Source organism: Pedobacter sp. AW31-3R (genome assembly GCF_052180285.1).
Classification (GTDB): Bacteria; Bacteroidota; Bacteroidia; order Sphingobacteriales; family Sphingobacteriaceae; genus Pedobacter.
Window position 1 is genome coordinate 2,998,920 of the sequence record NZ_CP197475.1, and the last position, 115,343, is coordinate 3,114,262.

Genomic DNA, 115,343 nt, shown 5'->3' on the forward strand with positions numbered 1-115,343 from the left:
AAATGCACCCGGACAGGTTGTTTTCTCAGGTGCCACGGATGCCATTGAAGCGTTAAAAATCCAGCTTACAGCAGCAGGCATTTCCTGTGCGCTACTCCATACTTCACATGCTTTCCATTCTGCAATGCAGGAGCCGATCCTGGAAGAATTCAGCAAGCACCTTGGCAAAATAAAGTTTGGCAAGCTCAACATCCCTTTTATTTCTAACCTGACCGGTGAGGAGATCAACGCAGCAGAAGCGGGTTCCATTGCTTACTGGGGCAGGCATTTAAGGGAAACTGTCAACTTTTCTGAAGGCGTTCAGCAGTTGTTAAACGACGAAGAAAATGTCTTTCTGGAAGTAGGAACAGGCCAAACCTTAAGTGCATTGCTCAAACAACATGCTACATCCGGCATTAAATTCACCACACTCAATACCTTGTCTCCGGCAAAAAGAAAGTGCCATGATCTGAAAAGTTTTAACGGACTGCTGGGCAAATTATGGGAACTGGGTGTACCGGTTACCTTGGAAAAACTGCACCAGGACGAAAAGCGGCAGAGAATCCCTTTGCCTGTGTATTCGTTTGAACAACCAAAGTTCCTTGCCGAAGTGGAAGCTATTGGAAACCTGAATGGTACTTATGCCCAGGAAAGCAAAACAGACACCCGGAACTGGATTTATTATCCTGCATGGAAACAAACAGGTGCCTTTGCAAATGCAAAAAAGGAACAGCAGCGCAGGCATATTTTGTTATTCTCCGGCGGAGATGCGTTTGCCGCATCGTTGAAAGCGCAGCTGGATCAGGCCGGGCACCGCGTTACAGCGGTGATTGCCGGAAATGCCTACCTGGAAAATAACGTGGATGAAATTACCATAGATCCGGCTATACCCGAACATTATGTGCGTTTATGCGACTCAATGGCGAGTAACACAGTGTTCACGGATGTGATTTACACCTGGGGACTGGATGTAAAACAGGAACAAGTGCTGGACAGGGAGCAGTCCAACGGTTTAAACCTGGTTTATTTTGGCCTTGTACGCCTGTTAAATGCTTTCCCTGTCGGCATGTTTAAAAACACGGTCATGACTATAGTAAGCAATGCCTTGTATAAAATAACAGGAAATGAAAAGCTGAACCATGTACAGTCGCTTACTTTAGGATTGGTCAACACCATTCAGCAGGAATACGGTATTTTCTGCAGGAACATAGACATCAACCTTGCGGAAGCACCGGTGGAGACGGTAACCGCAGGCCTGGTGGATGAATTTCTGAAAGGAAATGTAGAGAACCGTACCGTGGGCCTGCGTTATGGGCAGCAATGGCTGAGGGATTTTCAACGCAATGAACAGCCATTGGACGAAGGTTTAAACATCATCCGGCATCATGGGGTTTACCTGATTACTGGCGGACTGGGTAATGTTGGTTTTATACTTGCCAAATACCTGCTGACCCATTATGATGTTAAATTAGTCCTGATTGGCCGTACGGAGCTGAGTGCTTCGGTTACGGTTGGCACCGCAAACAGTGTCGATAAACCGGAGCGTTTAAGCTACCTGCAGCGCTTAAGTCCAAATGTAGCTTATCACGCAGTGGACATTTCAAATGAAAATGAATTTTTGAAGCTGATTGATCACATTGAATCAACCACTGGAAGCATAAACGGCGTCCTGCATACTGCCGGAGAGTTGGAAAACAAGTACTTTCAATTTATCGAAAATATCCAGACCGGTAGCACCATGGAAATCTTTGCTGCAAAGGTAAGGGGGATGGAAAACCTTTACCAAGCCTTTAAAGACCGGGCGCTTGATTTTGCCTGGATCACTTCCAGTATCGCTACAGTGCTCGGTGGTTTGGGCTACAGTGCTTATGCTTCGGCCAACCTATATATGGAGCATTTCCTGGCTTCAAAACAAGTACAGCTTGCCAACTGGAAAATCCTTAGTCTTTCCGCACTCGCCTTCAGCGAACAGGACATCAAAAAGGAAGGAGAAGGGATGCGTACCGCGCTCAAACCGGAAGAGCTCATTCAGCTGTTTCAGTGGATCCTTACCCAGGAAGGTCAGCCTGTTATTTTTCAGTCCGTCCGGAATTTAAATGCACAGGTCAGAAAAGTCTACCTGGAGAAAAGAACTGCCGGATCGGCCGAGCAGAACCAACCGCTTAAAGGCGAACGGCCTGAACTCTCCACCCAAATGATCATCGCCGATACCAATACAGAAAAGAAGCTGCTGCTCATTTTTGAAACCCTTTTTGCCTATGAGCACCTGGGCATCGAAGATGATTTCTTTGAACTCGGCGGAGATTCTCTGAAGGCCATGAGCCTCTTGAAGCGACTAAAACAGGAATTTGATGTTGAACTCTCCATGAAGGATGTTTTTGCGATGAAGACCATTAAAAATATTGCAGAACTGATTGATCAAATGACCATTCCTGTAGAAAAACCAAAAAATGTAATCATTATCTAAACCGAATGCCGTTAACCGAACCTAAAATCATCCTTGTTTTATGAAAGATTTACTTAAAGAACTGAGCCGTAACGGAATTACTTTATCGCTGAATGATGATTATGATTTAAAAGTCCAGTTTGATGACCTTGAACCAAGCAGCGCGCTGATCCAGCAGCTGAGGGAAAAGAAACAGGAAATTGTCAGTTACCTGAAGGCCCAGGCCAATACCAATATAACGCCGGCAGCTCCGGAGATGCATTATATCTTGTCTTCCTCACAACGTAGGTTATGGCTGTTGAGCCAATTTGACGAAGGCAATGTGGCCTATAATATGCCGGGTGTCTATGTTTTTGAAGGAGAGCTGGATGAAGTTGCACTCAAGCGGAGCTTTTTAACCCTGATTGAACGCCATGAAATCCTGCGCACTAGTTTTAAAGAGGCCGAATCCGGAGAAGTCCGTCAATACATACATCCGGCTGAGCCCAACGGGTTTGAATTTGTTCAGGAAGACCTAAGGGCCATCCCTGACCGGGAGACGCTGGCACACGCCATGGTTCAGGGTGTATTTCTACGCCCTTTTGACCTGGAAGCGGGCTTTTTATTGCGTGCCGGTTTATACCGCCTGGAAGATCACAAGTGGGTATTCAGCTATACCATGCACCACATCATCAGTGATGGCTGGTCTATGGGTATTCTGATCACCGAACTTTTGGGGCTTTACAATGCCTACATCAAAGGCGGAGGCAATCCTTATGAGCCGCTCCGGATCCAATATAAAGATTATGCCGTATGGCAGCAGGCAGAGCTGAGCGGCGATGCGCTGGAAGCACATAAAAATTACTGGCTTAACCAGTTTTCGGGCAAACTTCCCGTACTGGAACTGCCTTCAAATAAAATACGTCCTGCTGTCAAAACCTATAACGGAGGTGTGGTGACCAATCACCTTAGCGCAACGCTGACGGAGGGTTTAAAACGCCTGTGCCAGGAACAGGAATGCACCTTGTTTATGGGGCTGTTGGCGGTGGTAAATACCTTACTGTACCATTACAGTGGACAGGAAGACATTGTGATCGGCAGTCCGATTGCCGGTAGGGAACACCTTGATCTGGAAGGGCAGATTGGCTTTTATGTCAATACCCTCGCATTGCGTTTCCGTTTTGACGGAAATGGCAGTTTCAGGGACTTGTTGCAGATGGTCAGTGAAGTTACTTTTGACGCCTATGAGCACCAGGTATATCCTTTTGATGAACTGGTAGATGAACTGGAAGTTCCACGCGACATGAGCCGGAGTGTTCTGTTCGATGTCATGGTTACCCTCCACAACATTTCAACGCCGAATAAAGGCCATAAACAAAGCCTGGGTGAGTTACAGATCAGCGGCTATCAGGCAGCGCAGAACCCAACCAGTAAATTTGACCTGAGCTTTGATTTTGTAGAAGCTGCCGATGGCATGAACATCGCTGTAGAATACAATAGTGATATCTTCAGCGCATTCTGGGTGGACCGCCTGAGCGGACACCTGCAGCAACTGATTGCTGCTGTAATTGCCGCAGCCGATCAACCATTGGCGAGTCTGGACTATCTGAGTGATGCAGAACGCGTACAGCTGCTGGAAACATTTAATTCAACCACGGTGGCTTATCCGTACCACGAAACCTTTGTCAGTTTGTTTGAAGCGCAGGTTGCACAGTATGGCACACGGATTGCGGTGGTTTTTGAAGACAAAGCATTGACTTACAATGTATTTAATGCGGATGGTAATCGCTTGTGTGTTTACCTGCAGCAGTCACACGGTATAAAACCAGGAGACCTGGTTGGGATTTGCCTGGAACGTTCGGAAAAATTCATCATTTCGGTACTCGCCATTTTGAAAGCCGGAGCTGCTTATGTGCCTGTTGACCCACAATACCCGCAGGAGCGTATCGACTATATCAAGCAAGACAGCAATAGCAAAGTCATGATTGACGAGGCTTTTCTAGCAGCTTATGCAGCATTTGATGGACCTACTGAGGTTAGCAACCCGATACTTCAGGCCGGTCCGGACGATCTGGCCTATGTGATCTATACTTCCGGTTCTACAGGACAACCCAAAGGCGTGATGATTGAGCACCGGGGAATGCTGAACCATATGTATGCCATGGTTTCAGAAATGGGACTTGATCAGGATAGCCGGATCGCCCAGAATGCTTCCATTACCTTTGACATTTCTGTCTGGCAATTGCTCAATGCATTGATTTTGGGCGGAACAACTGTAGTTTATCGGCACGAAACCGTTTTGGATGTTCCCTTGTTCATTAGCCGGGTTGTGGCAGATGGCATCCGTATTTTGCAGGTTGTACCAAGTTACCTCAAGGCGATGATGGACATCATGGATGAGGCTGGAACTTACGACCTTAGTGCCCTAGAATATTTATTGGTTACCGGCGAAACGATAGGCCAGCCCTTACTGCAGCGGTGGTTTGAGCGCTTCCCTGATAAAAAGGTGGTGAACGCCTACGGACCTGCAGAAGCTTCAGACGACGTCACACTTTACATTATGGATAAAGCTCCCGAAGGAACAAATGTGCCTGTGGGCAAACCGATCCAGAATATGAAAATTTATATTCTGAACAAATTGGGAAAGCTTTGCCCTGTAGGTGTAATGGGTGAGATCCATGTTTCAGGTGTAGGTGTGGGCCGGGCTTACATCAACAAGCCGGAGAAGAGTGCAGCGAGTTTCGGACAAGATCCTTTTCAGCCCGGCAACATCAGGATGTACCGTACAGGTGACCATGGCCGCTGGCTTGAAGATGGTAATATCGAATTTGCCGGCCGTAAAGACGATCAGGTAAAAGTAAGGGGATACCGCATAGAACTTGGAGAAATTGAAAGTGTGTTGCAAACCCATCCTGACTTACAGTCTGTGGTGGTCATTGCCCCGGCAAACAAAACTGGAGAACGTAAACTTGTAGCCTATGTTACCGGTACACCGGGATTAGACCTGGCTTCTATAAAAACCTATTTATTAGGCGTGATCCCAGCATATATGGTACCTTCCCACTTTATGCAGCTGGACCAGCTTCCGCTAACCCCAAATGGCAAGGTGGATAAAAAAGCCTTACCAGATGTGGCTGCGGTGGAGATGATCAGCAATACTGCTTATCAGGTGCCTGAGAATGAGACACAGGCCCAATTGGTCGCCATATGGTCTGAGGTGTTGGGGTTGAATCAAATCGGGATCAACGACGATTTCTTTGATCTTGGAGGACATAGCCTTAAAGCAACCCGCTTGACCAGCCAGATCCACAAGGTATTTAATGTGAAAATTGGCCTGAAAGAACTGTTTGCCACGCCGGTTTTGGCTGCACAGGCCTTGCTCATTGCACAAAGCAAAACCAATATTTTTGAAGCGTTATCGATCGCACCGCTGCGGGACAGCTATGTTTTGTCGTCTTCACAACGCAGGTTATGGATACTGAGCCAGTTTGAAGAAGGTAGCCAGGCCTATAATATGCCTGGGGTTTATTTCTTTGAAGGGGAGCTGGATGAAGGTGCACTGGAATGGAGTTTCTTCAACCTGATTGCACGTCATGAAATCCTGCGTACCACCTTCAGGGAAGACGAAGAATTAACCGTCCGCCAGTACATTCATCAGCCATCAGAAAGCAGGTTTATCTTGAAAAAGTCAGACCTTCGTGCAGCTGCACTTAGTGATGAGGAAATCCATCAGCTGGTTCGCGAAGAACTGCTGCAGGCATTTGACCTGGCAGCTGGCCCGCTCTTAAGGGCAAGTTTATATCAGCTTGAAGACCAAAAATGGATATTCAGCTATACCATGCACCACATTATTAGTGATGGCTGGTCTATGGGGGTACTGATCACGGAGTTGTTAAACCTCTACAATTCCCGCATACGGAATGCTGAAATGACTTACAACCCCCTAAAAATCCAGTATAAAGATTATGCCGTATGGCAGCAAGCCCAGCTGAGCGGCGAATCACTGGCTTTACATAAAGATTACTGGCTGCAGCAGTTCTCCGGATCGCTGCCTGTACTGGAACTGCCACAGGATAAGCTGCGCCCCGTACAGAAAACATACGACGGGGCTGTGCTGAACAGACGCTTACCGGCAACGCTGAATGAAGCATTTAAAAAACTCGGGCAGGATCAGGGCTGTACCTTATTCATGAGCCTTCTTGCTGTAGTCAATACCTTGTTATACCGTTACAGCGGACAGGAAGACATCATCGTTGGAACGCCGATTGCGGGCCGTGAACACCTCGACCTGGAAGAGCAGATTGGTTTCTATGTCAATACCCTTGCCATACGTTCCCGCTTTGACGGAACAGGCAGCTTCCTCGACCTGTTGAGGAAAGTACGTGAGGTTACCCTTGGGGCCTATGAACATCAGGTTTATCCTTTTGATGAACTCGTGGATGAACTGAATTTGCACCGTGACATGAGCCGCAACTCGCTGTTCGACGTGCTGATCGTATTGGAAAATGCAGAAATGGTGCGTAAAGAAGGGCAAAAGACACTGGACAAGCTGCAGATCAGGGAATATTTCGATCACCAGGTCATCAAAAGTAAGTTTGACCTTTCTTTTGATTTTGTGGAAAGTGCTGAAGCGCTTGATCTCACCATTGAATACAATACCTCCATATATGGACGTGATTTGATTGAAGGGATGATCAACCACCTGGAACAATTGATCAAAGCAGTTGTTGCACAGCCATTTTTACCATTGTGCGAATTGGAATATTTGAGCCCTGCGGAGTCTGTACAGCTGCTGGAAACCTTCAATGCGACAAAAGTGCCATACGAGACCGCGCAAACGGTACTTCACCAGTTCCGGAATCAGGTGGGCAAAACCCCGGATAAAAATGCCCTGGTTTATGGAGATGAACAATTCAGTTACCTGGCACTGGATGTGTTTTCCAATCAGTTTGCCCATTACCTGAATACCGTTCATGGCGTTCAGAAAGAGGACCTGGTTGGGGTTACACTTGTCCGGAGTCACTGGATGGTTGCTGCGGTACTTGGTATCTTGAAAGCAGGCGGTGCCTATGTGGCCATTGATCCGGAATATCCGGAAGAAAGAAAGGCTTACCTCATTAAAGACAGCAACTGCAAAGTCGTGCTGGATGATGCGCTCATAGCCGGGTTTATTTCAGAAAGCGCACAATATCCCGATACTGCCTTGCCGTTGCTGCAGGAATCTTCAGACCTGGCCTATGTGATTTACACGTCTGGCTCTACCGGGAATCCTAAAGGCGTTATGATTGAGCATGGCAGCCTGTTTCCGAGGATAAAATATTATCAGGATACCTATGGGCTTACTGAAGCAGACAACATGATGTTTTACCGCTCTTACAGCTTTGATGCTTCGATAGAAGAATACCTGCTGCCCATCTTAACCGGCGCAACCTGCTATGTAGCCCCGGAAGATTTCAGGTTAAACCTGCTGAGTAACATCATTTCTTTCATTGAAAAGCACCAGATCAGCAAACTGGACATGACGCCTGCTTTATTGACGGAATTTGTTTATGAACTGGTAGACAATAAGGAGGCTGCGTCCAGGATAAACTCCGTAAGACACGTGGTTTCTGGCGGAGATAAGCTGCCGCTGAAAGTGGTGCAATTGTATTTTTCCGTTTGCCAGGCCGCACTTTATAATACTTACGGACCTACAGAAAACACGATAGATTCTACGAACCTTAAGATGACTGCGATGCCATCCGCAGCGCGGATTTCTATTGGAAAACCAATTCAGAATAGTGAGGCTTATATCCTGGACAAACAACAGCAGTTGGTTCCTGTCTATGTCTATGGAGAGCTTTGCGTTGCCGGGCCGGGTTTGGCCAGAGGTTACCTGAATAAGCCAGAGCTGACTGCGGAGAAATTTATCGACAATCCATACCGGCCGGGAGAACTGATGTACTTAACCGGTGATTATTGCCGCTGGCTGCCAGACGGTCAGATTGAATTCTTAGGGCGTAAAGACGATCAGGTTAAAATCATGGGACACCGTATTGAACTTGTTGAGATTGAATCCTCCCTGGAAAAACACCCGATGATTAATTCGGCGGTTGTCGTCGCCAGAACTCATCCTGAATCAGAGCCTGAAATCATCGCCTATTTTATTGCACAGCAAGCCCAGTTGGATCAGCTGGAACTGAGAAATTACCTGATGGGGATCCTGCCACTGCATTTCCTGCCTAAATATTTTGTCCAGCTTGAGGAAATGCCGCAGAATGCCAATGGAAAGGTTGATAAAAAGCTGCTTCCGGAGCCTGAACATCAGCTGGATGCTGCGGAGTTGTATGTTGAACCGCAAACAGAAACCCAGCAAAAGTTAATGGAGATCTGGGAACAGGTGTTGGATACAAAAAGAATCGGCATCCAATCCAGTTTCTTTAGCCTCGGCGGAAATTCCATTCAGGTCATCAGGCTGCAGCGCCTCATCAACCAGGAATTTAATACCGATTTGACCATTGCCACCTTTTTCGAAATGGTGACCATCGAAATGTTGTCAAATGAGATTGAAAAAAAGATGGGACTGACCTCGGCTCATTCCAAAAAGGATATAGACGTTTTAAATTTTTAAAAATGAAAAATGAAATTGCAATAATTGGTATTGCGCTGCAGATGGGCGGAGCAAATGACATGGAAGCGCTGTGGGAGATGGTAAAAAATAATGAAACAGGTTTCAATGCGCTTTCAGAACAACGGCGTAAAGATTTGTTTGACCGGTTTGGCGTAGCGGAAATTGAAAGTGCAGCCTATATGGACCGCATTGATCTTTTTGATCATCACTTTTTCAATATTCCGCCTGCTGAAGCTGAGCGCATGGACCCGGAACAACGGATCATGCTGGAGAGCGCCGTAAAAGCGATCCACAATGCCGGTTATGTTCCGGCAGACCTCACCGGAGAAAGGATTGGTATTTTTTACAATACAGAACGCTCATTGTATGATTATTTTTTTGACGACACCAGTAATCTTTCCCTGGTTTCCCATATGCCGGCCATGATGGGTGCAAGGCTGGCCAATTTTATGGATTGGAGAGGACCGGTGATGGGTATTGACACCACCTGTTCGTCTTCACTGGTTGCTTTATACCAGGCCTGCCAAAGCATTATGAACGATGAATGTACCATGGCACTGGCCGGTGGGGTAAACCTGGAAATACCATTTCATAAGATCATCAAAGCAACACCTGTTCAATCCAAAAGTCAGCAGTGCCGTCCTTTTGACAACAGTGCGGATGGGATATTGGGCGGGGAGGGTGCCATATGCGTTTTGCTTAAACGGTTGGATGAGGCCTTGGCAGATGGTGATCCGATACATGCCGTTGTAAAAGGTGCAGCGATTAACCATAGCGGCGGATATATTCAAAACATCTCGGCACCAAGTCCCACTTCTCAAAGGGAGGTGATCCAGATGGCCTGGAAAAATGCCGGGATAGACCCTAAACGGATTCGCTTTGTAGAAGCACATGGGACAGGAACGGTATTGGGAGATCCGATTGAATTTGCAGGATTGGCATCAGCCTTTGAAGGCTATGGTGCCCCAGGCGAGAAAATCTGTTCGATCAGCTCTGTGAAAGGACAGTTCGGACATTTGAATGCGCTTGCTGGACTGGCTGGTTTGGCCCGTCTGGTACTGGCCCTGAAACATAAAAAACTGCTTCCTCAGCCTGGATTTAAGGAAATCAATATCAACATTGACGAAGCCAATGCGTCGGTTTACATCCAGCGTGAATTGGAAGAATGGCAGGGTGGAAATGGCCCGCGGGTGGGGGGATTGAGCTCTTATGGGATGTCGGGAACCAATGTGCATGTCGTCCTTAAAGAAGTGACGCGTGCGGAGGATGCCTTGTTGACGAAGGAAGATCAGCAAACATACCTACTGAAAATCGGGGGACGTACTGCTGCACTAGCCAATGACGTAAAAGCCTATTTGCTCAATTTCCTGAAAAGCAATACTACTGTTAACCTTAACCGGTTTTGTTATTCTGTGAATAAGATTGCGGGCAACGTCGAATATGGTCAGGCCATCACTTTCCGCACCCAGGAAGAACTGATTGCAATCCTGGAAAATTACCAGCCTGCTCAACGCCAGGTCATCCCCGGATCTGAAGTTTACCTGTTTATTCCGGAAGTTCCCGATTTGGATAAATTGCTGCCTTTCCTAAAGGTATCAGGTTCTTTATCTGCTGCTTATGAAAAGGGACTTGCGGAGTTTGATGGGATTTACGGAAAGACGACAAACCAGCAGCAAGCCTTTCTGCTGCAATATTATCTATTGCAGCTGTTGATGCATGCCGGTTTCCATCCAGATAAAATCCTGGGCAGCTTTGGCGGTAAATTTATTGCTGCGGCACTGTCTGGTAAAAGTTCGTTAACCGACGCCCTGGCCGGATTTACAACTGCCCCGGCAGAAAGTTTTAACAAAAGCGGGTTTCTAGGCTTCCTGGATACATTAAATCCTAATGTTCATTATGATTTCTTCAGTTTTGCTGCGGAAGGGGAAATGATCGATAGCCTGAGGGAATGGCACCACAAAAAAGAAAGGAATATCAGCCTGTGCATTCCGTTACCAGAAGAAAATATGCTGAACCAGTTTATGAGCTCCTGGTTTAATTTGGGGCATCCTATGGAATACACCAAAGTCTTATCAAAGGAAATTTTCCTGAACACTTTGCAGATTCCTGTTTTTGACCACAAGCGGTTCTGGCCAGACGTAAAACCGCGGTTTGTAACCAATACCGTGAATCCTGCTGAATCTGCTCCAGTTCAAAAGAAAATGGTATCTATCCAGGAAATTACGGAAGAACTCTTGGCCATCTGGCGGTTAAAGCTAGGTGTGGACGCGGTGGGTGTAACCGATGATTTCTTTGATCTGGGTGGATCTTCGTTGATGGGACTGGATATGATTGCCCTGATTGAAAGAAAATATTCCATTAACCTCGAATACGCGGACATTTTTGATTACAGCACGGTTAACCTCCAGGCAGCGCTTGTGATGGAGCGGCTTACTGAAAGGCAAATAAATCCTGAAACAACGGTTGCTGCGGTCGAAAAGCAAGATCCGGAAACGCGTGAACAGGATTACATGAAAAAGGTCCATGCAGTCAATGCGCTAACAGACATTCCATTGTTTACGCCAAAACATGTACTGATTACCGGCAGTACCGGCTTTCTGGGCGTACATCTGCTCAAACATTTTCTGATCGATACCGAGGCTAAAATAACATGCCTGGTCAGGGCAGACAGCAATGCGCAGGCCAGGGAAAGGCTGTATGAAGTATTTGAAGCTTACTTTTCGGATGTTAAACCACTTCAATTTGAAGGACGCCTGCAGGTGATCAGCGGCGAGCTGAGTGAGGCAGGACTGGGATTAAACGCGGCTGGTGCAGCAATACTGACCGGTGTAGATACCATTTGCCATTCGGCAGCATTGGTGAGCCATTTTGGAAAAGTTGAAGTTTCCAGGGCCATTAACTATACGGGTACCGTAAACCTGCTGGATTGGGCCAAAGCAAATGGGGTTCAGTATTTTAACCATGTGTCGACCACTGCCATCGCTGAAGGCTATATCGCCAATATTGCCCAGACTGAATTTTATGAGCATGACCTGAACCTGGGTCAGAATTTTGGCCGTAACATTTATTCTTTAACAAAGTTCGAAGCGGAGCAATACCTAAATGAACAGCATGGAAATGTAAAGCTGAAAATATTCCGTGTGGGCAATATCGGTGGGGCCACCTCGACCGGATTATTCCAGCAAAATATTGATACCAATAGCTTTTACCAGCGTTTAAGAAGCCTGGCTGATTTAGGGATCTACTGTGATGCCATTGCTGACCATGAATTTGAGACCAGCCCGGTGGATAAAGTTGCAGGGGCAGTGTTTCGCCTGTCGTTGATCAAAAATGAAGATCCTGCTGTATTCCATCTCGAAAGTAAACCTGTACGGTTAAAAGACTTGCTGGTACACTTTCACAACAATGACATTAGTCTCGTCAGGAAAGAAACCGACTATTTCTTAAAATACGTGAATACGGTGATGCAATCTGCTGATTTATCCCGCGAGCATTCTATCCTTGGAATCATCAGGTATGGTGGGGCTGAAACGCAGGAAACCACTTACCAGTTAAGAGCTGAATTGACCAGGGCCTACCTGGATAAATTAAAGTTCGATTTTGACTACGATTCAAATCAATATTACGATACCATCATTAAATATTGTATCCGGGTGAATTTTATTGAAAACAGCTAAATCTGGTATCGGAGCAATGCCTTGGAGATTTTACTAATAATCTTTGCAATGAATTGTCTATGTTCAGCTGTCTTTGAATTCATTTTCGAGAGACTGCAGGACGATTTATTTTATGCATGCTTTATTCCTGCTTTTTATTTTAATTTTTTGGATTAATTCAATTTTGGACCGAACACTCGAACAAAGTTTTATAGTGAATTTTTAGGGAAGAATAGAACAGACGGATACGATAGTAAAAATTACGGCAGGGTTTCTTGGTAAGAAAAAGCAAGAGGTTTAGGTTCCCCAAATGCCCTATTCCTATTTTTTAGGTTTTACTTCAAAAGGTTTTTGATATTCTTCAAAGAAATTCGTCCCTATTTACATATGATCCAGCAAACTAATTTTCGTATGTCTTCTAACTTGATTAACCGTATTCTGGCAGCTGCTGGAGAATAAAGATTGCGTGTTATAAATTTTATGTTCAAACCGTTACAAATATGTAACATAATACATTGCGGGAGAAGATGTGAATGGACAAATAGTGCCCGTCGACACATCCGTTGCATCATATAAGCTAATTGAGATTTCGGAATTGCAGCGGTGTTTTCCCTGTTTTATTTTTAAAAAGCCGGTTAAAGTATTGCGGATATTCAAAGCCTAACTGATAGGCAATCTCACTTATTGAAAATGTTGTGGTGAGCAAAAGCCCCTTAGCCTTTTCTATCATATAGGCATGAATAGGCTGTTGGGTATTCATACCAGTAAGATTCCGAAGCAATTCGGCCAAATAATGAGTAGACATATTCATTTCTGATGCAATTTCATTTACAGAGATGAGTTGCTTTTTCTCCATATCTTTTTACCAAGCGGAAACTTGTGCCTATTCACAGATTATGCCATTCACAACTATCCTCAATTGTGACAACCTGGTCATAAACGAAGAACAGCAATAAACTTTTCTGGTAATCTCCATACGCTATCCTGGCGTTGATGGTATGTTTTTACAAAATGTAAGATATTAATGCAATGCTATTGCAATTACAGATTTGATAATGCAACTTTGCTGCAAATAATAAACGCAATAAAGATGCATGTTAAAATGTCCAATACTTATCTTCCCATTTGTCCCCAAGTTTCCATCTGAAACCCAGTTTCAGGACAAATCCTGTTTTGAAATGCAACTCAAAGAAATCTACCATTCAACAATGCAAGCTCCAGCTATCAGAATCAATTAATCATGACAAAACTTCTATCCATTATCAGCAATACTGCTTTTATGTTATTGCTGTTTTTTTCTACCTGCCAAGTGGCCAATGCCCAGCGCAAAACTGCCTCCTTTACCATTCGTGGTACGGTCAGTGAGAGGCAAAATCACAGCAATAAAATACCTGTACCCAGTGCATCAATTCACATAGACGACTATGGGGCAAGTACAAATGCTGATCTCAATGGCAAATTTTCATTTCAGGATGTACCAGCAGGGAAAATAAAACTCTCTGTGAAAATGCTGGGCAAAATAACCCTCGACACGCTTATCAATGTACATGCTGACCTGAACCTGGATATCTATCTTTCGGATGCGGATTTCCGCTTACAGGAAGTAGCTGTAACCGCCAGGAACGTACAGGGTGGAAATGGGACTTCATCCAAAATTTCCAGGATGGCAATTGACCACCTGCAGGCCAATAGCCTTGCAGATGTGATGTCCTTATTGCCTGGGGCAACGACTATCAATCCCAATCTCAACAGCAGTAAACAGATCTCCATCAGAAACCTGGCTGATGACAATACCAAATCCCAAAACTCCAACTCCTTTGGAACGGCCATTGTCATGAATGGGGCACCACTTTCAAACAATGCAAATTTACAGGCCATGTCGCCAACCGTTGCAGGAGGTACCGCCCCGATAGGTGGGGGAGCATCACCCGGGGCTGGTTTCGATGTCCGTAACGTTTCCATGGACAATGTCGAATCTGTTGAGGTCATCCGTGGTGTTCCAGGCGTGGAATATGGGGACATTACTTCGGGCGTTGTTCTGGTTAACACCAAGGCAGGTGAACAGCCCCTAAGGATCAGTGCCCATACCAATCCCAATATATCCCAGATCTCCCTGACCAAAGGAACAGATTTAGGACCTGATAAGGGGGCACTGAACCTTGGTTTAGATTATGCCTATAATGTAAATGACCCGGTACAGTCCTATTTGTTTTATCAGCGACTGACAGGAACTGCCTTATATACCAATACTTTTTTTAAGCGGTTGAATTCCACCAGTTCCATCGACCTGATGTACGGCAAGGATACGCGCAAATTAAATCCGGATGACCAGATCACGCAATCCCGTTCCAGCGCCAGGGACCTGGGGTTTATATTCAATACCCGTGGGGCTGTGAACTTTGAGAATCTTTGGTTGCGCAACCTGAATTATGTTGCGAGAGTAGGGTATACGACTAAAAATGGATATGCAGAATCATTGAATACGGCTGCAAACGCGCCTTATTCCGCTACACTCACAGACGGGGCTATTTTATCGAATAAACCCAATACAGACATTTTCGACAGCAAAGGCAACAAACTGACCAATATCAGTGAGGCGGATAAATTAGGGAGTGCATTTTATCTGCCAAGTACTTATCTGGGACGTTACGATATCAATGGTAAAGAGTTGAATACCTATCTGAAGGCAAACACTACTTTTTTCAATAAGATCGGGACTACCAACCACAAATGGATTTTGGGAGCCGACTTTAAAGCTGACAAGAACTATGGGGAGGGCAAAACATTTTCCAGCGCTGCTCCGCCATACCGTAATTTATCTGCTGTGAATGCTTCCTTCAGGCCGCGTGCCTATAAAGATATACCGGGGGTGAATCAGCTGGGGCTTTTTGCTGAAGAAAACTTCAGCGCAGACCTGGGCAGCCGCAGGCTGAATATCATTGCAGGACTGCGTTATGACCATTTCTCCGGAAACAGTAATACGTTTTCTCCCCGTGTCAATGCGATGTTTGACCTATTACCGAATACACTGAGTGTACATGCCGCTTATGGCCAATTGGCTAAAGCTCCCGCAATTCTTTACCTGCACCCGGAGAATGCCTATTTCGAGTATATCAACATTAACGAAACTGCCAGTTCAAGCATACCTGTGGAACAGCAGGTGTTGATGACCACTACCCGGGTGTTCAATACTGAAAATGAGAAATTGCAGATTACAAAAAACGAGAAAGCCGAATTGGGTTTCCAGTTAAACATCAAACAATCGACCTTAACTGTGACGGCCTTCCGTGAGCGATTGAGAAACGGGTATTCATTTGATTATGCCACAAGGCCAGTCACCTTCAATGAGTATACACGCGCAGGCGATGGAACTGAAGCGGTTTACGATCTGAAGGAAAGCAATTCCGTATTGGCAAAGTATACCATGCCAGGCAACAATTTCGTGTCCAATACCAAAGGGATAGAAATAGAACTGGACCTTGGAAGGTTTAGTGCCATTAACAGTTCCTTTTCCCTGAACGGGGCATGGATCCGCAATGAGAGCTACAATAAAAATTACTTTTATTTTGATGATTATAGCGGTGCAGGCGGATCTGCCAGAACGCACATTGCGCTCTATGAACCAGGTATGCTCAAGGATAATGAGGAGCGCCTGGTTACAGCCTTGCGCAGTACGCACAATATCCCAAGCATTGGTTTTGTGGTTACCCTTACGACACAGGTTAGCTGGAGGGAGATCAGCCAGACCAAACATGGTAATGATTCCATCCCCCTGAAATACATTTCAAAAGATGATGGACTGACGTATAATTTTGACCCGGCAAGGAAAAATGAGGCCGCATTTAAGGACCTTATCCGCCCTGTAAATGAGCGTGTGTATATCAAAGAGTCTTTCCCTGCTATGCTATCCTTCAACCTGAACCTTACCAAAGAGATCGCCGATTACATGCGGGTATCTTTCTTTGCGAATAACATGCTGAGGAGTTATCAGATCACGGAGTCTAAACAACAACCAGGAACTTATTACCGCAGGAATGAAAAGCTGTTCTTCGGCCTGGGATTAACATTAACTATTAAATAAGCGCATAATGAAATCATTTAACATACTCTTCTTTCTTCTTTTCCTGATTGCTGCAGGGTGCAAAAAAATAAATAGCGCCGGTGATGCAGACCGGGTAGGGCAATATGCCATTGAGGTGACTGCACCTTCATTGGTGACAGGGATCAGCCACACAGCGGGTTTAAAAATTGTCCTGGAAAACTTTGCTGAGGGATTTAGGCTGGAGAAAACTTTAACCGCAAATGCCACTGAAATCAAGGGGCTTATTCCCGGGATCTATAGCATTAACATATCCGGCAGGATGACAGCAGAAAATGGCGATTCCTATTACCTGAATGGCAGTAAGATCAACTATGCCATTGTCAGGAATGGGGAATCCCTGGAAATTCCGGTCAGCGGATTAAAAGTCAGCCCCCTGGTTTTTAGTGAAATATTCTACGCGGGTACCACGCCGTTTTATTTCAGGAACCAGTTCTATGAAATATACAACAATTCAGATGAGGTCATCTATCTTGACGGAATCCACTTTGCCAATTTAACCCCTACAAAGGCGACCACTACATTGCCTTTATGGCCTGCAGAAGACCAGGGGAAATATGCATATGCTGAACGTGTGTGGAAGATCCCCGGAACAGGCAAAGACTATCCGCTGGCACCGGGGGAGTCGTTTGTGATCTCACAGTTTGCAGCCAATCACCAGTTGCCGCAATACAACCCTGCTTCCCCAATTGATGGTTCTTCATCGGAATTTGAATTCAATATGAACAATGCCAATTTTCCTGACCAGCCAGCGGAAGACATTCTGCATGTTTTCTTTAATGGCAGCGCATCCAAAGGCACAAGTCCACAATACCTGACCTCTGTTTTTGGTGGGGCCTATGTTATTTTTAAAGTGCCTGAAGGGGAGACTTATGATCCGGTGAACAATCCCCGGCTGCAAACAAAAAATCTGGCATCCACTGCGGCAACACTCTACGCAAAGGTGCCAATCGGCTATGTTTTGGACGGTGTGGAAGCTGGTGACAATGAAAATACAATCGCTGCAAAACGGATGCCTTCTGTTTTAGATGCGGGGATGACCTATGTCGGGGCAACTTATAATTCCCTGGGGGTAGCACGTAAGGTAGGGGCGACCAATGCAGATGGAACTCCGATTCTAACGGACACAAACAATAGTACCGAAGATTTCGAGAGAGGGCTGATCCCTAAATTCAGGAGGCATGGATCGAAAATGCCTTCATGGAATCCGACCAGATAAGCGACACAATTTTTGATTAATGACTAAAAGAAATTCCATGATGAATTACCTATTCCATCCCTATAAATTATATATATCACTATTTTTAATCCTTTGTTCACACCTTGCTGATGCCCAGATGGACCCGTTGAATACTACTCCGGCAGCCATGGAACTGCTTCAGCAAAATAGCCTCTGGAACAGTTCCGGAAATGCAGCAGGCTTGCAGTTTGACAAGCCTTTCCGGTATGCTGAATTGAGCACAGGATATGAATTCTATAAAGGGAATTTCCATCGTCCGCAAGAAGGCGAATCCGGTAACCGTCAAATGGTGAATACGGCTGGCAACCTGTTTTTAAAGGGTTATTATTTAACAGGTAGCTTTAATTATAGCCGGGAAAATATAAAAGGCGCAAACTTCAATTCCTCTATTATTGACCCCTTTAGGGGAATGCCTTATATCATTGCCGACCTTAACCCAAGTGACTGGAAGAACCAGCATTATGATTTACAGTTTAAGATAGCCACACCCAATTTTAATGACCGGTGGTCATTTGGACTGGAAGGAAATTACAGTGTGGCCAGCGGGGCTAAACAGCGGGATATAAGGGCAGAGAATACCTATTACGCCCTGAGTGTGGCACCTGCAGTGCTGTACTCACCTGCAAAAAAACACCATTTGGGATTGAGCCTGAACTACAGTAACCTTAAAGAAGAGTCTGCAATGAGGAATGTGAATACCTACATCGACCAGTCTTACTATGAATTGCTGGGTTTGGGAACTGCCGTGGGGTATATTGGCAGCGGACGGTCAAACAACTATACGGGTGATGGAGTTGGTGCCGGGTTTCAATACCAGTATCAGGGAGACATCGCCATCTTTTTTAATGCGGATTACAAGGCGGAGGCAGAGGATGTTCAGGTTTCATTTGCTGTTCCCAGGGATGGTGGTTCTGTGTTGCGCCATATCTGGAACTCCAGGCTTGCCTTTCAAAAGCAGGGGGACAAGCTTTCCCAGCTCCTGACGTTGAAATATGATCACCGCAATATGGATGGAATCCAATACATCACTCAGCGGGATAATTCCTCTGCCCAGCAAGGTTGGGTAAGTTTATTGAAAAATGTTCGCTCTACCTATGCGGTGCAGCATGCAGCTGCAGATTATCGCCTGGTTATAAATGCCCGGAATAAAAATGAATTCTCCTGGAAAATCGACGCAGGAATGGTTTATGAAAAGTTTGATGATGAATATCTCCTGCCCAATAGCCAGAAACAAATAGAAAATCTATTGCTCAGCCTGAGTGCAAAAAAGAATCTCTTGTTGTCTGACCTGAAGAATAAACGTTTGTTAATTGGCCTGGAACTAGGTTTTAAGAATAATATTTCCGGAAATTATCACTATAATGGAGCCCATGCTGATGATGCTATTGTTACTGGCCTGGAGCAAAATGATTTCAATTATCTGAGTTCAGACTATATATCCGGAGGTATTCCAATCGTTTATTCTCAACAGCTGAAAGAGCAGGGGAAAACCAGCCTTTTTGCAAAAGCAAATGTACGATATATCCATACCAACAATTTCAATTACAGGGAACGCCTTTCAACAGGGATTAGCCTTGGCTGCAATTTTTAATCGTCTATACCTACTCTTAATATATGCTAATGAACCCATCATGAGCCTACCGCTTACAAACAGCAATGAATAGGCACATGATAGCTTCATCACCTTTAAAAAACAATTATATGCTAATGAACCCATCATGAGCCTACCGCTTACAAACAGCAATGAATAGGCACATGATAGCTTCATCACCTTTAAAAAACAATTATATACTAATGAAACATTCAAAAAACCTGCTTTTTATCCTCCTTATTTTGATGGCTGGCTGTTCGCTGAACAATGAACTGCCCCTAAACAAAAAATCTCACGGAAATTACCATTCGCTCTCCGCTGAAGATAAGAAGGTTGCAGATACACTGCTTTTACGCATACTTGACAACGAAGGCTTATTCACGGTAATCAGCGGCCTAAAACCAATCAGCAGTGTAGCCAATCCCAGTTTTAAGATTGGAAGAAAGGATACCCTGGATGCGGGGAAACGCAATATTACCGATACGGCATCCCGGGATTATAAAAAACTGGTGCAATATCGCCGCATAGTGGATGTGCTGCAGTTTGGAGACCTTAAATTGGTCATGACCCCTTTCAAAATGGCGGAGAAAGGCCAGCGGATCATGCAGATCAATGTGTACCGTCAGCAGCTGGTTGATTCCTTGCTGTCGGCTAACACGCAGTTCTACGGCCAATTTGGTTTTGTGCCCGGCACAGATGGACAATTGCTGATCAATACCACAGAATATGAAAATAAATACGACCGCTTCAGGTCTTATGGTTATCTATTTGGTTACCCTGAACATGCCGTTACTTTTTTTGCGGAGGCAAGTATCAGCAATGACCGGGACGGAAAATTTGTGAAAAGGGATTTTTACCATATTCCGGTCTACAGTGCTGCCCAGGGACATTTTGTGTATGCTTTGCCAAAAGATACCCAACCGGGAAAAACAGATGCGCTGATTCATGACCGCGCCGCTTTTGCACTCGACTACTATAAAAAGATACGGCCCACCTATACCAGAAAAGATGGAACGGTAAGGGCTTACGATTTACTGCAAAAATTAATTACCGGTAGTGATAAAAAGTAAAATTGGTTTTTACACGGCAACAGCTTTGGTTGTTGCCAGTATGATTGGTACTGGAGTCTTTACCAGCCTTGGCTTCCAATCCGGCTCCCTTCCATCTGTAACCGTTTTATTGTTGCTTTGGCTGGTGGGGGGACTGTTGGCCATTTGCGGCGGATTGAGTTATGTAGAACTTTCAAGGTTATACCCTGGTTCAGGAGGGGAGTACCATTATATCAAACAGGCATTTCATCCCCTGATGGCTAAGGTGGCAGGGCTTGTATCAATTTTTGCAGGATTTACCGCTCCGATTGCCCTTGCAGCGATGGCTTTTGGATTTTATCTCCATCAGCTCCTTCCTTTTGTTGATGCAAGATTAGCCGCAGCAGTATTGGTGACTATAGTAGCTGTATTTCATTGTTTTACATTGAAACTGGCCAGTGGTTTCCAACTGGTCAGTACCAGCCTAAAACTGTTGCTGCTATTCATCTTTATTCTTTTTGGACTATGGAATGAAAAAAGCCATTTAGATTTTAAGTTTGATTCCAGGGAAGTGAAGATGTTGTTTAGCTCGGATTTTCTCTCTTCACTGGTTTATGTCTCTTTCGCCTACTCAGGCTGGAATGCCAGTACCTATATTTTCAGTGAGATTAAAGATCCCCAAAAGAATATCAGGAGATCGGTGATCATAGGAACCCTCCTGGTTACGCTGCTTTACCTGTTACTAAACCTTGTCTTTCTCAAAGTTTTACCCATTGTAAACATCACCGGAATTGTAGAAATCGGAGCACTGGCTGCCAAAAGTATTTTCGGTGAAGCTGGAGGCACAATTATTTCTGGGATGATCAGTTTATTGCTGGTTTCTACCGTGAGTGCACTGGTATGGGTAGGGCCAAGGATCATCATGAAGATTGGAAAAGATGAGTCTGTTAAATGGCTCTCAAAGACGTCGCCAACAGGTGTACCCTTACGTGCAAATGTTGTTCAGTATTTAATGGTAATCATATTTATCGTTACCGGTTCTTTTAAGGATATCCTGGGTTACGCAAGTATATGTCTGAATGTCTGCTCCTGTATCGCTATAGCTGCACTGTTCTTAAATTATGGGAAGATTAATAAGTTGAGCCTCATACCGGCAACAATTTTCATCATCGTTTCCCTTTTTAGCTCGTATTATCTCCTTTAGGTGAAGACATTCACCTAAAGGAGATTTTTAGACTCTGCTGGTTATGATTTATTCCTCAGCTAAGGAATTTTTTTAAAGAAAAGACCTTATTGGTGAGCTTCAATTCCGAGATAAGTGTAGCCACAAAGATCAAACAGCCACCAATGAGCAGTCGGTAGCTAAAACCTTCGCCCAGGATAAAGAATGCAGCGATGGCGCCGAATACAGGTTCAAAAAGATAAATGATTGCTATTCTTTCTGCACTGATATATTGCTGGGAAATGTTGGAGATGGTGTACATATAGGCTGTAGAAAATAACGCGCAAAAGAGGATCCCCATCCAAAAGGTATTGCTTTCAGGCTTCCAGTCTGCCCCGCTATCTGATAAGGCCATGATAAAAGTGAGCAAAGTACAGGTGGCAAACATGGGCACAATGGTATAAATGAGATGGGTAGTTGCAGACTTTTTTTCCACCTGAATGAGATAGAAAGCAAAGCCGAATGCCCCGGTGAGCGTATACACGTCGCCCAGGCCAACTTTGAAATCGTCTTTAATGGAGATGACAAAAAGGCCAATCAGCGAAACAGCTGCTGCGACCCATATTTTTGCAGGAACGGCAGTCCGGTAAAAAAGCAGCTTTAATACCGGAATAATCACCACGCACATCCCCGCAATGAAAGCACATTGCGAAGCCGAAGTATGTTTGATTCCCAGGGTTTGCATGTAGATACCGAAAACCAGGGGGATGGCTAAACCAGCACCCGCCCTGATCGACTGCCGGTCCATCTGCTTGAAATAACGTAAAAAAATAATTGACAGCACACAGGTAGCCGCCAGAAAACGGTAGAACAGAAAGATAGAGGAGGAATAATGGCCTATAGCCAATTTGGTTACCGAAAATGAAATTCCCCAAAAAGCGGTACCCAGGACCAGCAGTAACAAAAAGATGTTTTTTTTCTCCATTATATATATTTAAAATCCTTGATGAGTATTTGTATGCTGCAGTCTTGAGGTATGATCAATTTAAAACTGTTAGCTTCCGGTAAGCTGTCTGGTTGACGTCTAAGGCGCTGGAATGAATACTTTTTTCATCATGATATCGATTTGCTTGTCGTCACCGAGCATGAAGATGTGCTGATCAAATTCTACAAAGCCGTTCTTTTGATAAAAACGAATGGCTTTGTGATTGTTTTCCCATACGCCAAGCCACACATAATGGGATTGCAATTCTTCGGCTAGCTGCATGGCCTTGTCCACCAGCAGTTGGCCAACCTTTTTGCCATGATAAGTTGCCAGCACATAAATACGTTCAATTTCCAATCCCTTTTCGTCCTGCAATTCTGTCTGTGCCTGGCCTACATTGATTTTAAGGTAGCCAATTACCTGTCCTTCCGCCCATGCGAGGTAAAAATGGGAAGCGGCATTGTTCACTTCCTTTACAAGCTTCTCCAATGAAAATCCCTTCTCCAGGTAGTCGGCCATGTTTTTTTCGCTGTTGTTATGCGAAAAGGTTTCCGCAAAGGTTTGCCTCCCAATTTGTTGTAATGCCTCGATGTCTTTAAGGGTAAGTTTCACTACCGCTATATTTTCCATTTGTATTGTTGTTTTGTTGATTGTTATTTTGTGTTGATTTAATAGTAAACGGTACCCATTATTGCGCCTCTTTAGGATCTGGTTCGGGGGCAAAGATAGAGGAACATTTAATGCAATAAAATGCTATTTTGTCATTGATTAATGTATATATTGCATCAATGGATATCCAACAGATCAAATATTTCCTGGCCTTGGCAGAAGAACTGCACTTCTGGAAAACCGCGGGAAAAATGAACATTACGCAATCTGCATTGAGTCGTCATATTCAGGCTTTAGAGCGGGAATTAGGGGTGCAGCTCTTTGAACGTGACAAGCGAAATGTAAAGCTGACTGCGGCAGGGGAGTTTCTCAAAGATAAATGGGAAGTTGAAATCAATAAGCTGAATTTTATACATCAGTCGGCGCGCCAGATCCAGTTGGGCGAAAGCGGCACGATCAGGATATCCTATCCTGACTCGATATCCGCATCTATTTTACCCGGTATTTTACAAAACATTTCCAGTGCATTTCCTATGCTCAGGATTGAACTGATACAGCTGGGTTATGAAAGTCAGCAGGAATATTTATTGAACTACAAGGTAGATCTTATCTTAACCAGGGATATCACTACAGATAAGGCGCTCAGTTCACGTAAGATCCATACCGAACAGCTATGTATTGTGGTAGCCGAACAACATGCTTTCAGGAGTGTGGATGACCTGTCGGCAGCTAGACTTTCGGAGCAGAAGTTTATTGTTACTCCTGATGGCAACAGTAGCAGCTACAACCAACTCATTCATCAGGTCTTTACGACCTATGGGATTGTTCCCCATATCTTCCTGTATTGCGAATTCGGCTCGACTATTCTTGCCTTAGTCAGAAAAGGCCTGGGTATCTCTATATTGCCCAATTCTTATCAGCAGCATGAAGTACCTGGAGTCAGGTTTATCCAGCTTCCTTTCCAGACTGACCTGTTCCTGAACTGGCGTACCGATGATATTAATCCGGTATTGACCAATGTTTTAAAGCTGATTCTGAACTAATTGGTTGGTAGTGTAGTGGAATCTTCAGACTGGCAGGTACTGTCTCAGTAAACGACCATCTGGCAACAGCGGAATCGGGAAAAGACATTGCTGATATAGAAACGGTTAACATTCCAGCCCTTAATTGTTAACATTTCAACCACATGCCTTAAAACAAACCCGCCTATTTTTGGGCTAAGACATTCAGCCATATCTACAATGAAGCAAAAGCTCTGTATTCTGATCCTTTTCCTCAGCATTAGCTTTTCTGCTCCGGGGCAGCGGGTTAACATTGCCCGAGATTCTTCAGCCCATCTGATTTTTGCCGGCGATTATCCGGATCCGAGCATTTTAGTCGATGGCAGTGACTATTATATTGTTCATTCCTCCTTCGATTACTATCCTGGTTTGCTGATCTGGCATTCGAAAGATCTGGTGAACTGGAAACCTCTTGTCAATGCCCTGCATACCTATGTTGGTTCTGTCTGGGCACCGGATCTGCTGAGATATAAGGATAAATATTATATTTATTTCCCTGCTAACCAAACAAACTATGTCATCACAGCTGATCAAATCGGTGGCCCCTGGAGCGAGCCGGTCGATCTGAAAATCGGAAATATTGATCCCGGGCATGTGGCAGATTCAGAAGGAAGAAGGTATCTGTATTTCAGTAATGGGGGATATGTTCGTCTGGCTGATGACGGGCTATCGGTAATGGGAGAATTGCAGCATTCTTATGATGGCTGGGCTATTCCCAAAAGCTGGAGTATTGAATGCTTTTGTATGGAAGGCCCTAAAATAGTAAAGCATGGGGAGTATTATTATTTAACGGTCGCTGAAGGTGGAACTGCGGGGCCGGCTACAGGGCATATGGTCATTTCAGCACGATCCAGATCACCCTTAGGTCCATGGGAAAATTCTCCTTATAACCCTGTCATCAGGGCAAAATCGGCTTCCGAAAGATGGTGGTCGAAAGGCCATGCTACGCCATTTAAGGATATTGCCGGTAACTGGTGGATCGTGTTTCACGCTTATGAAAATGGTTTTTATAACATGGGGAGACAGACCTTGCTTCAGGCGATGGAGTGGACGCCAGACGGATGGTTCAGAACAAAGTCGCCATTAAAAGCGGATGAAAAGTTGATTAGGCAATCAGTGGCTGCACCAACTACTGCATTTACCTGGAGTGATCCTTTTAATGAGCGTAAATTGAAACCCCAATGGAAGTTTTTTGGAGCATATGATACGGCAAGATTCGTGATGACCGGAAGCGGGATCAAAATCAGGGGGAAGGGAAGTTCTGTAGGAAATAGTGCTCCGCTGTTAACCATCCCTTCTGACCATTCTTACTCGGTTCAGGTGGAGCTGGAGATAGAGGGTGAAGGAACGGGTGGATTGGTCCTGTTTTATAACCAGACTGCGTATTCGGGTATTTTAGCTGATAAGGAAAATATTCTTACCAATCTCAGAGGATGGCAGTTCATAACGGAGGAAAAGGCGATTAAAAGGCACACCTTCCTCAGGCTGGAAAATCTAAATCATACGGTTAATATGTTTTACAGCAGGGATGGGAAAAATTGGATGAAAACCGAAAATTCTGCAGAAGTATCGGCCTTACATCATAATGTGCTCGGTGGCTTTTTAAGTTTAAGAATAGGTTTATGTGCTATGGGTGAGGGAAGCGTAAAATTCAGGAACTTTACATACCAGGCAATCAATTAGCCAGCCCTTGCCTCCCTTATAGCATTTAACTAAATACCTTTTCGTAGGCCCGCCTGGCACTTCCGCGGAAATAAACTTCCCCGCAATATTGAAAACCATTTTTTTCGAAAACCTTCATCATGGCCCGGTTATCAAAGTTTGTGTCAGCTTTGATGATATGCTACTAATCAGTTCACTTTTATCGTTTCTAGTTGAGCACCATCCTTTGTATTCTTATGGCATTAAGTATAGCCAGTAAGGCAACACCAACATCGGCAATAACGGCTTCCCATAGGTTAGCCACACCACCTGCTCCAAGTGCCAGCACAATAATTTTTACCACCATAGCCAGTATGATATTCTGCCATACGATGCGTTTGGTGATCCTTCCGGCATGAATGGCAGCAATGATCTTAGAGGGCTGATCATTTTGTATGACAATATCAGCCGTTTCAATGGTTGCGTCACTTCCCAATCCGCCCATGGCAATACCTGCATCTGCAAGGGCGACAACAGGCGCGTCATTTATGCCATCACCGGCAAAAGCGATTTTCCTGCCTTTATCTTTAAGTTGTTGTACCAGTTCAACTTTCCCATCAGGCAATAGGTCACCGTAAGCCCGGTCAATGCCCAGTAAGTTTGCTGCCTTGGTGACCACGGCATTTTTATCTCCTGATAACAGGACCGTCTGAATATAGAGTTCATGCATCTTTTCAATAGCTAGTTTGGCATCTTCTTTCAGTTCGTCGGCTATGGTGAGGTATCCTGTGTATTTACCATCTACAGCAAGCACCACAACAGTATCTGCCAGCTGGTCAATTTCAGTGGGATAGGGGATGTTAAATTTGACCAGCAGCTTTGCATTTCCGACCAGCACCTGTTTACCCGCTATGATCGCCTTTAGACCGTGTCCCGCTATTTCCTGAACATCATTAGCCTTAAGATCATTTAACCGGTCAGTGGCATAAGCTACTATTGCTTTTGCAATTGGATGGCTGGAGTTTTGCTCAACGGCAACTACAATCCTGATCAGATCATCCTTACTGATTCCATTGGTTACTATCTCCTGGACCTTAAATACACCTTTTGTTAAGGTCCCGGTTTTATCCATTACAATCGTATCGATAGTCGTAATAACATCCAGAAAATTGGATCCTTTAAAGAGGATGCCATTACGTGAGGCCAGTCCGATACCACCAAAATAACCCAGCGGTATGGACACCACTAAAGCACAGGGGCAGCTGATCACCAGGAAAACCAATGACCGGTAAAACCACTGCTGGAAGTCGTAGGTCTCTGAAAAGAAGTAAGGAACAAAACATACCAGTACAGCAAGGGCAAAGACAATAGGGGTATAAATTTTCGCAAAACGGCTGATAAAAAGTTGCGTTCTGGATTTACGGGCAGTGGCATCCTGAACCATTTCCAGAATCTTACTCAGCTTGCTGTCTTTGAACAGAGCTGTTACCTGTATCTCTGATACTTTGTCCAGATTGATCATTCCAGCTAAAACAGTTTCGCCTTTTCGTTTGGTATCCGGCTTACTTTCCCCGGTAAGTGCTGCGGTGTTGTAGGAAGCAACATCTGATACGAGTATCCCGTCGAGAGCTACTTTTTCTCCGGATTTGATGCGTATCACTTCAGCTATTTTAACCGCTGCGGGATCAACTGTTACAGCTTCGCCATTCCTGACTACAGTAACTGTATCCGGCCTTACATCAAGCAAGGCCTTGATACTTCTTTTTGCACGGTCAACTGCGGCATCCTGGAACCATTCCCCAATAGAATAAAATACCATGACAGCCACACCTTCACTGTAAGAACCTATGCTGAAAGCACCTATAGTCGCAATACTCATCAGGAAAAACTCATTAAAGAAGTCCAGGTGTCTTGCCTTACGAAAAGCCAATCCAAGTACATTGTACCCGGAAAGCAGGTAAGTTGCCATATATACAATAAGTCCGTAAGGAGATGGAGCTTGGTAATGGAAACCAAACTCCAGTACCAACATCAGCAGAAGAATGAGCAAGGCTGACAGCAGCGGCCAATGGCCGGCCCAGTCTTGATGCTTATCATGACCAGGTGTTTTTTTGTTTTCCGGGGTAGCAGGAACCTGGTTCCTGCTACCTGTATCACAGCATGTTTCGCTCATCGTCTTTTATTTCAATATTAAAGCTTTATTTTTATTCCTCCATTGACAACAAATCCGTCGACCGGTGCATAAATATCACGGAAAACAGGGCTGGTTATACTTCCGGTATAGATGCTATCAAACTTAGTCTGGCGGGTATTGGTGAAATTCTCGAAATTTACAAAAATCGAAAAGCGCTCCCAAATCTTTTCTGCCATTAAGCCTGCAGTCCAGTAGCTTTTTCCGATAGCAATCAACTTCAACCCAGGAAATTTTATTGGGTTAAATTCGTTTCTTTGAAAACACAATTAAAATTAAGGAATATGGATATCATTAGGTCATTGTCAATCTTCATCCTTGCGGGGATTTGTGAAATTGGAGGAGGTTATCTGATTTGGTTATGGCTTAAAGAGGGGAAACCTTTGTGGTATGGAATAATCGGAGCTTTGGTCCTGATCGCATATGGAATTGTGGCGACATGGCAAACCGCAAATTTCGGACGCGTCTATGCCACTTATGGAGGGGTATTTATTGTATTGGCCTTATTATGGGCCTGGAAAGTTGATGGTTTTAAACCCGACAAATGGGATATTATTGGAGCTGCAATAGCGTTATTTGGCGCTTGCGTGATCATTTATATGCCACGTAGTGTTTAAGTTCATGTTTTGAATTAACGAATCACGGTTGGATTATATTCCATTTGAAACACCTGGATCGGAAGTTATGTTGATGAGCGGTTTGCCTGGTGCAGGAAAGGATGGCTATATTAAAGCGCATTACCATGATTGGCCGGTCATTTCATTGGATGGTATTCGTCAGGAAAGAGGGATTCTGCCAACAGATAAGGTGGGTAACGGGCGTGTGATACAGGAAGCAAAAGAAAGGGCAAGGGTTTTCCTGAGAAAGCAACAATCTTTTGTGTGGAATGCAACCAATATAACCTTTCAGCTGCGTATGCAACTGATTGATTTGTTCTTAACCTATAAAGCAAAAGTAAACATCGTGTATATTGAGGTGCCTTATCTTAGTTTGCACAATCAGAATAAAAACAGAGAGGATATAGTGCCTGCAGGAGTGTTAGATAAGTTGATTCGTAAACTAGAAGTACCTGCATTGTGGGAGGCACACAAAGTAATTTATCGAATTAGGTAGTTCAAGCCAGACAGGTTATAGTTCGAGAGAAGCATCGGGGATACCACCCCTCTTTATTGTAGCAAGTGTAAAGGGGGGGGGTATTTTAAGATATTTTTTTGTTAATATTTAGATAATGTGCAGGTTTAATTGCCGATAATTGTATCACTGGTACAGTATAATGAGAGTTTTATCTTTTATAGTTGTACCATATACCTGAAAATTGAATTTATCGTTGTTATTTTTCCATTCCGTTATTTATCCATGAAGCATTTTATATTTTCTTCTGCCTTCTTTTTAATCTTTTTATTTTCAGAATATAGTTTTTGTCAAATTAATTTGGGTCAGTCTGTTGATTCACTTATTCGGGTTACAAATCCCAGGTTTTTTAATGGAGTGATCCTGGTTTCAAAAAACGGTGAATCTATTTATGAAAAAACTCATGGATACAGTTCTTTAGTAAAAAAGATCAGCCTAAAGATGGAAGATCAGTTCCTTATTGGCTCTATAAGTAAGCAGTTTACTGCAACTTTAGTGCTAAGGGAAATACAGGCAGGGCATATACAAGCTCATCAAACTATCGGTCATTATTTACCAGATTTTAAACAGCGCTGGGCTGATTCGGTAACTGTTCAGCAACTGCTGAATCATACGTCGGGTATTATTCATTGGGATAACAATTTGGCTTATGAACCTGGAAGTAAGTTTTCATATTCGAATATTAACTATGCAATATTGGGTGCAATTATAGAAAAAACGTCAGGCCAAACCTATTCAGTGCTAACAGCAGACTTGTTTGAGCATTGCAAAATGAAATCTTCTACAGTCCCACCAGGTTCTGGCAGAAAAAGTAACCATAAAAAACTGGTAAAAGGTCATTCTGAATCCGGTAATAAAAAGTATGTGGAGGAAAATATATTAAATCTTTTGGATTCGCCAATGATGGGTGTACCTGCATCTGGTATGATTTCTACAGCTGGTGATCTTGCCAAATGGATGTCCTGTTTACATAACGGGGAGCTTTTAGCGGATAGCACCTACCAGATGATGATTAATCATGCTGTTATACGATCCCATAGGTGGGGAGAAGTTAAATATGCAGATGGTATTCAAGTAGATCACCTGGATGGTATTACAGAACTTAGTATGAGCGGATATGTACCTGGCTTTATTTCAACCATGATCTATTATCCGAAAACCAAAGTTAGTATCGTTATACTCGAGAACATATCTCCTTTATCCTCCGATATGAACAGGGTGTTTTACTTTCATGACCAGATAAGAAAAATGGTGAGAACCTCTTTTTAGTTCTGGTCAAAAAGCGGTATTGAGCATATTGGCAAAGCATTTATTTTTGGATGACTCGATTTTCAGAATCAGACCCTTACAGGGTATCTGATTGAACAATATGGTTAAAAACGATTATTCTTGTAGAAGTTTTTTTTAGTTTTAATGCACTGCAAATAGGACTTCGTAAACATCCAGTGAGGATTTTTGTTCAGAGATAAATAAGTGTACCATAGTTAATGGCTAAGTATGAATGATCTTATTTTACTTGCTCTTTTGTTGTCATTTGATGGAATACTCTACTGAATTACCTATTTTCGTTTAAAAAGCACTTTGCACACCTCACAAGCCAACGGCTGCCGTCAACCTGATATTACCTGTTGATCGTAGTAAGCATAGAATAATTTGAAATGATATGAAAAACAGGCATTTATTTTTAACAGCAGGTATTTTTATGATGATGTTCCTATCGGGATATTCCAGCGCCTCTGCACAACAGGACAACCGCAAAGTAAGGATTGCGAAGATTGAAGTCTTTCCGGAATATTTAGCGGAATATCGGTCTGCACTTGCGGAGCATGCAAAGATTGCTGTAGCGGTAGAGCCAGGCGTACTGGCCTTACAAGCGGTTTATGACAAATCAAATCCAACGCAGGTTACTGTTCTGGAAGTTTACGCCAGCGAAGAAGCCTATCAGGTACATTTAAAAACGCCACACTTTTTAAAATATAAAAATGGAACACTCAAAATGGTGAAATCACTGGAGCTGGTCGAGGTTGCTCCAATAGCTATTGCCATTAAGCCAATACTGACGAACAAACATTAAAAAAAGGTTAAAGTGTAGAAGAGTTGAAGTCAGTTGACAATTTTATAGGTGGAGAAAGTATACCTTTGAGGTTTAATCAAATTAATCCTTTCAGCTCAAAAGAATAGATCAATAACATCAACATGAATTTTCTTAACATCAGTCGCCCTCTTTTGGCGGGTATCCTGCATTCTTTTGAGCCGGACCATATTACAGCAGTCTCCGTTTTAGCCTCGGAACAGGCAATAAGAAAGAAAAAAATATCCTGGGGAGTCCTGTTCAGGGCTTCTCAATGGGCCCTGGGCCACTCTGTTACCTTACTTATTTTTGGGGGCATTGCACTTGCTTTTAAAGAATCCTTAAACCAGCACGTCACTCATATGTCTGAATGGGCGGAAATAGCCGTCGGACCAATTATGATTCTTTTGGGTATTAAGGCGATAAGAAGCAATTACAAGATGGATGAGCTGGTACGGCAAAATGAAGCAGCAGTGCATCACCATTCATCCACTCCTGCGGTTCATCTGCATGGAAAAAATGGGGAGGTCATTGAAATGAAGCCATTAACCCGTTCCTTCTGGGTAGGGATGGTACATGGACTGGCGGGAACAGGTGGAGCATTAACCACTGCACTGGTGATTAGCGCGTCAACCATCCAGGGGTCGATCATGGTGTTGGTTTTAGAATCTGTCGGGATCATTTTAACCATGGGGATTTACAGTTATGTCCTGATCTCCACAATGAGCAGATACCTCAAAAAAAAACGGATGGTCTTTAAATGGATAAATGGCATTGCCGGTTTAGGTTCTGCCACCATTGGATGTACATTGCTTTATCATGTACTCTCAGGAGCTTAGGTTTGAAAATAAGTAAACCTTTTCGGAATTATCTTTTATAATTAGATGTTTTCCTCGTTATATAGTGATATTTGATAGATCTTAGATCACTACACCACAGCAGAGGAACACCCATGGAGAAAGTAACCATCAAACAGATCCGCTATGATTTAACCTGGCAGGTTAGACATGAAGTCATGTACCCCGATTTTCCATTTGATCATATCAAACTGGAAAATGATCGGGAAGGGCTGCATTTTGGATTATACCTTGACCATCAGCTCACCTCTGTTGTCTCCCTTTTCCGGGAAGGAAACGATTACCAGTTCAGAAAATTTGCTACAAGGGCAATTGCCCAGGGCAGTGGTTACGGATCTTCATTATTGGCCCATTTGATCAATCATGTAAAAGAAAAAGGGGCGCTGAGGTTATGGTGTAATGCCAGGGTTTCTGCGGCTGGTTTTTATGAACGCTTTGGATTAGAAAAAACAGGTCCGGTTTTTATCAATGATGAGATTGATTTTGTAAGGATGGAGATCGATTGCCTCTAATGCTACCGTTTACCAGCAGCAATGAGCTCAGCGAAGCATTCTCCTAAACTGAAGGCGAAAATCAATAAGTACGCAGAAGAAATGTTTGAGGTATTTTCATAGCCGATAAAAAGAAAAGTGTTTATTGGAAAAAAAATGAAAATAGTTTAAAATGTTTCGCTCTGCTGGTCGTCTTCTTATTAAACAGCTTAATACTTTGAAAGCAGCATTCATGCCAGAAGACCAGAATAGTTACATTATACAAACCATAAAAGCATATGGGAAAAGCTTAATGGGATTTATTCGTAAGCGGGTGAAAAGCGATGCCGATGCCGAAGATATATTGCAGGATGTATGGTACCAGTTCAGCAATGTCATCAATGCACAGCCTATCGAACAAACCAGCGCCTGGTTGTACCGTGTTGCCAAAAATAAAATTCTTGACAAGCATAAAAAGCACGGGGAGAGTTTGCTTGACGATCTGTATCAAGTGGAAGAAAACGAAGAGACGGTAGATCTGATCAGTATATTGATGATTGAGGTCAACACACCTGAAACGGCCTACCTGAAAAATCTTTTCTGGGAACAATTGTTTCTTGCACTGGATGAATTGCCTGAAGAACAGAAACAGGTTTTCATCTGGCAGGAATTGGAAGACCTGTCGTTTGAAGAGATTTCTGAACGTACCGGTGTGAAATTCAACACCCTGGTTTCCAGAAAACGTTATGCAGTATTACACCTTCGTAAACGTCTGAAGCAGCTGTATAAAGAGATTATCGAATATTAAATTTATTAAAAACCGATTAAATGAGGTCCAGATTCAATAATAATAAGAAAAAATTCATCCTGATGCCTTTTGGTATTGCAGCTTTACTGGCTATCATCAGTTATGTAGTGATGCTGTTATGGAATAACTTACTGCCACAGATCCTGCATGTGGCACCCATTACATTCTGGCAGGCTATGGGAATCTTTATTTTGTGCAAACTGTTGTTTGGTTTTGGCAGGGGTGGTGGTGGCGCACCCTGGGGCCGTCACAGAATGGAAGAGCGGTTCAAAGGGATGACGCCGGAAGAAAAAGAGGAATTTAAGGAAAAAATGAAGCACAGACTTTGTGGCTGGAAAAGAAATCATTCAGAAAATAGCTAAGCATATAAAATTATCACGAGATGCATATCATTATATTCAAGACCAGTGTCGCTACCCTGCAGCAGGTAAGAAAGATTCAGTTGTTATTTAATCGTTTACCTTTAATTATCCAGAGTAATTTTGACCTGGAAGACAGTGACCGTATTCTGCGGATTGTAAGTAAGGAACTGCAACCCCAGGCGATTTGTAATTTATTGCAAACGGAAGGCTTCAACTGTGAAACGCTGGAATCTTTCGCTTACCCCCAATAATCAATTCATCGTGATAATGAAGAGATCGTAAAAAACCAATACTGCCAGAACTGATCAATATTGGTTTTTTACTCCCTTGCTGCTACAAATTTTAATTCATATTTACTACAGTTGCATTTATACGGAAAGGGGTACAGGTTTTTTGAGCACTAAAATCGTGTCACCAGTTCCTGTTGCATATTAATATCGTAGAATTGTTAAACTGAAAACTAAAGCCAGGACTTAGTCATTACTACTTGAGAAATCATTTCTTTTGGGTGAAACAACTGATCATCAGTGGGTATTGTAAATTATAGTTAAATATTGCTGAGTTTGTAATTGTAGGTTGTTGTCTAACTTATGTTTTTATAGTTAATGGTGTAACTAATTTCTGTTATTTGCATCTTAAGTGTAATTAATCGATTAATAAAACTATTTATTTATTTTAAAATGAAAAAACTAATATTTTCATTAGTTATGGTAGCGGGTGTAGGAATGAGTGCTTTTGCACAAAATGGTCCGGTTAAATTTGGTGTAAAAGCCGGAGCCACTTTTCCAAATTTTTCAATTTCTGGTCAGGACAGTGAAGATGATGCTAAAATGACGACTTCATTTTACATTGGTGGTACGGTTACTGTTCCTGTAAGTGATCGTTTTTCCTTACAGTCGGGTCTTTCATTTATCGGAAAAGGTACTGAATCTGATAATTTATCAGAATTTTCGGAAGATGGAATGTCTGTAACAGGAAAAGCAAAAATTAATCCTTTGTACCTGGAACTTCCTGTGAATGCCATCGTAAATTTTGAAGCTGGCAATGGAAAATTCTTTATTGGTGCCGGTCCTTATGTTGCAATGGGTATTGCAGGAAAAGTTAAGGTAACAGGATCTGCAACAGCAAATGGCAGTACAACAACAGCTACTGTAAAAGAGGATATAAAATTTGGTACCGGTGATGATGATCTTCTGAAAAGAGGTGATTTCGGCCTTAATTTCCTGGCGGGTTACGAACTTAACAACGGGTTTAATATCCAGGCAGGCTATGGTTTGGGATTGAGTAATTTGCTGAATGTGGATTCAAATATTGCGAGTATGAAAAATAGAGTGCTTTCAATTGGAGTAGGTTATTCTTTCTAATTTATTCATTGAAAGGGACAAGTTCAGCATGTTTCATTGTTGTATTTCGCAGCAAGATGATTCCCTTAAGTAAAAGAAAACGGCAATTTTCAATGCGAAAATTGCCGTTTTCTTTTGCTGTTTTTTTCGGAAGGAGCATTTGTAATGACTTGTCACCTGCTATTGTACTGACTTGTTAGCTTGTTATCAAAGGTACAGAGACAGCTGTGATTGGAACCGGTCTCTTCAGCCAAAAATGGGATCCCAGCCTTATATTTAAAACAGTACCGTACTTTCTCTGTTAGTTTATATAGGAACACTATATATGGATACAAAAATTACTCTCCCGAAATGGACAATGCTTATTCCTGCTGTAGGAATAATTGGTTATTTTCTTACTTACATGGATGACAGCATTTATTTAAAGATCGTGCTGGCATTTATTCTTATCGGAAGTGTACTGGCTTCTGTTCATCATGCAGAGGTGATTGCCCATAAAGTTGGTGAGCCTTTTGGGACCATTATTCTCGCTATTGCGATTACCACCATTGAGGTCGCACTGATTGTTTCCCTGATGCTCAGTGGAGGAGAGGGGGTAAGCGAACTGGCCAGGGATACTGTTTTTGCTGCCGTGATGATTATCATTACCGCCATCGTAGGTATTTGTCTGTTAAAAGGAGGCATCAAGTTCAAAGAGCAGCAATATAAACTTCATGGGGTCAATGCTGCACTGATTACCCTTATGGCGATCATGGTCATGACGTTAATCCTGCCAAATTTTACAGTCAGCGGCCCTGCTGGGGAATACACGGTAAATCAGTTGATTTTCGTTTCCGTGGTTTCCATTGTGCTGTACAGCGGATTTATTTTCGTTCAGACCGTGAGGCACAGAGATTATTTTCTGCCAAAAAATTCCAGCTCTGAAGATGAACATGCACCGGAACCAAATAAAAAAACAGCTACCGTCAGCTTACTGTTCCTGCTGGTCAGCCTGGGACTGGTGGTGTTGCTGGCCAAGTTTCTTTCCTATGATCTGGAACATATCGTATTGGATCTTGGCGCGCCAAAATCACTGGTGGGCGTAATCATCGCAGCAATTGTTTTGCTTCCTGAAGGTTTGGCTGCCTACCGGGCAGTGAGCTCAAACAGGCTTCAGACCAGTCTGAACCTGGCACTGGGTTCCGCTCTGGCGAGTATCGGCTTAACTATACCTGCTGTAGCTATAGTATCGATCATTAGTGGTATGCCACTGGTATTGGGAATCGATGCCAAGTCGATGATCCTGCTGATGCTTTCGATGTTAACCTTAATTTTCTCTCTTGCAACCGGCAGGACCAATGTGCAGCAGGGAGTGGTGTTACTGGTTATTTTTGCTTCCTACCTGTTTTACACTGTTGTGCCTTAAGGCAGCTATTGGGTGTCAAACCCAATTATACGATACATACCGTCACCCTATTAAAAAAAAATGCCCTCCCTGAATACAATCCGGAGGGCATTTAGAAGATGAATTTATCTGGTCAGGGGCATTCCTGATGGGTATCGTTATTGATTATTTGCTGATAGTGTCAGCATTTTTACTGTTATTAAGGGCAATTGCTTTTTCTGCAGGTTCATTCTCAGTGATAAGGGCGGCAAACTTTTCGGTGTTTACTGTAGCAATGCCCTCTGTTGTGCAAATGTGTTTCGCTGTATTTCCCAGCAGTTCTAAGTTTGCCTGCTGACTAACTAATGTATATAAACTTTCTGTTGTTGCTTTAATGCGTGCACGGGCGTCATCTTTTACGATCACCTGAAGATATTGAGTCAGGAATTTTCCAGAAGTTCTCACTCTTGCCTTATCTGAGGCATGAATGCGGTATATATCTTTCACATGAACGTATACGGTTACCGCATTTGTTTCCGAGGAATTTATGGTTAAGGTATTGCCTATCTGATGAAGTGAAACTTTTGCCAGGTCAAGATCATCAACGGTAATATAATCTCTCTTATCCTGTATCATCACCACCTGTGTGTTGCCTTTCACAATTACTTTTTTTATATCCGGATTAATGGATCCTGGATTCATCTCAACTGTGGCGGCTGAGGCTGTAAGGGTAAATACTGAGGCTAATAAAACGATAGCGACTGAAGTTGATTTTAATACGTTGTTGAATAAAGTTTTCATATCTTTTGAGTTTGTTGGGTTAAAATGTAATTTCTTAATTGTTTGTAGTTAAGACGTTGACACCCGGCAAACGTTTCAGCAGTTTTCTTTGTATTATACCACGTTGCTGTAATATCCGACCAACGCCCGGAATTTTTCGACCAATGGGGACCGAAGAATTAAAAAAGCTCTTGTCCTGGTATGGATAAGGAACCGTCTTCAGCTGTAAGTTATTGGTCAGGCGAAATGTAAAGGATCAAAAAGTGATAGATTAGTTGCTACAACTAATATTTTAGCTGATATTTGGGTATAAAAATAGTTATGGATATAAAAGACCTGACCAAAGTGGAGAGCCAGTTGATGCAAGTGCTTTGGGAATTAAAAAAAGCATTTGTTAAGGAAATTATCAATGAGTTACCTGAGCCCAAACCCGCGTATAGTACGGTTTCTACCATTATCAGAATTTTAGAAAGCAAGGGGGTCATAAGTTATGAGGCATTTGGTAAAACCCACCGTTATTATCCATTAATTACCAAAGAAGAATATATGCGCTATGAAGCCGATAAATTTCTTGGCAATTATTTTTCGAATTCGGTGCAGGATATGTTTTCATTTTTTGTCCGCGAAAAGAAAATCGATTTAAAAGATGCTGAACAACTGTTAAAAATGATTGATAAAATAAAGGACTAAACCAATGGAAATCCAGTTTTACTTTTTCTGGTCGAGTCTTTCGCTCGCCATATTTTATTTTTTTTATCTGATCTTCCTCAAGAGCGAAACCTTTTTTCTGTGGAACAGAATCTACCTGTTGTCGGCACTATGTATCTCATTAGTGCTTCCGCTGCTGGATTTCTCCGCACTCATTGCCCTGCCGGAAATGGAATTAATGGTTTTGACATTCCCGGCCTTTGGTAATGGAAAGCTGGAAATTGTAGCCGTAAATGAATTTAATTGGCTGGGTGCCATTTACTGGACTGGGGTAGTGCTTAGTGCAGCATTGTTTTTCATTAAACTTCTTGGCGTAAAAAAACGAATGAAATTACCAGTAAAGGGGAGTGCCTTTTCGTTTTGGAGGACAAAAGTGATCGACCGGGAACTGCCAGGTTTCGTGGCAATTGATGCGCATGAAAATGTCCATATCAAACAGTTTCATACACTGGATCTGTTGCTGATTGAATTGATGGGTATATTTTTTTGGTTCAATCCCCTGATCTATTGTTACCGGAACAGTTTAATGTTTATTCACGAATACCTGGCTGACGAATATGCCGCGGACTTTGCTGAAAGTAAAAAAGAATATGCACTGTTGCTGTTTCTGCATAATTTTAAAGCTGGATCAGCTTTGATCAATACCTTTTACAATTCATCTTCATTGGAAGCACGGATCAACATGCTGCAACGTGAAAAATCTAATGTCTATCGCAAATGGAAATATGCATTGTGCATGCCATTGATTGCTTTGATAACGGTTATATCTGCATTCAGTGCTTCAGACTTGGGTACTGAGGGCAGGAGCAAAATTAATAAAGCAGCCAATTTCCCGGGTGGGTTTGAAGCTTTTGGCAAATATGTGATTAAAACTGCGAGAAAAATTTCCAATAAGGATGGAAAGGTTCAGGTGAGTTTTATTGTTGAAACCAATGGAGAAGTTACCCATGAAAAAGTTCAAAATAGTTTGGATGCAGTAAGTGATGAAGAAGCATTAAGAGTAATTAAATCAAGTCCGAAATGGGAGCCGGCTTTACAGAATGGGAAAAAAGTACGCTCAGCTTATCAGGTAGGGATAAATTTTGTATCTGGTAATCAGTGAAATACGATTAATGATTAATTGTTTAGTTGTGAAATCTAATTATTTAGTTGTTTGACTAATTAATTAGTTATATGTTTGGATAGTTCAATTCATCCAAACATTATGCGTATTTCACTTCTTCAGTCTGCCCGATTTTTTTATTGTTTAGTATCTGTTTTGCTGCTTGGTAGCGTGGTTGTACATGCCCAGCAAAAAACGGGCAAAGTTAACGGTGACGTTGTGGATGAAAATGCCACCTCAGTTCCATTTGTACAGGTGACCTTAAGAAATAGCACAGATTCCAGCAGCGTTAAAGTTGTTCTTGCTGATGAGAAAGGGCGCTTTGCATTCGAAGTCGTTCCAGGCAAATATTTAATAGAGCTGAAGATGATGGGCTATGGCATAGTTTACTCGAAAGTTTTTGATATCGTTAACGAGCGGATTCATTCAATCGGTACGATTCAGCTAAAACCAGCGGCAAAGCAACTCGGCACCGTAAACATCTCTGCTTCGCTTCCATTTGTGGAAAGGAGGGCCGATAAACTCATTGTTAATTTAAATGGGCTGGGATCTGGAGCGCCGATATTGGAAGTCATGAACCAATTGCCTGGTGTCAGCGTTACGCCAGATGAACAGATTAGCCTGAATGGAAAATCTGTACAGATCTATATCGATGGTAAAGCGACAACCCTTTCTGCTGAAGCATTGGCAGGAATGCTAAAAGGAATATCATCTTCCGCCATTCAAAAAGTTGAACTCATTTCACAACCATCGGCCAAATATGATGCTGCCGGGAATGGTGCCATCATCAACATTATCCGTAAACGCAATTACAACGCGGGTCTCAACGGCAATATCTATTTTGGTGGAGGGAAAGGAACTTTCGGAAAAGCGAATGGTGGCATCAACCTGAATTATAAAGGAAAATCCTATAACGTACTATTGAACATGGATTATAACTATAATAAATATTACCTGGATAATTTCATTGCCTCCACCTTTATCGGTGCAGATGGAAGGCCAACAGGCCAGGTGATCTCTGATATTCAAAGTACAAGAACGAACGCCAATTATACACCTAACCTGGGGGTAGATTTTTACCTTTCCAAACGCACGACTTTGTCTGCTTCGGTTAAACCAGGTTTTCAATCCTTTGATCGCAATGGATCTGCCCAAATCAGAAATACCCATCAAAATGGCAATACCGAAGGGGATTCACAGTTTATCAATGCGGTAGATATTTATGCCAGTAATTTCTCCTCCGGATTACGTTTGCAACATCAAATGGATACCCTTGGCAGGGAATTAACGGTCGATCTGGATTATTACCGTTATGGCAACTACAACGATCAAAACAATCGAACCCTCACTTTCAACCCTGTTTCAGATCTGTCAAGTGTGATAGGGCAGGACCGTGTTGTAGGAGTTTATGCCTTAAAAATGGATTATACCCATCCATTAAGCAATGGCCGTCAGTTAGAAATGGGTATGAAAACAAGTTATATCAACTCTGATAATACTAACTTCTATCAGGACATGGCCAGTCAACAAACTGATCTGTTCGACTATAAGGAAAGTATTTCTGCGCTTTATCTGACTTATGGACGTACTGGTAAAAAGTTTTCCTATCAGCTGGGCATAAGGGGAGAATATACGTATGGAAAGGCTGAGCAGCAATTTGAAATGAACGGTTTTACGAGGAGCTACTTTCAGCCCTTCCCTTCGCTTCATGTGGATTATAAAATTGATAAAAACCATAACATTAGTTTAGGGCTCAACAAAAGGATAGAACGCCCGGGGTATGAAAGTTTAAATCCACTGGTGCGGATCATCAGCAGTAATAATTTACAACAGGGTAATCCGGCACTTAAACCTGTAATTGCCTATAATGCCGACCTGTGGTATGGTTATAAAAATGCATTCTTCTTTGGCCTGACCTATAGCTATAGTTTAGATGATTTTACCAGCCATGCTGTTCCGTTAGAGAACGGCATCATTACAACATTACCTGGAAATGCGGAGTATGCCGGATATTTTACCCTGCAAGCCATGTACGGCAAACAGGTGCTGCCATGGTGGTATACCAGTACGAATGCTATTCTGTCGAGACGGAATTTTAAGGGTGAATTCAATGGTGCTTTACTCCAAAGCGACGGGATTTTCAGTCTCCTGGCAACTTCTTACAATAGTTTCTCTCTCAGCAAGAACTTTTCTGTGATGTTCCTTTTCAATTACCGCGGTAAAAGCATGGACCGGACAATCACCAACCAGGCTTTCGCCTATTTGACTGCAGGTGTCCGTCAGCAGTTTTTAAAGAAACGTGCATCTGCGCAGCTTAACTTTGTGGATGTTTTTAAATCATACCGGAATTACTACGAGCAGAACAGCGGAGTGGTACAGCAATCGTGGCGTAACCAGTTTGAAACAAGGATGGTGAAGCTGAACTTCAGTTATAGTTTTGGGGGAACAATAAAAAATACTAAAAAGAGTGATAGTGCTGAAGAAGAAAAGAAGCGAAGTGTATTAAATGAGAACTAACTTCTATTATTTTAACTCCATTTTCCTGTGCACTGTCTCGAAATTATTTATTCAGGGATTCAATGGTTGAAATCTGTAATTCAGTTGTTTATGTTTTATAAGTAAACTGAAAACTGGAAGATATATCCTTAATCAGTTAATCACCACAGGAGTGTATTGCAATTTTTTTTATTTTATATCTGGCAAATTCTGGAGACCCGGGTACTTCTGTCTGTTTAATGACTCGCAATGTCGCTTTCTGGACTTCTGTCCCCCTGTGCCTGTAAGCTCTGGAATTGCATTTTACAGGGTTTGAAAGCGGTAAATAGTCATTAGAATTTCTGTGTAAGAGATTTTTCATTAACAAAATAAAGTATTGCTATATTTTACGGGAACGATTGCACACTTTTTTAATTACTTATTATGAGTTGGTTAACTTAGGTGGTATCTTTATTTTAACAAATATAAATCTTTTTATTAACTTAAATTATTCAGAGATGAAAAATCAAAGAAGAATGGGAGCGTTAATTTTATCCCTGGGGCTAATCTTTGCCCTTACAAGCTGTAAAAAACAGCTGAATGCTACTGACGATCAGTTAAGTAGTTTGTCCAATCCATCAGTGGTTAATCCGGAGGTGGTGGTGCTGGCATCAACAACTGTAACGACAGAGGCTGCATTAAAGACTGCAGTGGCAAATGCACAGCCTGGTGATCAGATTACGATCAGTGGCACAATTAATTTAACGAGTACGCTGCAGTGTCTTAAAAGTGGTACCTCGAGTGCCAAAATTAATCTTACAGGTGGAGTGCTTAATTGTTCCGGAATATCTTCCGGTTGGGGGGTAAAAGTAAATGGCAGTTACTGGAACATTACCAATATGACCATTAAGAATGCGCCAGATTGTGGCCTGGTATTTCAAACCGGTGGCTATAATTATGTTTACAATGTGACAACTACTGCCAATAAGGATTCAGGTCTGCAAATTTATAATGGATCGCATCACAATAATATCAGCTATTGCACTTCGACCGAGAACTATGATGTGGCGAATGGAGGAGAGAATGCAGACGGCTTTGCCTGTAAGTTGTCTGCCGGAGCAGGAAACCAGTTTGATCATTGTGTAGCAACACATAATTCAGATGACGGATGGGATCTTTATGGCCAGCCGTATACCGTTTATATTACAAACTGTACCGCAAACAATAACGGATATGGAACAAATGGTGATGGTAATGGCTTTAAGCTGGGAAGTGCCGGACAGAATGTTGCACATACTGTTACCAACTGTATTTCTAACAATAACAAAGCAAGTGGTTATGATGGAAACGGTAACACAGGACACATCACCACTACCGGAAGCACAGGATCAGGAAATGGCAACGGATTATTTTACAGGATTTACTAGGGGATTGATAATTCCCGCCAGAAGTTTGCCTTAAATTTTTTGTATGCGCTAAGCAGAATCCCCATGACGTGCTTGTGTTTCGTCTGGGGATTCATTTTATAATGAATCTGGGTTCATATGATCTGTTATTGAACTACTCTGCATTCGTCTTTCTCAGATTGGATGTCAAACATTTTTTAATATATACAGTAAAGATAATTTATCTAAGTCTATGTTGTGAAATTGTTTAACTTGCTAATTGTAATTTGCTCTTATAATAACTTAATGATATATGATTAACGACAAACAGCTTAAGCAAATAAGCAAGTTTTTGAGTTTGATATTGAGACATCAACCGGAAACAATTGGTATCCAGCTTGACCAAAACGGCTGGACAGATGTTCAGACATTACTTGATAAAGCCAGTATTTCCGGGATGCAAATTGACAGAGAGCTATTAAATCATATTGTTGAGAATAATTCGAAGAAACGATTTGCATTTAATGCTGAAGGTGATAAAATCAGGGCAAGTCAGGGACATTCGGTAGAGATAGACCTGGGTTACACAAATCAAAAGCCACCAGAAATACTCTATCATGGAACTGGCGAAAAATCAGTTCAATCAATTTTGGAAACAGGCCTCGAAAGACGCAGTAGACAACACACGCATTTAAGCAGCGATATTGAAACTGCAATAAAGGTAGGCCAAAGACATGGAAAACCCGTTGTTTTTACAGTACTTGCGGGTAAAATGCATGATGATAATTTCGTTTTTTTTATATCTGATAATGGTGTTTGGTTAACAGACAGTGTACCGGCAGTATACTTGAAAAAAAATGACCTGTAAGATTACGTGAACCTATATTTGGATTGAGTTGGAAAAATGAAATTTTTAATCAGGATACTCTTACTAACCATTATTGAATTTGTATTCTTTGGGTTTGGCTGAGCACGATGCATCCAGGTCCAGATGCATCCATTGGCATACTTTTGCTAATCCCATTTGTGATGGTAATCAATCTCCTTATCGCAGGAATTTTATTTTTCTTAGAAAAAAAATACTCAAAGTTTTTCTTGATTAATGCTGTCATTTCTGCAATTGTAATCAATCATTTGTTTCTGTTTTTATCAAGAGCAAAGTCAGACAAAAAACTAAGCGACAAGATAGACACCAATCCCAGCACCCCGTATACAATTTGACTACAACAAATACCAATTCAGATACATTTCACCGGACGACTATTAAGAATTTTGCAATGACGTCAAAGTCAGTGCAAAAATGGAAAATGTAATATTAAATAATGGAGTAAAGATGCCGCTGCTTGGTTATGGCACGTATTTGCTTCGTGACGGTTCTGAGTGTGAACAGGCCGTCCTAAATGCTTTAACTATCGGCTATAGACTTATAGACACTGCTGCGGTATACTGCAATGAAGAATCAGTGGGCAGAGCGATTAAAAAAAGTAATGTCAAACGTGAAGAAATCTTTGTAACCACAAAATTTTTGCCAGCGGATATAGGGTACGAAAAAGCAAAGCAGGCCTTTGAAGTATCGCTAAAAAAATTGGGGCTTGATTATATTGATTTATACTTGATTCATCTTCCGCAGGGAGACGTAAATTCTTCCTGGACAGCAATGGAAGAATTATACAGAGAAGGTAAAGTAAGGGCAATAGGTGTAAGTAATTTTACGCTGAATCAGATTCAGAATTTACAAAAGCAGCAAAGCCTGATACCAGCAGTCAATCAGGTAGAAACACATCCATTTTCTCAAAAAACAGAAATGCAGAAAGCTTTGAAATCTCAGGGCATACAGTTGGAGTCTTGGGCACCTTTTGCTCAGGGTAAAAATAAGCTTTTTAATAATGAACTTTTAAAAGTGCTTTCAAGCAAATATAATAAGACTATCGCCCAAGTAGTTCTGCGATGGTTAATTCAAAAAGAAGTCGTTGCTATTCCGAAATCGGCCAATGTGAAAAGGATGAATGAAAATTTCAATGTATTTGACTTTGAGTTGTCTGCCGATGATATGGCAACGATCAAATCGTTGGATAAAGGCAGCGGACTAATTTATAGTGTTTAAAAAGCGCTTGAGAATCTGACTACAACAATTACCAATTCAACTACTTTTTACAGAACGACAATCAGGAGTTTTGTATTTGAAATTTATTCGGTTTTAGAAACAATTCAAAAAAGAATTATGCAAAAAAGAAAATTAGGAAATAGCGGGTTAGAAGTTTCCGCATTGGGCTTTGGCTGTATGGGCATAAACCATTCCTACGGCAAAGGAATTGAGAAAAAAGACGCAATAATACTTCTCCGCAACGCAGTTGAAAGGGGGATCACATTTTTTGATACCGCAGAAGCCTACGGACCTTACACCAATGAAGAAATTGTTGGCGAAGCATTACAGCCGCATAGAAAAGAAGTTGTTATCGCAACAAAATTTGGTTGTAAAAATGCTATACCAACAGCAGGTTTAGACAGCAGACCAGAAACGATCAGAACAGTAGTCGAAGCATCTTTAAAAAGATTAAAAACTGATTACATTGATTTGCTATATCAGCACAGAGTTGACCCCAATGTTCCAATAGAAGATGTTGCAGGAACAATAAAAGACTTGATACAAGAAGGTAAAGTAAAACATTTCGGTTTATCGGAAGCAAGTGCAAAAACTATTCGTAAGGCACATTCAATTCAGCCTGTAACAGCATTACAAAGCGAATACTCTTTGTTTTGGCGTGAACCCGAAAATGAAATCATACCCACATTAGAAGAATTAGGAATTGGTTTCGTTCCGTTCAGTCCTTTGGGCAAAGGCTTCCTTACAGGTACTATAAGCGCAAATACAAAATTAGAGGATATCGACCGCAGAAATATCATTCCTCGTTTCAGCGAAGAAAATATGAAAGCCAATCAGGTTTTAGTGGACGCACTTTCTGAGCTGGCTAAACAAAAAAATGTTACGACTGGACAATTGGCATTGGCTTGGCTTTTAGCTCAAAAGCCTTGGATAACACCAATACCAGGGACTACAAAATTGCATCGTTTAGACGAAAATATTGGCAGCAAGAATATCGTATTAACAGCCGATGAACTTGCAAAAATTAACACCACAGTAAATGGAATTACATTGGTGGGAGATCGCTATCCCGAAATTTTAGAAAAACAAATAGATAAATAATAAAGTAAAAACAATTGTGAGCAACAATAATGTTTTTACACATGACAGGTAATGTCTTTATAAACAGTATTTTACACGGCAGACGAAAGAATATGCAAAATCTTAAAGAAAAAGTTGTAGCCGTTACAGGTGCAAGTAGCGGAATGGGTAAAGCCATTGCAATAGAATTAGCAAAAAAAGGTGCAAAGGTTGTTTTGGGTGCAAGACGAACAGAACAATTACAACAAGTTGTTGAAGAAATTAGAAGCACAGGTGGCGAGGCCACCTATACTAAAATTGAGGTAAAGAATAAAGCCGATTTGGTTCGGTTGGTAAATACAGCAGTTGAGCAATATGGAAAATTAGATGTCATTGTAAACAATGCAGGTGTCAGTCAATTAAGCCGCATTGACGAATTGGATATTGACGGTTGGGAAGAAATGATCGACATTAACCTCAAAGGAGTTTTGTATGGGATGGCGGCCGCAATTCCGGTTTTCAAACAGCAACAATCGGGACATATCGTCAATATCATTTCAACGGCAGGAATAAAGATTGTGCCTATGCAAGGCGTTTATGCAGGAACTAAAAATGCCATTCGCACTATTGCAGAAGCGTTTCGTCAAGAGTCGAACGGAAACATACGCATTACAGGCATTTCGCCAGGATTTGTGAAAACAGATTTTGCGAACAACATAAAAAATGAAGAAATGAAAACGTCTATTCAAAAAGGGATGGAACAAATTGCCATCAGTCCCGTAGCCATTGCAAACGCTGTAATTTATGCAATAAGCCAACCAGATGACGTTGAAATTGGCGACATTGTTATTCGTCCGTCAAAACAAAGTTGATTACATTTATAACATAAACATGCAGCGACAATCTAACATACATCACATTAAAAGTATATCACAACATGTGCGTGTATTGGGCCTTCCTGCGCCATCGCATCCATTGATCACATTGGTTGATTACAATAATGTTTCGATTGAGATGTTTCCAAAAGGACAAAAAATAAGTCTTGATTTTTACAAAATTTCCTTTAAGCCTACATTTGCAGGACAAATAAAATACGGACAAGGATATTATGATTTTGAAGAAGGCGGATTGGCATTTCTGAAGCCAAAACAAATCGTTTTTCCACCAGAAGATATAGAAAGTTATGAAGGTACTGCTTTGTATTTCCATCCGGACTTTATAAGAAATTATTCATTGGGAAACTCTATAAATCAATATGGCTTTTTCTCTTACGAGGTTTCAGAAGCCTTATTTTTATCGGCGAAGGAAAAAGAAATTATAGCCAATTTATTTGCGTCAATAGCCAATGAATTAGACAACAATATTGACAGTTTCAGCCAGGATGTTTTGGTGTCGCAAATAGAATTGTTATTGAATTACAGCAATCGTTTTTATAATAGGCAATTTATTACGAGGAAAGCAGTCAATCACGACATTATCACTTCTTTGGACAAGCTTTTAAACAACTATTTTGAAGAAGAAAACAGTCTGAAAAATGGTTTGCCATCCGTGAAATATATCAGCACAGAATTAAATCTGTCACAACGCTATTTAAGTGATATGCTGAGTTCATTGACAGGACTAAATACACAACAATACATTCAGAATGCAATCATAGAAAAAGCCAAAGAAAAACTATCAACGACAAATCTATCCGTTTCGGAAATTGCTTATGAATTGGGCTTTGAACATTCACAATCGTTCAGCAAACTTTTCAAGACAAAGACAAACGTTTCGCCTTTGGAGTTCAGACAGTCGTTTAATTAAAATTAAAGAAGACAGAAAAGCAGAAACTAAATTTGCCACTAACGAGGGTTTTGTATTCCAAATTTACTCACCGAATCACTCACCTTTTTACTGTAATTCGGTGAGTAAATTTAGGTATTCCCAAGAAACAAAAAAGCTTGCAATCGTTTGATTTGCAAGCTTTTTTTAGTGTTTGTACAATTGTTTGTGATCCCGCTGGGATTCGAACCCAGGACCACTACATTAAAAGTGTAATGCTCTACCAGCTGAGCTACGGAATCATTTCCTTTGTTTAAGGAGGTGCGAAGGTAGAAAAATAAATCAGATATTCACAATATTTTTAAGAAAATTCAGAAATAATGATTTAAATACGCATCTCATCCACGAAATCAGAAAGCTTAAAATAATGTCAATGATTATAACAGCTTCATCTTTAGTGAATAATAAATTATAGATCTCTGGTCTAACAAAACCTGGAAATCGTAAAAAAAATCAGTGAAAATTATAGCAATACCCACAAAAAAGCCCCAAATCGAATTTGAGGCCCTAAAACTATATCCTGAAAATGGAATCTTATACTGATTCATGCGTAGCAGCGATTGTTTTCTCCAACGCCACAACTATTGCATTTTTATAAACTTCAAAATTTGCCTGACGCGATTCATCAGAATCACTTTCCTTAACAGATTTCCTACCTTCTTTTACTTCCTGCAGTTCATTCTCATAGAGATGAATGAAAGTTTCCGGTTCTTTATTTTTCAATATCCTGACTGTATGAGAGTATTTCTCATGGCTGTCAACCAATATAGCTAAGTTCTTTTCATTGAAAATATCTATACCATTAACTTTTGATTGCAGCTTTTCAAGCTTTCCTCTTTCTTTTGCGTAACCCATAATGAGAACAAATATACCTGTTCTGGTGTAGATTTATCAGATAATATTCTTTTAAAGGTTTTCCAGAGAATGATTTAGGACAATCCATAAAGGTTTGGGCTTAAATTATGGGAGTTCTTCCATAAAAAATCAACAGGTGGCAATTGTAATCTTAATCACCTAATTCCTGGAAATAGGCCGTCACACCTGTATTTTTTATGCACTCCATTGGATATGTCTTATCTTTATGATAGGATAGGGGATCAGCAGGGGGATAGCTATCCTTGCAAACCTTATCCGCAAAGATTAGAAAACTAAATAAATTGTAAAGGGAAAGATATGAATATTGAAAAAGCCATTCTCGCCGGCGGTTGTTTCTGGGGAGTAGAAGAACTGTTCCGCAATTATACTGGAGTAACTTCAACAGTTGTTGGATACACTGGAGGTGATGTTCCAAATGCCACCTACCGCAACCATGGAACTCATGCTGAAGCTATTGAAATCACATTTGATCCTGCTTTATTATCCTACCGCCAACTGCTCGAATACTTTTTCCAGATCCATGATCCGACAACAAGGAACAGGCAGGGAAATGATATCGGGACTTCTTATCGCTCTGCTATTTTTTATATGGACGACACACAGCGTGATATTGCATTGGAACTGATTGGCGAACTGGAGGCTTCAGGTAAATGGCCAGGGAAGTTTGTTACCGAAGTTGTGCCTGTTGCCGATTTCTGGAATGCAGAGGAGGAACACCAGGATTATTTGCAGAAACATCCATACGGTTATACCTGTCACTTTGAAAGAGCTGACTGGAAATTAAGTTAAACATTTCCCAAACGAACATATCTCCATCTTTAAAGCCCGGTATATGTTCGTTTGGTGACCAGGAATCTTAACCATTTGAAACTTATCATGAATATCCTAACTTCGTGCTTTCTTTGATCCCCCTCATATTCAATGCACGATACATTAAGGCAACATATAGAAAAAATACTTCCACTCAGCGATGAGGAGTTTGCATTTGTGTATAGCCATTTTACCCTTAAAAGATTTAAGAAACATCAATTCCTTATACAGGAAGGAGAAGAGGTAAAGTATGCTTTTTTCGTGATTTCAGGATTGTTGAAGCTGGTACATACAGAAGAGCACACGGGTAAGCAGCATATTGTCTCTTTTGCGATGGAAGACTGGTGGGAGAGTGATTTTTATGCTTTTTACACACAAACAAAAGCAACGCTGTCGCTGGAATGCCTTGAGGATACGGAAGTTTTTTGCGTGTCTGCCGATGATTATAAAAAACTGCTCGATGGCCTCCAAAAGATGGAGAGATTCTTCCTGGAGAAGGCAAATTTTGGTTTTCTTGCCGCCCAGCGTCGTATCTTGTCTTTACTCACTTCAAATGCGAAAGAGCGTTATGAGCAACTGATTCAACAGTATCCAACACTTACGCAGCGTGTACCGAAATCTCTTTTGGCTACCTATCTGGGTGTATCCAGGGAAACCCTGAGCAGGTTATATACTTAAACAGGATTTGTACGACTGTAAAGCCATGTCTTTATCAGATTTCCAGCTTTTCCATTGATGAATGTTCTGTGTAGAGTAGCCGCGTTTTTTATCCTCCCCATTTCAGCTATTCGACAAGCAATACAGTATTTTAGGGCCATTTGCTGAAGATTCCAGCCCGCCAGCTGATTTCCTGGCGCGACTTCCTGCCCAATTCCTCAACAATTCCTGCCCAATTCTGACAATGGAGCTGAGTGCTGATCAATCCAGTTCTGGCAGGATTTAACAAAACAGCAAAGACTTTGTCGATACAAAAGTCCTGTTTGCCGATACTTCATCAAACAAGTCAAGCCACATCTACACATTTGTTTGAACACAGCTAAAAAAAATAAACACATGGAAAGAAAGAGTTTTTTGAGAAGTTTAATGGTAGGCGCTGTTTCGTCTGGCGTATTATGGGAAGCCTGTAAAAAGGATGATGCAACAACAACAGTAAGTACAGAGACGGTATCCAACTCAGGTTCGGGAACCAGCAGCTCAACATGCGCAGTAGCTCCAACGGAAACAGAAGGGCCTTTTCCTACCAAAACCCCATCAGGGTATGTCAGAAGCGATATTACCGATGGCAGGACAGGTTATAAAATGACAGCAAAACTGACCATTGCCAATGTAAATAATAACTGTGCTGCATTGGCGGGGGTGATTGTGGATGTATGGCATTGTGATGCAGAAGGGAATTATTCAGAATACGGGGGCTCCGGTATGCAATCTACGAACTACCAATCTGTACACTTTTTAAGGGGCCGGCAGGTCACAGATGCTGATGGACTGGTAACCTTTACCAGTATTTTTCCTGGTTGGTATAGTGGCCGTGCTACGCACATTCATGTACATGTTTACAACGCCAGCGGAACTTCCCTGAAAGTAACCCAGATCGCCTTTCCTGAAGGTACAGGTTCGGCCGTTGCCATCGTAAATGGCTATAGCAAGGGAATGACAGGGTACACGACCAATGCCAAGGATAATGTTTTCAGTGACGATACAAACAATATTGAAGTGGCAACAGTAACAGGCAGCATTGCTGCAGGCTTCGACTTGTCAATGAAAATCAATGTACCTGCATAATGAATAATCGGGTTGTCATTTTCTGCTATAGAAAGATTATTGATGTCAGGTCTACACTGGTCTGGGAGAAAATGGTATTCGATGATTCTTATCTGGAATTTAGAATGCAGTTCCAAAACCTGACTCAAAAGAATCCCTGTTTCACCTATGCAGAGCTTGTTCAGCAGGGAGCGGATACTGAACGTTTGAATTTTTTGGTGAGTCCCTCCGTATCAGGCTATATCCAGCAGTTGCAGGGCAAAATTCCGGATGTGCTAGATACACTGGGTAAACAGTTTTTTAATTTTAGCAATTACCGTTTTGAGCTGATTAATTCGGATATCCGCGATGCCCGGTCCCATCAGGTGGCGATCAATTTTTATTCTTCGGAGATGACCTGGCATGATACCATAGGGAATGCCCTGCTGTTGTCGGGTGATGGTGCCGGACATCCGGAAACAGATGGTGCCATCCTGACCTATTTGTACCAGCTGCAACCATTCGTAAGTATACATTCATTAAAGTTAAATCCATGAAAGCTACAGAGGGAAGAATTTTTATCGACCAGAGCGGAACAATCAATTCAGATGCCTTACAATTAAAAGACGAGGAACTGAAAGGTTCTGGCAGACTGGAAATGCAGATCGATGAAGCCTCACAGGTGGTTATTGTGCCGATTACCGGAGATCTGTTCTATGAATTGCCGGGGGTTCCTGGTGCGGAGGTCAATGTGGGGCAGGTGCAGGTCTTGTCAGTGCCTGCAAAGGGACAGCTGTTGCTGACCAATCCTTATTTTTCCGATGCCATTAATTTTTTGGTGATCAGGATGACTGATCCGTCAATTGTACAGCCCGTCATTTATGAACCTGCGGACTTCGATTTTGTTCAGCACCATAACCTGCTGACAGATTTGTTAGTCTCTCAGATTTTTAAGGATCTGCCTTTTCGTTTGCATTTAGGCCGTTTTTCCGGAAGGGCGGAAGCTGTATATGAGACGGAGGATCGGCAGTGCAGGTGTTTTGCATTTGCCATTGCAGGGGCATTTGAAATAGAGGGGAGACTGTTGCATCCCAGGGATGGTTTAACTTTATGGAATACAAATACTATAGAGATTGAAGCATTGAGTAACCATGCGATCCTCCTGATGATCACCTCCAAATCCTTGCCCAGTCCTTAACCGAATTTAACATTGGTAAATTTTTAAGCGGATTGTCCTTTCTATTTTTGCAAAAAAAAATATTATGAATTGGATCTTTCTGATACTCGCCGGCCTTTTGGAGATCGGCTTTACAACGAGTATGAAGTTATCAAATGGGTTTTCGAACCTGAAATGGGTGGCATGTTTCATCATCTGTATTATTCTAAGTTTCCTGCTGATCAATAAAGCAACAGAAACTATTCCACTGGGGACTGCCTATGCCATATGGACTGGAATAGGAGCGGCAGGAACGGTGATTGTAGGCGCCTTTTTCTTCAATGAGCCATTATCCTTTATACGGATCTTTTTTATCAGTACACTGATCGCGTCGGTCATAGGATTGAAAATCTTTGCCTGATAGGTGGATAAGTGCTTCTAATGATAAAGTACTTTGATGATAAAGGGCTTTTGATCGTTAATTTTTACGGAATTAATGATCAGAAGCCCTTAACTTCTTTTTGTCCTTTGCCCTGATCCTGCTGAGCGTGACCTGTGTCATGCCGAGATAAGAGGCGATGTATTTTAGCTTCAATCTTTGTAGAAGATCCGGGAAGGTGGTAATAAAATCCTCATAACGTTCAACCGAATTTCTAAACTGCCGGGTGATGAGCTGGGTTTCTGTCATTAAAAATGAGATGTCAGCCAGTTTCCTGCCCCAATTGGCCAGGTTGATATCAGAATGGTAAAGGTTTTCCAGCTCTTTTTTCGTCAGCTTAAACAAGATACAATCTTCCAGGAGTTCAATATTTTCGTAACCCGGCGTATCCATGACATAGCTTTTTATAGATAGCAGTACTGTCCCTTCATTGAAAAAACCAAAGGTGATTTCATTTTGTTCGCCATTGACGTAGGCTCTGGAAATACCTTTGGCAAGGAAATAGATGTTGTTATTGATGGTGTCAGATTTGAACAAGAGATGTCCTTCCGGTAGTTTGACCTCCGACACAACTTTAGCCAGTTTTAAAAATGATTCTTCAGGAAGAGGACTAATTTTGTTTACTATTTCGCGGAAATCCATAGAGGTATTCATCATAACGGGTCAATTTAGCTAAAAAAATAGCGCGATCAAGTATGGATTTGGTAGGGTGTGACAAACCTCACTTCATAATCGTGAGGTTTGTCAAGGGCAGTTCCCGGCTGTTATTCCCAGTTTTGTGGTGTTAATTTTAACCAGTGTGTCTGTACTGGCACTAAATCAAAACCCAAAAAAGATGGAAATAAGAAGTATAAATCCCTGGAAATGGCAGGAAGAACGCAGTTATTCACAAGCGGTTGAAGTAAAAAATGTGGAAGGCACTTTATATTGTTCAGGTCAGGCTGCTATCGATGCTGATGGAAAATCCAGTACAGCAGATATGGAGTCGCAGTTGATTCAGGCACTGCAGAACCTGGAGCAGGTGATCAGTGAAGCGGGATACGAATGTAAAAACATTGTGCGCTTGAATGTGTATACCACTTCAACAGCAGAGTTGTGGCCTCGTTTCTCTATTTTTCAGGACTGGATTGCAAAATATGAAGTTAAACAAGCGGTAACCTTATTAGAAGTGAAAAGTCTTTTTGAGACATTAAAGGTGGAGCTGGAAGCTACTGTGGTGAAATAACGAACCTGCTTTATAAAGATAACCCCTGTATCAGTTAGATGATCACAGGGGTATATTTTTTTATTTTCTGCATGTCAATATGAAATCCTGATCTTCCAGGAGTAATAAATCAGGTGATGAACGCATATGGGCTACAGACCTTTTCTTATCGTGGTCAGGTAAGGTTCATGATTTGATCTGGTGATGATCACATCCCGGCACTGATTAAAGAGTGTAAAGGCTTTTATGGCCTCTGTGACCTTCTTCAGCTCAGTTGTTTTAAGTTTTACTTCTTCAAAATGTAGGTTATGAATAATCAATGTTTTGTTTTTCCGGTCTGCTTTGGTATCCATTCGGGCAACGAACTGGTCGCCCACCAATACCGGCAAAGAAAAATAACCATATTTTCGCTTAGCCTGGGGGACGAAACATTCAATCTGGTAGTCAAACCCAAAATAATCTTTTAACCGTCTGCGGAACACATTGACTGAATCAAATGGGGATAGGATATATGCCATGCCGGAAATTTCAATATCCTGACCGACATATTCTGGCAGCATATAGGTTGTTGTTTTTATCCCATCGACGTTTACCATACATACCCTGCCCTCGGCTACCATATCCGCCAGTTCTGTTTTAACCAGATTAGGCTTGACAAAACGGGCACGCCAGGAAATTTCATTCAGGCTGGCAATCCCCATTGCTTTCAGATTCCGTAGAATCACCTGCTGTGCAAATTCTTTTGGTGAAGGCATAGAGGTGTCAATATCGTATGGAATGATATTTATTGGCAAGTCATACTGTTTCTTAAAACCAGGAGTGCGGCTGATCATCAGTTCCCCTTCAAGGTATAACCTTTCCAGGGCAACCTTTGATGGTCGCCAGTCCCACCAACCTGTACTGGCCTCAGTACGGTCATTTTCAAAATCGGTAACCATAAGCGGGCCTTCGCGGCCAATTCTGTCCAATACCTGTCCCATCAGATTAAGCACAGCCTTACTCATTGGTTTTCTATTTCTCACAAAGCTTTCCTTCACCGGCAGGGAAAAACGAAAATCAGGCATAGGGATAAACCCAGCGTCTGATGTGAGGTATTCAAACAGTTGCCCGTCCTGTTGCAGCTCTGCCAGCCATTCTACCTGATAATCGGGAACCCGGGAGAAAATGGCGTGGTGGTGTGCCCTTTCCACCACATAATTGGTATCAATCTGCACATAACCGAGATGGTTTATGAATTTATAGACTGCCTCAGGGCCGCTTCCAAATGGTGCAGGCTGAGTTAAACCTGCGGCATGGAGAATAATTTTCCGGACTTGGGGGAGGCTGAGCTGAATAGGTGGCATAACAGTAAAATGTTTTTTCAGGATATTACAGACGGTTTATTGACCGAATGTATTTCATTATTTTGAAAATACCTCATGTTTTGCCAAGTTCCGAATAGTTATTCCTATTCAATACCGTTCGTTGCAGTCAAAATAATTGGTTTACCGGATGTAACCAATAGGGTATGTTCGTGCTGGGCTACAAAGCCACCCTTATTTCCTGTGAAAGCCCAGCCATCTGCTGCGGTCTCAATAAATGAAGATTTGGTAGAGATGAATGTTTCAATGGCTACAACAGAATCTTTCCTAAACCTTCGGGATTTATCATGGCGGTCGTAGAAATTCATTATGGCATCAGGCTCTTCGTGTAGACTTCTTCCGACCCCATGTCCCCCTAAATCCCGGATCACTACATATCCTGCTTTTTTGGCCCTGGTTTCTATCAGTTTTCCAATATCCGCAATCCGCACCCCACCGCTAATCTGGGAAATGGCGTCGAGTAATATTTCTTTTGAGGTATCCACTAAATGCTGCAGCCCCTGTGTATCCTCTCCAACAATAAACGAACACCCATTATCGGACCAAAAACCGTCCAGTTCTGCTGATACATCAATGTTAATGATATCTCCATTTTTTCAGCACGACTTTATCAGAAGGGATGCCATGAGCAAACTCTTTGTTGACACTGATACAGCTATAACCCGGGAAACTATAAGTTTCGAAAGGTGCAGACTTTGCGCCCAGTGCTTCTAACAGTTGTCTTCCATATTCATCTATTTCCTTTGTAGACATGCCAATTTGCGTATAGGCACTCATCTTCTTTAAGGTAAGGGCAACAGCCTCACTTACGCGTTGCATACCCTGTAATTCTTCTTCCGTTTTTACCACCATAGATCGATTTCCTTGAGTTGAGGACAAAGTTAGAGGGATTTAAACTGTGCTCATAGTAAATATTAGACATAGGATTATTCTCCGGTAAGGGACATTTCCTGTAAATTTGTACCATGCCGATAAATTATCTGAAAAAGATTCAGTTAGGGGAATTTAATGAGTACGATTTTAGGATCAGTCCTTCCAAAGCGGTCGAATCTGTTATCGAAGGATTTTATGTTTTCTCTAAAGATCCAAAGGAGGAGACACATCTACTTTTTAGTGATGGCTTTCCCGTGTTGGTCTTTTTGCAAAATGGTGAAGACACGGTATCGGTAAAAGGGGAGGGACATGCCACTGAAATTAAAGCCGTATGGGCAAGTGCCGGTACCATTAAAAACGTTTATGTAAAATACAGCCACTGCACAGCGCAGATTTTTATCGTTCGCTTCCATCCTGGGGCTTTTTACCGCTTGTTTGATTTAGGTGCAACCTATTTCAGGTATCATCCTGTTGCTGCGTTTGAACCTATTGCCAGGGCGAATCATTTCAGTATAAAATCATTTTTCAAGTGCCACACTATTGAAGAAAAGATAGCCTTTGTCACGAACTATGTTCAGCAATCGTCTGCGCAGATGGATACGCCTCAAATTTTACATCAAACATTGGATTATATCCATAAGATCAAGGGGAATAGCACGGTGCGTAAAGTAACCAGCGATGCCGGTGTAAATTATAAGTGGCTGGAGAGGAGTTTTTTGCAGCATATCGGACTTTTGCCCAAAGAGTACATTCAGCTTCAACGCTTTATTCACGCTTATTTTGAGCTGGTTGAAGGTGAAAATGTAGATTTGATGCGGATTGCACTATCCAATGGATATTATGATTCAAACCATTTTCTAAAGGACTTTAAAGTTTATACCGGCAAAACACCGCTGCAATACCTAAAATTTCAGTCTGCCTGCTGTTAAACTCATTTCCTGCTGCCAAATACCACTCCGTAGCCAATACCTATAATAATATTTCTACCCGCATCATTCGTACGGTAGGATGTTCGCTCTTTTTCTACTCCATTGATCTCCTTTATCAATAACGCAGTAGAAGACTGCAACGGATGTTGATAACCGGCATTTAAGGTGAAATAGTTCTGTTGTCCAACATAATAAGTCCCTGATAGGCCAATATTTCCACTTAGGAAAGCAGCCTTCTGCCTGTAGGTCAGCTTTACACTTTCCCCCGAATCATTGGTTTGTGTCTGGCTGGAAAAGCGGTTGGACCCATAGCTGGCATATCCCAAACCGAGGCTGGGCATCAGACTCCATCGCTTCTGTTCTATTCGGTAGACCATCCCGGCATCAAATGCTGGTTTGATTTTGGATATTGGCCCGAGTATGGAATTAAAAATATCCTCAAAGAATTTTCCAAAGACATTCTCCTCATAAATTTCTGCTTTCCTTTCTTTATAGAAGTCTATTCTTAAATTTCCGTACCATCCAAATTTTTCCGAAAAAAGATGGGTTGCCTTAGCGGCAAAAAAAGGTACGACACGATTTCGGCTTCCCAACAGTCCTGCGTTTTTCTCCGCTGCAGAAGGAGGGATGTCTATATTTTGACCCAAGGACAAATCAAATTTAACGTAGTTGTTTAAATAGTTCTCCTTCTTTTCGCTTTGTGCGAAACTTTCTAAGGAGACTGCCGATAACAAAAATAATAACAGAGAAAAAACAGAGCGCTTAACTTTTACCATAATTAATTATAAATCTATAATAAGGTTTTGGAATTGCAACAGTAAAGTTAAATTTAATTTAAGCGGGAGTATTTTGGTTATTTTAATATCTCACAATGGTTTATGAGATATGATGCAGTGTGAAATGCAGGTCTTTTAAGCGGATGTATAGTGTAAATTCTGAGTATACGAAACTGGAAGTTGAAATGATTTATTTCTTTGCTGAACCGCAAATTCTCAATAGTTAAAAATCACCTTTAAATGCTATTCTGAGCAGATTAACGTTGGGGTAATGTATGGATTTGTGATGATGTGGTAGGCAATGGCGTTTTATTTATACAGCTTTCTACACGTTTATAGATCGGCTGTTACAAATTCACCCTTTTCCGATACGATCTGATTTCCCCACCTGGTGATGGTATCTAAGACAGGTAGGAATGTTTTTCCAAAATCTGTAAGACTGTAAATAACTTTAATCGGGGGCTTTTTACCATATACTTTTCTTGATACCAGGCCATCTTTTTCCAACTGTAAACTCAATGTCATTTCCGTGATATGCGGTACTTCTTTTCGAAGTTCATTGTAACGTTTTTCAGTGTCTTTTAAATGATAAAGGATCACTGCTTTCCACTTACCACCTATCAAATCCATCGCAAGGCTTACCGTACAGGGATAAACCTTCCCTTTTAGTTTTACGTGATCAGCGATACATTCTGTTTTCATCTATAATTTTTTTTGACCTATCGTTTTGGATAGTTATTGCAAATCTACCTTCCTAAAAATAGTTTTGCAACTATAATTTTTATAGTTCAAAATAGAATACATATGGAATTAGACTTAACTGGAAATGACGCTGTGAAACAAAATGAGAAACCCTTGATCACCATTGTTGGTGTTCTTGGGAAACAAGGATTAAGTGCAGCCCTTACGCTATTGAAAAGTGGGCGTTATCGCGTGCGCGGGATAACCCGGCGAATTGATTCACCGGAGGCGCAGAGTTTGACCGAACAGGGAGCTGAACTGATTAGCATACCACTTCATCCTGGATATAAAAAGGATTTCGTGAAAGCATTCCGGGGATCGTATGGTGTCTTCATGATGACACCAGGTATCGTTCCTCCGCAAACCCATGAGATGGAATTGGGTATAGAGCTGGCTGATGCAGCAATTGAAGCAGGGGTGCTGCATGTTATCTTTAGCAGCCTTGAAAATGTAGATAAAATTACTAAGGGGAAGAAATTTGCTCCTCATTTCACAGACAAAGCCAAAATTGAAGAATATATACGTACACTTCCCATCACAAGCTCATTTATCTACATGGCTTTTTTCTATACCAATCTCATGGAATTTTATCCTCCTGGGATAGAGGATGACACACTGGTATTCCCTATTTATTTACCAAAGGACTTCCCTGCGCCATTTGTAGATCCCCTTACGGCTACGGGACCCGCTGTACTGGAAATTTTTTCACATCCCGAGCTTTATGCCGGTAAGTCCTTACCAGTGATTGGAGATATCATCTCTCCCCAGGAAATGATTGATACTTTTGTCCGGGTTACAGGAAAGAAAGCTGTGTATAGTTCTGCGTTTACACGGGCGCAAATGCTTCATCATTTCCCAGAATTTAGCGCTAATGAACTTTTGGTCAGTGAGATTCTAGGAATGGCAGAATACGCAGTTGAATTTGGTTATTTTAAAAAAGATCGGGACTTGCAATGGAGCCGACAGGTGAATGGTGACAGCATGAACTGGGAGCAGTTTCTACGCAGTACTGGCTGGCAAGGTGAGAAGGTTGGATTTTAATGAGCTATGATGGCCCGTTGATTTCCCTAATAATTACTCCCGTTGCATCCGAAGGCGATAGGCCAAGCGATGCAACGGGATCCTAATCAGCCACGAATGTCTCATTCAGAAAATCTGTAAGTGATGCTGGGCTTGTCCCCGCATTACGGGATAGGTGAATGCACGCCATTGGCGTAGTCTTTTACTAATGAAGTGAGACAATGATTAAAAAAAGATGCCAAGGTCCCTCAAATGACAAGGAACGCTCGACAAAAAGACTCATCGAAGCCGTTGGAACTGTGATTAAAAACAAAGGATGATTAAAAGTAACCAAGGTGAAAATACTAGGGAAATACTGGATTGTCTGTTGCAAAACCAAATTGATTATTTTTTCAGCAATGAGGAAATGCAAAAAACAATCCTTTGGCAGATCAGCGAAAGTACCAGGATCATGACAGAAATCTGTGAGGAGAGGGAGTTGCTCAGCAAATTCTTTTTTGCACTTTCTGATAAGGAACTTGATGGAAAGTCGATTGATTTTAGAGCAGTATCAGCCTTACTAGTGGCCGGAATCTATTATTTGGTACTACATGCGAAATCAACTGACACACTTTTTTGTGAAATAGATCTTAATACGCAAGAGGGGATGGGCAGAATAAAGAATGCGATTAGTTTAATATTGAAAAACACCTATAATAATTAGATATCCGGAATTTAAGCTACAGTTTTGACTAAGTCTTTAGCATCGTACCAATTACCTTTCCGGCTTTTGCATTCCAACACTTTGGCTCGCAAGTTTTTCATACATAAGTTTTTGATAATCAATGTTTTGACACGAACTAGGGGAGTCTGGTATTTTAAAGAATGACGCCCCTAATGAGGCGCATTGTATGGATCAAGATCAAAAGTTGAGGGCAGAGGCAAGATGTTCATGTTTAATGTGTTGAGTTTTCCCGATGTGATCACGAGATGAAGACCTGTTGTGTTTTATACTTAATGATCCTGTCTCAAATAAACTGAATCAAAGTCCGCCCAGAAAGAGGAAGATATACAAATTTTGATGGTGAAGATATGATATCTATGTTTTAACTATTGGTTAATGGTAAATCAACATAGGACAGCTGTATAAAAAAATACAAATCAGACTGAAATTTTCTCGATTCCTGACCATGGAAATATGGAGGGTAAACAGATTTGAATTTTTCAGAAATCACCTTAATCCGGTGACATATGTCGCCTATTGTGTCTGAACTCTGTATATGGATTGATAGTTTTACGTTTTTAGGCTATTTAAAGCTTTGCTGTACGCTTAAATGCAAGTGTTTATGTTACCTCATTCGGTGGATTATTAATTCGCTCAGAGGTTCTTATATGAAGTATTTTCATTTCGTTCAAAACTAGCAATAGTTTATGATTGGGTATATTTAGAACTTGGTAACGGTTTTAGAATTGTTCGATACGTCCTCGGGCAACCTGCGTGTCAGCTGCGAGTTGACTGCGACTTTTGAGGGGGTAAAAAACACTAGTTATTTTTACACGGACTTTTCACGGAAATAACATACACCTGAGTCGCTCTCTGACCGAGGACGTGCCGAACAGATACCGAATACAATTACTTAAAATCTGTGTTCATTTTATTTAAATTATGATCATAGTGTGATATTGAATAATTAATAATGGGTATTTTGTTGCGCTTATTGGAAATTTTGATAAGTACGCAAAATGTACGCTGGTTCCCGATTTAAAAATCAATCTGCTTTTTTGGAGACTTCGTATTTGCTTCCCGGTACTGGAGTATTATTGATATTTTTGAGCAAGATGAATGTGGAAGAGTAAAAAATGGTGATCAATTCTCAAGCTGCTTTGATGCTATTTCTATAGAAAATTAATGCTAAAACTCAAAGCGATTAGAAGTCAATTCCGGTGGATGAGAAAGATCAAATTATTCTTATAGAGGTAAATACGGATTTATACCTACTTTAACATGTTCCCCGCAACTTTTGGTCTTGATTCCATTTTATATGGGGTTTAATTTATAATTTGGCATATCCAGTAAAATAGAAAATACTGCAAATCAAATGATTGCAGTATTTTATTTGTCTTTGATGTTGTTTCTTGTGATCCCGCTGGGATTTGCACCTGGTGATAAAATCAGCATTTAAATAGTATTTTATGCGGTTTTAGATTTTGACTCACCTAATCGCTCATCATTTTTTTCGATACGTTTTAGCTGCAATTGCTATAGTGTAAATATAAGAATCAAATTATTCTTGTTTAATTAATACTTTGTATTCAAGGACTATAAGTGCAAATTTTAAGATATTTCAAGCACGATTTTTGTTTCCATATTATCGGATAAAACTTTATTTTTAGTAATTTTGTAAATGTCACAAACAACATATTACTATGGAACTCATCTTAAAATCAAATAACCAAGAGAGCCTAGCTAAGATCATTACACTAGCTAAAAAGTTAAATGTAGTGATTGAAAGGAAAGATTCCGATTTGCAGGACACCACTAAGGATGAAATTAAGAACAGAATTTTAAATTTCAAAGCTAAAGGAACATCTTCTTTCGGAGATGCAAGCAGATGGGAAAAAGATCAGCGTGAAGATCGTCACCTTCCCATAATATAAACATGGCTTTTCTTCTCGACAGTAATATAATTATTTATTCCTATTCAAATGAATTTGAATATCTAAGAGAGCTAATCATCAGTGAATCATGTACAATCTCTGAAATTTCCAGAGTTGAGGTACTTGGTTATCATGGGTTAAAAAAAGATGAGGATAAATACTTTAAGGACATTTTTGACTACGTGCCTATAATTCTTCCAAATCGGAACATATTTGATGAAGCTATTAATATACGAAAAAAATATAATCTAAAGTTAGGTGATAGCCTGATTGCTGCGACAGCGGTAGTTAATGATTTGGAAATTTATACTCGTAATTTAAGTGACTTTGAACGGGTAAAGGGTTTAAGGTCTTGTAATCCAATTTCTTAGGGTGTAAAAAAATACTAATTAAAAGTGATTAATATATAAGCATATATTGGATAATTCATCTTTGAATAATATTTTGTTATATAAATCTTTATTCCGAGGCAGGGATGATATTTATGCAGTTCACTGGGCAAAAGGAAATAAAAGTGGGTATATGCCTGCTAAAGTATTTGACCCATATCTTAACAGGGTTTACAAAAAAAATACGAGTTCAATAAATTCCACATCTCCAATCTATCTCGAATTAACTCAGGAACAGATTCAAAGACACCTTGAAGGTAGGCAACTAGTTGGATTATTTCCACTTTTAACTGATAACACTTCCTGGCTGATAGCGGCAGATTTTGATAAGAGCAGCTGGCTGGAAGATTGCAAGAGTTTTATTAAAATATGTTCTAGCTATAAAATACCGGTGTATTTAGAGCGTTCCCGTTCTGGGAATGGCGGACATGTCTGGATTTTCTTTGACAAACCTTACCCAGCCTCTAGAAGTAGAAGTATTGTGTTGGCGTTACTTGAGAGATCTGGGTTGGTATCAGTCTTTGATAAAAATTCCAGCTTCGACCGATTGTTTCCAAATCAGGATAAACTTTCTGGAAAGGGGTTTGGAAACCTTATAGCCTTGCCCCTTCATAAAACATCAATGGAATCTGGCAATAGTTGTTTCATCGATATCAACAGTGGACTACCATATAAAGACCAGTGGCATTTTCTAAACCATATTCAACGAATTTCTACTGTGGAACTGGATCATATATTCTTTTCGATAGTTAATTATAAAAAATCAGATCCCATAGGGTCAGGAAAGCTAACGATATCCTTATCAAACACAATAGAAATCGAAAGCAGTGAAATGAGTCCTGCATTAATTACCTTTTTAAAAGATGAGCTCAATTTCTTTAATGCGGATTTCATAATTAAAAAGAATAGCGGAAGGTCAACTTTTGGTACGAAGCGATATTTCAAATTTATCGAGGAGGTAGATGGATGCCTTGTTATTCCAAAGGGGTTTATCAAAAAATTAGTACTTTATTGCAGAAAGCAGAATATAGAATACCAACTAAATGATAATCGCAAATTATTACCTCCTGTGATATTTTCATTCAATGCCTCACTCAGGGAATATCAATTGCCAGCAGTATTAGCTGCATCTCAAAAAGGTATTGGCGTTATAGTTGCCCCACCAGGATCAGGTAAAACTGTAGTTGGTCTTAAAATAATTGCAGATAAACAACAACCCGCGTTAATCGTAGTTCATCGCAAGCAATTGGCTGATCAATGGGCAGAAAGAATTGAAGCATTTCTTGGAATACCCAAACACGATATTGGAAAAATTGGCGAAGGGAAAACCAAAATAGGAAAGCAGATCACTATTGCCATGATACAGAGCCTTGGCAAAGAACTACATAAACCTGAAGCAAATCAGTTGGTAAAAAGCTTTGGAACTATTATAGTTGACGAATGCCACCATATTGCTGCTGAAACCTTTAAAAATGCAATTTCACTGTTTCATTCTTATTACTTATATGGCCTTACTGCTACGCCCTTTCGAAAAAACAGTGACGACAGGCTAATTTTTATACATCTTGGAGAAATTATTTCCAATCTGGAAGCGAGTGATTTGGGGACATCAGTATATCCCGAAATTATTATAAGAAACACAAGTTTCGATGTGCAGTACAATGCTAAAACTGATCGATTTGAAACGTTATCTAATATACTTATTCCTGATTCTGACAGAAACAAACTGATTTTTAAAGATATAGCATTTCAGCTTGGTAAGGGAAAACGAATTGTTATACTTACCGAAAGAAAAGAGCATATTGAGACCCTGCAACAATATTTAAAACAGTCTTATGAAACTGTCACGTTAAGCGGTGAGGATTCTGAAGCTAGCCGCAACACTAAATGGAAAATATTGAAGGATGGCAACTATCAGATACTTATCACTACTGGACAATATTTTGGAGAAGGCTCTGACCTCCAGAATGTTCAATGTTTGTTTTTAGTTTATCCATTTTCTTTTGAAGGAAAGCTCATTCAATATATTGGGCGTGTACAACGTTCGGAAATGAACCCAATTATTTATGATTATAGAGATATTAAAATAGATTATCTCAATGCAATGTTTCTTAAACGTAATGTTTACTACAAAAAATTGATAAGGCACAGAACCTTATTTGATGATGTAATCGACGATAATCATCCAGTACAACCGGTAAATAATCTAAAAAGTATTCTAAGCGATCAAATTATAGAGAGGACTATTAAGGTGCCTATTGAATCACTAGATTTTCTGTACGGTAGTATTTCTTACCGGGAATATATTAAGGAAATTGATGGCGAAGTATCGTTTAATATAGAAAATCTTAATATGCGACCAGAGTTTGAAGTGTTAAAATCATACTTTGAGAAATTCCTAAAAACTAAAGTATTAAATGCAGACATCTGTATTGTTATAGAGAATGGAATTATTGTAGGAAAAACTGCCACATCAGAAGATTTGAAAAAGTTGAATAGGGAGGTTGTAGATAGCGTACGTTTCCGTTTCGCTGAAAAGAATTTTTTAAAAAAATCCACTTTTTTGGGAAAAGTTGGTGAAATTTCACAGCTTAATACCAGTGACGCTAATCACACGTTATATGAATCAGGGGAAGAATTACTCAAGGATGTATTATCGAAGGGCAATTATCGACACAAAACTCACCTCAAGTATCTCTCTGAATTACATGAAAGTAAGATATTAAAGATACGATTTGTCCTTAATCCATTCTCATTTGTTTTTCTCATCGGGGGAATTGAGCAATACCATATTGTCATGGAGACTCTGGATACTGATGAGGCGACTTATATATGGCATTCTCTAAAAGACATTACAGCTCTTAAAAGTGCGCTTCTTGAGGTAGATAAAGACCTCTATAAAATACGCAATGAGGGAAGGGCATCATATTTAGAATCCGCCCCAATAAACTTTCGCCGTGTTTTACATGATTATACTGATGAACTTAAAGGTTTTATAATTTGGAAAGACGATTTAGAGCAACATTTAATATGAGTATTGATGATTTCGATCATTCTTAGTAAATATGTCTCACAATTCTGAGATCAAGTACAAATATTCTTTAATGCAAAATGCCCCAATTTACATTGAGGCATTTCGTGATCCCGCTGGGATTCGAACCCAGGACCACTACATTAAAAGTGTAATGCTCTACCAGCTGAGCTACGGAATCATTTCCCTTGTTTAAGGAGGTGCAAAGGTAGAAAAATAAATTACTTTTCACAATTAATTTACAAAAAGTGTAAATATATCTTACATGTACAGCATCAGCATCACGATAACATAGAATAAAATACCCAATTGAAATGGGGGAGCCAGGTTAATTCATCCTCTTAAGATCTTATAGTAGAACAATCTATAACAGATTTGCTAAGCAGGAATTGTCATGCTGACTTTTATTTGTCAGATTTTATTTAGCTTTGGCGTTTACGCATAAAACTGAATAAATGGACTTGTACGCCCAGATCAATAAAAGTATTTTAGATAAAATAACCCTTACTGAAAATGAACTCCTGGTTTTTAATCAACTGCTCAAATCCAAAACAGTAGCTAAAAAGAGCTACATGTTACGTGCAGGGGAGGTCTGCAATTTCGAGGGTTTCGTGAATAAGGGCTGTTTACGGAAATACTACATTGATGAGAATGGACAGGAAGTGATTATTCAGTTTGCTATTGAGCAAATGTGGATTAGTGATATACCCAGTTTTTCTTCCCAGCAACCTGGAAATATATACATTGAGGCACTGGAAGATTGTGAACTGGTATATTTAACACCGCAAACTAAGGAAGAACTGTTGAAACAGGTTCCTCAATTCGAACGCTTTTACCGTATCCTGGTAGAAAGATACCTTAACGTTTTACAGAACAGGTTATATTTTAGCTTGTCAAAAACAGCCCAGGATAAATATATTGATTTTCTCGAGCACTATCCTACAATCCCTCAGCGTGTTCCGCAGCACTATATTGCTTCATATTTGGGGATGTCCCCGGAATTCTTAAGTAAATTACGGAAGCGGATGATAAAAGATAAATAAACGGATGATAAAAGATCAGTAAAATACCCCTTCAATGACGAAGAGGTATTTTGAGGTAGTTCATCGTATCTATACTTACCTGGCCAGCTGTAGACAGCCTAGCTGAAGTTTTTTGCAAACCAATCGGCCGCGATTTTCAGATCTTCTTCAACGAGTCCATGACTGGCATTGGCCAAATGTAAAGTCGACTGATACCCACCAGCATTCAAGGCCTCATTAAAGAACGTGGTTTCCGAAACGGAAACTGTAGGATCTGATTTTCCTGAACTCAGAAATACAGGAACAGCATTGCCATTTTTGATCTCGGGCAGCACCTTATAAGGTTGCATAGGCCTTAAAAGCACCGCGCCACTTAAGTACCCAGGATGGTTTACCAAAACTGATCCCGCAATGTTTGCGCCGTTGGAATATCCTAGGGCAATTATTTTATGCGGGTCAAATCCTTCTTTAACCGCTGCTTCATTCAGGAAATGGAGCAGTTCTTCCGTACGAAACTTCAGGTCTGCTTCATCAAAAATGCCCATCCCCAATCTTTTAAAGAATCTCGGCATGCCATGTTCAGATACGTTTCCCCTTACGGAAAGGATATTTATGTTGTTCCCGAAATAGGCTGCAAGCGGGATGAGGTCTTCTTCATTTCCTCCTGTACCATGTAACAGGAGGAGTGTATAGGCTGCTTTATCTTCAGCAGGTTTATAAATATATTTTAATGCTTGAAAATCCATGTGTTGATGTATTAATCTAATTGAACTAATCGTTTTACTATTTCTTCTCTCTGACTTTCATACTGAGCTGGCAGTTTAAGGTTTTGGCCTAATTCTTCCAGTGGTTCATCTACTGTAAAGCCTGGGTTTTCTGTTGCGATTTCAAACAATACTCCCCCTGGTTCCCTGAAGTATAATGAATGGAAGTAATTCCTGTCAATCTGAGGGGTGATACTTAAGCCCAGTTTTACAATTTTATCGCGATATTCCATCAGCGCTTCGTCGTTTTCTACCCTGAAAGCCACATGGTGTACTGTACCATTGGCACCAAAGCCCCTTTTTTCGCTTTCGATTTCCACCAGGTCTATAATGGCAGCTTCATTCACCGCATCAGTGATGTATCTAGACCGATTGGCTTCTTTTGATAATAACCTATAGCCAAATACTTCTGTCAGGATAAAGGCAGTAGCTTCAATATGGTTCAGTGTCAGTGTGACATGGTGGAATCCGCGGGTGGCCGTTGCTGCGTTCAGTTCCGTAGTTTCCCATGGTTGACGTGAATCATTTTTAACTTCGGTAAGCTCCAGTTTCAAACCGTCAGGATCAAGGAAAGTAAGGTATTTCTCCCCGAATTTTACAGCCGGTTTATTATAGGTGACATTATATTTTTCGAAACGTTCTATCCAGAAATCAAGACTACCTTCAGGAACACTATAGCCAATTTCAGTTGCCATTCCGGCACCTCTACGTCCCTGCTGAATTTCATCCCCCCATGGAAAGAAAGTAAGGATGGTTCCGGCACTTCCTTTTTCATCGCCAAAGTAAAAATGGTAAGTATGCGGATCGTCGAAGTTTACCGTTTTTTTAATGAATCTCAGACCCAATACTTTGGTGTAAAAGTCGAAATTACGTTTTGCATTTCCTGCTATTGCTGTGATGTGGTGGATACCTAAAATTTGATTTTTCATGTTCTTGTTGTTTTGATAGTTCAAATGTACAGGGCCTGGAAACGCTGTGCATTGAACTAGTTCAAGAAGTGAAAAAGGATTGTTTTTTTTGTAAAGTGATCAGTCTGCAGCGATAAGATGACTTTGATCAGCCTATTTTACTCTGCTGCCTGCATTTTGAAATCTGAGGGACTGACTTTCCTGTTCTTCTTAAAATAATTGGTCAGGTGACTTTCATCCGTAAAGCCAAACTCATAACTGATTTGTTTCATGGTCATTTGTCCCGATTGAATACGTTTCTCTATCAGTTTCAATTTATAGTCGTTGAGGTAAGCCCTGTAGCTGACTTCAAAGTTCCTTTTAAAATAGGAGCTAAAGTAATTGTGTGCAATATTGAAATGACGGGCTATATGCTGAATCCGAATTTTTTCCGGTTCATAGATGTATTGGTGGATATAGGACAGTAAATCTTCTTTAACAGGGATACCATCATCCAGGCGTACATTCAGCTTTGCCGATGCTTCCTTGATGATGCCGAATATGGTGAGGATCTGAAAAAATACAATGGGTGAATTGGATACGTCATACGTGTTGTTGTAATCGTTAATGTTTTCCACGGTATTGCGTAATATCTTTTTATGCGTATCTGAAAATATCAGTTTTATTTCCTTCAATGCATGGTTTTTCATGATCTCGGTGGGGGAGGTATTAACCAGAAGGTCTGGCGAGAGCTGCTTGTTAGTTGAGAAGTAGCTGTCGTTGAATTTGATGAAACAAAACTTTGTGGATTTCTGGATGTCGAAAATATGTTCGTCGTCCGGCGAAATCAGAAAGAGGTCGCCTGACTTATAAGGGATAGCAATTTGATTGAGGTAGTGACAACCATTCCCTTTAAAAATATAGATCAATTCATAGTAGGTATGGCTGTGTTTAGGCAAAGGATAGGTAGTGGTTTCGTAGGTTTCAATGACTAAGGGATGAAATTGCGATTTTTTCATGCCCTAATATTACAAGTATTTGTGATAACTATACAAGATAGGCCCACGTTTTTTTTCCAACTTTGTGTTATTAGCGGCTCTGGAGATACATTCCGGAAGCAAATTACTGCTGTTCAGCAGCGGCAGCCTTTATAGTTTTCTATGTATTACAATCAAAAAACAAATATAAGTATATGACAGACAAGATAAACACAGCTATTATTGGATACGGATTTTCAGGGTCTGTTTTTTTTGCCCCATTTTTACACTTACACGAAGGATTTCAACTGATTGGAGCTGTAGAACGTAAAACAAAGAAGATTCAGAAGGAATACGGGTATGTTAAATCTTATGATTCGGTAGATGAATTATTGATGGATGAGCGCGTGGAGCTGGTTGTGGTGAATACACCCATTGGTACGCATTATGATTTAGCGAGGAAAGTGTTGGAAGCTGGAAAACATGCCATTGTGGAGAAGACGTTTACCAATAACGCTGCGCAGGCATTGGCCTTGTATTCCTTGGCGAAAGAGAAGGGCTTGCATTTATTTGTTTACCAGAATCGCCGTTTTGATAGTGACTTTTTAACGGTAGAGCAGGTGATTGCAAGTGGGCGATTGGGGAAAATTGTAGAAGCCAATATCTCATACGACCTCTATATTCCGGAAAGCCGTGGTGATGTCCATACCGAACAACCGGAGAGTGGCGGGGAGTTCAATAACCGTGGTTCACATGTGACAGACCAGGCCGTAAAATTATTTGGGCTGCCTGATGCTGTTTTTGCCGATTTTGCAGCATTCAGGCCGAATTCGCCTGTGGAAGATTATTTCGAGGTGACCTTAATCTATGCGGATAAACGCGTAAAAATCAGGGCTACAGATATTTCAGTAGCAAATCAGCCTGCATATATTATTCATGGATTGAAGGGCACTTTCCTGAAATCCCGTTCAGATATTCAGGAAGAACGTTTGCTGAAAGGGGAGCAGCCTGATTCCAAACCATGGAGTGTTGAAGAAGAGAAAGAACTCGGAGTTTTGACCTGTTTCAATGAGGGTAAGAAGGTTGTTGAAACCATTCCTACGGAGGATGGAAATTATTACAATTATTTTGAAGCGGTATACCAGACCATGCGCCACGATGCACCATCTCCTGTTACAGGCTGGGATGGTTATAAAACAATGCTGGTGATGGATGCTGCCCGTAAAAGTGTGGCAGAAAGAAAAATAATAGCTATTGATAAAAGTAAATTGTAAATGAAGATGTTGAAACCTTTTATATTAGCCGGAGTATTACTGATCAGTTCCCTTTCACAAGCACAGCAAATAGCCTATAATGATGCCTTACTGCAGAAAATAAGAACGGCAGCAACATCTGTAAGCGGTGAGAAAGCCATAGAAGTACGTTATATCAAATTTGCTGAAAGCCCCAGGACTTTTAGTGCCACTGTGGAAGGCGGGAATCAGGATCCATATATACAGGCCAGAACTGCCTACCAGTTGATCTTTCCCCATTCTTCGGTAATGATTGATGCCGGAATGGATGAGGCAGTACATAAGTTCTTTGGAAATGGTAAAAAGCAGCCTTATTTCAGCTCAAGAAATGATACTGTCCAGCTGGCCTTACAGCAGGCTGCAAAAATCCTGATTACACATGAACATGGCGATCATATTGCAGGGGTATTAAGGACAGCTCACTATAAGGATATTGCTCCAAAAACTATCCTGACCTTCCAGCAGCTCCATACTTTATTGAATAAACCACAAATGCCGGAGCTTGCCATGGATTCATCGCAGCTGAAGGATTTTATAGCGGTCGATTTCAACGATATTCTTCCTGTTGCCCCGGGCATTGTGCTAATTAAGGCACCAGGGCATACTCCCGGAGAAATCATGGTGTATGCGCAGTTTGAAAATGGCAAGGAGTATATTTTTACCGGGGATGTGAGCTGGTCTTATGCTGGTATCGAAAAGAAGAAGCAGAAACCGAAGGATCAGGTAAAACGGATCGGTGAAGATCCTGTTAAAATACAGTTTCAATTGGATTGGCTGAATACTTTGCCCGATAAAGGTATTCAGCTGTTGGTTAGCCATGATGATATTATTCAACCTCAATTGGTTAAAAAAGGTATTTTAAAGGAGGGTTTCTTGATTAAATAATAGCATTTTAAGACTTCATAGGATAACCACTTCCGGCTTGGATATAAAAAATCTGATCTGAAGTGGTTTTTTTTATTGGGGTAATTGCCAGTGAATCTTGTCTTGATGTGTAAATTTTGTTCTTTTTTTTGCGAGTTTTGGGTTGAAATACTTTTTGTGTCTTTTGTTTTTGTATAATCCAATTGCTAATTGATAATAAATGGCTAATTTGTGTTAATTATATAAGGATAATATTTGCATAATTGTCTTCAATTTATGTTTTTAAATATTTTCAATTCCAGAAGTCATTGAAAAACTTATCAGGGAGAGATTTTATACAAATTTTGTTGTTTGCGGCAGCGTATATTCTTTTATGCCGAAGGGGAGCTTAATGAAAGCATCGTCGCTGCCCGGCAAAATAGCGTTTTGCTGGAGGGCTATAGGTGAGCCCTTTTGAATAGCATCCGAAATAAGGTAGGACCAGTATTTACAGATAGATATCAATATACAAAGACATTATAATATAACATTATGGCAAATGAAATGAACCGTCGCAAATGGATAAAGGCAAGTGCTTTATATGCTGGAGGAGTTGCTTTTTTTTCAGAAACATTCAGTGGATTGTCTGCAAAAGAGCTGCCTTCAGTTCCGGTAGAGGCAACTAATTTTGTATCCGACGAACAAATCTTCCTTAGCCAGCCTCCTGAAATCAAAGCAAGGCTGTTCGCAAATGAAAATCCATTTGGTCCATCGGAAAAAGCAAAAAAAGCCATTAGGGAAGCCATTGACGGCAGTTACAGGTACAGTTTCAATTCGCGTGAACTGGAAGCTAAAATTATCGCTGCGGAAGGTTTAACGGAGGGAATGGTCGCATTGAGCGCAGGCTCTTCTCCATTGTTACTGGCTATTGCAATGCACTTTTCTAAAGAGGGTGGAAGTATCGTTACGGCTGATCCAAGCTTTGATCTCCTCGCGAGCAATGCAGCTCTGTTTGGTGCCCGTATCATAAATGTACCACTGACCTCAGACTGTATAGTTGACCTGGATGCAATGGAGAAAGCTATCGATGCGCGAACCAAATTGGTCTACATTTGTAACCCCAACAATCCTACGGCAACATTGGTCGATTCAGCTAAGCTAAAAGCTTTTATTGAGCGTGTGTCGCCCAGGGTTACCGTGTTGGTCGATGAGGCTTATATTGATTATGTAGAGCATCCTCAGGAAGTGACGGTAATGGAGCTGGTGAAAAAAGGAAGGAACGTGATTGTACTGCGTACTTTTTCCAAACTTTATGGATTTGCCGGTTTACGGGTTGGTTATATGGTTGCCCAGCCTGAAATGGTTAAAACATTGAGTAAATATAATGCAGACTCATTTTCGATTTCTACACTTTCTATGCGGGCCGCACTGGCAAGCTACCAGGATAAGGCATTCATTGAAGAGGTGATCAAAAAAACAGCTGTATCGAAACAGTTTCTCTATGATACGCTTAAGAAGGAAGGTTATGTATATATTCCTTCGGTAGCTAATTTTGTGATGTTTCCTATACCTATGGATGGACTTAAATTTACCACAGAGATGGGCAAAAGAGGAGTGGGCCTGAGAAACTGGAAGTTTAATGGTAAAAACTGGTGCAGGGTAAGTATTGGAACGATGGAAGAAATGAAGATTTTTGCAGAGGCATTCAGTGAGATTGCTTAATTCTCGATGATTTGCCCGGCAGGGGCACTCAGGTATAAAGTGACAGGTTGCATCAGAAATTAATGCAACCTGTTTTTTGCTATAAGGTATTGCCTCCGCCAGTGTTCGCTGAATCGGCTTTTTTCTCTATTACTTTTGGTGGCATTCCGTTCCCTTCCGGTCTGTAAATTGCTCCTGTAAGGAAATCTACTACCAGGCCAGGCCAGAATAATACGATATCAAAAATCAATGGTACCGGCCTTAATGCCCTGCTTGGTTCACCTGCTAAAGGTCTCGTTCTTTGTGCTTGTGTTACTTTTCCGCCAAAGATTGTGGCGCAGGAACTTAAGGAGCTGGTCAACACCAATGCGATTAGTAGGTTTAATAAAAGTTTCTTCACGTAAAATCTATATTTATTTTTTGTTAATTAATGATAAAAGATAAGAATCGTCCTCAATGAATGGTATTTATGCTTTTATGGGGGAAAGTTAAATAATTTTTTTTCAATTAAAATGATTTCAATCATATTGATTGAAAAAAATCAAATATTTATTACGTTTCAGATTTTAACTTGAATTTTTGTTGTTTAATGAGTGTAATGTTATTTTTTATTCTGTAATATGGAAAATAATTTTAATTTATATCCAATGGATCTTTATTTCAATTGATCAAATGGTCTTGTCAACAGGATATTATCCAATACCTGAACTTATTTTATTCATTGAAAATGTACTGAAGACCCAATTACTCAGTTTGCCAAGCTATAATGATTAGAAAAAGCAACTCATATGGTGGTAATTGAAAGAGAAATAGGGCAGGTGTATATACAAGCTATTTTAACTTTCATGACGTGGTATTACTTTACTATTTATTTCTTTTGAAGGATGTTGAAATCGCTGTTTTTTTATTCCACTAATTGGCTATATCCTTATTTTCAATAGTCCTGCGACTTTTACTTACGCTGTTGCTGAGTCTGCCAAATTTATAATTCAGGCTGATGCCGAACGATCTGTAATAATGTGCTGAGGTGTAAAGCTGATTGAAGTCGGAGCCAAAACTGCGCACCTCATTAGGTCTGTATCTGGTAAATGGGTTACTCATACGGGCCGCAAAATCCAACTTGTTTTTGATCATCTCTTTGTTTACACTGAAAGCCGTACCTACAAATCCATTGGAATAGCCCTGTAAACCTGTCGGATTACGACTGACGATATTGAATCCGGCATTAACTACCCATCCTTTGTTCAAATGAAATCCATTTGAAAGGGAAAAGGAATACATAAGTTGGTTATTTTCTACAGCTATTCCATCGGCCATTCCCTGTAGCCATAGGTACATCACATTTCCATTAAGGCTGATCTGATAAACTTTATCCAGGGGATAGGATATGGAGAGATTACTTCCAAGACTGCTTGATTTGCCGGTATTTTCATAACTTGTCCTTGTGATTTGTGTTTCAGGATCAAAATCGGTTACCCGGAGATCCAGGTTCTTCATAAAGGAATAATTCAAGCCTACATTCAAGGAAATTTTTTTGTTACTGCTGTACCCCAGTTGGATATCATTGAGCAGTACGGGACGTAAGTTGGGATTTCCGGTAGATTCAAAATTTGGATTAGAGCGGTCAATATAGGGGTTAAGCCGGTTAATACCTGGTCTCCTGAGGCGTTGAGAATAACCGAAATTCAATGCTGTCTGGTTGCTGAAGTTCTTCATTGCTGTTATGGAGGGCAGCAGGTGCAAATAATTTTGATCGGCTGCTGTTGCTGTACTGCTGAAATCGGCCTTGATCATGGTTTGTTCCAGCCTGACTCCCGCATTGATGCTCCAGGTTTTTAAATTGAGCTGATAAGAATTGTAGGCACTAAATACATGTTGCTGATTGGAGTATTGATTTGACAAGGCATTGTTCTGCACAAACTGGCCACTGGTGCTATCGAAATTGGAATAGCCGAAATTACTGTTACCCTGACGAAGGATACCTTTTACTCCAGCCTCAATGTTCAACCTTTTAAGCGGGGTTATAAAGTCAACCTGAAAAGTATGTTCATTAAATTTTTGTTTGTCGGTCTGGGTATAATCGGGCAGGTTAAAGTTTATTTGGTTATGGGTGTTAATGTTACCATCACGGATATTCCGGTTGTCCGAATATTGGTAAGAAAAGGTCAATAGTCTGTTTTTAATGGATTTAAAACCTATCTGGTAATTGATGGCAGCATCCCATCCGTAGTTTTTACCCTGATTGTTGTTCAGCAACTGGTAAGCCTGCACAATACCGTTATTCCCATACAGGGCGGAATGCTGTGCCAGGTCATCTGTCGACTGGTTACCATTCAGATGGAACTGACCTGAGATCAGCTGGAGCGAATCTACTTCGTAGCTCATTTCGGTTCCGAAGTAAGCCGTTTGATGTTTAGACCTTTTGTCTCCCTCCTGGATCAGGCTGCCTGCTGCTGTGCCAGATGTGCTTCTGCTATTCGTGAAACCGGTTTCAGGGGTGTTGGTCAGGTTTCCACCACCAAAAGAAGAGATCATTAACCGGCCACTTTTGGCAGTAAAGGAAGCACCTGCTCCAGGGCCCCCAGCAGGAAAACTCTGGCTGGCATTTAATGTCCCGCTATACCCGTTGTTGAGGTGCTTTACAGTTATGATATTAATTATGCCTGCGAGGCCTTCACCGTCATATTTGGATGGTGGAGTGGTGATCACTTCAATACTTTCGATGCTGGAAGCTGGCATACTTTTTAATACCGCAAGGAAATTACGCTCCAAACTGAGGGAAGGTTTTCCATTAATGAATACCCTGAAACTGGAGTTTCCTTTTAACAGGATATTATCCTGGCCATCCAGTGTAATATAGGGGATCTTGTGCAGCATTCCCAACACACTGCTGGATTTGCTTTCGGGATCTGCTTTCAGGTCGTATATGAGGCGGTCTGTTTTTTGTCTGATAAGGGGAGGAGTAGCGATGACAGCAATTTCCTTTAAATGATTAAGCTGTGGTAAGAGGTGAATTAAACCGAGATCAGTGTCTTTCTGCAGGTTCAGGGGGAATGCTTTTGCAGGGTAACCTATAGCTACAATTATAATTTGATAAGTTGAGGAGGCCAGTCCGGAAAAATGGAAAGTGCCATCTTCTTTGGTCAGGCCCATCCCGATCGATTTGCCTTTATCATCGTTTAGTTTGATGGTGATGAAGGCGAGTGGGGCAGAAGAGACTGAATCGGCCAGCTTACCTTTGAGTGTCCATTGACCGGGGTGGGTTTGTGCCAGGATAGGATTTGTTTTTGCTGTCAGGAGAGCAAATAATAAAAGTATCTTCAGGAGATATGGTTTCATTTTAGGTATTTAAAGCGGTGTAATCGTAAATTTTGGGCAAAACAATCCCCTTAAAGAAGGGGTGTTCTTTAAAATTTTAATTATTTAGCAGGATGTTACTTTAGCGGGAACTCGCCGGGCTATAAAGGCTTAATGCGATTGCTTATCACGCTGGTTGCGGATGAAAAGATAATAGAGAAAGAAACCTGCTGCTACAAATAGCAGCTCTATCCCATAGGGTAGAGGTGAGTCTTCAGCACTGTAGGGAATAAACTGCAGGACAATTAAGCCTAAGCCAGTGGTAAATAAGAGTATAGCCCATTTCATGGCTTCGGAACCAAAACCTGAAAGCTGCTGCAAAAATTTTAAACCGGTTTCATCCAATGGGCCTGATTCAATAATACGCTTCTTTAAACGGTAATTATAAAGGGAAAGAATAAATATGGCGATGAGTATAAAAAAGACGATCACCACTATAAAAGGCATTAACTGTTTCATGATGTTTTAATTTAAATGATTTTGATACAGTAGTCTTTAAAAATAACACAACGGTTGCAGATATTTTTATTTAATTTTTGCAACCGTTAGGCGGGCAATACAGACTACTAGGATATGTTTGATGAAAAGGAAGTTATTTCCAGAATTTTAAGGGGTGATTTCCGCGCTTTTGAACTATTGGTAAAACAATATGAAAAGCTGGTTTTTTATGTAGTGAACCGTCTGGTACAACACCTGGAGGATAAGGAAGATATCTGCCAGGAAGTTTTCATTAAGGTGCACCAGAGTCTGTATAAATTCAAGTTCCAATCCAAATTATCTACATGGATTGCACGCTTAGCTTATTTAACTGCAGTTGACCATGTGAAAAGGAGCAAAGTGGGATACCTCATGGATTATCCGGAAAATATTGAAGATTACCATTTTACCAATCATAACCCGGAGGCAGAACTGCTGAAAAAAGATACCGCGGCCTATGTTAACCTGCTGATAGGACAGATGCCATTACTTTATCGAACAGTTTTAACACTGTACCATTTGAATGAGTTTAGCTGCCCCGAAATAGAACAGATTACCGGAATTCCGGAAGGGACAGTAAAAAGTTACCTTTTCAGGGCAAGAAAAATATTGAAAGAAAAAGTTGAACACGATCTTAATAATTGAACAATGAAATAGAGGAAACCATCATAAGCCTACCGCCAACAAACAACAGTGAATAAGTTTATGATCGCTTGATCACCTTTAAAAAACAAATATATTATAATGAGATTATCATGAACTTACTGCTAGCAAACAGCAATAAATAAGCTTATGATCGCCCCATTACCTATAAAAATAAATATACTCTTATGAAACCATCATAAGCTTACCGCTAACAAACAGCAATAAATAAGTTTATGATCGCTTCATTACCTTTAAAAAACAAATACACTCATATGAAAAAACTGACCGATACGCAAATCCAGGAACTGTTGGAACGTAATTTAGGACTCTCCGGTAATCATATAGCTGACTTAGACAAGGAGCAGATAGGGAGTTATCATTCACTGTTTCGTAAGCTGAATGAGGAGCCGGAGGAAGGGCTGCCTTTTGATTTTTCTTCAAAGGTTAGTCGTCAGGTGCAGTTGAAAGTCCTAAGACGGAGTAATCGAAGGTTTAATTTATTGGCTGCAGCAGGAATTATTATAGGATTAGCCCTTGCATATGGTTTGTTGACCCTGGTCGATTTCGATGCAGGAAATAGTGTTTTGCTGGTGATACTGAAATTCAAATGGCAATTGATTTTCGGGTATTGTATGTTCATAGGCAGTTTGCTTTTTGACCAGAGATTCGCCGAAAAGCATTAAGCATGTTCATGCCATCCTCATTCATCCGGCATATTGGCGGTGTAATGAAGCTTCAATAGCTGTATTACCCACTTTATCTCAAACAAATTCCGAAAATTTCATGTTAAAACTGAGTAGATTATATAAATGAGTACACTCTGTCAAGAGGTATATCGAAAGCATATGTGATGGGTAAACAATATTTGGAAAATGCGGAAATGCAGAAGGCGATTAGTAGGGTAGATGGACGGGTTAAAGTTACGGGTGCTGCGAAATATTCAGCTGAAGTACAGCTGGATGGCCTTTTATATGGTGTGCTGGTTGAAAGTACCATTGCCCAGGGCACAATTATTCAGCTGGATACAATGAAAGCATCTCGTGCACCTGGTGTGATTGCCGTTATTTCCCATTTAAATACACCAGGCGTGCCTGAATATCAATTGCAAAATGAGGAAGTTATCCAGAAGCAACTTCGTGTTTTTGATAACAACCGTATTTATTATAATGGTCAGCCGGTTGCGGTGGTTATTGCAGATACCCTGGAAAGAGCGCAGTATGGCGCCTCACTGGTAAAAGCTACGTATCAAACAGAAAAACACCGCACTGAACTGGAGGATAATCTTTCAATGGGAATTATCCCTCCTATGCTAACGAAAGACCAGGGCTTAACAAAGGATTATCTTCGTGGTACTGCCGCGGCATACCAGGGTGCAGACGTACAGTTAACCGAAACATATATTCTTCCTTCAGAGCTACACCATCCAATGGAGCCACATGCGATCATTGCGTACTGGGAAGGTAATGACAGACTCACGGTGGTCGATAAAACACAGGGATCCCAGCAAACCCGGGCCAGCCTCGCTAAATCTTTTCAATTGCCGCTAGAAAATGTGAAGGTATTGTCTACTTATGTAGGTGGCGCCTTTGGATCCGGTTTGCGGGTGTGGCCACATGAAATTGTAGCTGTTTTAGCGGCCAAGAAACTACAAAGACCAGTGAAATTGGCTTTAACGAGGGGACAGATGTCATACATGGTAGGTTACAGGCCATATACACTCCAAAAAGTTTCACTGGGAGCTGACAAAGACGGAAAGCTGGTTGGGATTTCACATGAATCTTACGGACAAACGTCCCTCTATGAAAAACTTACTGAAAGGGTGTTGCAGATGACGCGGATGATGTATAATGTGCCGAATATTGATACTAAATACAGAATTGTACCGCTTAATGTGAGTACCCCTGCGCCAATGCGTGGTCCAGGGGAGGCTACGGGATCATTCGCCCTGGAATGTGCACTGGATGAACTTTCCTATAAACTGGGAATCGATCCCATCGAATTGCGGATGATTAATTATGCAAAGGTCGACCCTGATAACCATCTTCCATGGTCAAGTAATTTATCTGATGGATTGTTACCGGCTTGGAAGGGAGAAAATTGACTGGGAAAAGAGAAAAGCTGTACCGGGATCGGTAGAGGAAGGAGAATGGCAAATAGGGTATGGTGTGGCTACAGGCACATTCGGGGCATTTGCCAGGGCAGCTACGGTTAAAGCGATCTATAAAGCGAATGGGACGCTGCTCTTACAGTCGGCCATTGCAGATATAGGGCCTGGAACGGGAACTGCTATGACCAGTATAGCAGCAGAAAGACTGGGGATTGATCCGGAAAAAATCACCTTTCAACTCGGTAATTCAAGCTTTCCCAATGCGCCTATGCAGGGCGGTTCCAACTCTGTATCTACTGTGGGAGGGGCTGTTGTGGATGTTTGCAATAACCTGAAGCTTGAATTGGCAGCACTTGCCAGGAAAAAAAAGTCAGCCTGGCAAAATGCCCTGCCTGATGATATTTCTATAAAGGGGCCTGAACTGACGAATAGCAATGATACTTCATCCAGTATAAATCTTGATTCCCTTTTTTCTGAAAATGGGCTTAAAGAAATAATAGTTGAAGGTAGTGCCAAGCAGGGTGATGAACAAAATAAATATTCTTTTTACTCTTTTGCTGTACATTTTATTGAAGCACACGTGCACAAACTGACAGGAGTGGTAAGCATAAAAAATGCAGTATCAGTGGTTGATTGCGGTGCTGTTGTCAGTCCGAAAACCGCAAGAAGCCAGCTGATGGGAGGAATAGTTGGTGGAATTGGAATGGCCTTAATGGAAGAAGTAGTAATTGATAGCCGTACAGGACGCACCATGAATGCTAGCTTTGGTGATTATCATGTACCTGTAAATGCAGATATCCCACAAATGGAAATGCTGTTTATCAATGAGAAAGATCCTTACCTCAATCCGATGGGGTCTAAAGGTTTGGGAGAAGTGGTCATTATTGGTGTGGCACCTGCGGTAGCCAATGCGGTATACAATGCTACCGGTAAAAGAGTCAGGAACCTGCCGATTACCCCGGATAAATTGATTTAAAATCGAAAGTAATCGATTTTATTCCTATTTGTATATTCAGGACAAATTCCCAAAACGAGGTGATGGATGTGGTATGTTGACTTTTTGTATGTTTGAATACGTATGCCACTGTTCGAAATAGCAATTGTTATTATCTCTTTTTAAAGCTAATGGTCAAAAATTATGATCTTTTGGTGCTTAGACTTGAGCTGTTTTGAATCTTTTCTGATAGGTAAATTTCATGCTGATAGTGACGTTGTCTTATTGATAGAATTTGATCCAGAATAAATAGCTAGGACATTTTATGTAGCAGCTGGGCTTTTTCACTCGGTTGCGGATATGGTAAAGTTAACAGATCAATCAGTGGATTTATCGAGGCAATCATTAGGAATGCCAATACTGCATTCACCTACTGGCTCCAATTTTTCTCCTCAACATTTGGAAAGGTTAGTTGTTATGCGATGACCACAATATGTTGCCATCAAAATCGATTTTATACTGCATACCATAAAAATCTATTAATTCTATATTGTCAGTATTAAGTTTAAATGCATTGTCTTGATCAAATGAAACAAAGATATCTGAGCCTCCAAACTGCCAAACTATATTCCCGTTTTTATCGATTTTGGAAATTTCTATTTCACCATGAGTAATATAATACTCTCCTAAACCATAGATTCCGAAGCAGGTTGCCTGATCTGCTCTGGTCAACCATTTGAACTGCAAATCATCTATGGACAGACAAAATACTGTATCACAACAGCAAACCAGTATTTCGTCATCGCTAACAAGTGAGGATTCTTTTTGAACACCAGTTGCACCACCAGAACCTATAATTATGCAATCATTTAGAAGTTCGTCATGTTTGAAAATTTTAATGCTGTGCTTTGAAGTTGGATAATCTTTTGCACCGTCACCAAAATAATGTTTCGAATATTTAATCTTGTTATCCGCCGAACCCACTTTATAAGTTGGATCGTCTGATACTTCTATTCTTAAGTCATTATATTCATAGATATTCATTTTAATAGTATAAATTGTTTTGTTTAAAAACGTAAAAAATAGGACATTTAAAAATCGAAGAATTTTCTACCCATTTTGGGAAACCGCCGGTTAAGTGAAGTTTAACTTTCTTTATCTGTAGCTAGCATCTTATCTGCAATCTTAAAGCATTTTTCTATATTTCCTGCTAATCCCATATAGTCAGTTTCAATTTTGGACAAAGTTTTTGCAATTACCATTCTGTCTGAATTTGATTTAACAAGACCAAAGATTTGAGGCGTGTAACTTTGATATTCATCCCTTGGTGCTATATCATTAATTCCTATTGGATCCCAATCATACCAAAGCACATCGTCTATTTGTTGGTAAAGGAGCATTTCTTTAGCTCTTGCTAAATCTGTAGTTAGGTTTTTATTTCTGCTAAATACAAGTAAAACTGTTTTTAAATCTTCTTCAAGCCTTTCATCCTGAAAAAAATCTGCCGTCTTTAATGCTAAGCTTGGGATGTAATAACCACTGCCAAAGTCAAATGGCGCAGGCTCTCGTGATGAATTGTAAATGATTTTGGCAATACTTTCTGCTAAAAGTACATATTCTTGGGGGGTATAATTTGTGTTATCAAATAAAAACCGTCTGATTAAGCCAAATTGTTTATGGGCTTCATGCCAGCGGTCAGCCTTTTTAACGATGTCATTTAATCTCCTTATTGGTTCTGGAATTTCTTTGATGTATTTGTTGAATTTATTTAAAATTATTCCAGCCCACATCGGCTTCAGGTTCATTGGAACAGCTTCAAAAATTTGTTTGCCTATTTCAATGTTAGTTTTTATGTCGTGTAGTGCTGTGCTCATTTTTCTTTTACGTTTGCCGCTATGCTATTTGAAAGTTAGAAGTTATGAGGGGCAACTAACATTTTTACAGCTTGGCGAATATTGTCGTTTTGATAAATTTACTAAAAGACCTCATGAGGAGTAGAGAATTTTCCGCAAATTTGCAAAGATATTCTAGTTACAATATTCTATAAGTCAATGTCTTCAAAAATTAATTTATTGGCTTTTTTATCAATTTCTATCTTTCTACAAGTTGGTGCATATCCATTTCCGTGTGGTTCAAAAAGCTCTCTAACAAATTTTTCGTCTGTCTCATAATTTTTAATTCTTTTCGGCCCGTTATAATAATCATCTTGGTTGTCGAAATAGGATTCACTTTGATCGGTTTTAACGAAATTCGATGAGCTTTTTATTTCTTTTATGATTCTTAGCTTGTCATTAGGACTTATGATTAATGTAAATGTATGATAATAATCACCAGGCGAAAACATCGATTTATTTTCCTTGAGATCAAAATCGTCCTTTATCTGGATGTTCTGTTCAATCAGTAATTTCTGAGCGTCGGATTTTGTAAACAGGTCATCTTCAAATATTGTCAAGGTAGTTATGATGACAATTAATAGCGTCAAAATTATAGATATGTATATTCCAGCTTTCGGATAGCCCAATTTTTTTTGGTATCCAATAGGCTAGAAAAATAATTCCTAGTGTCACGAAAATTAGTATGAGTCCAATTATAACCATTTATTCTGTTTGGATTTCCATTTTATCTTATAATATTCCGATTATCCAATAACCTAAGGTAATCAGTTATTTTCAATACTTCAAATAAAAATACTCTTTTTATGGAGTGTGTAAAAATGGAGTATTTGTTTTACTTTATTTCATGGCTAAAGGTAATCTCCTAACAAGTGAAAAGGAATTGAAGAAAATAGGCTTAAGACTAAAAGCCCTCCGCAAATCTAAAGGTTATACTAGTCCAGATAAGTTTTCCTATGAGAACAATCTGAACCGGTCGCAATATGGTAAATATGAGGCAGGTAATACAAATATCACAATTGGCACATTGATCAACATCTTGAATTGTTTTGACGTGGGTTTGAGCGATTTTTTTAATGAGGACTATGATGGAATTGAACAATCAAAATAATTGAGCACTTCCATTTTTCTATTCGAATTTTAAGCTATGAGGGTGTAATGATCGACGGTATTATTTCAAAAGACAGAGGTAGGCACCCCAATTGGCGGGATAAGGACTATGAGGCCATCAGGTTTCAGCCATTCCACCTGTCTAATGCTGATGGTAATTTATCTAAGGATTTAATCGGCAAGGGATTATTTGAAAGAGGAGTTTATTTTTCAGGAACTGTAACACCTACTTCAGTACGAGCCATTTGTATTTGTGATGTCTGTAATCGCAGTTTTACCGTTCAGCACTTTCATGGTGGTTTTTCAGAAAACCAATACTTTTATTCTGAAGATGCAAAGCAAACCCTTGTGGTAGGATACCATGAAATTGAAGATATTCCAAATCAGCTCCAAAAAGAAGTTGATGAAACGGCATTGACAGACCTTGAATCTAAGTTGCTCCAACCAACAAGGGGAACTGGACGCTATCGTTATTATAATTCATTCAGATGTCCCCACTGTGAAGTTCCATTTATTGATTTCGAAAAAAATAAAGAAATTAGACCAACAGAATATTATGGGCTTAGACATATCAATCTCGAATTACAGAAGATAGCATATTAAAGGGTTGACAATGGTTTTACAGATATATGGCAATAGGTTAAAAGAATATCAAAATGAAAGTAATTATTGACATTACGGGGCAAAAAATTGAAGATGGTTTGGTTGGTTTTTATGACGGTAAAACTATCTTTTTCGATGTTCCAACGTTTTTGCCGAATACCGTCTCATTTAGAGTCTGGGGAGCTGAACTCGATAAAGATTTCGATTGGTCGAGCTATATTGATTTAGAAAAAGATGCTAATATCAGATTACTTAAACAAAAAGCGCCATCAGATTTAATCACTATTAAAGGGTACGGGGTTTTGACATTTAACGACGTGGTCGCAGGGGAAATTAATATTTCGCCATATGATAACCTAGAATTCCTTAAAGATAGCGAGGGAAGGATTGTTGAATTCAAAAAAAAATGGGCGATTGACCGTATAGATGAGTTTTGTTTCGAATATTGGCTAGATACCCAGATTTATTTTCCATATGGAGCATGTGACCTGCGGTTGTATGCAAAGGGGAAAGCGACATTCGAATTTGATACGAAAGATTGCGTAGGTTATATGGACTATTTAAAAAATACAAATAAATGGGAGACATTTAATGGTTACCTAAATGATGAGTCATTATCTACAGGGACTGCTCTGCGACGTTGTAAAGAGCAGGAATAATTCCAAATATTCCCGCTGCTTGATGCCACCTTATAGATTATCTAACTTAAAACCAATGCTTTTTCGAGATGGATTTGGTTGCTCCTGTTTCTCCAATAGTTCATCAAGATAACGAAATACGATTTCCATGTTCTTATCCTGATTGTCCAATTTGTTCTTTATCTTTTCAATCTCTAAACGGATTTCCTTGTTATCCACGAACATCTGACGGATACGGGTAAATATGCGCATGATCTGGAGTCCTGATGTTCGTATGTCCGAGCATCTTCGATATGCTTTCTATCGGTTCACCGTTCAACAAGGTAACCGGGTATGGGAATTGGTGAGCGTACCAAGGTAACTGGATTTAATTGCATCTGCTGTAATCGGCAACCCCATATCGAAAACACATTGATGGGCATAATAAATGACATTCTGCAATTGGTCAAGATGGGTATTCAATGCCTTTATATTGATTATGCGTCATTCGGTGAGTCAATTTTAACCGTTTTGCCTCACTCACCGAATCACTCACCAAAGTTTTGTGAATTCGCGCGATTTTTGGCAATTGCCTAAAAGCAAAAACCCTGCTAATCGTGCGATTGCAGGGTTTTGTACATTTTGATAGTCTTTGGTGTGATCCCGCTGGGATTCGAACCCAGGACCACTACATTAAAAGTGTAATGCTCTACCAGCTGAGCTACGGAATCATCATTCTTTTAAGAACTACCCTAAGCGTTTCCGTTTAAAGTGATGCAAATATAGGCGTAGGATGCGTATACTGCAAATAAAAATCCCGTATATCTTATACTGTGCTGATTTTAAGGCGTATTAATTACAATTCGTGTTAAAAAATCATTAATTTAAACCCTAAAAGGGGCTTTTTATGGTTAAAAAAGCCCCTTTCCATATAGCTATTCGCCTAAGTTCTCCGCTTCATTTTTCTTCATTGCGATATTATATAACACAAATCCCATGAAAAGGAACACCAGAACGCCTAACAATTCGTAACCTCCTTCACCGAATAGCTTCGTGAAAAGAGGCTGAACATCTACTTTACTCAGACTCGCTTTTACAGAAGGTATAACCATCAGGATCGCCACTACAACCCCGGCCAGTGCTCCCCCGGCAACTAATCCTGTCGCAAATAAATTGCCTGGGCCTAATTCTTCTTCTTCAAGCGTTTTAACTTTCTTACGTTCTCTCCATTCCACAATACCTTTGATTGCACCACCGGCGAAAATAGGAAGGGTAGTGGAAAGGGGTAAATAAGCCCCTACAGCGAACGATAAAGAATTGATGCCACATAGCTCGATGGTGATGGCAATAAATACCCCTACGAGTACATACTGCCAATCTAAGTTAAATGAGAGCATCCCTTTGATAAGAGTGGCCATTAAAGTGGCCTGTGGCGCAGAATACTCTTCGGTACCAATTGCGTGTTTAATACCCTGGGCAAGCATTTCCGGACTCGGGGTATCAAGGACACGTACAGTTAAACCAATGACTATAGAGGATACAATTACACCAATGAATAAGGCTAACTGCTGATATTTAGGTGTTGCACCAATCAGATAACCTGTTTTAAGATCCTGTGAAGTTGCACCAGCATTTGCTGCAGCGATACAGATCATCCCACCCACAACCAATGCCATAGGTTCATATACTTTTCCAGTCCATCCCACGGCAATAAAAATTAGACAGGTACCCATAATTGTGGCAATCGTCATTCCTGATATCGGACTGTTACTTGAACCGATCAAGCCCACAATGCGGCTGGCTACAGTGACGAAGAATGCACCAAATAAGAGGACCAGCACCCCAATGATAAGGTTGCTTAAAATTCCTGCACTTGGAATCTGTGGCAATACCGCAACCAGGATCACCAAAGCCAGACTCCCGATTCCTACAATTTTCAGGGAAAGATCACGCTCTGTACGTTTTGTCTCTGACACCGTTTTTCCATCTTTAATGGAACCCAAGCTGTCTTTGAATGAGGATACAATGGTTGGAATAGTTTTTAACAGTGTAATAAATCCACCCGCTGCTACTGCACCGGCACCAATTTGTTTCACATAGGCCTGGTAAATCGCTGAAGGATAATTACTGAAAGTCTGCGTTATCGGATCCCATCCGCCGGAGCCACCTGCTTTTGTGATATCGGCAAGCAGGCCAAGCTTCACCAGTTGCCCGGCAGCCAATGCAGGGTCAATGAGTGTTGCCAGTAAGGGAATTAATGCGAGCCAGGCCAGCACACCACCGGCAACCAGTACGCCGGCAATTTTTGGACCTATGATGTAACCAACACCGAGATATTCCGGGGTAATTTCACCACTCACCTCTGCTGAGGGAAGAAATTTGTTTGTTTGTGTCGTTACCCAGGTAGGAGCTTCAGAGATCACGTGGAAAACCCTTTGCATCATGGCATATATCATCGCAAATCCTAATCCCCAGAAGGCCGTTTTTGCAAATGAACCACCGCGTTCACCAGCTTTCAGCACAGAAGCACAGGCCGTACCTTCAGGATAGGGTAGGGTGTCATGTTCCTTTACGATCAGTGATTTCCTTAAGGGGATCATCATCAGTGTGCCCAGAACACCACCAAGAATGGCGAGAATCAGAATGGTCATGTAATTGAAAAATGCATCACCGGAACTCTGCCCACCAATGTCTGTACTTAAAAATAAAAATCCGGGTAAGGTAAATACTACACCTGCAGCGATAGACTCACTGGCTGATCCCGTCGTTTGTATGATATTGTTCTCAAGGATGGTGGTTTTAAAGAATTTCTTTCCAAGGGTGATCGCCAATACTGCGATAGGAATTGATGCTGAAACGGTTAATCCTGCTTTCAATGCCAGATAAACGGTCGCCGCTCCAAATATTACCCCGGCAATACAGCCTAATAGGATAGATTTGAGCGTGAATTCTGCAATATTGGCTTCCGCTGGAACGAAAGGCTTAAATTCTTTTTTGTCCATTATTATAAAAATATGCGTTAAAGTTATCGTTTTTCAAGGAATAAACAAGCTGTCTATCCTGTAGGTGAGTACGCTGTGCTGAGGGTTTATTGTTGTTTTTCAGGGTGTTTAATCCTTTTATATGACCTGAAAAATTTAGTATTTAATCAGGTAATGAAACTGAAACAGGATAGTTTAGCCTAAACTTTTTTCCATGTGCGTGATATGCTGTGGAGAAGAATGGCTTCGTCTGGTACTGAATACGCATAAAAATTACCAAAAACCAAATATTTGGTGATGAAATCCAAAATACTTACGGTGCTTTTATATTATTTTTTCATCTTTGGCGGCAAACAACTAATAATGAATAAAGCTATATTTTTAGACCGTGATGGGGTTCTTAACCATGAGATGTACGACTACATCTGCAGAGTAGAAGATTTTGAAGTGCTGGAATACCAGATTCCTCCACTGAAACGTTTTTTTGATGAAGGTTATCTGCTGGTTGTCATCACTAATCAGGGTGGTATCGCTTTAGGGCGTTATACGGAAGAGGCATTAGCCGAAATGCATGAAATTTTATTTAATAAATTCGAAGCACAGGGAGCAGAGATTATTCATGCTTACTATTGCCCGCATCATCCTACAGTCACTGGCGACTGTGAATGCCGCAAGCCTAAATCCGGAATGTTATTGGAAGCTATCGCTGAATACAATATTGATCCGGCATTGTCAGTCATGATTGGAGATAAACCAAGAGATGTGGAAGCGGCAAACGGAGCAGGAGTGAAGGGTATCCTGATCGAACCTGATGAACAGATCGTATATGAAAATGTGAAAGCCGTACTGGATCAGGCTTAAAACAATTTAAGGAGCAGGATCATCAACCTGAAAGTGCAAGGGGAGCAGATGATGAAAACAGGTGATCTCCAAAAACTTTAAACATATAAAAAAACCGGACTGAAATAAATCAGTCCGGTTTTTTTATATGTTATGCAATTGATTAAGCTTTTGCTGCTTCAGCTGCTTTTTTGTGGTCTGCTAAGAAGGTAGCTAAACCGCTATCAGTTAATGGGTGTTTCAATAAGCCTAAAATAGCTGACAATGGGCCAGTCATTACATCTGCACCTAATTTAGCACAGCTGATGATATGCAATGGTCCGCGGATTGAAGCTGCAAGGATTTCTGTTGGGTAACCGTAGTTATCAAAAATTAAACGGATATCTTCAATTAAAGATAAACCTTCAGTACCTATATCATCTAAACGGCCTAAGAAAGGAGATACATAAGTAGCACCTGCTTTTGCTGCCAATAAAGCCTGACCAGCTGAGAAAATTAAAGTACAGTTCGTTCTGATACCTTTTGAAGTGAAATATTTAATCGCTTTGATACCGTCTTTAATCATCGGAACTTTAACAACGATTTTAGCGTCAAGTGCAGCTAAAGCTTCACCTTCCTTGATAATTTCGTCATAAGTAGTAGAGATCACCTCTGCGCTTACTTTATCATCAACAATAGCACAGATTGCTTTATAATGGTTGATAACGTTTTCTTCACCAGTGATACCTTCTTTAGCCATAAGGCTGGGGTTTGTGGTTACACCGTCTAAAATGCCAAGGTCCTGAGCTTCTTTGATTTGATCAAGATTAGCTGTGTCAATGAAAAATTTCATGCTTATATAATTTAAGGAATAATAATTTAATAGTATTTGCAGCGTACGCTTTGAACGGAAGATTTTGCAGTGAAAGCATAGTCGTTCTGAAAAAATAAAAATGGGCAAGCAACCTTTATCGCACCGCTACAACCTCCTACCCTTGCTTCGTTCCCGCCCTGGGGGAGTTCAAAGGGAGCTGATCGTAAAGGACTTGCCCACTGCAAATGTAGCAAAAGAGTTCAGTCTACAAAAGGGTCGGCAAGAAATATTTTTATAAAAAACAGCCTTAATGAGGTAATGGATTGAGATTTAGTGCCTTGTAAGGCAATATTTTTTTAATATTTTTCTTGTTTTGAGGTAAATACTTCGTTTTTGATAGTGTTTTACCGGTTTTTATCTTCCTTTTTGTGCATTTTTCACGCAGAATTTCCCTGGTAATTTTTAAAAACGGAGTCGATTTGTCTGTTTTTTTATGGCTAATGACATGTTTATGACAAAACTAGCCTCCAAGACAGGTGTTTTGATTGGATTTGAAGAAATGCTCAAAGGGGAGTTAAGAAGAACACGTTGCCCGCGAAATATCATTGGACTACAAAAATGCTGCAGGGTTATACTATATGTAATGTAGTTTCAAATATAATATACTGTCAGTGCCCGGGCGGTTCACTGAAAAGCTTATTATAAAAACGGAGCTGAACCGGTTTGTAAATCGCCGATTGAGAGGTTCTGCAGAAACGCAAATGAAGCGGTAATTGGTATGGCAGATCGAACCGCAAACCAAACTATATATATATGATATTGTCATCTGCATAATAATATATACATCTATTGGGGTCTGATATACATTTCAGACCGCAATATACTATATATAATAGGTGTCAGAAATGTGATTAAAATCACTAAATAAAAACATTCTAAATAAGAGTGTTGAGAATTTGATAATTTACGTATGTCTATATTATGAAATTGTCAATGTTAAGGCTATTTTATTGCTTAATTCTTCTTTATTCATAAAAAAAATATCGAATTTATAATTTGAGAAGTATTTTGTTATCTTAGTGTTTCGATTACATTAAGATATGGAACAAAAAGAGGAAAATCAGGGGTTATACAATTCAAGTTTTGAACATGACGCCTGCGGTATTGGTTTTGTTGCTCACGTAAAGGGGAGTAAATCTCAGCAAATCATTTCTGATGCCATTACTATTTTAGAGAATTTAGACCATAGAGGAGCGTGCGGAGCGGAAATCAATACGGGTGATGGAGCCGGTATTATGATACAAGTGCCACATGAATTCCTGTATGACGAATGCCTCAAGATAGGTTTTAGTTTAAATCAATCCGGTGATTACGGGGTTGGTATGCTGTTTTTTCCCAAGGACGTTAGAGCACGTGAAGAATGCCGGGAAGTGATTTATCGCGCTGCGGAAAAGTTAGGACTGGAAGTACTGGGTTTTAGAAAAGTGTTAACCAATTCTTCTGATATTGGTGATACGGCGCTTTCGGTTGAGCCTGAAATGGAACAACTGTTTGTGGCCCGCCCGCTGGAGATTGCTGCCGGTGCCGATTTCGAAAGAAAGTTATACGTTTTTAAGAACTACCTGACTAAAACGATTTTGAATACCGTGAAAGGAGTGAAGTCCGATTTCTATATCGCTTCCTTCTCTTCCCGTACAATTGTATATAAAGGACAGCTGACTTCAATGCAACTGCGTACGTATTTTACGGAGTTGAGCGATAAACGTGTGGTTTCCGCTTTCGGATTAATCCACTCCAGGTTTGCGACCAATACCTTTCCATCATGGAGATTGGCACAGCCTTTCCGTTATATCGCCCACAATGGCGAGATCAATACGCTGCAAGGAAACTTAAACTGGTTCCGTGCAAGTGTGAAATCATTTGCTTCAAGCTATTTTACTGCTGAAGAACTGAATATTTTACTGCCTGTTATTGATGAGACACAATCAGATTCAGGCTGTCTGGATAATATTGTGGAGTTGCTGCTCCATGCGGGACGCTCATTGCCACATGTATTGATGATGCTTATTCCTGAAGCATGGGATGGAAATGAGGATATGAATGAGCTGAAACAGGCTTTCTATAAGTTCCATGCAACTTTAATGGAACCATGGGATGGTCCTGCAGCTATTGCTTTCACTGATGGTAACCTGATTGGTGCTACACTGGATAGAAATGGTCTGAGACCTTCAAGATATGCCATTACTTCTGATGACCGTGTGATCCTGGCTTCTGAATCAGGCGCCCTGGCTTTAGACCAGAGCAAAGTGATTGAAAAAGGAAGACTGACTCCCGGAAAGATGTTCGTTGTGGATATGGAACAGGGAAGGATTATCAGTGATGATGAAATTAAAACCAACGTTTGCAGCCGTCGCCCTTATGCCGACTGGTTGAACCAATACCAGATCCGTCTGGAAGAACTGTCTGATCCACGTGTGGTGTTTACAGGTCTTTCCCATGAATCTATTTTTAAATACCAGCAGGTTTTTGGTTACAGCAGGGAAGATATTGATCTGATCCTGAAACCAATGGCGCTGGAAGGTAAAGAGCCTATCGGTTCTATGGGTACAGATATCCCACTGGCTGTACTTTCTCAGAAACCTCAGCACCTTTCTTCTTATTTTAAGCAATTGTTTGCCCAGGTAACGAATCCGCCAATTGACCCGATCAGGGAAAAAGTGGTAATGAGTTTAGCCGGTTTTATGGGAAACAATGGGAACTTGCTGGAAGAAACGGCAATGCAGTGCCATTGCGTAGGGATTAAACACCCGATATTAACCAACCTTGAACTTGAAAAAGTACGCAGTATTGATACAGGTGTTTTCCAGTCTAAGACATTGCAGACTTATTTCAGGGCAGATGGTAAACCAGGCTCTTTAGCTAAAGGTTTGGAGCGTCTTTGCCGTTATGCGGTGGATGCTGTAGAAGATGGCTTCCAGGTGATTGTCTTATCTGACCGTGCTTTGGATTCTGAACATGCGGCCATTCCTTCATTATTAGCCGTTTCTGCTGTTCACCACCACTTGATCCGTAAAGGATACAGGGGAGCTGTTGGGATTGTTGTGGAAGCAGGAGATGTATGGGAAGTTCACCACTTTGCCTGTCTGATTGGTTTCGGTGCAACTGCCATTAACCCTTACCTGGCTTTGGAAACGATTACCGATTTCCAGCAGGAAAGCAACCTTAAACCAGAGAAATTATTCCAGAACTATATCTATGCAGTAAACAGCGGATTGCTGAAGATCTTCTCTAAAATGGGAATCTCTACCTTACAATCTTATCATGGTGCACAGATTTTCGAAATCTTAGGTATCCATAAAAGTGTGGTAGATAATTATTTCAGTGGTGCTGTTTCCAGAATCGGCGGCTTAGGTCTCGATGAAATTGCCCGTGAAGCCTTAATTAAACATGCAAGGATATTTGGTAAAAACACCCGTCCTGACCTGATTCTGCCTACCGGTGGAAATTACAAATGGAGAAGAAAAGGTGAACAACATTTGTTTAACCCTCAAACTATACACTTATTACAAAACGCTACTCGTAAAAACGATTACAATACTTTCAAACAATACAGTAAACTGGTGAATGAGCAGACCACACAGGCTTATACCATCAGGGGATTGTTTGATTTCAACTATAACCGCCCTTCCGTTTCTTTAACTGAAGTGGAACCTGTTGAAGCTATACTCAAACGTTTTGCTACGGGAGCGATGTCTTTTGGGTCTATTTCCCATGAAGCACACTCTACGCTGGCGATTGCCATGAACAGGATAGGTGGAAAAAGTAATACCGGTGAAGGTGGCGAGGATGAACTGCGTTATGAAGTATTGCCTAACGGCGATTCCATGCGCTCTTCGATTAAACAGATCGCGTCTGCACGTTTTGGTGTAACAAGTAATTATTTAACCAATGCGGATGAGCTGCAGATTAAGATGGCTCAGGGTGCTAAACCGGGAGAAGGTGGACAGCTGCCGGGCCACAAAGTGGACGACTGGATCGCTAAAGTTCGTCATGCTACACCTGGAGTAGGCCTGATTTCTCCTCCTCCGCACCATGATATTTATTCTATTGAAGATTTGGCTCAGCTGATCTTCGACCTGAAAAATGCCAACAGGGCAGCCAGGATTAATGTGAAACTGGTGTCTAAAGCTGGTGTAGGTACTATTGCAGCCGGTGTTGCGAAAGCACATGCCGATGTGGTCCTGATTTCTGGTTTTGACGGAGGTACTGGAGCTTCTCCATTAACTTCTATTCAGCATGCAGGTTTACCATGGGAGCTTGGCCTGGCAGAAGCACACCAGACACTGGTTAAAAACCGTCTGCGCAGCAGGGTGGTTGTACAAACCGACGGACAGCTGAAAACCGGTCGTGATATCGCGATTGCAACGTTATTAGGCGCTGAAGAATGGGGTGTGGCAACAGCTGCACTGGTGACTTCAGGCTGTATCATGATGAGAAAATGTCACCTGAATACCTGCCCGGTAGGGGTGGCTACACAGGATCCTGATCTGAGAAAATTGTTTACAGGAGATCCCGACCATGTGGTGAACCTGTTCCATTTCCTTGCGGAAGAACTCCGTGAAGTGATGGCCGAGTTGGGTTTCAGAACTGTAGAGGAAATGGTGGGCCAGTCAGATGCCTTAACTTTACGTCCGGTTGATAAAAATGACTGGAAACTAAAAGACCTTGACCTGTCGGCTATCTTGTATAAAGCACCTGATAATGGGGTGAGTCTGTACAATACAGAAAAACAGGACCATGGTATTGACAATGTACTGGATCATGAACTGATTAAAACGGCTCAGCCTGCCTTATTGAATAAAGAGCCTGTTTTCAGGGAATTCGAAGTGATCAATACCGACCGCGCCATTGGTACCATGTTATCTAATGAAGTGTCTAAAGTATATGGTGCTGCAGGTTTGCCGCAGGATACCATTAACTTTAAATTCCACGGTTCTGCGGGACAGAGTTTTGGTGCGTTTGCAACAAGAGGGGTTTCCCTTGAACTTGAAGGGGAAGGAAATGATTATGTAGGTAAAGGTTTATCCGGTGCCCGCTTATCGGTTTATCCTTTCAAAGAGGTGAAATATGTTCCTGAACAAAATATCATTATCGGTAACGTTGCCCTTTATGGTGCAACTTCAGGAGAGTTGTTTGCCAGAGGTTTAGCCGGTGAAAGGTTTGCCGTGAGAAACTCGGGTGCTACAGCGGTAGTGGAGGGACTTGGTGACCATGGTTGTGAATACATGACCGGTGGTGAAGTGCTGGTGCTCGGCAATACCGGTAGCAATTTTGCTGCAGGTATGAGTGGTGGTGTGGCCTGGATTTATGATGTGAATGGTGATTTCCCCAATAAATGTAACAAGGAAATGGTTGATCTCGATCCTTTGAATGAGGAAGATGAGTTACGGATCAATAGCTTACTGAAAAAACATATCCAGTTGACAAATAGTAAACTGGCTGAGTTTATCTTAAGCGATTGGTCGACACAGTCAGCACATTTTATCAAAGTATTCCCTAAAGAATACAAAGCAGTTTTATTGAAAAGAAGCACTAAAGTAAAAACATCATAATAATGGGAAAAGTAACTGGATTTTTAGAGTATGAAAGAACTGCTCCAGCAAAACAAGATGCCAAATCACGTTTGCAGCATTACAATGAGTTTGTAGTGGCTTTTGAGCAGGAGCAGGTGAAACAGGAATCTGCAAGGTGTATGGATTGCGGTGTTCCATTTTGCCAGTCGGGCTGCCCGCTGGGGAATGTGATCCCGGAATTTAATGACGCCGTATATAAAGGAGAATGGGAGCTTGCTTCAACTATCCTGTTGAGTACGAATAACTTTCCTGAATTCACAGGCAGGATTTGTCCGGCACCATGCGAATCTGCGTGTGTGCTTGGAATTAACAAATCACCAGTGTCTATCGAGGAAATTGAGAAGCATATTATTGAAATTGCCTTTTCAAAAGGATATATTAAGGCAGAAGAACCGCTTATCCGTTCAGGCAAAAAGGTAGCTGTAATTGGTTCTGGCCCTGCCGGATTGGCAGCAGCTGCACAGTTGAATAAAGCCGGCCATGAGGTTGTCGTTTATGAGCGTGATGATACCCCGGGAGGATTGCTGAATTATGGTATTCCCGATTTTAAACTGCAAAAAGATGTGGTGACAAGAAGGATTGCCCTGATGGAAAAAGAAGGTATCCAGTTTAAATGTAACGCCAATGTAGGGGTGAACGTAGAATTGAATACATTGCTGAGAGAATTTCAATCCATCGTTTTAGCTGGTGGTTCGACTGTTCCGCGCGATCTATCAGTTAAAGGCAGGGAAGCCAAAGGGATTCACTTTGCGATGGATTTCCTTAAACAGCAAAACAAAAGAGTACGTAATTTCTCCTTCGACCAGGAAGCCATCCTGGCTACAGGAAAAGACGTGATCGTTATCGGTGGTGGTGATACGGGGTCTGATTGTATTGGAACTTCAAACCGTCAGGGAGCAAAATCTGTGACCCAGTTTGAGATCATGCCGATGCCTGCAAATCAGCGTACTGCAAATATGCCATGGCCATCATTCCCGATGTTGCTTAAAGTGACTTCTTCACATGAAGAAGGCTGCGAAAGAGCCTGGGGAGTGAATACCAAGGAATATATTGCCGATGAAAATAATCAGTTGAAAGCATTGAGGGTAATAGATGTAGAATGGGAGATCGATGCTGTGGGAAGACCGGTAAATTTCAAAGAAATTGAAGGTACAGAACGTGAACTTCCTTGTCAGCTGGTATTACTGGCAATGGGTTTCCTGCATCCTCAGAAAGAAGGCCTGATTGAGAAATTGGGTGTCGAGCTGGATAACAGGGGAAATGTGAAAGCCGAAGAAGGTAAATATCAGACCAATATTGCGAAGATATTTGCTGCGGGTGACATGAGACGCGGACAATCACTAGTGGTATGGGCAATTTCTGAAGGCCGCGAGGCTGCAAGGAAGGTGGACGAATACCTGATGGGAGAGAGCCGTTTGCCAACAAAGGATGGTATTCCTTATGCTTAACCTGTATCTAAAATAGCGAATACAAACAAACCTTAAATAGTACTAACCAAAGAAGCACCGGATAATTCTGGTGCTTCTTTTTTTGTTAATGATTATGAATGAAACCGGCTAAACCTCTTCTATAAACGCAATTTGGCATAAAAATCCCAAAGGACAATCCCTGCCGAGATGACGATATTGAATGAATGTTTTGTTCCAAACTGGGGAATTTCAATACATTTATCGATGGTTGCCATCACGTCCTCATGGACTCCATTGACTTCATTGCCGAAGATTAACGCATATTTTTTTGTGGTATCAGGTTTAAAAGTATTCAGCATAATGCTTTCACTGGCCTGTTCAATGGCAATGATCTCATACCCTTTTTCCTTCAATTCTTTTATGGCATCCAGTGTATCCTCATAGTGAACCCATTCTACAGATTGTGTGGCTCCCAGTGCTGTCTTTTCAATTTCACGGTGTGGTGGCTGTGCGGTAATGCCGCACAGCACCATTTTTTCTATAGCGAAACCATCGGCAGTACGGAAGGCTGAACCCACATTATGCATGCTGCGTACGTTATCGAGAACGACCACCACAGGAAGTTTATCCTGTGATTTAAACTCTTCCACACCTACACGGTTTAATTCTTCAGATGTTAATTTTTGCATGCCGCAAAAATAGAATTAAATTGCGGATGCGCCATTGCCAATTTCACTTACATATACGCCTGGGGCGTAGCCGATCTTTTCTTCGTAGTATGCTGTGATTTTTTTACTGAAATCATCTTCAGCTCCCTTTTTTAAGATCGCTATGGCACATCCACCAAATCCGGCACCAGTCATACGTGCACCGGCAACCTCAGGGTAGGAAGCACAGAATTCCACTACGGTATCCAGTTCCTTGCCACTTACTTCATATAATTCTTTGAGTGATTGGTGTGAAGCGTACATCAGGCCGCCAAATTCAGCCAGGTTACCTTCGCCTAATGCTTTGGCAGCCAGACTTACCCTGTCGTTTTCTTCTACCACATGGGTTGCCCGTTTAAGGACAGTTGCATCGGTGATCAGGTGGCTGTAAGAGGCGAATTGATCTGCCGTAAGTTCACACAGGTTGTTTAGGCTAAGCTCCTGGTTGAGAAATTTCAAGGCAGCAGCACATTCTTCCACACGTTCATTGTATTTAGATTCCGCCAGTCCTCTTGGTTTATTCGAATTGATAATCATCAATACATGGTCGCCAAGTTCACAGTCCACAAGCTGATAATCCAGTGTGTCGCAATTCAGTACAATCGCTTTATCCTTTTCCCCAAAAGCTACCGCAAACTGATCCATGATACCACTGTTCAGGCCAATAAAATCATTTTCCACTCTTTTGGCCATTTTTACCAGGGATAACAGGTCGTAATTAAGACCTAAAAATTCTGTTAATGCATAAGCAGTAACAATCTCAATGGATGCTGAAGAAGAAAGCCCGGATCCGATAGGAATATTTCCATAATAAAGGAGGTCGAAACCTGATGGGATTTTAAAATCTTTCAGGATTTCATTAAATACACCAAGCGGATAGTTATACCATCCTTTACCATCTTTCACATAACTCGTCTGAAGTGGAATTTCCGCTTCTTGCTCGAAGTTTACACTCTTAAACCGGATGACATTATCGTCATTCGGGGACATGCACAGCCAGGTGCCTAAAGTAATTGCACAGGGGAAAACCAATCCTCCGTTGTAGTCAATGTGTTCGCCGATAAGATTTACCCTTCCCGGGGTAAAAAAAGTTGCTGCAGGTTGTTTTTTGTAAGCATCAAAGAATTTAATGGCTAAATCGTCTTTCATTATAAATATCTGGTTAAAAATTACTTTCTGTGTTAAGATAATACTCTAATTATTTGTAGTATTGTTTCCATGTATAAATGGAGAGCAATATACAATTTATGAAAGCAAATCAAATCAGCACTGGAAAAATTATTGACGGAAAAGAAGTATTCGCACTGGAACTTCAGAATTCCCGTGGCAGTTATGCTAAAATTTATAATTATGGAGGGATCATCAGCGAGTTCGTTGTGACGAATGCGCAAGGGGAGAAGCAGAACATTTTATTGGGTTTTGATGATTTCGATGGTTATCTTTCTGAAGACTACCTGTCAAATTATCCTTATCTTGGGGTTGTTGTCGGTCGTTATTCCAACAGGATAAAAGATGGCCGGTTCAGTATTAATGGTAAGGAATACCAGATGACTAAAAATCTTCATGGAGGGACTACAGGTTTCGACAGGAAGGTTTGGGATATCTTACCCACAGTAGATCCGAGCCTGACCTTACAATATATCAGTCCCGCAAATGAAGAAGGCTTCCCTGGAACTTTAACCGTACAGCTTACGATTAAATTAACGGATGAGGATGAACTGATTCTGGATTATAAGGCGATTACAGATGAGCCAACGGCGATTAACCTGACCCACCACAGCTATTTTAACCTGGAAACCAATGGAGGGAATATATCGGAACACTTCCACAGAATGCCTGCAAGCCACTACCTGCAGCAGGATGAGGATTATACAGTGACTGGTGTCGTTTTACCCGTAGAAGGAACTATACATGATTTTCTGGGCGGCAAACGGATAGGACAGGATATGGATCCGGCCGAAGGTTATGATCAGAGTTATGTTCTGGATAAGCCGTATGGAGAGCTGGGACTGGCTTCAGAAACAATGGCAGCCTCCTCTGGGTTGAAACTGGAAGTCTATACCACTGAGCCCATCGCTCATTTTTATACGGCAAAGTACCTGGATATACCAAACGGAAAAGGCGATAAAGTATTCGGTCCTTTCAGTGCATTCTGCGTGGAAACACAGCATCATCCCAATGGAATCAATATTCCGGAGTTTCCAACTACGGTTTTATTGCCGGGTGATACCTATATGCAAACCACTATTTTTAAGGTAAGCCAATAAATTTGAAACAGGCTTTTCTTATGCTGTAGGAAAAGCCTGTTTTATGTAGGGAATGCTGTCTCCATGAACTATAGAGATTCATAGCGACTGCCTATGGCCTCAGCATGTTGACGCATGAGAAGTTTTTTTATTAAACATTCTTATTTATTCTGCTGTTGAACTGATAAAGAAAACTGATCATGTATAAATTAAAAATTATAAGTGCGACAGTAAGACCAGGTAGAAAAGGACCAGTTGTGGCCAGCTGGGTGCAGGAATTAGCCATAAAATCAGGATGGTTTGAAGTTGAACTCATTGACCTTGGTGAGCTGAAATTGCCATTGATGGATGAACCCAATCACCCTTCAATGAAGAACTACCAGCATGAACATACCAAAAACTGGAGTGCTAAAATTGAAGAGGCAGATGCTTTTATTTTTGTAACCGGAGAATATGACTTTGGATATCCTGCTCCTTTGCGCAATGCGCTGGAGTACTTATATAAAGAATGGAATTTTAAGGCGGCAGGTATTGTGAGTTATGGTGGGATTTCTGCTGGTACACGTGCGGCAAATGCATTGAAAAATGATTTGGCCACATTTAAGGTCGTACCTTTGTATGAAATGGTGAATATTCCATTTTTCACGGAATTTCTGACTGATGAAGAGGGGTTTGAACCGACCGAAAAATCAGCTAAGGCAGCAGGTGTACTGTTCAAAGAGCTGGTAAGGTGGACAAAAGGATTAAAGATCATTAAGGCCGATGTATAGTGTCTGATGGTTCATACATAACTAATTGTAAAATATAGATGAAAGTAGATATTTGGTCGGACGTAAGGTGTCCGTTTTGTTATATTGGCAAACGTAAATTCGAAATGGCGCTGGAAAAGTTTGCACATAAAGATGAGGTGGAGATTGAATGGCACAGTTTTGAGCTGGATCCGAATACGGTAACACGTCCTGAACTCAATGCGACGGATTACCTTGCAACAATAAAAGGACAAAGCCGTGAATGGGCGGAGGAGATGAATGGATATGTAAGTAATGTCGCTGCTGAAGTTGGCCTTCAATTTCATCTGGATCATTCTGTCGTTGCCAATTCTTTTCAGGCACATCGTCTTATTCAGTATGCGAAATCGCATCAGCTGGGGGATGAAATAGAAGAGAAATTATTTATTGCCTATTTCACAGAGGGGAAGAACATTGATGACAAGAAAGTCCTTGCTGAAATAGGTGCGGGGGTTGGATTGGAAATTACTGCGCTTGAAGCGATGCTGGACAGTGAGGCTTTTTCTGATGAAGTGCGCCTGGATGAAAAGGCCGCGCAGCAAATTGGTATTACCGGTGTTCCATTTTTTATCTTTGACCAGAAGCTTGCAGTTTCAGGTGCGCAACCACCGGAAACGTTTCTTGGAGCAATGGAGCAGGCATGGGGCAATGTACCTGCCAAATAGGATGTGCTGAACAATAAATTCAAACTTGAAAAGATTAAAATAAATATATGTATAAACCCTATTTTCTGTCGGTATTGGTGTTACAGCTGACATTGATATTTGCTGTTCCATCCTTTACACAGGCACAAAATGCTGTACAGCGATTTGATGATAGGGTTTTAATTGATCTTTCCAATCATAGAACACCCCAAAAAACGGGAGTCTTCCTGTTTTTATCAAAATATAACACTGCAGTAAATCTGGCCGTACCGGCCGGATTACTTGCCGGTGGTGTGATTGGTGATGATAAAGGGATGCGCCAGAACTCGCTGTACGTGTTCAGTAGTACGGCATTGAATTTTGGTTTCAATAACCTGATGAAAGTCATCTTCAAACGTAAGCGTCCGTTTAATGCAAATACGAATATCCATGCGGTGTATCAGCCCACAAGTTATTCCTTCCCCTCGGGTCATGCTTCTTCTTCTTTTACTACTGCAACTGCATTATCACAAGCCTATTCAAAATGGTATGTGGTTGCTCCAGCATATCTATGGGCTGGTTCTGTGAGTTTTTCCCGGTTATATCTTGGGGTTCATTATCCTTCTGATGTTGCGGTAGGTGCGCTTACTGGTGCAGGCACAGCTCTTTCCCTGCGTTCCTTACGCCCTGATTAGGTGGTAAATTCTTCCTTTGGTTTCTATACTTGGTTTCATTAGTTTCCCTTCTTAGCATTATGATGGGGATAAAACAAATGATTCCCTTCTGGCCAGCAATTTCATCATAAGCTGAATCTCTTCACTTATGTCCAGATGCAGCTGTATACCGAAAAAATAAACAGCAAAAAAAATGAGGCTGGATTCATTTCTTAATCTAGGTTAATGCCGGGGCATTTTAAGCACCCTATTTTTGTTGTATACGAATTGATCACAAACATTACAACAAATAACTATTTATATCATGGCACAAACAGTCTTACATACAGCAGCATCCCGTGGCGGAGCAGATCACGGATGGTTAAAAAGTTCACATACCTTCAGTTTTGCAGGTTATTACAATCCTGAACGTGTTAATTTTGGTGCATTAAGGGTTTTAAATGATGATACTGTAGATGGAGGAATGGGCTTTGGTGAACATCCTCATGACAACATGGAAATTATCTCTATTCCTTTAGAAGGAGCTCTTCAGCATAAAGACAGTATGGGTAATGTGGCTACCATTGAACCTGGTGAAATTCAGGTGATGAGTGCCGGAACCGGAATTTACCATACAGAATACAATAAAGATAAAAGTAAACCTGTTAAGTTTCTTCAGATCTGGATATTTCCAAATCAAAGAAATGTAGAACCCCGGTATGATCAGCAGAAGATTGCTACTACAGAGCAGCCCAATCAGCTCGTACAGGTACTTTCTCCTGATGCAAATGATGCTGGAGTTTGGGTGCATCAGGATGCCTGGTTTAATATGGGGAAACTGACAACAGGCACTGAGGTGGATTATACCTTTAAAAAGACAGGTAATGGAGCTTATGTTTTTATCCTCGAAGGAAAGGTTAGTATTGACGGACAGGAGCTTTCCAGAAGGGATGGTTTCGGAATCTGGGATACCGGTAAATTCAGCATCACTGCAATTGAAGATGCTGAAGTATTGATCATGGATGTTCCAATGGTATTTTAGTGATGGAAGCACAATTAGAAATTCTGGTTGTCGGTACCCATCGGGAGATCCTTGCCACAGTATTACGTTTACTGAATGCGAAGGAAGATTGGAATGCCACGGGTGTGGGCAGTGCTGATGAAGTCTTGAATAAATGCAGGGAAAAAGAGTACCAGGTATTGTTACTGGGCGCAGGACTCAAGGAAGAGGTAGAGCTCAGCCTGACCAGGGAAGTGAAGTTCATTTACCCAGACATTCATGTCATTCCGCATTATGGGGGAGGAAGCGGATTATTATATGCAGAAATCTATCTTGCTATACAATCATAAAACGAGGCTGTATCATTAATCAAAATCATCATTCGTAACAGAATTTAATTTTGAACAGCCACTAATAAGAATACAATAAAAAACGGCAATTTTCAGATAGAAAATTGCCGTTTTTTATTGAAATGAAGACTGCAATAAAATATTATTTGGAAGCTTTGAGGCTAAATTGAATTATGATACAGCTTCGTTTCAGGTAAGATTTCGAGCTTAGCCGAAAACCTTCTTAAACATTGTCGATGCTTTCTTTTGCTGCTGCTTTAGCATCATCTTTAGCTTCTGCAAACTTAGTTTTCACTGAATCTACAGCTCTATCTTTTAAATCGGCAAGATCATCTGCACCGGTTTGTAATTTATCTTTGTAAGTCTGGAACTTATCTTTTGCTGCCACTGTTAAATCTTCAGCTCCGGTTTTAATCTTTTCTTTATAAGAATCAAGTTTGTCCTTTGTGGTATCAGCCAGATCTTTAGATTTATCTGCAATCAAATTCCTGGTTTCAGCACCACTAGCAGGAGCAAACAGAAGTCCCAGTGCTGCACCCACTGCTAATCCACTTAGAAGTGCAATTACCACAGGTGTTTTATCAGTCTGATGTGTCAGATGGTCATTAATTAATTTTTTGTAATTCATGGCTACTAATTTTTATGATTAAACGGATTATAATTCTGGTTATAGTTATCACCAACTATTGTTGTGCGTACCAAACTCAGTTCAAAAACCAGTCCATATTTGATTGATCAGAGAATAATACCAATAAAAATGGAAATATTATTCTCTGTAAACCAATGATCCACAATTAATAACAGTATTTGTATCATAAAATCGGCAGCTTACTCCGCTGCTTTGTCTTCGTGTTCAATAGATAGTACACCATCTCCTTCAACAAAAAAGCAGATTAAGGCGAGAAAAATTGCCGCACAGAACCAGAAGAGTGAGTAGGGAGCAAATATATGGGTTTGCATACTCACGAAAATGATTGCCGCAATTACTGCCAGTATATTAAATACGCATGATTCTCTTGTATGTGTACCCAGGGCTATAAGTATTCCTCCAATAATATGCACCACAATAATCAGGTGTGCGATAAGGCTAATGGATAATGCGGTAGTCAGCATTGCACTGTGCATCAAAACCGTAAAATAATGCAGATTTGAAGCTAAAGCAACCCCATTGATGATAAGCGTAAGGCCTAAGGCTATTCTAACATAGTCGAGCCATTGTGGGTGGTGACGGTCACCCCAGTTCTGAATTTTAGTTAGTAAGTTCATAATCTTATTATTTTGGTTAGGAATTAAATTATACATTAAATATAAGGAAACATCCCCTTACATTTCTGTGACGATTAAACGGGAAATATGTGATTGTTATCAGTTTTTTGTACTTTCCTCTGGGATTTTTTAATTGCCGGGACAGGATCTTTTCTGAATGGTAAAAGCCGTTAAGAAGTGCGGGAAGCGATGTTATTCCTTTAAAATGTAAAATTTCATGTCTTTAACGGGTTAGCCGTAAAATATTTCTTAATATTATGGAATTAAAGACTTAACTATCGGCCATTATATTATTTTTGTGGCCGATTAATAGAGAATAAATTTGACTTCCTTCCATGACCAAAAATAATAATGTGAACAAAACAGTTGATGTGGTATTAATCGGCGCTGGTATTATGAGTGCTACACTCGGTGTTTTGTTAAAAGAACTATCACCAGAATTGACGATTGATATCTATGAGCGCCTGGACGTTGCAGCGGCAGAAAGTTCTGATGCCTGGAATAATGCCGGTACAGGCCATTCGGCTTTTTGTGAATTAAATTATACCCCACAGTCGCCCGATGGGTCTGTAAAAACAGCAAAGGCGGTGGCCATAGCTGAGTCATTTGAAGTGTCAAAACAATTCTGGTCATTCCTGGTTGCAAACAATATTGTAGGCTCTCCTGAAACCTTCATCAAAAGTATCCCGCACATGAGTTTCGTATGGGGCAGGGAAAATGTCGATTTCTTAAGGAAAAGGTTTGAGAAACTCACGGAATGTGAGTTGTTCAAAGGCATGACTTATTCTGAAGATCCGAAGGAAATTGCGGAATGGATTCCATTGGTCATGGCCGATCGGGATCCTGCTGATCAGGTAGCCGCTACACGCATGTTATTGGGGACTGACGTGAACTTCGGATCCCTGACCAAAATGATGTTAAACAATTTACAGGGCAAACCGGATGTGAAAATGGAATTCAATCAGGAAGTCCGTAAACTGAAAAAGACGGATGATGATCTGTGGGAGCTCAAAATTAAGGATGCCAGTACTGGTGACAAGAAAAAGATAAAAGCAAAATTCGTCTTTATTGGTGCCGGAGGTGGTTCACTCTATTTGCTGGAAAAATCTGGTATTCCTGAAGGAAAGGGCTTTGGTGGATTTCCTGTGAGCGGACAGTGGTTAAAATGTGTGAACCCGGAAGTCATTGATAAACATAATGCGAAAGTATACGGTAAGGCGGCTGTCGGTTCTCCTCCAATGTCTGTTCCACATTTGGATACCAGGATGATTGATGGGAAAAGGGCATTGCTGTTTGGTCCATATGCCGGTTTTTCTACACGTTTCTTAAAGAATGGTTCCTTAATGGACTTGCCTCTTTCTATTAAATTTAACAATATCCGCCCTATGATTGCGGCTGGATTAGATAATATACCGCTTACAAAATACCTGATTGACCAGGTTAGACAATCTCCGGAAGACCGTCTCGTAGCCCTTAAGGAATATCTTCCGGGAGCTGAAATGAAAGACTGGGAACTGGAAACTGCCGGCCAGCGAGTACAGGTAATTAAGAAGGACGAAAAGCTTGGTGGAGTACTGGAGTTTGGTACTGAAGTTGTTTCTGCTGCAGATGGCTCTATTGCGGCTTTGCTAGGCGCTTCACCTGGTGCTTCCACAGCAGTTTCAATCATGGTTACCCTGCTCGAACGTTGTTTTGGTGAGAAGCTGAAGTCGGCCGAATGGCAGGCCAGACTGAAACAGATGATCCCATCTTACGGTAAGAAACTAAACGAAGATGCACAGTTAGCAGAGAAAATCCGGGCGCAGACTACAGCAGTACTTCATTTGAAGGTAACGGAGTAGTTTTGTCTTCAGGTTGGTGTTTCCACCTTCTGTGACTCCATAACCAGTATGCTGGTTCTTCACGGATAATATTTTCAAGAAAGCGGACATGCAGATCAGTGATTTCGTGTCCGTTTGTCTTTGAGGGATCCATCACCAGTGGGATACAGTCTATTTCGTAATATCCCTTTTTCACTACACTCACTTTGATGTAAAATACCGGCCTGTTGGTCTTTTTAGCGATTTTCTCAATACCCAACTGAATAGCTGTGGGTTGATTTAAAAAGTTGATCCAGTAATGTGATTCATTCTTTGGTGGTGCCTGGTCATTTCCGAAACAAAATACGGTGGACAGCTCTTTGGTTTCTGTAAGTGCCCTGTAAGTTTGCTTCATGGGTGTCATGTTGTTTCCGAACCGTGTTCTGATCTGGTAAAACCAGTTGTCAAATACCTTATTTGAAAGCGGTTTATAGATAGGATAGCTGCTGGCTTCAAAGTTGAGTCCGAATGCCAGTGTTCCCCATTCCCAGTTGCCATAATGTGCGGAACAAACCAATACACTCGTCCCTTGATTCAGGTATTCCTTAATTCTGTCGGTATTCTTAAATACGTACCTTTTCTGAAGCTCTGCTTTGGTTATGGTAGACATTTTTACAATTTCTACAATGACAGCCGCAAGGTATTTGAAAAAGCGCTTCTCGATGGTGATAATCTCCTGTACTGTTTTTTCAGGGAAGGCATCCGTCAGATTTTTCCTCACTACTTTCTTCCGGTAACCAAATACATGGTATAATGCCCAATAGGCCAGAGTGGCGAACAGGTAAAGCACTTGCATAGGTAGGAGGGAGATGATGTATATAAAAAAAATACCTATATAAGAGAACGCCTTATTTAACATGCCGAGTGATTAGTTTGCAAACATATAAGTAATAATGTCTTTTCCGCTAAAAAATGCTTAAATTTTATAATTTATATCATGCTGGAGGTTTTCAGTTCTTAATAGTTGATACAACCTGCATAGGAAACAACAGATTGGAGTGGACTGATGGAGAAATCTGAAAAATAATATGCTTGAAAAACAGCTTGTTGTATGTTTAAACACATTTTTGTATGATCATTATTTGTAAACACGTGATAAATTTCTACCTTTGCAATCCCAACAAAAAGGGAATGATTCCGTAGCTCAGCTGGTAGAGCATTACACTTTTAATGTAGTGGTCCTGGGTTCGAATCCCAGCGGGATCACAGAGAATAGTATAAAAACTACGTAAAAGCTTGCAAATCAAATGATTGCAAGCTTTTTTGTTTGCCGGAAAAACCCAAAATATGCATTAAATCGCATAAAAAAGTGAGTAATTCGGTGAGTAGTTTTACATAGAGGCATACTCACTGGAAACGATGTAAATTATTGATTTACAGAAATACTGAAAGATACGCTTGTGATGAAACTACCGATTTTCCCCGAAAGCTTGCCATCTGTTGTATTTGCATATACAATTAAAATTACAGATGATAGGTGCCCGCAGTATGTGATAGATAAAGCGTTTTTAAACAACGAACCAATAGTTCAGAAAGACGGCAAACTGGTTTAATGTTAAAGATGTCTGTTTTGGAGATGTTACCGGGACTTAATCAAAAAGTTAAATAAATGTTAAATAGCTGTGGTAAATTTGGCGATGTCATTTTTATTTATTCTTTTTAGGAAACGAACTAATATGAAAAAGAAGATTCTGATATCGTTGGTACTGATTGTAGCACTGGGCTGTAAAAAAACTAAATTTAGCGATGACAACACTAACCTCTATAAGTGGAAAAGAGATATGTATAGAGCACCAGTGCAAAAGGATGAACCTTCCTTGTTTTATTCCAGAAATGGAACGCTTGCAAGAAATAATAGCGCTGTTTTTATATGCTCAGACTTTGTTGTTTTGACTGAATACCTTAAGGATAAACAACAAGACAGCATCTATAAAGCCAGTGGCGGGATGCAAGTTTATAAGTATGAAAAATTGGAAAGAGTCGGCAAGTAACTTAATCATTGGGGCTCTGATATCTTGACTGCATATTTTTTTTATATTTTTGAAAAAAATCTTATATTTAATTATAGCAGTTGCAGCTAAAACGTATTGAAAAAAAGGTGAGCGATTAGGTGAGTTGAAATCGAAAACCGCATAAAATACTATTTAAGCGCTGATTTTAGCACCAGGTTCGAATCCCAGCGGGATCACATTAAAGACTATCAAAGTGTATAAACCCTGCAATCGTACGATTAGCAGGGTTTATGCTTTTACGGGATATGCTAATTATACGATAAATCCCATAAAAATGCGCGTCATTCGGGGCGTCGTTCTTTAGATATATATTATATAATTAACCCATTAGGCAAAATTAACCGATGTTCAGAACAACATCGGTTAATTTATAAATTTTCCAGCCAGTCATCTCCAACTTTTTCGCAAACTAAGGTTTCCCATCTAATTTGATCAATTCCGGATCATTAATAATTGGCGTAGCTGATAAATTAAGTTTTACCGGTTTCAACTGACTTTCGATTGCAGAATAAAAAGAAAACTTTTTATGAGAACCGGTGATTATTTTCTGGACACAAAAATATGAGTCATATGCTTTATCATCGCTACCCTGAATAATCGGGTATTCATAGATTTTTTCTTTTTTCACCTCCCACCGTCCATTGGTCTCTTTACTCAACACTTCTCCCAGATAACACACCATTGGTAAAAACATATCTGCTTCCCGTATGCCATCTTTTTCTAATTCAGTATATTTATCGTCTATAGTAAATAAAGATTTTAAAGTAAAATCATATTCCTCTGATCCAAAATAATCATTAAATATTTTCAGGTAGACATTCTTATCCGCAATGATTTTCTCTGGTGGTGGTGGTGACAGTAGCACACTATCGGCCTCTAAAAGGTCATTGTAAAGATCTACAAATGGCACAAGCCAGGCATAAGTATCAAAAAAAAGAACTGATCGCCCATCCTTTAATAAGCAGCCATTCTTAGCTTTATAGCGTCCCAAAACACTTTTGACAATTTTTGTTGCATTCCAGTCCTGTTTTAATACCACTCTTGCTTCTTCCAGTGAAATGATTTTAATATCCATCGTCATAAAATGATTTACATTTCCCAGTAAACGTTGTTGACCGAGGCATAATACTAATATAATAAGTATTCCAATATTTTTCATCATGGTATAGATAGTGGTAAAGTTGTTGCCCTAAAATTTGTATCTAATCGAAGGAATTGGGGAATAACAACTACTGATTCCCAAAAGAGACTCTTTAAACAAAAATAGCCTCTTTTGGGAATTCTAACAATGATTTCAGTTCCCAATTAACAGAATCACTGTAGTCAATAACACATTCCATTGTCCTTCATTTTTTGAATCTAAAAACCATACATCCCCCCAGACACGGAAATTTGCTCTCCCGTAATCCAGGCTGAATCGTCGGAAGCAAGAAATACGGCAACTTTGGCAATATCTTCGGGCTGACCTCTGCGACCAAGTGGTGTTTTGGCAATAAACATTGTTTCATACTCACTACCCGTAGTGACACCAGCACTATGGGCACCTTCTGTTTCTGTTGCACCTGGCAAAATAGAATTGATACGGATGTTCTTTGCACCCAGTTCTTTCGATAAAGAAATCGTTATGGCGTCTAATGCTGCCTTAGTGGCAGAGTACAACGAGGCTGTCGGAAGGGGCATTTTGCTGGCACCCGAACTGATATTGATGATATTGCCGCCCTTATCGCTAAACAGTTTCAACGATGCCTGGATCGTAAGTATAGCTCCCAAGACATTGACATTGAAATGCTGATGGAAATTTTCTGCTGATACCTGTTCAATAGGGGTATATCCTTGAAAAGCTGCGTTGTTTACCAAAATATCCAATGTGCCGAAAGCCTTATCTGTTTCTTCAAACAGCCTGATGACATCTTCTTCTTTCGATACATCGCCCTGTACCGAAATGGCTATTCCTCCATTATCGGTTATGTCTTTCACCACTTTTTCCGCTCCTTCTCTGCTTGATGCATAATTTACAACAACTTTTGCGCCTTCCGCTGCAAAATGTTTTGCGATAGCGGCACCTATTCCTTTTGATGCACCGGTAACTATCGCTACTTTGTTTTTTAATTTATTCATTATTTTTATTATTTAGGATTTGAACAATAAACTATTACTGCTTTAATGAAGTTTATTTTATGGAGAAGGCATTGGCCATACCACCATCTGCCAGGATATCGGCGCCTACAATGAATGTTGAATCGTCGGAGGCTAAAAACACAGCTGTTTTCCCGATCTCAGCCGGTGTCCCTTGCCTGCCAAGCGGCGTAAGGTCTATCCAGATTTGTTTCACCTGGTCTACCAGATCATGCGGTACCATTTTTCCAAAAACCGGCGTATCAATTGATCCGGGAGAAATGGTATTCACCCTTATTCTCCTTGACAATAAATCGAGCGATAAGCCCCTGGCCAATGAAATAACACCAGCTTTTGCAGCGGCATATATCGTTGTTCCGGGTGCAGCGCGATGTGCGCCGTTCGAGGCGATGAGTATAATGGAAGCACCATCATTCAAATAAGGAAGCGATTTTTGTACGGTGAAATAAACGCTTTTTAAATTCAGGTCCATATAGCTGTCATATCCTTCTTCCGTTGCATCGCTTATTGCCATCAAAGGAACCCCGTCCACGACGCCACCTGCATTCACTACCAATGCGTCTATTTTCCCGAATTGATCAGCCGTAGTCCTGAACAGGTTTTCCAGGTCATCAGGATTGGTTACGTCTCCTTTTAAACCTATAAAATTACCACCCAGGTTTTCAACAGCGCTGTTCAATGTAGACTCATTTCTTCCGGCAATTGCACCGACTGCACCTTCGTTGTTAAATGCTTCAGCAATACCAAAACCGATACCGCTATTACCGCCTGTGATCACGGCAACCTTGTTTTTCAATTTACTCATTGTTTCTATTATTTAAGATTAAGAGCGACAAAGTTAGATTTACAAAGTTATTTTTAGTAACTTGGTACTGAAAAAGAACAGTATCATAGGTGTAACCAAGTAACATTATGGGGTGTAAAATAGAAGAGTTCCAACAGGAACAAAAGAAAAGGATGAGGTCTGTTCAAGATGCAATGGATGTGCTGAATGGGAAATGGAAGATTTCTATCATCTCGTCTATTTGCTGTTACGGTAAAAGACGGTTTTCTGATATTTTGAATGATATAGAAGGTATTTCGAACAGAATGCTGAGCAAGGAATTGAAGGAATTGGAAATAAACCAGTTGGTGAAAAGAACCGTTTTAGATACTCAACCCATTACGGTTCAGTATGAACTTACGGAACACGGCAACACGCTGCAAACTATAATCACCAATCTGACAGATTGGGGAATTATACATCGAAAAAAGATTGTTGGAAAATAATGTTTGCTTTTTATTCCTATGGCTATTTGACAGGAATCAACAAGATCAAATGGTATTATTGCGGAATAATAAGTCATAGATGTCATCTGCTCAGTGAGGGTAAAGGAAATGGATAGGTTTAAGTTCTTTTGTTTAAATCCTAAAAATATGAAACAGAAAAAACTTTTAAGCCTTGGAATAACTTTGTTGCTCGCGCTTTCGCAACTCTTCGCTCAGAAACAGCGTCCTGCATTTACACTCCAATCAGGAGATTGGTTTGAAACGGCTATCCAAATGAATAATGCAGCGCATGACTTCGACCATAAGTTTGATGTTAGGTACGAGGTCTCAGGTAAATTGACAAATGGAAAGTTGCTTTTTAAAGTTTCTGTTGAACGAATGAGATTAAAATGTTTGGTCGCAGAAAATATCTGGTCGGGTTATGATTCGTACTATCCTCCTTATTTAGAAAGTAGTAAAAAACATTTAACTAAACAGCGTTATGAAATAACAGCCGATAGACAGGGGAAAATATCAGAACTAAAGTCATTGTCGACGGCTGAAAAGATTGACTTTTCATTAATTAGTACTAGAACAAAATCAGTTGTTCCAAAATTGGAATTGTCGACTGATCGTGTTTTGCCTATGGCACAACTAAAGCAAATTTCTGAAACAATAATTAATTCCCTGCTGGCCGGTAAGAATTTAGTTAAACCATTAGAATTGTCAAATGCTAATGGTGGAAATGACATTGCTCGTGTAATCCTAAAATCAGCCTCTTTCAAATTGCCAAAAAATTCTGTTATTAAAGGTAATATTGCCAATATAGCTAAGAGAGATAGTGTTTATGCGATTAATGATGATCTTTTTAAGTTTAATAAGGATGGTTCTTTTAATGCTGATATTTTGGCCGGTTTAACTACAAGGCATAGACTGATTTTTGGTCAGTTAGATGACTATAGAACCTTCAGTGTCCTTTTGGATCCCTTGGATACGCTTATCGTTAAAGCAGATGCTTTGGATTTTGACAACACCATTACTTTTTCCGGGAATGCGGCAGCGAAAGCCTCGCTTAGTAAGGACCTGGTATCTGTTTATAACAACCAATGGGTTAATAGTGGAACTAATTACCGTTCTAAATCACCCAAAGAATTTCTATCATTTCAAAAACAGGGTCAAAATGATTTTGAGGTGATTTTAAGTAAGTATGTCAGCCTTGTTTCTTCAGAAGTTCTAAATTATTACAGAACTGAATTTAAATATGTGCAGGGTGGAACGAAACTAACGTACCTTTCTCATCATCAACTAAAACGGAATATGCCTTTTGCAGCGTTCCCCAGAGAATTCTTTCTAAGTATTGATACCGTGTCTGTGCTCATGAGTGGTCAGGAAGGCGGTCTTTATTACGATTATTACCTCAGGTGGTTAATCTCCTATCAGAAAACAAAATTAGGTATGGTCAATGACGGGCAGTATGGCTTCTTTGCCGATTATGCAACCTCTCTGGCTGCTTTCAAGGGATATCCCTTATATTTTACCCTTTCTGAATCGTTTAAAAAAGAGCTCCACAAAAGTGATGTGGAAAGCACTGAAAGACTGAAAAATTACTATGAAGATTTTATCCATAATTGTGGCGATTCTTCACTTACAAATCGCATCAAAGCACTTTGGACAAAAGCCCGGCAATGGATGCCAGGAAATCCAAGCCCCCTCAAGAAACTCCTGTTAAAGGACGGAAGCACGCTTGATCTTGCCCGGTTTAAAGGAAAACCATTAGTCTTAATTGTGAACAATAATGATCCGGATGTTTTAAAGGGCTACATAAATCTTATAAAAAAACAGAATAGTAGCGAGGTTCATTTTTTGATCGCACAATTACATTCCGCTGCGTTTGAAAAAAGTACGATTGATGAAAAACTGAGGAACCTGACCAATATGACTTATGTCGAATTAAGTGATGATGAAGACAGACAAAAGAATTTTGATATTTATTATCTGCAGACCAAGGTATTTACATTTAATTCAGCGTTTCAAATTATATCTGGTTACTTGTTTGATGCGGCTCCTAATGAGGATCAGGTGATGCAGGAACTGATAGAAAAAGCAATAGAATCGGGTGTAATGACCAAGGAGCAAAAGGCATCATTAATCGCTACTGTAGGGTGGAGCATTTGCTCCGCTCTGCTTACTTCAATCGTCATATTTTCGGTGTATCGAGCAAGGATTGCCGGCTTGAAGAAGAAGACTTTATTAAAGAATAAAATCAAGGATTTGGAGATCAAGGCCATACGCTCACAGATGAATCCACATTTTATGTTCAATGCTTTGAATTCTATACAATCCCTGATCAATAATTATCAGTATAAAGAAGCCAATGTATATCTGGAGAAATTCTCATTGCTGATGAGAAGGGTGTTGAATAATTCGGAGAAAACCTTCGTGACTCTATCAGATGAATTGGATGCCATCGTACTTTATTGTGAGCTGGAGCAGCTGCGCTTTAACTTTAAATTTACCATTGAAGTCTCTCCGGAAGTGGATACCCAATTAATGGAAATTCCGGGTATGATCATTCAGCCACTTGTAGAAAATTCTATTCTACATGGTTTGGCTCAAAAGGGAGAAGCGGGATTCCTTGTTATTCATATGAGTTGCGATGAGAAATACCTTAAAATTGTAATCAAAGACAATGGTGAGGGATTAAAAGAAAATACAGCTTCCAATCATAAAAGTTTTGGCTTAAAGCTGGTTAGAGAACGGTTATCCCTGCTCGGTGCAGATGGCAATATGGGAAATTTACATTTAATGAGTAATTTACGAGAAAATGATAACGGCGTTACTGCTGTATTAACTATTCCAATAGATTAATGGGGATCTTAAAAGCGATATTAATTGACGATGAATTGAAAAGCAGAACTAACCTGCGTCAGTTGTTGTTGGAATATTGCCCAAATGTAGAGATCATTGCCGAGGCTGGCAACGCTGTTGAAGCGCTTAAATTGATTAGGGAATTAAAGCCCGATTTGCTTTTTCTGGATATAGAAATGGGAGAAGTTTCTGGGTTCGATTTGCTGAAATTATTAAATGGCCAGCAGAATTTTGAAGTTATTTTTGTTACCGCTTTTGATAAATATGGAATACAGGCAGTTAAAGCTTGTGCTATAGATTACCTGCTTAAACCAATTAATATTTTGGAATTGAGCACCGCTGTTGAAAAAGCAACCATCCAAATTAATCCTAAAAAAGAGAATGAGAGATTAAAGGAGTTGGTGGCGAATATAGATAGGGGAGATGAGGAGCAGAAGATCGCCATTCCCTTATCCGATAAAATAGAGTTTCTGGCGATCAATAAAATCATAAGACTCGAAGCGGAAGGTAATTATACGCATATTTATCTAGACAATAAAAAACACTACTTGGTCTGTAAAACATTGAAGGAATATCAGGAATTGCTGGAAAATCATAATTTT

Annotated in this window: 100 protein-coding genes, 4 tRNA genes and 1 other RNA gene (2 of these 105 cut by a window edge); 69 read left to right on the top strand and 36 right to left on the bottom strand. The window is 40.7% G+C overall.

All coding sequences use genetic code 11. From position 1 onward, the window contains the following. The 3 genes in view from ACSBL2_RS12160 to ACSBL2_RS12170 are tightly spaced (at most 40 nt apart) and all read left to right on the top strand, a layout consistent with a single transcriptional unit that may run on beyond the window. Nucleotides 1–2,446 carry the 3' portion of an SDR family NAD(P)-dependent oxidoreductase gene (locus tag ACSBL2_RS12160; RefSeq protein ID WP_442591971.1) on the top strand. It extends 2,039 nt beyond the left edge of the window, so only the last 2,446 of its 4,485 coding nucleotides appear in the window; its start codon lies off the left edge, out of view; its stop codon occupies nucleotides 2,444–2,446. Between the two features lie 40 nt (nucleotides 2,447–2,486). Further along, on the top strand, nucleotides 2,487–9,014 hold the full coding sequence (locus ACSBL2_RS12165) for an amino acid adenylation domain-containing protein (protein WP_442591972.1): 6,528 nt from the start codon (nucleotides 2,487–2,489) through the stop codon (nucleotides 9,012–9,014). Between the two features lie 2 nt (nucleotides 9,015–9,016). Next, nucleotides 9,017–12,691: a beta-ketoacyl synthase N-terminal-like domain-containing protein gene (locus tag ACSBL2_RS12170; protein ID WP_442591973.1), complete on the top strand. Its 3,675-nt coding sequence runs from the start codon at nucleotides 9,017–9,019 to the stop codon at nucleotides 12,689–12,691. 556 nt (nucleotides 12,692–13,247) lie between these two features. Here ACSBL2_RS12170 and ACSBL2_RS12175 read toward each other — a convergent pair. Next, nucleotides 13,248–13,526 carry a helix-turn-helix domain-containing protein gene (locus ACSBL2_RS12175; RefSeq protein ID WP_442591974.1) on the bottom strand — a complete coding sequence of 93 codons (279 nt, stop codon included), beginning with the start codon at nucleotides 13,524–13,526 and terminating at the stop codon, nucleotides 13,248–13,250. Nucleotides 13,527–13,910: 384 nt separating this feature from the next. Here ACSBL2_RS12175 and ACSBL2_RS12180 point away from each other — a divergent pair, with 384 nt between their 5' ends. From ACSBL2_RS12180 to ACSBL2_RS12200, 5 genes are all read left to right on the top strand, one after another. Continuing rightward, nucleotides 13,911–16,751, top strand: a complete 2,841-nt coding sequence (locus ACSBL2_RS12180; RefSeq protein WP_442591975.1) for a TonB-dependent receptor — start codon at nucleotides 13,911–13,913, stop codon at nucleotides 16,749–16,751. A 7-nt stretch (nucleotides 16,752–16,758) separates the two neighbouring features. Then, a complete protein-coding gene (locus ACSBL2_RS12185) occupies nucleotides 16,759–17,988 on the top strand; it encodes a DUF4876 domain-containing protein (RefSeq protein WP_442591976.1) in 1,230 nt (409 codons plus the stop codon). Nucleotides 17,989–18,025: 37 nt separating this feature from the next. Continuing rightward, the gene (locus tag ACSBL2_RS12190) at nucleotides 18,026–19,600 is read left to right on the top strand and encodes a DUF6850 family outer membrane beta-barrel protein (protein WP_442591977.1); all 1,575 of its coding nucleotides are present in this window, start codon (nucleotides 18,026–18,028) and stop codon (nucleotides 19,598–19,600) included. 203 nt (nucleotides 19,601–19,803) lie between these two features. Next, nucleotides 19,804–20,670 carry a hypothetical protein gene (locus ACSBL2_RS12195; protein ID WP_442591978.1) on the top strand — a complete coding sequence of 289 codons (867 nt, stop codon included), beginning with the start codon at nucleotides 19,804–19,806 and terminating at the stop codon, nucleotides 20,668–20,670. Next, nucleotides 20,657–21,832: an APC family permease gene (locus tag ACSBL2_RS12200; RefSeq protein WP_442591979.1), complete on the top strand. Its 1,176-nt coding sequence runs from the start codon at nucleotides 20,657–20,659 to the stop codon at nucleotides 21,830–21,832. The genes ACSBL2_RS12195 and ACSBL2_RS12200 overlap by 14 nt, the downstream gene beginning before the upstream one ends. Before the next feature lie 55 nt (nucleotides 21,833–21,887). On the opposite strand, the gene ACSBL2_RS12205 is transcribed toward ACSBL2_RS12200, so the two are convergent. Both ACSBL2_RS12205 and ACSBL2_RS12210 read right to left on the bottom strand, forming a co-directional pair. Continuing rightward, on the bottom strand, nucleotides 21,888–22,775 hold the full coding sequence (locus tag ACSBL2_RS12205) for a DMT family transporter (protein ID WP_442591980.1): 888 nt from the start codon (nucleotides 22,773–22,775) through the stop codon (nucleotides 21,888–21,890). A 99-nt stretch (nucleotides 22,776–22,874) separates the two neighbouring features. Then, nucleotides 22,875–23,405 carry a GNAT family N-acetyltransferase gene (locus tag ACSBL2_RS12210; RefSeq protein ID WP_442591981.1) on the bottom strand — a complete coding sequence of 177 codons (531 nt, stop codon included), beginning with the start codon at nucleotides 23,403–23,405 and terminating at the stop codon, nucleotides 22,875–22,877. 158 nt (nucleotides 23,406–23,563) lie between these two features. Between ACSBL2_RS12210 and ACSBL2_RS12215 the strand changes: the two genes are divergently transcribed. Together ACSBL2_RS12215 and ACSBL2_RS12220 are read left to right on the top strand one after the other, a co-directional pair. Then, nucleotides 23,564–24,427, top strand: a complete 864-nt coding sequence (locus ACSBL2_RS12215; RefSeq protein ID WP_442591982.1) for a LysR family transcriptional regulator — start codon at nucleotides 23,564–23,566, stop codon at nucleotides 24,425–24,427. A 198-nt stretch (nucleotides 24,428–24,625) separates the two neighbouring features. Further along, nucleotides 24,626–26,128 (top strand): family 43 glycosylhydrolase, encoded by a 1,503-nt coding sequence (locus ACSBL2_RS12220; RefSeq protein ID WP_442591983.1) that lies wholly within the window; start codon nucleotides 24,626–24,628, stop codon nucleotides 26,126–26,128. 187 nt (nucleotides 26,129–26,315) lie between these two features. Here ACSBL2_RS12220 and ACSBL2_RS12225 read toward each other — a convergent pair whose 3' ends face one another. Next, nucleotides 26,316–28,259, bottom strand: a complete 1,944-nt coding sequence (locus tag ACSBL2_RS12225) for a heavy metal translocating P-type ATPase (protein ID WP_442591984.1) — start codon at nucleotides 28,257–28,259, stop codon at nucleotides 26,316–26,318. A 17-nt stretch (nucleotides 28,260–28,276) separates the two neighbouring features. Further along, nucleotides 28,277–28,501, bottom strand: coding sequence for a hypothetical protein (locus ACSBL2_RS12230; protein WP_442591985.1), 225 nt, complete (start codon nucleotides 28,499–28,501; stop codon nucleotides 28,277–28,279). Between the two features lie 60 nt (nucleotides 28,502–28,561). Between ACSBL2_RS12230 and ACSBL2_RS12235 the strand changes: the two genes are divergently transcribed. From ACSBL2_RS12235 to ACSBL2_RS12285, 11 genes are all read left to right on the top strand, one after another. Further along, on the top strand, nucleotides 28,562–28,894 hold the full coding sequence (locus ACSBL2_RS12235) for a YnfA family protein (RefSeq protein WP_442591986.1): 333 nt from the start codon (nucleotides 28,562–28,564) through the stop codon (nucleotides 28,892–28,894). 28 nt (nucleotides 28,895–28,922) lie between these two features. Beyond that, nucleotides 28,923–29,390, top strand: a complete 468-nt coding sequence (locus ACSBL2_RS12240; protein ID WP_442591987.1) for an AAA family ATPase — start codon at nucleotides 28,923–28,925, stop codon at nucleotides 29,388–29,390. Between the two features lie 243 nt (nucleotides 29,391–29,633). After that, the gene (locus ACSBL2_RS12245; protein WP_442591988.1) at nucleotides 29,634–30,677 is read left to right on the top strand and encodes a serine hydrolase domain-containing protein; all 1,044 of its coding nucleotides are present in this window, start codon (nucleotides 29,634–29,636) and stop codon (nucleotides 30,675–30,677) included. Between the two features lie 394 nt (nucleotides 30,678–31,071). Further along, on the top strand, nucleotides 31,072–31,482 hold the full coding sequence (locus ACSBL2_RS12250) for a putative quinol monooxygenase (protein WP_442591989.1): 411 nt from the start codon (nucleotides 31,072–31,074) through the stop codon (nucleotides 31,480–31,482). Between the two features lie 122 nt (nucleotides 31,483–31,604). Beyond that, nucleotides 31,605–32,318, top strand: coding sequence for a HoxN/HupN/NixA family nickel/cobalt transporter (locus ACSBL2_RS12255; protein ID WP_442591990.1), 714 nt, complete (start codon nucleotides 31,605–31,607; stop codon nucleotides 32,316–32,318). Between the two features lie 71 nt (nucleotides 32,319–32,389). After that, a complete protein-coding gene (locus ACSBL2_RS12260) occupies nucleotides 32,390–32,848 on the top strand; it encodes a GNAT family N-acetyltransferase (RefSeq protein ID WP_442591991.1) in 459 nt (152 codons plus the stop codon). 196 nt (nucleotides 32,849–33,044) lie between these two features. Next, nucleotides 33,045–33,614, top strand: a complete 570-nt coding sequence (locus ACSBL2_RS12265) for an RNA polymerase sigma factor (protein ID WP_442591992.1) — start codon at nucleotides 33,045–33,047, stop codon at nucleotides 33,612–33,614. Nucleotides 33,615–33,634: 20 nt separating this feature from the next. Then, nucleotides 33,635–33,976, top strand: coding sequence for a hypothetical protein (locus ACSBL2_RS12270; RefSeq protein ID WP_442591993.1), 342 nt, complete (start codon nucleotides 33,635–33,637; stop codon nucleotides 33,974–33,976). A 20-nt stretch (nucleotides 33,977–33,996) separates the two neighbouring features. After that, entirely contained in the window at nucleotides 33,997–34,227 is a 231-nt protein-coding gene (locus ACSBL2_RS12275) for a hypothetical protein (RefSeq protein ID WP_442591994.1), read from the top strand. Nucleotides 34,228–34,656: 429 nt separating this feature from the next. Beyond that, nucleotides 34,657–35,340: a porin family protein gene (locus tag ACSBL2_RS12280; RefSeq protein ID WP_442591995.1), complete on the top strand. Its 684-nt coding sequence runs from the start codon at nucleotides 34,657–34,659 to the stop codon at nucleotides 35,338–35,340. A gap of 304 nt (nucleotides 35,341–35,644) precedes the next feature. Further along, on the top strand, nucleotides 35,645–36,724 hold the full coding sequence (locus ACSBL2_RS12285; RefSeq protein WP_442591996.1) for a calcium:proton antiporter: 1,080 nt from the start codon (nucleotides 35,645–35,647) through the stop codon (nucleotides 36,722–36,724). A 144-nt stretch (nucleotides 36,725–36,868) separates the two neighbouring features. Here ACSBL2_RS12285 and ACSBL2_RS12290 read toward each other — a convergent pair whose 3' ends face one another. Next, nucleotides 36,869–37,483 carry a GIN domain-containing protein gene (locus ACSBL2_RS12290; protein ID WP_442591997.1) on the bottom strand — a complete coding sequence of 205 codons (615 nt, stop codon included), beginning with the start codon at nucleotides 37,481–37,483 and terminating at the stop codon, nucleotides 36,869–36,871. A 300-nt stretch (nucleotides 37,484–37,783) separates the two neighbouring features. On the opposite strand from ACSBL2_RS12290, the gene ACSBL2_RS12295 reads away from it, so the two are divergent. The 9 genes from ACSBL2_RS12295 (at nucleotide 37,784) to ACSBL2_RS12335 (ending at nucleotide 48,101) form a co-directional block, all read left to right on the top strand. Further along, the gene (locus ACSBL2_RS12295) at nucleotides 37,784–38,152 is read left to right on the top strand and encodes a BlaI/MecI/CopY family transcriptional regulator (protein ID WP_442591998.1); all 369 of its coding nucleotides are present in this window, start codon (nucleotides 37,784–37,786) and stop codon (nucleotides 38,150–38,152) included. A 4-nt stretch (nucleotides 38,153–38,156) separates the two neighbouring features. Then, entirely contained in the window at nucleotides 38,157–39,272 is a 1,116-nt protein-coding gene (locus ACSBL2_RS12300; protein ID WP_442591999.1) for an energy transducer TonB, read from the top strand. A gap of 102 nt (nucleotides 39,273–39,374) precedes the next feature. Next, nucleotides 39,375–41,789, top strand: coding sequence for an outer membrane beta-barrel protein (locus ACSBL2_RS12305; RefSeq protein ID WP_442592000.1), 2,415 nt, complete (start codon nucleotides 39,375–39,377; stop codon nucleotides 41,787–41,789). 476 nt (nucleotides 41,790–42,265) lie between these two features. Next, complete coding sequence (locus ACSBL2_RS12310; RefSeq protein WP_442592001.1) at nucleotides 42,266–43,174, top strand: right-handed parallel beta-helix repeat-containing protein; 909 nt, start codon at nucleotides 42,266–42,268, stop codon at nucleotides 43,172–43,174. 271 nt (nucleotides 43,175–43,445) lie between these two features. Continuing rightward, nucleotides 43,446–44,000: an RNA 2'-phosphotransferase gene (locus tag ACSBL2_RS12315; RefSeq protein ID WP_442592002.1), complete on the top strand. Its 555-nt coding sequence runs from the start codon at nucleotides 43,446–43,448 to the stop codon at nucleotides 43,998–44,000. Between the two features lie 432 nt (nucleotides 44,001–44,432). After that, nucleotides 44,433–45,236 carry an aldo/keto reductase gene (locus ACSBL2_RS12320; RefSeq protein WP_442592003.1) on the top strand — a complete coding sequence of 268 codons (804 nt, stop codon included), beginning with the start codon at nucleotides 44,433–44,435 and terminating at the stop codon, nucleotides 45,234–45,236. A 117-nt stretch (nucleotides 45,237–45,353) separates the two neighbouring features. Continuing rightward, on the top strand, nucleotides 45,354–46,337 hold the full coding sequence (locus tag ACSBL2_RS12325) for an aldo/keto reductase (protein WP_442592004.1): 984 nt from the start codon (nucleotides 45,354–45,356) through the stop codon (nucleotides 46,335–46,337). Nucleotides 46,338–46,378: 41 nt separating this feature from the next. After that, the gene (locus tag ACSBL2_RS12330; RefSeq protein WP_442592005.1) at nucleotides 46,379–47,167 is read left to right on the top strand and encodes an SDR family oxidoreductase; all 789 of its coding nucleotides are present in this window, start codon (nucleotides 46,379–46,381) and stop codon (nucleotides 47,165–47,167) included. Nucleotides 47,168–47,186: 19 nt separating this feature from the next. Further along, on the top strand, nucleotides 47,187–48,101 hold the full coding sequence (locus ACSBL2_RS12335; protein WP_442592234.1) for a helix-turn-helix domain-containing protein: 915 nt from the start codon (nucleotides 47,187–47,189) through the stop codon (nucleotides 48,099–48,101). 187 nt (nucleotides 48,102–48,288) lie between these two features. Here the strand turns inward: ACSBL2_RS12335 and ACSBL2_RS12340 are convergent. Together ACSBL2_RS12340 and ACSBL2_RS12345 are read right to left on the bottom strand one after the other, a co-directional pair. Then, nucleotides 48,289–48,361 (bottom strand) — tRNA-Lys (locus tag ACSBL2_RS12340). Between the two features lie 292 nt (nucleotides 48,362–48,653). Beyond that, on the bottom strand, nucleotides 48,654–48,974 hold the full coding sequence (locus ACSBL2_RS12345; protein WP_442592006.1) for a hypothetical protein: 321 nt from the start codon (nucleotides 48,972–48,974) through the stop codon (nucleotides 48,654–48,656). Nucleotides 48,975–49,292: 318 nt separating this feature from the next. On the opposite strand from ACSBL2_RS12345, the gene msrA reads away from it, so the two are divergent. From msrA to ACSBL2_RS12375, 6 genes are all read left to right on the top strand, one after another. Then, nucleotides 49,293–49,784, top strand: coding sequence for a peptide-methionine (S)-S-oxide reductase MsrA (gene msrA, locus ACSBL2_RS12350; RefSeq protein ID WP_442592007.1), 492 nt, complete (start codon nucleotides 49,293–49,295; stop codon nucleotides 49,782–49,784). A gap of 132 nt (nucleotides 49,785–49,916) precedes the next feature. Further along, nucleotides 49,917–50,483, top strand: coding sequence for a Crp/Fnr family transcriptional regulator (locus ACSBL2_RS12355; RefSeq protein WP_442592008.1), 567 nt, complete (start codon nucleotides 49,917–49,919; stop codon nucleotides 50,481–50,483). A 375-nt stretch (nucleotides 50,484–50,858) separates the two neighbouring features. After that, nucleotides 50,859–51,587: a dioxygenase family protein gene (locus tag ACSBL2_RS12360; protein ID WP_442592009.1), complete on the top strand. Its 729-nt coding sequence runs from the start codon at nucleotides 50,859–50,861 to the stop codon at nucleotides 51,585–51,587. Then, nucleotides 51,587–52,102 (top strand): hypothetical protein, encoded by a 516-nt coding sequence (locus ACSBL2_RS12365; protein WP_442592010.1) that lies wholly within the window; start codon nucleotides 51,587–51,589, stop codon nucleotides 52,100–52,102. Before ACSBL2_RS12360 ends, ACSBL2_RS12365 begins: the two co-directional genes overlap by 1 nt. After that, nucleotides 52,099–52,743: a hypothetical protein gene (locus tag ACSBL2_RS12370; protein WP_442592011.1), complete on the top strand. Its 645-nt coding sequence runs from the start codon at nucleotides 52,099–52,101 to the stop codon at nucleotides 52,741–52,743. The genes ACSBL2_RS12365 and ACSBL2_RS12370 overlap by 4 nt, the downstream gene beginning before the upstream one ends. A 64-nt stretch (nucleotides 52,744–52,807) precedes the next feature. Further along, nucleotides 52,808–53,122 carry a DMT family transporter gene (locus ACSBL2_RS12375; RefSeq protein ID WP_442592012.1) on the top strand — a complete coding sequence of 105 codons (315 nt, stop codon included), beginning with the start codon at nucleotides 52,808–52,810 and terminating at the stop codon, nucleotides 53,120–53,122. 72 nt (nucleotides 53,123–53,194) lie between these two features. Here ACSBL2_RS12375 and ACSBL2_RS12380 read toward each other — a convergent pair whose 3' ends face one another. Further along, nucleotides 53,195–53,797, bottom strand: coding sequence for a Crp/Fnr family transcriptional regulator (locus ACSBL2_RS12380; RefSeq protein ID WP_442592013.1), 603 nt, complete (start codon nucleotides 53,795–53,797; stop codon nucleotides 53,195–53,197). A gap of 178 nt (nucleotides 53,798–53,975) precedes the next feature. Between ACSBL2_RS12380 and ACSBL2_RS12385 the strand changes: the two genes are divergently transcribed. Next, on the top strand, nucleotides 53,976–54,365 hold the full coding sequence (locus tag ACSBL2_RS12385; protein ID WP_442592014.1) for a RidA family protein: 390 nt from the start codon (nucleotides 53,976–53,978) through the stop codon (nucleotides 54,363–54,365). A gap of 131 nt (nucleotides 54,366–54,496) precedes the next feature. On the opposite strand, the gene ACSBL2_RS12390 is transcribed toward ACSBL2_RS12385, so the two are convergent. From ACSBL2_RS12390 to ACSBL2_RS12400, 3 genes are all read right to left on the bottom strand, one after another. Further along, a complete protein-coding gene (locus tag ACSBL2_RS12390) occupies nucleotides 54,497–55,687 on the bottom strand; it encodes a winged helix-turn-helix domain-containing protein (protein WP_442592015.1) in 1,191 nt (396 codons plus the stop codon). 104 nt (nucleotides 55,688–55,791) lie between these two features. Further along, on the bottom strand, nucleotides 55,792–56,289 hold the full coding sequence (locus ACSBL2_RS12395) for a M24 family metallopeptidase (RefSeq protein ID WP_442592235.1): 498 nt from the start codon (nucleotides 56,287–56,289) through the stop codon (nucleotides 55,792–55,794). Continuing rightward, on the bottom strand, nucleotides 56,282–56,557 hold the full coding sequence (locus tag ACSBL2_RS12400) for a M24 family metallopeptidase (RefSeq protein ID WP_442592016.1): 276 nt from the start codon (nucleotides 56,555–56,557) through the stop codon (nucleotides 56,282–56,284). The genes ACSBL2_RS12395 and ACSBL2_RS12400 overlap by 8 nt, the downstream gene beginning before the upstream one ends. 113 nt (nucleotides 56,558–56,670) lie before the next feature. On the opposite strand from ACSBL2_RS12400, the gene ACSBL2_RS12405 reads away from it, so the two are divergent. Beyond that, nucleotides 56,671–57,507, top strand: coding sequence for a helix-turn-helix domain-containing protein (locus ACSBL2_RS12405; RefSeq protein WP_442592017.1), 837 nt, complete (start codon nucleotides 56,671–56,673; stop codon nucleotides 57,505–57,507). A gap of 2 nt (nucleotides 57,508–57,509) precedes the next feature. Here ACSBL2_RS12405 and ACSBL2_RS12410 read toward each other — a convergent pair whose 3' ends face one another. Both ACSBL2_RS12410 and ACSBL2_RS12415 read right to left on the bottom strand, forming a co-directional pair. Beyond that, a complete protein-coding gene (locus tag ACSBL2_RS12410; protein ID WP_442592018.1) occupies nucleotides 57,510–58,283 on the bottom strand; it encodes a hypothetical protein in 774 nt (257 codons plus the stop codon). 333 nt (nucleotides 58,284–58,616) lie between these two features. Continuing rightward, a complete protein-coding gene (locus ACSBL2_RS12415; protein ID WP_442592019.1) occupies nucleotides 58,617–58,985 on the bottom strand; it encodes a winged helix-turn-helix transcriptional regulator in 369 nt (122 codons plus the stop codon). Nucleotides 58,986–59,087: 102 nt separating this feature from the next. Here ACSBL2_RS12415 and ACSBL2_RS12420 point away from each other — a divergent pair, with 102 nt between their 5' ends. From ACSBL2_RS12420 to ACSBL2_RS12440, 5 genes are all read left to right on the top strand, one after another. Next, nucleotides 59,088–60,065, top strand: coding sequence for an NmrA/HSCARG family protein (locus ACSBL2_RS12420; RefSeq protein ID WP_442592020.1), 978 nt, complete (start codon nucleotides 59,088–59,090; stop codon nucleotides 60,063–60,065). Nucleotides 60,066–60,360: 295 nt separating this feature from the next. Continuing rightward, entirely contained in the window at nucleotides 60,361–60,747 is a 387-nt protein-coding gene (locus tag ACSBL2_RS12425; RefSeq protein ID WP_442592021.1) for a hypothetical protein, read from the top strand. A gap of 1,703 nt (nucleotides 60,748–62,450) precedes the next feature. Continuing rightward, nucleotides 62,451–62,681, top strand: a complete 231-nt coding sequence (locus ACSBL2_RS12430; RefSeq protein ID WP_442592022.1) for a hypothetical protein — start codon at nucleotides 62,451–62,453, stop codon at nucleotides 62,679–62,681. Between the two features lie 2 nt (nucleotides 62,682–62,683). Continuing rightward, nucleotides 62,684–63,052, top strand: coding sequence for a type II toxin-antitoxin system VapC family toxin (locus ACSBL2_RS12435; RefSeq protein WP_442592023.1), 369 nt, complete (start codon nucleotides 62,684–62,686; stop codon nucleotides 63,050–63,052). A 46-nt stretch (nucleotides 63,053–63,098) separates the two neighbouring features. Next, nucleotides 63,099–66,104 (top strand): TOTE conflict system archaeo-eukaryotic primase domain-containing protein, encoded by a 3,006-nt coding sequence (locus ACSBL2_RS12440; protein WP_442592024.1) that lies wholly within the window; start codon nucleotides 63,099–63,101, stop codon nucleotides 66,102–66,104. Nucleotides 66,105–66,209: 105 nt separating this feature from the next. On the opposite strand, the gene ACSBL2_RS12445 is transcribed toward ACSBL2_RS12440, so the two are convergent. Next, nucleotides 66,210–66,282 (bottom strand) — tRNA-Lys (locus ACSBL2_RS12445). A gap of 274 nt (nucleotides 66,283–66,556) precedes the next feature. On the opposite strand from ACSBL2_RS12445, the gene ACSBL2_RS12450 reads away from it, so the two are divergent. After that, entirely contained in the window at nucleotides 66,557–67,144 is a 588-nt protein-coding gene (locus tag ACSBL2_RS12450; protein WP_442592025.1) for a Crp/Fnr family transcriptional regulator, read from the top strand. 98 nt (nucleotides 67,145–67,242) lie between these two features. On the opposite strand, the gene ACSBL2_RS12455 is transcribed toward ACSBL2_RS12450, so the two are convergent. From ACSBL2_RS12455 to ACSBL2_RS12465, 3 genes are all read right to left on the bottom strand, one after another. Beyond that, nucleotides 67,243–67,869, bottom strand: a complete 627-nt coding sequence (locus tag ACSBL2_RS12455) for an alpha/beta hydrolase (protein ID WP_442592026.1) — start codon at nucleotides 67,867–67,869, stop codon at nucleotides 67,243–67,245. An 11-nt stretch (nucleotides 67,870–67,880) separates the two neighbouring features. After that, complete coding sequence (locus ACSBL2_RS12460; protein WP_442592027.1) at nucleotides 67,881–68,816, bottom strand: ring-cleaving dioxygenase; 936 nt, start codon at nucleotides 68,814–68,816, stop codon at nucleotides 67,881–67,883. 137 nt (nucleotides 68,817–68,953) lie between these two features. Continuing rightward, nucleotides 68,954–69,793, bottom strand: coding sequence for an AraC family transcriptional regulator (locus ACSBL2_RS12465; RefSeq protein WP_442592028.1), 840 nt, complete (start codon nucleotides 69,791–69,793; stop codon nucleotides 68,954–68,956). Between the two features lie 173 nt (nucleotides 69,794–69,966). On the opposite strand from ACSBL2_RS12465, the gene ACSBL2_RS12470 reads away from it, so the two are divergent. From ACSBL2_RS12470 to ACSBL2_RS12480, 3 genes are all read left to right on the top strand, one after another. After that, nucleotides 69,967–71,025, top strand: a complete 1,059-nt coding sequence (locus ACSBL2_RS12470; RefSeq protein WP_442592029.1) for a Gfo/Idh/MocA family oxidoreductase — start codon at nucleotides 69,967–69,969, stop codon at nucleotides 71,023–71,025. Further along, nucleotides 71,026–71,928, top strand: coding sequence for an MBL fold metallo-hydrolase (locus ACSBL2_RS12475; protein ID WP_442592030.1), 903 nt, complete (start codon nucleotides 71,026–71,028; stop codon nucleotides 71,926–71,928). It begins immediately after the preceding gene. A gap of 510 nt (nucleotides 71,929–72,438) precedes the next feature. After that, a complete protein-coding gene (locus ACSBL2_RS12480; protein ID WP_442592031.1) occupies nucleotides 72,439–73,608 on the top strand; it encodes a pyridoxal phosphate-dependent aminotransferase in 1,170 nt (389 codons plus the stop codon). A gap of 79 nt (nucleotides 73,609–73,687) precedes the next feature. On the opposite strand, the gene ACSBL2_RS12485 is transcribed toward ACSBL2_RS12480, so the two are convergent. From ACSBL2_RS12485 to ACSBL2_RS12495, 3 genes are all read right to left on the bottom strand, one after another. Next, nucleotides 73,688–73,987, bottom strand: a complete 300-nt coding sequence (locus ACSBL2_RS12485; RefSeq protein ID WP_442592032.1) for a hypothetical protein — start codon at nucleotides 73,985–73,987, stop codon at nucleotides 73,688–73,690. A 512-nt stretch (nucleotides 73,988–74,499) separates the two neighbouring features. After that, nucleotides 74,500–76,926 (bottom strand): outer membrane beta-barrel protein, encoded by a 2,427-nt coding sequence (locus ACSBL2_RS12490; RefSeq protein ID WP_442592033.1) that lies wholly within the window; start codon nucleotides 76,924–76,926, stop codon nucleotides 74,500–74,502. Nucleotides 76,927–77,055: 129 nt separating this feature from the next. Next, nucleotides 77,056–77,403 carry a hypothetical protein gene (locus ACSBL2_RS12495; RefSeq protein WP_442592034.1) on the bottom strand — a complete coding sequence of 116 codons (348 nt, stop codon included), beginning with the start codon at nucleotides 77,401–77,403 and terminating at the stop codon, nucleotides 77,056–77,058. A 114-nt stretch (nucleotides 77,404–77,517) separates the two neighbouring features. Between ACSBL2_RS12495 and ACSBL2_RS12500 the strand changes: the two genes are divergently transcribed. The 4 genes from ACSBL2_RS12500 to ACSBL2_RS12515 all read left to right on the top strand — a co-directional run bounded on the left by ACSBL2_RS12500 (nucleotide 77,518) and on the right by ACSBL2_RS12515 (nucleotide 81,149). Then, complete coding sequence (locus ACSBL2_RS12500) at nucleotides 77,518–78,066, top strand: RNA polymerase sigma factor (RefSeq protein ID WP_442592035.1); 549 nt, start codon at nucleotides 77,518–77,520, stop codon at nucleotides 78,064–78,066. A 272-nt stretch (nucleotides 78,067–78,338) separates the two neighbouring features. Next, entirely contained in the window at nucleotides 78,339–78,749 is a 411-nt protein-coding gene (locus ACSBL2_RS12505; protein WP_442592036.1) for a hypothetical protein, read from the top strand. A 167-nt stretch (nucleotides 78,750–78,916) separates the two neighbouring features. Next, on the top strand, nucleotides 78,917–80,167 hold the full coding sequence (locus tag ACSBL2_RS12510; RefSeq protein WP_442592037.1) for a xanthine dehydrogenase family protein molybdopterin-binding subunit: 1,251 nt from the start codon (nucleotides 78,917–78,919) through the stop codon (nucleotides 80,165–80,167). Next, nucleotides 80,133–81,149: a xanthine dehydrogenase family protein molybdopterin-binding subunit gene (locus ACSBL2_RS12515; RefSeq protein WP_442592038.1), complete on the top strand. Its 1,017-nt coding sequence runs from the start codon at nucleotides 80,133–80,135 to the stop codon at nucleotides 81,147–81,149. The genes ACSBL2_RS12510 and ACSBL2_RS12515 overlap by 35 nt, the downstream gene beginning before the upstream one ends. A 426-nt stretch (nucleotides 81,150–81,575) precedes the next feature. Here the strand turns inward: ACSBL2_RS12515 and ACSBL2_RS12520 are convergent, their stop codons facing one another. The 3 genes from ACSBL2_RS12520 to ACSBL2_RS12530 all read right to left on the bottom strand — a co-directional run bounded on the left by ACSBL2_RS12520 (nucleotide 81,576) and on the right by ACSBL2_RS12530 (nucleotide 83,628). After that, a complete protein-coding gene (locus tag ACSBL2_RS12520; protein ID WP_442592039.1) occupies nucleotides 81,576–82,151 on the bottom strand; it encodes a hypothetical protein in 576 nt (191 codons plus the stop codon). Nucleotides 82,152–82,252: 101 nt separating this feature from the next. Next, a complete protein-coding gene (locus ACSBL2_RS12525) occupies nucleotides 82,253–82,981 on the bottom strand; it encodes a hypothetical protein (RefSeq protein ID WP_442592040.1) in 729 nt (242 codons plus the stop codon). A 167-nt stretch (nucleotides 82,982–83,148) separates the two neighbouring features. Then, nucleotides 83,149–83,628: a hypothetical protein gene (locus ACSBL2_RS12530; protein WP_442592041.1), complete on the bottom strand. Its 480-nt coding sequence runs from the start codon at nucleotides 83,626–83,628 to the stop codon at nucleotides 83,149–83,151. Between the two features lie 218 nt (nucleotides 83,629–83,846). Here ACSBL2_RS12530 and ACSBL2_RS12535 point away from each other — a divergent pair, with 218 nt between their 5' ends. The 3 genes from ACSBL2_RS12535 to ACSBL2_RS12545 are packed head-to-tail and all read left to right on the top strand — an operon-like array spanning nucleotide 83,847 to nucleotide 85,371. Further along, a complete protein-coding gene (locus tag ACSBL2_RS12535) occupies nucleotides 83,847–84,110 on the top strand; it encodes a helix-turn-helix domain-containing protein (RefSeq protein WP_442592042.1) in 264 nt (87 codons plus the stop codon). 47 nt (nucleotides 84,111–84,157) lie between these two features. Then, nucleotides 84,158–84,712 carry a hypothetical protein gene (locus tag ACSBL2_RS12540; RefSeq protein WP_442592043.1) on the top strand — a complete coding sequence of 185 codons (555 nt, stop codon included), beginning with the start codon at nucleotides 84,158–84,160 and terminating at the stop codon, nucleotides 84,710–84,712. A gap of 53 nt (nucleotides 84,713–84,765) precedes the next feature. Further along, nucleotides 84,766–85,371 carry a hypothetical protein gene (locus ACSBL2_RS12545; protein WP_442592044.1) on the top strand — a complete coding sequence of 202 codons (606 nt, stop codon included), beginning with the start codon at nucleotides 84,766–84,768 and terminating at the stop codon, nucleotides 85,369–85,371. 616 nt (nucleotides 85,372–85,987) lie between these two features. Here the strand turns inward: ACSBL2_RS12545 and ACSBL2_RS12550 are convergent. Beyond that, nucleotides 85,988–86,060 (bottom strand) — tRNA-Lys (locus ACSBL2_RS12550). 204 nt (nucleotides 86,061–86,264) lie between these two features. Beyond that, nucleotides 86,265–88,331, bottom strand: a complete 2,067-nt coding sequence (locus ACSBL2_RS12555; RefSeq protein ID WP_442592045.1) for an OPT family oligopeptide transporter — start codon at nucleotides 88,329–88,331, stop codon at nucleotides 86,265–86,267. A 342-nt stretch (nucleotides 88,332–88,673) separates the two neighbouring features. Between ACSBL2_RS12555 and ACSBL2_RS12560 the strand changes: the two genes are divergently transcribed. After that, nucleotides 88,674–89,171, top strand: coding sequence for a D-glycero-alpha-D-manno-heptose-1,7-bisphosphate 7-phosphatase (locus ACSBL2_RS12560; protein ID WP_442592046.1), 498 nt, complete (start codon nucleotides 88,674–88,676; stop codon nucleotides 89,169–89,171). A 142-nt stretch (nucleotides 89,172–89,313) separates the two neighbouring features. Here ACSBL2_RS12560 and fsa read toward each other — a convergent pair whose 3' ends face one another. Continuing rightward, complete coding sequence (fsa, locus tag ACSBL2_RS12565) at nucleotides 89,314–89,982, bottom strand: fructose-6-phosphate aldolase (RefSeq protein WP_442592047.1); 669 nt, start codon at nucleotides 89,980–89,982, stop codon at nucleotides 89,314–89,316. Between the two features lie 99 nt (nucleotides 89,983–90,081). Continuing rightward, nucleotides 90,082–90,181: signal recognition particle sRNA small type (ffs, locus tag ACSBL2_RS12570), an RNA gene on the bottom strand. Nucleotides 90,182–91,043: 862 nt separating this feature from the next. Between ffs and gltB the strand changes: the two genes are divergently transcribed. Further along, a complete protein-coding gene (gene gltB / locus ACSBL2_RS12575; RefSeq protein WP_442592048.1) occupies nucleotides 91,044–95,555 on the top strand; it encodes a glutamate synthase large subunit in 4,512 nt (1,503 codons plus the stop codon). 2 nt (nucleotides 95,556–95,557) lie between these two features. Continuing rightward, entirely contained in the window at nucleotides 95,558–97,024 is a 1,467-nt protein-coding gene (locus tag ACSBL2_RS12580; protein WP_442592049.1) for a glutamate synthase subunit beta, read from the top strand. 119 nt (nucleotides 97,025–97,143) lie between these two features. On the opposite strand, the gene ACSBL2_RS12585 is transcribed toward ACSBL2_RS12580, so the two are convergent. Then, nucleotides 97,144–97,674: an RNA methyltransferase gene (locus tag ACSBL2_RS12585; protein WP_442592050.1), complete on the bottom strand. Its 531-nt coding sequence runs from the start codon at nucleotides 97,672–97,674 to the stop codon at nucleotides 97,144–97,146. A 15-nt stretch (nucleotides 97,675–97,689) separates the two neighbouring features. Next, complete coding sequence (locus ACSBL2_RS12590) at nucleotides 97,690–98,841, bottom strand: galactokinase (RefSeq protein WP_442592051.1); 1,152 nt, start codon at nucleotides 98,839–98,841, stop codon at nucleotides 97,690–97,692. Between the two features lie 98 nt (nucleotides 98,842–98,939). Between ACSBL2_RS12590 and ACSBL2_RS12595 the strand changes: the two genes are divergently transcribed. The 6 genes from ACSBL2_RS12595 to ACSBL2_RS12620 all read left to right on the top strand — a co-directional run bounded on the left by ACSBL2_RS12595 (nucleotide 98,940) and on the right by ACSBL2_RS12620 (nucleotide 103,352). Next, the gene (locus ACSBL2_RS12595; protein ID WP_442592052.1) at nucleotides 98,940–99,959 is read left to right on the top strand and encodes an aldose epimerase family protein; all 1,020 of its coding nucleotides are present in this window, start codon (nucleotides 98,940–98,942) and stop codon (nucleotides 99,957–99,959) included. A 179-nt stretch (nucleotides 99,960–100,138) separates the two neighbouring features. Continuing rightward, nucleotides 100,139–100,708 carry an NADPH-dependent FMN reductase gene (locus ACSBL2_RS12600; RefSeq protein WP_442592053.1) on the top strand — a complete coding sequence of 190 codons (570 nt, stop codon included), beginning with the start codon at nucleotides 100,139–100,141 and terminating at the stop codon, nucleotides 100,706–100,708. Between the two features lie 38 nt (nucleotides 100,709–100,746). Further along, nucleotides 100,747–101,391, top strand: a complete 645-nt coding sequence (locus ACSBL2_RS12605) for a DsbA family oxidoreductase (protein WP_442592054.1) — start codon at nucleotides 100,747–100,749, stop codon at nucleotides 101,389–101,391. A 47-nt stretch (nucleotides 101,392–101,438) separates the two neighbouring features. Further along, nucleotides 101,439–102,044, top strand: coding sequence for a phosphatase PAP2 family protein (locus ACSBL2_RS12610; protein ID WP_442592055.1), 606 nt, complete (start codon nucleotides 101,439–101,441; stop codon nucleotides 102,042–102,044). Nucleotides 102,045–102,327: 283 nt separating this feature from the next. Next, the gene (locus ACSBL2_RS12615; RefSeq protein ID WP_442592056.1) at nucleotides 102,328–103,044 is read left to right on the top strand and encodes a pirin family protein; all 717 of its coding nucleotides are present in this window, start codon (nucleotides 102,328–102,330) and stop codon (nucleotides 103,042–103,044) included. Nucleotides 103,045–103,046: 2 nt separating this feature from the next. Further along, nucleotides 103,047–103,352 carry a hypothetical protein gene (locus tag ACSBL2_RS12620; protein WP_442592057.1) on the top strand — a complete coding sequence of 102 codons (306 nt, stop codon included), beginning with the start codon at nucleotides 103,047–103,049 and terminating at the stop codon, nucleotides 103,350–103,352. A 223-nt stretch (nucleotides 103,353–103,575) separates the two neighbouring features. Here the strand turns inward: ACSBL2_RS12620 and ACSBL2_RS12625 are convergent, their stop codons facing one another. Together ACSBL2_RS12625 and ACSBL2_RS12630 are read right to left on the bottom strand one after the other, a co-directional pair. Then, complete coding sequence (locus ACSBL2_RS12625) at nucleotides 103,576–103,980, bottom strand: YtxH domain-containing protein (RefSeq protein ID WP_442592058.1); 405 nt, start codon at nucleotides 103,978–103,980, stop codon at nucleotides 103,576–103,578. A 200-nt stretch (nucleotides 103,981–104,180) separates the two neighbouring features. After that, a complete protein-coding gene (locus ACSBL2_RS12630; RefSeq protein ID WP_442592059.1) occupies nucleotides 104,181–104,618 on the bottom strand; it encodes a DoxX family membrane protein in 438 nt (145 codons plus the stop codon). 335 nt (nucleotides 104,619–104,953) lie between these two features. On the opposite strand from ACSBL2_RS12630, the gene ACSBL2_RS12635 reads away from it, so the two are divergent. Next, on the top strand, nucleotides 104,954–106,459 hold the full coding sequence (locus ACSBL2_RS12635; protein ID WP_442592060.1) for a malate:quinone oxidoreductase: 1,506 nt from the start codon (nucleotides 104,954–104,956) through the stop codon (nucleotides 106,457–106,459). On the opposite strand, the gene ACSBL2_RS12640 is transcribed toward ACSBL2_RS12635, so the two are convergent. Further along, complete coding sequence (locus tag ACSBL2_RS12640; RefSeq protein ID WP_442592061.1) at nucleotides 106,425–107,336, bottom strand: lysophospholipid acyltransferase family protein; 912 nt, start codon at nucleotides 107,334–107,336, stop codon at nucleotides 106,425–106,427. The genes ACSBL2_RS12635 and ACSBL2_RS12640 overlap by 35 nt on opposite strands. A gap of 274 nt (nucleotides 107,337–107,610) precedes the next feature. Between ACSBL2_RS12640 and ACSBL2_RS12645 the strand changes: the two genes are divergently transcribed. Further along, nucleotides 107,611–107,683: transfer RNA gene (locus tag ACSBL2_RS12645), tRNA-Lys, on the top strand. A 470-nt stretch (nucleotides 107,684–108,153) separates the two neighbouring features. Continuing rightward, nucleotides 108,154–108,468: a hypothetical protein gene (locus ACSBL2_RS12650; RefSeq protein ID WP_442592062.1), complete on the top strand. Its 315-nt coding sequence runs from the start codon at nucleotides 108,154–108,156 to the stop codon at nucleotides 108,466–108,468. A gap of 430 nt (nucleotides 108,469–108,898) precedes the next feature. On the opposite strand, the gene ACSBL2_RS12655 is transcribed toward ACSBL2_RS12650, so the two are convergent. The 3 genes from ACSBL2_RS12655 to ACSBL2_RS12665 form a co-directional block, all read right to left on the bottom strand. Then, nucleotides 108,899–109,651, bottom strand: a complete 753-nt coding sequence (locus ACSBL2_RS12655) for a hypothetical protein (RefSeq protein WP_442592063.1) — start codon at nucleotides 109,649–109,651, stop codon at nucleotides 108,899–108,901. Nucleotides 109,652–109,848: 197 nt separating this feature from the next. Next, nucleotides 109,849–110,607 carry an SDR family NAD(P)-dependent oxidoreductase gene (locus tag ACSBL2_RS12660; protein ID WP_442592064.1) on the bottom strand — a complete coding sequence of 253 codons (759 nt, stop codon included), beginning with the start codon at nucleotides 110,605–110,607 and terminating at the stop codon, nucleotides 109,849–109,851. 52 nt (nucleotides 110,608–110,659) lie between these two features. After that, entirely contained in the window at nucleotides 110,660–111,430 is a 771-nt protein-coding gene (locus ACSBL2_RS12665) for an SDR family oxidoreductase (RefSeq protein ID WP_442592065.1), read from the bottom strand. Between the two features lie 107 nt (nucleotides 111,431–111,537). Between ACSBL2_RS12665 and ACSBL2_RS12670 the strand changes: the two genes are divergently transcribed. The 3 genes from ACSBL2_RS12670 to ACSBL2_RS12680 all read left to right on the top strand — a co-directional run. Beyond that, nucleotides 111,538–111,894, top strand: a complete 357-nt coding sequence (locus ACSBL2_RS12670; protein WP_442592066.1) for a winged helix-turn-helix transcriptional regulator — start codon at nucleotides 111,538–111,540, stop codon at nucleotides 111,892–111,894. Nucleotides 111,895–112,041: 147 nt separating this feature from the next. Further along, the gene (locus tag ACSBL2_RS12675) at nucleotides 112,042–114,741 is read left to right on the top strand and encodes a sensor histidine kinase (protein WP_442592067.1); all 2,700 of its coding nucleotides are present in this window, start codon (nucleotides 112,042–112,044) and stop codon (nucleotides 114,739–114,741) included. Next, on the top strand, nucleotides 114,741–115,343 hold the 5' portion of the coding sequence (locus tag ACSBL2_RS12680; protein WP_442592068.1) for a LytR/AlgR family response regulator transcription factor. It continues 159 nt past the right edge of the window; the window shows 603 of its 762 coding nt (coding positions 1–603); its start codon is at nucleotides 114,741–114,743; the stop codon falls past the right edge of the window. The genes ACSBL2_RS12675 and ACSBL2_RS12680 overlap by 1 nt, the downstream gene beginning before the upstream one ends.

What these genes read in the sequence shown, in the direction of transcription:
- ACSBL2_RS12460 (WP_442592027.1), bottom strand. Translation starts at nt 68,816, where the DNA reads ATGAAAAATCAAATTTTAGGTATCCACCACATCACAGCAATAGCAGGA.
- ACSBL2_RS12370 (WP_442592011.1), top strand. Translation starts at nt 52,099, where the DNA reads ATGAAAGCTACAGAGGGAAGAATTTTTATCGACCAGAGCGGAACAATC.
- ACSBL2_RS12555 (WP_442592045.1), bottom strand. Translation starts at nt 88,331, where the DNA reads ATGGACAAAAAAGAATTTAAGCCTTTCGTTCCAGCGGAAGCCAATATT.
- ACSBL2_RS12520 (WP_442592039.1), bottom strand. Translation starts at nt 82,151, where the DNA reads ATGAATATCTATGAATATAATGACTTAAGAATAGAAGTATCAGACGAT.
- ACSBL2_RS12620 (WP_442592057.1), top strand. Translation starts at nt 103,047, where the DNA reads ATGGAAGCACAATTAGAAATTCTGGTTGTCGGTACCCATCGGGAGATC.
- ACSBL2_RS12470 (WP_442592029.1), top strand. Translation starts at nt 69,967, where the DNA reads ATGACAGACAAGATAAACACAGCTATTATTGGATACGGATTTTCAGGG.
- ACSBL2_RS12665 (WP_442592065.1), bottom strand. Translation starts at nt 111,430, where the DNA reads ATGAGTAAATTGAAAAACAAGGTTGCCGTGATCACAGGCGGTAATAGC.
- ACSBL2_RS12405 (WP_442592017.1), top strand. Translation starts at nt 56,671, where the DNA reads ATGCCGATAAATTATCTGAAAAAGATTCAGTTAGGGGAATTTAATGAG.
- ACSBL2_RS12400 (WP_442592016.1), bottom strand. Translation starts at nt 56,557, where the DNA reads ATGGTGGTAAAAACGGAAGAAGAATTACAGGGTATGCAACGCGTAAGT.
- ACSBL2_RS12315 (WP_442592002.1), top strand. Translation starts at nt 43,446, where the DNA reads ATGATTAACGACAAACAGCTTAAGCAAATAAGCAAGTTTTTGAGTTTG.
- ACSBL2_RS12560 (WP_442592046.1), top strand. Translation starts at nt 88,674, where the DNA reads ATGAATAAAGCTATATTTTTAGACCGTGATGGGGTTCTTAACCATGAG.
- msrA (WP_442592007.1), top strand. Translation starts at nt 49,293, where the DNA reads ATGAATATTGAAAAAGCCATTCTCGCCGGCGGTTGTTTCTGGGGAGTA.
- ACSBL2_RS12545 (WP_442592044.1), top strand. Translation starts at nt 84,766, where the DNA reads ATGAAAGTAATTATTGACATTACGGGGCAAAAAATTGAAGATGGTTTG.
- ACSBL2_RS12515 (WP_442592038.1), top strand. Translation starts at nt 80,133, where the DNA reads ATGGATTGTTACCGGCTTGGAAGGGAGAAAATTGACTGGGAAAAGAGA.
- ACSBL2_RS12205 (WP_442591980.1), bottom strand. Translation starts at nt 22,775, where the DNA reads ATGGAGAAAAAAAACATCTTTTTGTTACTGCTGGTCCTGGGTACCGCT.
- ACSBL2_RS12195 (WP_442591978.1), top strand. Translation starts at nt 19,804, where the DNA reads ATGAAACATTCAAAAAACCTGCTTTTTATCCTCCTTATTTTGATGGCT.
- ACSBL2_RS12325 (WP_442592004.1), top strand. Translation starts at nt 45,354, where the DNA reads ATGCAAAAAAGAAAATTAGGAAATAGCGGGTTAGAAGTTTCCGCATTG.
- ACSBL2_RS12165 (WP_442591972.1), top strand. Translation starts at nt 2,487, where the DNA reads ATGAAAGATTTACTTAAAGAACTGAGCCGTAACGGAATTACTTTATCG.
- ACSBL2_RS12280 (WP_442591995.1), top strand. Translation starts at nt 34,657, where the DNA reads ATGAAAAAACTAATATTTTCATTAGTTATGGTAGCGGGTGTAGGAATG.
- ACSBL2_RS12480 (WP_442592031.1), top strand. Translation starts at nt 72,439, where the DNA reads ATGGCAAATGAAATGAACCGTCGCAAATGGATAAAGGCAAGTGCTTTA.
- ACSBL2_RS12535 (WP_442592042.1), top strand. Translation starts at nt 83,847, where the DNA reads ATGGCTAAAGGTAATCTCCTAACAAGTGAAAAGGAATTGAAGAAAATA.
- ACSBL2_RS12540 (WP_442592043.1), top strand. Translation starts at nt 84,158, where the DNA reads ATGATCGACGGTATTATTTCAAAAGACAGAGGTAGGCACCCCAATTGG.
- ACSBL2_RS12475 (WP_442592030.1), top strand. Translation starts at nt 71,026, where the DNA reads ATGAAGATGTTGAAACCTTTTATATTAGCCGGAGTATTACTGATCAGT.
- ACSBL2_RS12245 (WP_442591988.1), top strand. Translation starts at nt 29,634, where the DNA reads ATGAAGCATTTTATATTTTCTTCTGCCTTCTTTTTAATCTTTTTATTT.
- ACSBL2_RS12305 (WP_442592000.1), top strand. Translation starts at nt 39,375, where the DNA reads ATGCGTATTTCACTTCTTCAGTCTGCCCGATTTTTTTATTGTTTAGTA.
- ACSBL2_RS12525 (WP_442592040.1), bottom strand. Translation starts at nt 82,981, where the DNA reads ATGAGCACAGCACTACACGACATAAAAACTAACATTGAAATAGGCAAA.
- ACSBL2_RS12255 (WP_442591990.1), top strand. Translation starts at nt 31,605, where the DNA reads ATGAATTTTCTTAACATCAGTCGCCCTCTTTTGGCGGGTATCCTGCAT.
- ACSBL2_RS12505 (WP_442592036.1), top strand. Translation starts at nt 78,339, where the DNA reads ATGAAAAAACTGACCGATACGCAAATCCAGGAACTGTTGGAACGTAAT.
- ACSBL2_RS12655 (WP_442592063.1), bottom strand. Translation starts at nt 109,651, where the DNA reads ATGATGAAAAATATTGGAATACTTATTATATTAGTATTATGCCTCGGT.
- ACSBL2_RS12610 (WP_442592055.1), top strand. Translation starts at nt 101,439, where the DNA reads ATGTATAAACCCTATTTTCTGTCGGTATTGGTGTTACAGCTGACATTG.
- ACSBL2_RS12615 (WP_442592056.1), top strand. Translation starts at nt 102,328, where the DNA reads ATGGCACAAACAGTCTTACATACAGCAGCATCCCGTGGCGGAGCAGAT.
- ACSBL2_RS12490 (WP_442592033.1), bottom strand. Translation starts at nt 76,926, where the DNA reads ATGAAACCATATCTCCTGAAGATACTTTTATTATTTGCTCTCCTGACA.
- ACSBL2_RS12435 (WP_442592023.1), top strand. Translation starts at nt 62,684, where the DNA reads ATGGCTTTTCTTCTCGACAGTAATATAATTATTTATTCCTATTCAAAT.
- ACSBL2_RS12580 (WP_442592049.1), top strand. Translation starts at nt 95,558, where the DNA reads ATGGGAAAAGTAACTGGATTTTTAGAGTATGAAAGAACTGCTCCAGCA.
- ACSBL2_RS12675 (WP_442592067.1), top strand. Translation starts at nt 112,042, where the DNA reads ATGAAACAGAAAAAACTTTTAAGCCTTGGAATAACTTTGTTGCTCGCG.
- ACSBL2_RS12330 (WP_442592005.1), top strand. Translation starts at nt 46,379, where the DNA reads ATGACAGGTAATGTCTTTATAAACAGTATTTTACACGGCAGACGAAAG.
- ACSBL2_RS12500 (WP_442592035.1), top strand. Translation starts at nt 77,518, where the DNA reads ATGTTTGATGAAAAGGAAGTTATTTCCAGAATTTTAAGGGGTGATTTC.
- ACSBL2_RS12630 (WP_442592059.1), bottom strand. Translation starts at nt 104,618, where the DNA reads ATGAACTTACTAACTAAAATTCAGAACTGGGGTGACCGTCACCACCCA.
- ACSBL2_RS12650 (WP_442592062.1), top strand. Translation starts at nt 108,154, where the DNA reads ATGAAAAAGAAGATTCTGATATCGTTGGTACTGATTGTAGCACTGGGC.
- ACSBL2_RS12210 (WP_442591981.1), bottom strand. Translation starts at nt 23,405, where the DNA reads ATGGAAAATATAGCGGTAGTGAAACTTACCCTTAAAGACATCGAGGCA.
- ACSBL2_RS12495 (WP_442592034.1), bottom strand. Translation starts at nt 77,403, where the DNA reads ATGAAACAGTTAATGCCTTTTATAGTGGTGATCGTCTTTTTTATACTC.
- ACSBL2_RS12355 (WP_442592008.1), top strand. Translation starts at nt 49,917, where the DNA reads ATGCACGATACATTAAGGCAACATATAGAAAAAATACTTCCACTCAGC.
- ACSBL2_RS12415 (WP_442592019.1), bottom strand. Translation starts at nt 58,985, where the DNA reads ATGAAAACAGAATGTATCGCTGATCACGTAAAACTAAAAGGGAAGGTT.
- ACSBL2_RS12250 (WP_442591989.1), top strand. Translation starts at nt 31,072, where the DNA reads ATGAAAAACAGGCATTTATTTTTAACAGCAGGTATTTTTATGATGATG.
- ACSBL2_RS12640 (WP_442592061.1), bottom strand. Translation starts at nt 107,336, where the DNA reads ATGTTAAATAAGGCGTTCTCTTATATAGGTATTTTTTTTATATACATC.
- ACSBL2_RS12365 (WP_442592010.1), top strand. Translation starts at nt 51,587, where the DNA reads ATGAATAATCGGGTTGTCATTTTCTGCTATAGAAAGATTATTGATGTC.
- ACSBL2_RS12345 (WP_442592006.1), bottom strand. Translation starts at nt 48,974, where the DNA reads ATGGGTTACGCAAAAGAAAGAGGAAAGCTTGAAAAGCTGCAATCAAAA.
- ACSBL2_RS12590 (WP_442592051.1), bottom strand. Translation starts at nt 98,841, where the DNA reads ATGAAAGACGATTTAGCCATTAAATTCTTTGATGCTTACAAAAAACAA.
- ACSBL2_RS12360 (WP_442592009.1), top strand. Translation starts at nt 50,859, where the DNA reads ATGGAAAGAAAGAGTTTTTTGAGAAGTTTAATGGTAGGCGCTGTTTCG.
- ACSBL2_RS12670 (WP_442592066.1), top strand. Translation starts at nt 111,538, where the DNA reads ATGGGGTGTAAAATAGAAGAGTTCCAACAGGAACAAAAGAAAAGGATG.
- ACSBL2_RS12290 (WP_442591997.1), bottom strand. Translation starts at nt 37,483, where the DNA reads ATGAAAACTTTATTCAACAACGTATTAAAATCAACTTCAGTCGCTATC.
- ACSBL2_RS12180 (WP_442591975.1), top strand. Translation starts at nt 13,911, where the DNA reads ATGACAAAACTTCTATCCATTATCAGCAATACTGCTTTTATGTTATTG.
- ACSBL2_RS12430 (WP_442592022.1), top strand. Translation starts at nt 62,451, where the DNA reads ATGGAACTCATCTTAAAATCAAATAACCAAGAGAGCCTAGCTAAGATC.
- ACSBL2_RS12595 (WP_442592052.1), top strand. Translation starts at nt 98,940, where the DNA reads ATGAAAGCAAATCAAATCAGCACTGGAAAAATTATTGACGGAAAAGAA.
- ACSBL2_RS12635 (WP_442592060.1), top strand. Translation starts at nt 104,954, where the DNA reads ATGACCAAAAATAATAATGTGAACAAAACAGTTGATGTGGTATTAATC.
- ACSBL2_RS12310 (WP_442592001.1), top strand. Translation starts at nt 42,266, where the DNA reads ATGAAAAATCAAAGAAGAATGGGAGCGTTAATTTTATCCCTGGGGCTA.
- ACSBL2_RS12510 (WP_442592037.1), top strand. Translation starts at nt 78,917, where the DNA reads ATGGGTAAACAATATTTGGAAAATGCGGAAATGCAGAAGGCGATTAGT.
- ACSBL2_RS12375 (WP_442592012.1), top strand. Translation starts at nt 52,808, where the DNA reads ATGAATTGGATCTTTCTGATACTCGCCGGCCTTTTGGAGATCGGCTTT.
- fsa (WP_442592047.1), bottom strand. Translation starts at nt 89,982, where the DNA reads ATGAAATTTTTCATTGACACAGCTAATCTTGATCAAATCAAAGAAGCT.
- ACSBL2_RS12215 (WP_442591982.1), top strand. Translation starts at nt 23,564, where the DNA reads ATGGATATCCAACAGATCAAATATTTCCTGGCCTTGGCAGAAGAACTG.
- ACSBL2_RS12625 (WP_442592058.1), bottom strand. Translation starts at nt 103,980, where the DNA reads ATGAATTACAAAAAATTAATTAATGACCATCTGACACATCAGACTGAT.
- ACSBL2_RS12275 (WP_442591994.1), top strand. Translation starts at nt 33,997, where the DNA reads ATGCATATCATTATATTCAAGACCAGTGTCGCTACCCTGCAGCAGGTA.
- ACSBL2_RS12335 (WP_442592234.1), top strand. Translation starts at nt 47,187, where the DNA reads ATGCAGCGACAATCTAACATACATCACATTAAAAGTATATCACAACAT.
- ACSBL2_RS12450 (WP_442592025.1), top strand. Translation starts at nt 66,557, where the DNA reads ATGGACTTGTACGCCCAGATCAATAAAAGTATTTTAGATAAAATAACC.
- ACSBL2_RS12285 (WP_442591996.1), top strand. Translation starts at nt 35,645, where the DNA reads ATGGATACAAAAATTACTCTCCCGAAATGGACAATGCTTATTCCTGCT.
- ACSBL2_RS12175 (WP_442591974.1), bottom strand. Translation starts at nt 13,526, where the DNA reads ATGGAGAAAAAGCAACTCATCTCTGTAAATGAAATTGCATCAGAAATG.
- ACSBL2_RS12455 (WP_442592026.1), bottom strand. Translation starts at nt 67,869, where the DNA reads ATGGATTTTCAAGCATTAAAATATATTTATAAACCTGCTGAAGATAAA.
- ACSBL2_RS12585 (WP_442592050.1), bottom strand. Translation starts at nt 97,674, where the DNA reads ATGCAAAAATTAACATCTGAAGAATTAAACCGTGTAGGTGTGGAAGAG.
- ACSBL2_RS12270 (WP_442591993.1), top strand. Translation starts at nt 33,635, where the DNA reads ATGAGGTCCAGATTCAATAATAATAAGAAAAAATTCATCCTGATGCCT.
- ACSBL2_RS12385 (WP_442592014.1), top strand. Translation starts at nt 53,976, where the DNA reads ATGGAAATAAGAAGTATAAATCCCTGGAAATGGCAGGAAGAACGCAGT.
- ACSBL2_RS12300 (WP_442591999.1), top strand. Translation starts at nt 38,157, where the DNA reads ATGGAAATCCAGTTTTACTTTTTCTGGTCGAGTCTTTCGCTCGCCATA.
- ACSBL2_RS12190 (WP_442591977.1), top strand. Translation starts at nt 18,026, where the DNA reads ATGATGAATTACCTATTCCATCCCTATAAATTATATATATCACTATTT.
- ACSBL2_RS12320 (WP_442592003.1), top strand. Translation starts at nt 44,433, where the DNA reads ATGGAAAATGTAATATTAAATAATGGAGTAAAGATGCCGCTGCTTGGT.
- ACSBL2_RS12605 (WP_442592054.1), top strand. Translation starts at nt 100,747, where the DNA reads ATGAAAGTAGATATTTGGTCGGACGTAAGGTGTCCGTTTTGTTATATT.
- gltB (WP_442592048.1), top strand. Translation starts at nt 91,044, where the DNA reads ATGGAACAAAAAGAGGAAAATCAGGGGTTATACAATTCAAGTTTTGAA.
- ACSBL2_RS12390 (WP_442592015.1), bottom strand. Translation starts at nt 55,687, where the DNA reads ATGCCACCTATTCAGCTCAGCCTCCCCCAAGTCCGGAAAATTATTCTC.
- ACSBL2_RS12600 (WP_442592053.1), top strand. Translation starts at nt 100,139, where the DNA reads ATGTATAAATTAAAAATTATAAGTGCGACAGTAAGACCAGGTAGAAAA.
- ACSBL2_RS12235 (WP_442591986.1), top strand. Translation starts at nt 28,562, where the DNA reads ATGGATATCATTAGGTCATTGTCAATCTTCATCCTTGCGGGGATTTGT.
- ACSBL2_RS12225 (WP_442591984.1), bottom strand. Translation starts at nt 28,259, where the DNA reads ATGAGCGAAACATGCTGTGATACAGGTAGCAGGAACCAGGTTCCTGCT.
- ACSBL2_RS12660 (WP_442592064.1), bottom strand. Translation starts at nt 110,607, where the DNA reads ATGAATAAATTAAAAAACAAAGTAGCGATAGTTACCGGTGCATCAAAA.
- ACSBL2_RS12185 (WP_442591976.1), top strand. Translation starts at nt 16,759, where the DNA reads ATGAAATCATTTAACATACTCTTCTTTCTTCTTTTCCTGATTGCTGCA.
- ACSBL2_RS12220 (WP_442591983.1), top strand. Translation starts at nt 24,626, where the DNA reads ATGAAGCAAAAGCTCTGTATTCTGATCCTTTTCCTCAGCATTAGCTTT.
- ACSBL2_RS12170 (WP_442591973.1), top strand. Translation starts at nt 9,017, where the DNA reads ATGAAAAATGAAATTGCAATAATTGGTATTGCGCTGCAGATGGGCGGA.
- ACSBL2_RS12465 (WP_442592028.1), bottom strand. Translation starts at nt 69,793, where the DNA reads ATGAAAAAATCGCAATTTCATCCCTTAGTCATTGAAACCTACGAAACC.
- ACSBL2_RS12295 (WP_442591998.1), top strand. Translation starts at nt 37,784, where the DNA reads ATGGATATAAAAGACCTGACCAAAGTGGAGAGCCAGTTGATGCAAGTG.
- ACSBL2_RS12410 (WP_442592018.1), bottom strand. Translation starts at nt 58,283, where the DNA reads ATGGTAAAAGTTAAGCGCTCTGTTTTTTCTCTGTTATTATTTTTGTTA.
- ACSBL2_RS12380 (WP_442592013.1), bottom strand. Translation starts at nt 53,797, where the DNA reads ATGATGAATACCTCTATGGATTTCCGCGAAATAGTAAACAAAATTAGT.
- ACSBL2_RS12425 (WP_442592021.1), top strand. Translation starts at nt 60,361, where the DNA reads ATGATTAAAAGTAACCAAGGTGAAAATACTAGGGAAATACTGGATTGT.
- ACSBL2_RS12420 (WP_442592020.1), top strand. Translation starts at nt 59,088, where the DNA reads ATGGAATTAGACTTAACTGGAAATGACGCTGTGAAACAAAATGAGAAA.